Source organism: Domibacillus sp. PGB-M46, assembly GCF_022668875.1.
Taxonomy (GTDB): Bacteria; Bacillota; Bacilli; order Bacillales; family Domibacillaceae; genus Domibacillus.
In genome coordinates this window covers 286,431-401,773 of sequence record NZ_JAKGCR010000001.1, presented here as the reverse complement: position 1 = coordinate 401,773, position 115,343 = coordinate 286,431, and the positions used below count along the sequence as shown (strand labels likewise).

Below are 115,343 nucleotides of genomic sequence, written 5' to 3'. Positions count from 1 at the left end.
ATGTTAATTGAAAATATTTTTCATGCACACAAGGGGCGTTATGGATACCGTCGCATCACACTAGAACTTCGCCGACGTGCCTTTAAAGTCAATCACAAAACCGTTCGCCGGTTGATGAATGAATTGGGGATGAAGAGCTTAGTACGCATGAAGAAATATCGCTCATACAAAGGGAAATTAGGCAAGGTTGCCCCTAACCTTCTCAAGCGTGATTTCCAAGCATCAAGACCCAATCAGAAATGGGTGACGGATGTAACCGAGTTTCATCTCTTCGGAGAGAAGCTTTACCTGTCTCCGGTACTAGATCTCTTCAATGGCGAAGTCCTTGTGTATAATATCGAATCCAAGCCTGTTTATCCACTTGTCGGAAAAATGATCGAACAAGCCGTGACACACTTAAAAGATGGAGACGAAGTCATTCTCCACTCAGATCAAGGATGGCATTATCAAATGAAGCAGTACGACCATGTACTAAAACAACATGGCATACGTCAAAGCATGGCCCGTAAGGGAAATTGTTTAGATAATGCCGTTATGGAAAGCTTCTTTAGGATATTAAAATCGGAACTTCTATATCTACAGAAGTTTAAAAACCTTGCTCATTTCAAAGAGGAACTCGAAGAGTATATCAATTACTATAATCACAAATGAATCAAGACAAAATTAAAGGGCATGAGCCCGGTGGAATACCGAACGCATGCCCTAGAGGCTGCTTAATAAATTATGTGTCTAACTTTTTGGGTTCACTTCATGACGGTGCTTTTTACGATATTACGTCTTTAAACCGTGCATATAAAGAAATTACGTACTTGGCACAGGGGACTATTGCGAACGGGGGTACGAACGGCTATTTTCACCCGGGACAGCCGGTTACGCGTGCTGAAGCGGCAACAATGATTGGCCGGGCGTTAAACCTGGACGGCACCCAAGCAGAAAAGCGCCTTTAAAGACGTGAGTGCCGGCATGTTTGCATCAGGGTATTTTGAATCTGCGGTAGATAAGAAGATTTTGTCGGGCTATAAGGGCGGGACCTTTAAGTCTTATGGAAACATCACACGCGGTGAAATGGCGCTGATGATTAGCCGGGCATTCGGATATGAGTATGGAAATGCTGCCTCCCAAGCGCAGCGGGCACTTATGACAAGAGGCATTGCACAGGGAATGACGGATGGCCAGTTTGGCTCACAGCTTAGCATCATTCGTTCTGACTTTGCGGTCTTTTTAGCGAGGGCACTTGATCCAACATTGCGCATCGGAAGTGAAGCGGCTTCGGTTGAAGAAGAGCGTTTAGAAAAATAATCAAACAAAGGGCTGCCGGGGGTTTCCTCGGCAGTCCTTTAGCCTGCTTCATTATGGTTATGCTGTTTTATAAATGGTAGATATGATTTGATAAAACGTGTAACTATCTGCCCCTTTTCTCTGTAATAATAGTATTTTGTTATAAAAAACCGCCGCTCCATCCGAATGTGAAGGTGACACGGGCTCAATTCTCTGCTTTTCTGGTAAGAGCGTTAAATGATGACTTTAAAGTAGAGTTACCGTCAGTCCCTGTGGGCTATGTAAAGGATAAAAAGTAAAACCTACTATTATGATTCCGATGATATGGACAGCTACTCGTATAAATTCTCAGGCAAAAAATATTTTGAATGGAATCTGTGGAACGTATGAAGGAATGAAAAATACGAGATTACGTCTACGACAAAAAAATTACAACAAAGGCCGGAACATTCCGTAACGTCATCGAAGTAACGTAGATGATGGCGGCGTGGATTACTATGCGTCAAACGTTGGTTTGATTAACACGATTTTTGAAGGCATCACGAAGGTGGAACTCGTTAAAATTCAGTAATCAACAGCTGTGAAAAAGCAGAAGGGCGGTGTTCCTTCTGCTTTTTGTTTTGTTTTATACACAAGTGAACAAAAAGGCAGGTAAAGGGTTTTCCAGGGGCGGGTTTCCTGAAAAATTGCATCCGAATTGTGCTATAATGAAAGGATGGAAGAACAAGCTTTTATATGTAATGAAGCAGGTGAACCAATGATTCAAACAAGCTTGAAAATATACAGGTGTCCATTGACGCTGACGAATAGAGCAAAAGATAAAATGCGGGAGCTCGGGCTGGAGGAGCGCTCGTTTTTTTCGTTGGACGCATCTTTTACCGTTTATATAGAAAAGTATCCGCCGTCTGCGGACCGGCTTCTTTCTGTTGCCCTGTTTTTTGATAACCAGGCAAACAAACGGCTGGCAGCAGCGAGCAACAACGCGGTCATTGTGCTGCACTGCGTGGCGGAAAAAGACCGGTTTATTGCAACAAATGTAACGGCGCGTGCCCCTCATACGCCGGTGCAGACGAACTGGCGCCGCCCGGCTTCCATTGCCTTTCAGGAAACACGGCGGGAAATGCCGCTTGATCTGATTCGTGCCATTCACGGCATGCCGGTCGCAAAGGAAAGCTCGGAGTATGTGAAAAAGCGGATCGCCAGCTGGGAAGGCTATTTGACGATCCAGGAGCGGGATGCCGATATTCCTGACATCACAGCGGGCTACGCAGGAATGACGTTTAACGGCGACTTCAGCCGGGTGACGCTGAACGGCTGCCGGCTCAAGGAAGAGGAATGGAAGCTGCTCAAAGACTTAAGTGTGAAGTTTAGAGGAATGGATCAGGATGCTGGCAAAGTGCTGAGGGCAAACCGCGGCGCCGGGACGGTCGAAATTGAATTGAGCGGCCCGATGGCGGAACGCGCGCGGAAGCAGCAGTTTACTACGGCACAGAAAGAAGTGGTATTCAGCAACTTTGCCACACTGAGCCAGGTGAAGCGGCTGCGGCAGGGATTTAAGCATTTAGAGGACGGGCTTGCGGCCAATCCGGATTTGGAGCGGATTTTATTTGAGAAAAAGCCGCCGCTCAAGCCGCCGAAAAAGCTTGGCAGCCTGCAGTTTCATAACCGGCTGAACGAGTTTCAGCGGCGTGCGGTAACAGGTGCGATGGAGGCGGAAGACCTGTATGTGATTCAGGGACCGCCGGGCACGGGAAAAACAACCGTCATTTCGGAAATCTGCCTGCAAAATGCACGGGCAGGGCTGCGTACATTAGTTGCTTCCCAGTCCAACCTGGCGGTAGACAATGCGTTAGGGCGCCTGTTAGCCAATAAAGACACCCGTATTCTCCGGGTTGGCCGCACCGAAAGCATTGAAGAAGAAGGCAAAAAGTTTATCGAAGAGAACGTTGGCCAGTACTGGAAGGATCATACGCTTCATGAAGTATCCGCCCAATTTGATGCAAGAAAAAAAAGAGAAGCAGAGCTTGAAGCGGAGTGGGCGGAGAATGAACGGGAGCAGGAACAGCTGAAGCCTCTGTTGGCTCAAGCAGAAGCAGCTGTTGCCGAAAAAAAACGAGCAGCGAGCTTATATGAAGAAGGACAGTCCTTTCTCCAAAATGAACAACAGCGGCTTCAGGAAGCAGAAGCCGAAATCCAGACGCTGCAAAAGCGCGAGGAAGAAATCGAACAGGCTCTCCGTATATTAATAACTTCTATTGAAAAGGGTGAAGCCTTTCTGGCAAGTGAGCCAGGGCTTGACGACATCCAGCGGGAATGGGAAGCTCTTCAAAAAGAAATCGAAGCCCTTCATCATGCAGTAGCCTGTGAAGAACTCCAGGAAGAGATCGAGAGAAAAGGACGGGCACTTCAAGAGGCAGCCGCCGAGGAAGAGCAGTATCTTCAAATGCTGCAACAGGCAGAAGCCGTTTATAGAAAAGCATCTGATGTGAAACGAATCGATGCGTTAAAGTGGCTGATGCTGGAACAAAATATAGAACGGTCGCCGCGCATCGTACAGCTGCTGGAAGAACTCGATCACCTTCGCGGAGAAATGAACCAGCTGACGAAGCTGAAGGCATACAATGACCAGTTAAACAGGGCTGTTTCTTATATGGAAGGGCTGCTCGCTAGATATAACATGCCTTTTGGAGAGCTGCAGCAGCGTGCCGGCCAAACGTCTTCTTCCCACTCCGCAGAGGAAATCGACGGGTTTTTAAACCGGTTAAGAGCCGCGTTAAAAAGCGGGACGAATATCGATTCAAGGAGTGGAGCCGCATTTTTAGAAGGGCTGTACGTACGGCGGCATTCAATCTGGCGAAGAGCGAAGCGATTCAAGCCTTTTGAAGAATACAAGCAGCACGCACAGGATGCTTTTCTGTTTTTAAAACGGAATGTGCTCGAGCAGCTGCGCCGAAAGCAGGAGGGGGACAGAGCGGCTTATGAAGCACTGCGACAAACCCTCGACGGGCAGCGGGAAGAGCTTGAAGCACTTGAACAGAAGTACCGGCAGATGGTGTCACTGGGCGAGCCGATTCCAAATGCGAAAGCAGTACTTGGCCAGCAGGAAACAAGAGCGCTTCTTTTAGAAAAGAAAAAGCAGAAACTCGAAGAAACGAAGAAGCGGTTGGAAGAGAACCGGCGTGAACAAGCACAAAAAGCTGCGGAAAGAGATGCAGCAACGGAGAGCCGTGCGCAAGCAGAAGCACAAATAGAAGCACTGCAAAATACGATTCAAGAAAAGAATGAAGAATTGACGCCGCTTCAAGCGATTTTGAATACGAATCCAGAAGCGGAACATGAAGAGCTGCTAAAGCAAATGGCGAGTCTTTCTTTTACGCGGGAATCACTCAAGCAGGAACGGCAGCGCCTGCCGCTTTTCCAGTCCATTCAAGGGGAATGGCTGTCTCTTCTCCAAGAAGCGAGCGATCACGATCTGGATGAAATCCGCAAGCTGTATGTAAAGCATGCGAATGTGATCGGCACCACCTGTGTGGCATCTGCGCGCAAGGATTTTATCGACAGCTATCCGGTTTTTGATGTGGTTATCATTGACGAAGTGTCAAAAGCTACGCCGCCGGAGCTTCTTTTGCCAATGCTGAAAGGAAAGAAAGTTATCCTGGTTGGTGACCACCACCAGCTGCCGCCGCTTTTAGGAAACGACACGCTGGAAGAAACGCTGCAGGAGCTGGCAGAAGAAAAGGAAGAGTTCGCCGGCAAAGCGGAGCTGAAAGGGCTGCTTGAGGAATCACTGTTTGAGCGTTTGTTTAAAAGCGTGCCGGACACGAACAAAACGATGCTCGCCATCCAATACCGCATGCACGAAAACATTATGGAAACCATTACGCCGTTTTATGAAGGTGAAAAGGACCGGCTTCAATGCGGCCTGCCGGACTCGGATGCAGCGCGCGACCATCTCCTGGAATCGCCGCTCATTCGCCGGAACAATCATTTGCTGTGGCTCGATATGCCGAATGAACCGGCATTTTTTGAAGAACGCATGAAAGGCGGCAAAAGCTTGTACAACCCGGCGGAGCTGCGGGAAATCGGTTCTCTGCTGAAAGAACTGGATGAAGCAGCGGCGCAGGCGATAGAAGCCGGCCGAATGAACGCGGAGGAAAAGAAAAGCGTCGGCGTGATCAGCTTTTACGGCGAACAGGTGAAAAAGCTGAACCGTCTTATTGAACAGGAGTTAGGGCTGCAGCACCTGACGATTCGCACAGGAACAGTGGACCGGTTCCAGGGCATGGAAATGGACGTCATTATTTTGAGTATGGTACGCAATCATCAAAACAAGCATGACGATATCGGCTTTGCCCGCGATTACCGCCGTCTGAATGTTGCCCTTTCAAGAGCGAGGGAGCTGCTTGTGTTGGTCGGCAGTACGAAAATGTTTACCGAACGGACGAAGCAGGCTGCGACAAGAAAGATGTACAAGCACGTATTAGAAACAGCCGGGCGGCAAAACGGCGTACGCGTGCTTGAAGAAAGCAGAGGATAAGCAGAATGAAGAAAACAATCGAAAAGCTGCGCGCAAACCTGCTCGAAAACCCGGCAGTGGAAATCAAAGAGTCAGCCGTATGGCAGCTGCCGGTCATCACTTATGCCGTCACGTTTAAACGGGTGAAGCGGCTGAAGATGGATATTTTAATGAAAATGCTGCTGCTCGCGTTTAATCAAACCGATATCCGCCGGGCGGCAAACCTGGCTGAAATGCTGCTCGTCGAAGAGCTGTTTATTGAAGATTTGATTCAAAAAATGCTGCGGAGCGGTTCCATCCGGATGGAACGAGAAGGCTACAAGCTGACCGAACGAGGCCAGGCGCAGCTGGCAGAAGGCATTGTTGAAGAAGAGATGGATGAGGAAGAAACGACTCTTACCTACAGCCCGGTTCACGACGAGTTTTGGCCGGCAGCCGAAGAGCAGGAAGAAGGAGATCCGCTTTACCGCTACCCGGCCGAACGGGAGATGACAGCGGAGCGCTTCTTGCAGGCACTAGCGGAAGAAGATACGGAACGGGCAGACGAAGAATTTCAAACACCAGTATCAGAAGTGACCGATTTTGAAGAACGGTTTACTTCACACGTTTCCTGCCTGGAGTTTCGGCTGTATAATAAGGAGCAGGATATTTTTTACGCACGTGTCTGGAATACGCATCTGGAGCGCTGGGACGAAGCGCTTGAAAAACAAATCGAAGAACAAGAGCGGCTGGAATGGCGCGAAAAGTGGCTTCCGGCTGACGAGTAAAGAGGGTGTCTTTAAGACAGCCCTCTTTTTTATGGCCGGAAACTAGCATGTATGGCCGGAAAAAGCGGATCAGGGCCGGATTATCGTCCGTAATGGCCGGAAAAAAGAAAATCCGCCCATCCCGCAAGCTTTTCCGGCCCAAACAAGGAGGTTTCTATGCCTTACCTTGTAATAAACATTTGAGTATAGTACCGGTTGTAAACGCCAACGCCGATTTCTTTAAAATCCGGATTTAAAATATTGCTTCGGTGCCCGGGACTGTTCATCCAGCCTTCCATCACGGCTGCTGCATCCGCATAACCGGCGGCAATGTTTTCGCCAGCGGTTATATAATGAAGTCCAAAGTCTGTTAACATATCAAACGGGCTGCCATATGTCGGGGAGTTATGGGCAAAATAACCCCGGTCGTGCATATCCTTTGATTTCGTCCGCGCAACAAAGCTGACATCGTTTGCCAGTTTCACAGGGGCTAGGCCGTGTTTTGCCCGCTCCTCGTTTACTAGCTGTCCAATCGCTTTTTCAATGGCATTCGGAACAAAGGAAGGATCAATCGTATCGTTCGGCTTTTCATCTGTTCCTAAGAAGTTATCAATATTTAGCATGAAAATGGCCATCTGCCCGCGCGACACAATGCCGTCCGGGCTGTACTGGTTACTGCCTGTGCCGTTTGTCAGGCCATTGGCTGCAAGCGAATTAATATAGGAAGCGTAAGGATGAGAAGAAGGTACATCGGTAAACGGCACATCAGGGGTTCCGCTTAATCCGAGTGCTCTCACAACGGTGCGGGCCAATTCTGCGCGTGTTACCTTTGCGTCCGGATAAAAACGATTGCCGAGTTCGAATACATTCTGGTAAGCATAGTAGGCGATATACGGAAAAGCGGCCTGGCCCGGGGCAACATCAGAATACGGAAGCCTTGCATTTTGATAGCCGTCAATGCCTTGAACACGCCCTAAAAAAATCGTACTCTGGGCGCGGGTTACCGGGTTGTTCTGGCGGAATGTTCCATCCGGGAAACCGGAAATCAGTCCGCGGGCGGCCATTTCTTCTACCGCTTCATACGCTTTTTCATTTGGATGTACGTCCGGGAAGGCAGTGGCCTGGGCTGAATGGCTCCAAAGAGAGACAGTTACAAAAAAGCTGGTCAACAAAGCAGCGAATTTCTTCATTTTATTCCCTCCATTCTTTTTTAGCCTATTCTATAAAACTATACCTCGTTCCATAAATTTGTAAAACTCATCCAGTTCATAAAGTAGAAGAATTCTATTTATTTTTTTAATCCTTTATTTACTTTTAAAAAAATCCGCCGATAAACCTGGTAGGGTACAGCCGTAGAAATGCGGTGCCACAAAGCTACAGGGGCTAAAGCGATGTGCCAGGCCAGCCAGCTGCCATACCCTAAAGACCGAAGGAGGAACAGGGAATGAAGAAAAAATGGACACCAGCCGTTGCAGCCGTGCTTGCAGCAGGCGTTATGTTTTCGGGAGAGGGAATCACATTTGCGGCTCAGGTGGAAAGCACGCCATACAACGCGCTTGCGAGCAAAAAAGAAAATCAGGGACAAGCGCAGCAGTTTAAATCAATCGATAAGCAGCTTGATAAAATTGAAGAAAAACTGCTTCAATACAAAGAAAAAATGAACAAAATCAAAGAAGAACAAAAGCAAGAAGAAAGCGATGAAACGCCAGCAGAAACTCCGGTAGAAGCACCGTCAGAAGAGGAAGCCCCGGCTGAAGAGGAAACTTCAGCAGAAGCACCATCAGAAGAGGAAGCCCCGGCTGAAGAGGAAACTCCAGCAGAAGCACCGTCAGAAGAGGAAGCTCCGGATACTGAGGAAATCATCACAGCCAGCACCAACTCTGCTGAAGAAACAGAGTTGGCGGGAGAAGAAACTGGAAACAACGACAATTCAATCTCAGAAGAGGATAAAGAGGAAAAAGAAGTAGAAAAAGATTTGGAAGGTCAGTCGGGCTACCGTGGGAAATTCCAGGCACTTGAAAACCGCTTAAATGCTCTTACCAAACAAGTAACGTCTCTTTCATCAAAAGGTGCTGATACAGAAGCCGTTGCTGAACGTCAAGCTCGTATTGCATCCCTAAAGCAGGAGGTTCAAAGTGTACTAGCTTCTATTGGCCAGATTGAAGAAGAGATTCAAGCTGAAATCAAGGCTGATAAAGCAGTAAAGGAAAAAGCGCCGAAAAAGGATATTTCGCTTACAAAAGGCTGGACAATTAAGTTCAGCAAGAGTATTGATGCAAATACACTATCAACGCTTGATATTGTCGTCATGGATGCAGAAGGAAGCCTTGTAGAAACCACATTCACATATTCAGAGGAAACAAAATCGATTACCATTACACCACTTCATCCATACCAAAAAGGTACAGTATACACGCTTTACATTGGAAAGGATATTCAAGGTACAGATGGTGTTCCATTAAAAAATACAGTAAAAATGGATTTCACAACAGAAGCAGATGCAACTGAAGCAGCCAGCGTAAAAGCAGCGGGATTTTCTGATGTACCAGACCGCTACCAGGAGGCTGTGCAGGCAATGGTAGATCAGGGTATTACATCCGGTGTTGGCGCTGGCAAGTTTGGGGTCGATCAGCAGATTAAACGGATTGATGCAGCGGTCATGCTGGCAAAAGCGTTAAAGCTTGAGCTTGACGCGGCACCGGATTCAGGATTTAAAGACGTGCCCAAGCGTGCCCAAAAAGCGGTAAATGCGCTTGTGAAAGCCGGTATTCTTTCTGGCAAAACAGCCACCACGTTTGGCGCAGACCAAACACTCACACGTGGAGAATTAGCGATTATTTTAACACGTGCATTCAAGCTGTCTGGTAATTCAGAGACGCTGACGTTCAAAGACGTACCAGCACGCTATGAAGCATCGGTAAAGGCGATGGTCGCAAACGGTATTACAAAAGGAAAAACAGCTACGGCTTTTGGTACGGCAGATCCCGTTAAGCGCGGAGAGTTTGCGGTACTCTTCCATAACATACAGGCTGCTGAATAAGATATAAAAGCCATTTGAAATTTAGTAAGCATGAAAAAAGGAGCTATCTAATATGAGACAGCTCCTTTTTTGCTTGTTTTTTAACCTTCATCAATTCAGAAATCGTTTTTCCATTGTATGTTTGTTTGATAATTCCTGTATTTGGCGCATAGTAGCTGATAAAGCCTTCGCTTGCTTTAATAGTGACAACGCCGATGCTAGTGATTTTATACGTGATTCCATCATCCCGCGTTTTTCCTGCCTTAATTAGTCTGTGTAGTATTCAGACTCCCGCCAGTCTATCTAAAACCCTTTATTGTTTCCATCAAAAGGTAGGTTGCTGCCGGTAGAGGTTTCCTGCCACTCATCCCAGCCATTGTACTTGCCTACATACGTGCTTTTAAATATCTCACCCTTTGTTTTGTATATTTTGTATAGTTACATCTTCGTTTTATTCATTGAGTAGCTGTACATGCGCAGGCACTTCGATGAAACACAGCTGCATTTTCCTTTAAAGCCCATTTGGCTCCAGCCGATTTTAGACAGTGAATAAAATGACACAGACATATTATTTTTCGGTGAACGAGTAACCTTATAGCCCGTTCCTGGGCCGCTTCGGACATTCAGTACACCGCTATTTATGCTGACGTGGCCGACCTTTGCGTTGGCTGCGGGCCGAATGCAGCGGAAAGATTCAAAATAAGAGCCAAAGCAACACAAACAAGTTTTTTCATCCTTCCTTCTCCTTTATTGAAAATAGGAATATGGTACTGCGTCAAAATCAAAAAGTTCTCAAAAAAAGAGAACAAAACAATGGTGAGGAGTTTTTCCTGTTAAAGGTAACTTAGGAATGTAAAAGACTTTTTAACAATTTGATAAAGGAAAAACAAAACAAGGGTTGTCAGCCAATTTGTTCTAAATAAAGAAAAATCGTAGACGTTTTGTTCTTTATAAGATACTATTAGTTCTGTCATTTTTTTGAAAGAGCAATTTGTTCTTTATACATAATATAACCAGCCAGTAAGTGAAAAGAATTCCATTAAAAAGAAGGCTCTTTTCATACTCAAAAGATAGAAGCTGAGTTGTGGGAAAGGGGTAAAATGATGAAAAAAGTATCACGATGGTCAATAAGTGCCATTTTAGTTGCGTCAGCTGTATCTGGAAATCTGGGAACAACAGCCCAGGCTGACGATACTCATTTGATGAATGATGATTTTGAAGGAGCATCCTGGTCTCTAAACCCGACAGATGCAGCAAGTACCAGCTTAGGCTCCTACAATGTATTAGTAAGCAGCAATAAAGGAGCAGCATGGATCTATAATCCACAAGATAATTATGCACAGATTACAAGCGATCCGCTGCGCGAAGGCAATCGAGCGATCAAGCTGTATGACAATCAGGATGGGGCAGCGGACAAAGGCGGAGCGATCCGCATCTACAACCGCAGCTTTACTCCACAGACAGCAGGGAAAACGGTTATCACGGAGTTTGATTTTATGGCGGAAAAAGTGGGTTCAAGCACCCGGTTCCGCTTAACAAACGCAGGGATCAACACGGCTCTTGCCTCACTTGAATTGGACGGGAAAGGGCTTGTTTATCGAAAAGCAGATGGAACAACCGCTTCTTTGCTGCCATCTATACAGGCCGGCACATGGTATCACGTAAAACTCGAAGTAGATATGACGCGTGAAGTATACAGTGTGTTTGTGAGCGGAGGAGGCACAGCCGAACTGCGCGGCGAGCCATTCAACCAGAAAGTCACGGACTTTGGAAATATTGATATCAATACCGGAAACAGTTCGGTCTCAACACTTTACGTAGACAATATTCAAGTGTACAACCCATCCATTGTGCCAGCGGCGCCGGCAGGGGTAACTGCTGAAGCAGGCAATACGCAGGTGAAGCTTTCCTGGAACCCGGCAAGTAATGCTTCTTCCTATACGGTGAAAAGAAGCACATCGCCAGATGGATCTTATACGACGGTTCAATCGAATATAACCGATCTGGCATTTCGCGACACAGGCTTACAGAACGAAACAACCTATTATTATAAAATCAGCGGCGTGAACTCGGTCGGAGAAGGGACGGGATCGGCTGCGGTCAGCGTAACACCATCTTCTGCTGTTCCATTGCCACAAGCACCGGCAGGCATTTCCGCTTCATCAAGAAATGCATCTATTAACCTGTCATGGGAAGCCGTACAGGGAGCGGATTCTTACACAATCAAGCGCAGTACGTCACCAGACGGGCCCTTTGTGGAAGCTGCTTCAAATGTTACGACCCCCTCTTATTGGGAAAAAGGTCTTAATAACGACACAGCCTACTATTACAAAGTGCAGGCGAATGGCATAGGCGGACAGGGATCAGATTCAGAAACCATCTCTGTTATGCCGGCCACCCCGCAGCCGCACCCGGCAAACGTGACGGCTCAATCCGGAGATCAGCGGGTGGACCTGGCCTGGAGCCCGGCTGACTCGGCTGATGCTTACATCGTAAAAAGAAGCACAACAGACGGCGGACCGTATACAACGCTAGGCAAAACAAGTTCGTTGTCTTATTCGGACACAGAGGTTCAAAATGGCAGCCGCTATTACTACGTTGTAACAGCCGTTCATGGAACAAATGAAAGCATGATTTCAGACCAGGTAAAAGGAAGACCGGAGAAAGAAACAGCCGGAGCGCCAAAAGCGCCAGCCGGTTTCAAAGCGGAAACGGGTGATCAATCTGTCGAATTAACATGGGATAAAAGTGAAGGAGCGTCTTTTTACACGGTGAAAAGAAGCGAAGCGAGCGGTGGGCCGTATACAGCAATAGCCGAAAAGCTGACTTCTCCTTCTTACACAGATCGTGAAGCTGCAGAAGGAAAAACGTATTACTATGTCGTGTCGGCTTCGGATGAAAAAGGGGAAAGCCGCACGACGGATGAGCAGGCAGCAGAAGCCGCTCAGGTGATCCAGGTGGCGAAAGACGGAACAGGAGACTTCGATACAATCCAGGGCGCTGTTGATTCTATTCCAGCCGACAACTCAAAGCGTGTGGTCATCTCCATTAAAGACGGTCTTTATAAGGAAAAAGTAGCTGTTACACAGCCGTACGTAAGCTTTACCGGGGAAAGCCGCACTGGAACAATCATTGAATGGGACGATTATGGCGGCACAAATGGCCAGTCCGGAAATGTTGGCAGCACGTTTAAAAGCCAGACGGTCGGCATAACGGGCGATTATTTTACCGCATCCAGCCTGACGATTTTAAACAGCCGGGCGCCTCGTTCTGAATACGGGACGGCAGTCGCGCTATCGGTGAAAAGTGACCAGGCGGTATTTGAGCAAGTCAATATCCTTGGCCATCAGGATACTTTATATACAGGCAGCGGCAGACAGTACTACCGTGATGCTTATATCGAAGGAGACGTCGACTTTATCTTCGGTGAGGCACCGGCCGTTGTCTTTGACAGAAGTGAAATACGCAGTGTAGGAACGAACGGGTATGTAACGGCAGCCGCCCAGGCAAAAGAAAGTGATCCGGGTCTTGTCTTTTTAAACTCCCGTCTGACAAAAGCGGATTCCGCGACAAAGGTGTACTTAGGACGACCATGGAAAAACTATGCCGACACTACATTTATTAACACATGGATGGATTCTCATATCATGGCGCAGGGCTGGTCAGAATGGTCCGGCAAACTGAACCATGAGCAGGCGAGCTACGCGGAGTATAACAGTACGGGACCAGGCGCTAACGCCAAAAGCCGTGTCGGCTGGTCGAGGCAATTAACCGCCGCCGAAGCGAGCGAATTGACTGTTCCGGGTATTTTTGAAGGCTGGAACCCAGCCCAAAAAACCGTGCCGCATTATATCAGCGAGCAAGCAGAAGTAAAACATGAAGTAAGCTTTTATGCAGACAACGGTTCCGCTGTTCAAACACAAACGGTCCATGATCAGGAAACAGCGGTAAAACCAGCTGATCCAGCAAAAGAAGGCTACACATTCGCCGGCTGGTATACAGATGAACAGGGACAACATGCCTTTGACTTCACACAGCCAGTTACAGAAACCCTTGTTTTGTATGCCCAATGGACAACAGACAGAGAGCCGGTAAAAGTGGAAGTGACAGAGGATATGCTCGATCAAACGGGCAATACAATCGAGCTGGCGGCGCCAAAAGCAACACCAAGAACTAAGTTCATATTTACATCTGCCGCATGGGATATCATTAAAACGGCTGAAAAAGATGTAACGCTGAACATAAACGGGGCTGCTGTCACGATTCCAGTGAAAAGCCTTCTTGCCATCAGCGAGGCTACAAACGATAACACAACCGTCACCGTTACCACGGAAGAAGCGCAAGATGAGAAAACCGATGCCGTATTTACATCAAACATCCTGAGCATCGAGGTTGCAGACAGCCAGACAAATCAAACAGTAACGTCTGTCAGCGAACCGATGCGTATTGCGATAAATATGGGGGGCCATGTGTCCGCTGCTGCGCAGGAAGCCCAGTTTGGTGCATCATATAATGAAGAAACCGATCAATGGCAGTACGCAGGAGGCAAGCTTGAAGACAGCGAATGGGTGATCGAAACAAGAAAGCTGACGTCTTTCGCTGTCCTCCAAAACAGCCGGACATTTGATGATATTCAGTCCCATTGGGCGAAGACACCGATTGAGCAGCTGGCTTCCCGCTTTATCGTCTATGGAACATCGGACACGGCGTTCTCGCCGGATGAATCCGTGACGCGTGCGCAATTTGCGGTATTGCTTGCCCGAATGCTGAATATCCCAACAACCGAATTGACGGGTACATTTAAGGATGTAACCGCAGGCCAGGCATGGTCTGCCGCTTATATTGAAGCCGCAGGGAGAATGGGCATTGTCAGCGGCTTCCCGGACGGCACCTTCCACCCGGGCCAGGTGATCACACGCCAGGAAATGGCCGCTATGATCGTCCGTGCCATGAAAGTAGGAGATCCGGACGTAATTCAAAGCACAGAACCGCCGATTGTCTTTAAAGATGCGAGTGGGATTAGCCCAAGATTCAAAGAAGAAATCCAGATCGCTGCCCGTGCCGGCTTGATCAAAGGCCGCAACAATGGAAACTTTGATCCGCTTGCAAACGCAACCCGGGGAGAAACAAGTGCGATTTTATACCGCATTTTAACAAAGCAATAAGCATGGATTGAATAAACAAAAAGGAGCTGCCCTTGTCGGGACAGCTCCTTTTTGTTTATTTTGTTGTGATCTTTATCAATTCAGAAATGGTTTTTCCATTGTAGGTTTGTTTGATGAATCCAATATTAGGCGCGTAGTAGCTGACAAAGCCTTCGCTTGATTTAACGGTAACAACGCCTCTAAACTTACCGGCTGCCGTCGTCAGAATGCCGCCGGTGCCCGTGATTTTATACGTCACCCCGCTGCCTTCAAGTCCGTCATCCCACGTTTTTCCTACCTTAATTGGATAAGCAATTTCCATATAGTATTCAGATTCCCGCCAGCCAATATAAAGCCCTTTGTTGTTTTCATATAAAAGGTAGGTGCTGCCGGGGAATGTTTCCTGCCACTCGTCCCATCCGTTATACTTGCCTACATACGTGCTTTTAAATGTCTTGCCGTTTGCTTTGTATGTGTAGACTTTTGTTTTGTCCATCAAGTAGCTGTACATACGCAGGTACTTGGATGCCACATAAGCGCGCTTGCCTTTAAAGCCAATTTGGCTCCAGCCTGACTTCGACTGCGAGTAAACAGACACCGACACATTGTTTTTCAGTGTACCGATGATTTTGTAGTTCGTTCCTGGACCGCTCCGGACATTCAGGACGCCGCTGGTAATACTGACATAGCCAACCTTTGCACTCGCGGCCGCTTCAGACTGGGCAGGATGAAATCCAAACAGGGCAGAGACCGCTAAAATGAAAGCAAAAGCGAGACAAACCATTTTTTTTCTGTTCATCCACTGTTCTCCTTTACGGTTGATAGGTACAGTATACGTGAAAACAAACGAAAAGAGATCAAAGAAATAAAAGAAATTCACTCCATTAGAAGCTGGATAAAACGACAAAACATCCAAAAAACGGATCATCAATAAAAACATTCATTCGGGAATGGCATTTACAGCCTTTTTATCTATATATAATAAAAAATGATATGTATACTATTCTTCAAAGTCATCTAGTACTCTCTGAGATAAAGGGAGGAGAAAACTGGATATACAAAGGTAACAAAATGGCGCAGATCCGAGAACGATTCTTAATGAAAGCTGATTTAATAGCAAACATTGAATAAGATAGAAAAGAAGCGGCCTTGGTAAAAGGCCGCTTCTTTTTCTATTCAATTCAGCGAACAATTATTTCTCGTTTTAATCCATACAGCAAAATATCAACAATTTCCTTCGCCAGCTCAGGCGCTGTTTTTTCGCCTGTCCATAGCTTTGTGATTGTCAGTCTTTCAATCATGCCGACCAGCCCGCCGGCAACAATGCTCATATCTACATTCGTGTGAAAATACCCAGCCACGCCCTTTTCTGAAAGGTTGGCTTCAATTTTTGCAGCCATCTGTGTTTTTACCTCCGTTGCAGATATAGATGTGCAAAATCCAATCTGGGCAAGGCTGCGATAATCCACAAAAAATTGAAGTATCTTCGTGAGAGCCTCTTCGATTCGGTCAGGAAGCGCTGAACCATCGACTCCTTCGTCCAGCAGGCTGCCAAGCGTGAGACAGGAGATTTTTGTACGAAACAAGTCTTCCAGCTCCTTGAAAATGGCTTCCTTGCTTTTAAAATATAAGTAAAATGTCGGTTGTGTTACGTTCGCTCTCCGTACGATCGTACTAATTTTTGTTTTATAGTAACCATGTTCTGCAAATTCATCCGCAGCGATTCGCAATAGAAGGGCACGGCTCGCTTCTCCGTCAGAACCTTTTTTTCTTCCTCGTTGCGCCATCTCTTTCTCTCCTTAATTGCTTTCTCTTTTCTCTAGTACATGCACAAATATCATACAATAGAGGATTATTTATTACAAACTGGTATTAAAAGGGTTTAGGAACCGAAAAATGAAAATGATCAATACATAAAACCATCTCTTCCGGATATTAACAGGATAGATATTACCAGTATGGAACAAATGTCTCCATGTAAGATCAGTTTTTATCCTTGTTGATATGGATTGTAGAAAATTACGACAAAAATGAGAATAAGAGTTTTTTAAAAATATTAAGGAATAAAGGGTGTGTAGATATTCTTTAAATAAGCCTTAGCAAGGAACGGCACGGTCGCATTATATTGCTGCGGGCTCTTCTATAAAACGACCCCGTCACAATTTGTCGATAGAAAAAGATGGCTTTTTCTGATTTTTGTAGGATAATAGACTTATATTTTTCTCGGCATCAAACTAATAGATCTAGTATTTCTGCACATATTATGAGAATCCATCAGTAAAGTATTGTATTCATAAAAACCGTTTAAATAATTTAACCTTGTGATTCTTTTCTTAAAAAGTGATTTGTCTTATTTTCTATTTAGTTTGTTCTCTATAAAGAACTATGGTGGTACAATAAAGATACGATACAGAACAAAAAGCGAAAAGGAGATTATACCGACAGTGGAAAGGAAAGAAATCAGGTGTCAGACAGGTATACAGTAGCAAGAAATGTGACTGTACTTGTCAAATTTTAAACACATTTGAAGCGTTTATTCGCTTTTTAAAATTATTTTTTGGGTAAAAAGAATCATAAGCTTGTATATTCTTAAACATGTATAATTAATATATTTTTTATTCAAGAGAAAGGCAGATGCAATGATGAAAGCAGCATTTGGGGAACGAGAAGCAATTCAGAGCCGGCTTCAGCAAATTGACCAGACAGAAAGAGAAATTAAACGGCATTTTGATCAGGAGCGAAAGCAGTTGGAATTCAGACTGGAGATGATTGAGCTGCCAAATGCCAGAAAGAGAGCCGGCAGTATAAAGAAACGGCAGCGGTCAGCATATGTAGGTTATTTGCAAGAACTGATTGTGGCGTATTTAAAACAGGAAAAACGTCCTGTCCGCGGTTTTGCGGTTCAGCAGTTTGTGAAAGACCAGACCGGCCACCATATTGACAATATGAGCGCATTTATGAATGCACTGATGCCAAAACACGAGGAGGTCCGCAAGCTCGGGCGTGGCTTGTATGTGTACGAGGAGAAAGCGCTGCTGCACGTGTAGGGTACAGAAAAGTAATCCTTGTGATGGAGAAAAGTGCACAAAATGAGAGTATATAGTTGCGAAACAACAAAAAGAAATTTATTATTTTTAAGTAGCATAAATAGACCTAAAGTCGCTCATTTATAGTATAATATGGAACAATATGAAAGGTTAATAAATATCATTGGTCATTTCCTAGGAGGGAACGGGATCTATTTTGAGCAGAAGATTTACCGAACAGCAGGCGATTAAAACGAGACTAAACCAAATTGATAAAGCCGAAGCACAGGTGCTAGAAGTATTGCAGGAAGAGCGGGACACGCTTTTAAAAAGGCTGCAAGAGCTGGAAAACAGTGAGGGCAGAGAAAAGGAGCATGCAGTAAGCCGCCGTCCGAGAGAAAATGTGCATGAGCTGCGGGAGATAGCCGTTGCTTATTTAAAAGAACGAAAGGAACCGGTTCGTGCAGTGGAAATTCAGGAGTTTGTCGAACGAGCAACCGGCAAACGGATTTCAAACATAAGCTCCTTTATGAAAGCATTAGAGCCCGAATATGACCGCGTTGTACGGCTGGGCCGCGGCTTATATATTTATGAATATGGAGTAGACTAAGAAAGCCGCCTTTACATGAGGCGGTTTTTTTTCGTGTTGAGGATCGAGTGGAATGGAAACTTTATATAAATAGTGCGGCGTTGTTTTTTATAAGCGGACTGAACCATTCACTTGTAAGGCAAAATAACTGCCAATAAACCCTTCTTTTCCGGAAAAAGAGCTGTTTATTATTTCCTTTTTAGATATAGCTCTTTGCCATTTTCTAGTTTTTCTTTCATCCTGTGAACGGGTTCTGGAAGTCTTTTTTCTGTGAAATCCTGTATTTACTATGTATGCAGCGTATCGTTCCTAGGGTGGCAGAAAACTAAATTATATTAAATAAATATCATTCAAAACATAAGCGTTTTTTAGCAATATAGGTCAAAAGTGTGTTTTTAGAGAGGGCACAAAAAACCTTTTATGACGCGGTTTGTAGGAATTTTTCGAGTGAATATGCCTGTATTTTTAGCGGTTTTTTCTTTATAATAAGGACACTACGAGCATTGTGCGAAAAGGCAAAATCGTTGAAAAGTGATGACGCAAAACTACAGGGGCTAACGGGAATCTATGCCAGCCAGTTGTCGAATACGATCTCGGACACTCGTATAAAGGAAGGCATTTATTATGTCGTTGTACAGTATGAAAGAGATCTGGACGCCGCTTAAATGGGTAGGCATCAAATTCTTTAAAACGCTGGATGAAGGGGGCTGCTATATAAAAGAAAACCGCCCCGGCATGCAGGGCGGTTTTCTTTTTATACTTTAAAGGTACTCGTTAAAGCCTGCAGCTCTTCGGCCATGGAAGCAAGTGATGCAGAAGACGATGAAATTTCCTGCATGGCGGCCATTTGGTCTTCGGTTGAAGAAGAGACCTGCTGGGTACTGGCGGCCGTTTCATGCGAATGAGAGGTGACGAGGCGAATCACTTCTTGAACCTGCTCGGTGCCGGACTGAAGCTGTTTAACAGAGGCGGAGACCGCGTGGATATGATCCGATACTTCCCGGGCAGCTGCGTGAATGCTTTGGAAAGACTCGCCGGAATGATGAACGGATTCTATTCCTGCTGCGACTTCGCTGATCACTCGTTTCATCGATTGAACCGAGCGGGTGATCTCGGATTGGACAGCGGCAACCAGTCCATTGATCCGGGCAGCCGATTCGGATGACTGCTCGGCTAACGTCCGTACTTCTTCAGCGACAACTGCGAAGCCTTTGCCATGCTCGCCGGCCCGGGCTGCTTCAATCGCTGCATTCAGTGCCAGCATGTTCGTCTGGCCGGCAATCGTCGTAATGACTTCTGTGAATGTGCCGATTTCCTGGGAACGCCTGCCGAGCTCTTCGATGACAGAAGCCGTTTCGTGCACGGTTTCCTGGATGGTATGCATCTGGGTCACGGCTGTTTGAATCGCCGTGCTTCCTTCCTGCGACTTGGAAAGGGATTCACCGGCGCTGTGCAGCATTTGCTTGGATCGTTCGGCGATTTGCCCTACGCCGGCTGACATGCCTCCAACCGTCCGCGACATGTTCTCAACGCTTTGCCGCTGTTCATCGGCAGCTGCTGCCACACTGGCTACCGTTGAGGAAATTTGTTCAGATGCGCTGCTCATTTCCTCAGCATTGGCCGTCAGCTCCTCGGAGGAAGCCGCTACTTGCCCGGTATGTGCAGAGATCTGGGTAATCACATGGCGCAGCTGCCCGGTCATTTTGCTGAATGAAGCGGACAGGCGCCCGATTTCATCCTCGCTGTGCAGAACCGTACCTTCTGTCCGCAAGTCTCCTGCGGCGATCCTTTCCGATTGATCCGCTATATCGCGAAGCGGCTTTAACGTCCGTCTCACGATCCAGATAAAAACGGCAGAAAACAGTGAGGCTATGATAATCGTGCTGATGATCGATTGAATAATATTATCTCTCAGTGACTGCTCGACTTCACTGAGTGCTTTTTCGGCAATAGAAGCATTGGCGAAATAAGGAGCTGTATCGATTTGTGCAGACAGCACGTAAGTTGTTTTTTCATTTTTTACCAAAGGATAAAAAATATCCGCCCTTTGCTGGTTTACATGCAGCTGCGGCTTGCCGCTTTTCAGTACGGCTCCAATATTGTCGTTTTGGATGGTGTCTCCCTGTTTCCAAAGCGGTTTTTCACCCTCTGCCGTATTTGCTGTTAAAACAAGGCCGTCCGGACTGAGCAGGTAAATGCCTTTTATCCCATTTCCCTTATGAATATAGGTTTTTAAGGATGCCTCAAAAATATCGGCATTCATGGCGGCCTCGAGTACGCCGCGTCCATCCGCTCTTGGAACAATCATAAACTTAAAGATTTCCATCGTTTCCTGCTTTAAAATAAGCGGCTCTGCAATAACTGGCGTTTTTCCGTCAAGAACCGAGCGGTACGCTTTGTTAAACGAAAATAAATTCAGCCCAAGTGAGGCTTCCTCCGTAGATTGCGTAAACACCCCCTGCCGGTTTGCCAGGTAAAGATCTGTCATGCCGGTTTTTTTGGCGATTGCTTCAAGATCCGCGTTTGTCAGTCCGCGTGCGGTATCTATCTGCTGAAGAGTATAGGCCGCATTTAACATGGTTTTATCCACCTGCTCTTCAAGCGAGAGGAGGTGGTTTGATATATTGGCCGTTAATTCGGTCAGTTCTTCTTCAACACTTTTTTGAGAGTTTTCATTCATGTGTACAGAAGCGGCATCCATTTCTTTTTTCAAGGACTGGGACTCGATCCATTGCAGAAAACTGGAGCACGCGAGAAGTAAAACAATTAGCACAACAAGCAAACTAATAATCTTTCGTTGTATGGACAAGCAGATAACCTTCTTTCTAACAGTGTACATATAGGTAAAATGACCTTTATTTTCTCTTGAAACTGAGACATGCCTTTAAAAGAATAGTTTAATTTTCCTGGTCAAGCAATACTTTCTTTTGATTTTCTCTTTTTTTTGACTTTTTACATTCTCTTCTGGAAGACCGCTATTCTCCCAATCTGCTTATGCTATACTAGTTTCAAAAAGCAGGGAGGTTTTCCATGAAAAAGGTAAGGATAGGGCTGCTCGCACTGATGCTGCTGTTTCCAACGTGGGCACAGGCGGCAGTTACAGATGAATTTGATGTTTCGAATGGGGTAACGTATACCGAAATTGTAGAGGAAGGAACCGTACCCCAGTCGGTCCGCGTAATGGAAATCGATACGACAGACCCGTACACAAAAGTGCAGGCGGGGGTGCCAAATCCGCTCAATAAGCTGGTGCAGACGTCCAAGCAGGCACTTGCGGCAAGCGGGGAAGGGCATGAAGTGATCGGGGCGATTAACGGTTCATTTTTTAACCGGGAGCCGATGCCGCTTTATTTTGTCGCTATCGACAACTACCTGGTGAACGGCGGCATGATTGAAACAAGCAAAAATGAGTTTGTCAGCGAGATGATCGCCTTTGGCATCAACAAAGAAGGAAAAGGACAGATTGACTCTTATTCTACGACTTTTACATACGCACACAATGGAACGACCGGAATGATGGCGGGCCATAACGGGCAGCGCTACCCGAATACGACGATGGTGTATACACCTAATTTTTCATCCGGTGTAACGACGACCAATCCGTACGGCTATGAAGTGATCGTAGCCGGAGCTGGTGATCCGTCGCTTCAGTTTGGCGGCACGTTAACCGGGAAAGTAACGGGCTTTCGTCCATATGGTCAAACGGCAGGGGCGGTGATTCCGAAGAATGGCTTTGTTCTGTCCGCGCATGGAACCGAGACAGAAGCACTCCGCAGCATGAAAATCGGCGATACCGTATCCGTGTCGGTCGATGTGGATGAGAAATGGAAGGGAGCCGATTTTATGATCGGCAGCGGGCCGCTGCTTATCAAAGGCGGGAAAGTGGCGCTGACGATGAACCCAAACAGCCCGAAAGCACGGGAGCGGGCGCCGCGTACGGCTGTGGCGATTGATCAAACGGGCGAAAAAGTAGCGTTTATTACGGTCGATGGACGCCAGCCGGGCTACAGCACCGGTATGAGTTTATCCGAATTTGCCGCCTATATTCAGTCACTCGGTTACGATCGGGCGCTTAATATGGACGGCGGCGGCTCGACCACGATGCTTGCGCGCGAGCCGGGTGATTTTACAGCAACGATTCAAAACAAGCCGTCTGACCCATGGGGCGAGCGGCCGGTATCAACCTTTTTAATGGCCATTACGACTGCGCCAAAGGGTGTGCCGACAACCATCAACGCCAGCCTGTTATCGGATGCGCCGCTTGCCATCGGGGAATCGGTTGATGTGAAGATTGAGTCGATCATCGATGAATACGGCAATCCGGTGAAAGTGGATAATGTGACAATTACATCTGATCTTGGAACGGTATCCGGCACAACCTTTACGGCTGCTCGATCAGGTTCTGGATTTGTTTCGGTTAAAAAAGGAACAGCCGAGGTAAAGCTGCCGATTACCGTTCAAGCGCCGCCGGAAAGCCGGGCGAGTGTGCTTGATTCATTTGAAGGCGCCGGCTGGTCGGTTCCATCTGTCAGTACGTTTTATTACGACGGAAGCCGCTCTCTGAAAGTAGACGGCACGGTTCAGCCGGTCCAACCGATCGCGCTATCTGGCAGTCCGTCATTTGTCAGCCTGCGTGTATACGGACAGACGGACGGGGCGGAAGTGACCGGTACGTTCCTTGATGCAAAGGGAACGGCTCATCAAGCGTCTTTTGGAAAGGTAACATGGAACGGCTGGAAGAATGTACGCGTACCGGTGCAGGCAGGCTGGACGAAGGTGTCCGCTCTTTCCTCCTCGAAGCCGGGCGTTTATGTGGACTCCTTAAAAGTGGTCTACGGCAATTCATATAAAGAAGAGTTATTCCGTGATGTGCCGGCGGGCTTCCGGGCGGAAAGCGATATTGCGTCACTTGTAGACCGGGCCGTGATCAGCGGCTTTCCGAACGGTACGTTTGGACCGCAGGAAACCTTAACGCGCGTGCAGGCGGCGATCATGCTGCAGCGTGCGATGAAGCTGCCGGCGGATGGTGTGAAAGATCCAGGCTTTTCCGATGTGCCAAAGACGTATATATCTTATGGAAGCATTGCCGCTGTCACACAGGCCGGCATTATGTTTGGCCGGACAGACGGCACGTTTGATGCACAGGCAAAGCTGACACGGGCTGAAATGGCTGCCGTTTTAGCACGGGCGCTTAAGCTTCCAGAAGCGAACCGGAATTATTTCCCGGACAATAATGCCGGCACGTTTGCGTACAGCTCCGTGAATGCACTCGCTGCATCGGGTATTACGCAGGGCTTCCCGGATGGCACGTTCCGGCCGGGTGAACCGATCAAGCGTGCTGACTTCAGTATCTTTTTAAACCGGGGACTGGAAAAAACAAATTAACGTTATGTTGGGCCGGAAAATACTTTTTTCGACCCAGACGAAGGAGATTCCGGCTCAACTGTGACAATTCCGGCCCAGGAAGCGGCTTATCATTAAAAAAACGGGCTTATCCAGCTGGATAAGCCCGTTTTTGTTATTCAAACCGAAGCGCGTGGCTCGGTTTCATTCGTGCTGCTTTGAGAGCAGGATAAATGCCGAACAAACCGCCAATCACAACCGTAGAACCGAGAGCCAGCTGGATGGCCCAGAGAGGAAGCGTCAGCGTAAACGCCTCAATGTATTGATTCCATAGTTCAATAAACGCATAGCCGAGCCCAGTGCCGAATAATCCGCCAATCACACAAAGAAGGAGGGTTTCAAAGAAAAACTGGGCCATAATTTCAAAGGTGGTGGCGCCGATCGCTTTGCGGATGCCAATTTCCCGGGTGCGTTCCCTCACAGACATCACCATGACGTTCATAATGCCGGTACCGCTGATAAACAGCGCAACAGCCGTAATACCGAGCAGCATGACTTGTAAAATCACGGTCACGTTATCGATGGCCCCAAGCATTTGATCCTGCTTGACCACACTAAAATCGATTTCTTTATGATTTTGTTTGATCGCGGAGAACACCGCACCATCTACTTCATCAATCACCTCGGTGCTGTTTGCTTCGACGATCATTTTGTTAAGATACTTCATATCCGTGTTGGCCAGCGCCGTTTCAATCGGCATAATGACGTTATTATCAGTGCTCGATCCAAGTGTGGCATTCGGCTTTAGTACACCAATGACGGTGTATTCCTTTTCGCCGATTGTGAGCTTTTGGCCGACCAGCGTCTTTTCTTCGGCAGACACAACGGTACCTGCCATCAACGAATCGAGGGCACGCTGCCACCACGTTTTCTCTTGAGGAGCCGGGATTCCCGTGCTTCCAGACTGGGGTTCGGCTGCTTTTCCGAGCAGTGCATCGTGAATATTGCTGCCAAGGACAATTACATTTTTCTTCGACTGCTGTTCTTCCTCTGTAAAAAAGCGTCCTTCTGCCAGGTCAGCGTGCTGAACACGGCTGTATTGATGAGTGCTGCCGACGAGAACAGCCTGGACGTTTTGCTCTTCATATACTGCTTTCGAAACGGTTTCGAGCTGCGGTATGACAGATTTTACATTCGGCACTGCTTCTACCGCTTTGGCATCTTCATACGTTAACGTGCTGGGCACGCTTGTAATGCCGCTTAAAAAGTCTTTCTGCCCATTCGCGGAATCCAAGACGCGGCCTGGCATCACGAGAATTTGCTCGGCGCCGAGGCTGCCCATCTGTTTCAGCAGCGTATCCTTTACGCCTACGGCAATGGCAATAAGGACAATCACCGCAAAAAGACCAATCACAATGCCCATCATGGCGGACAGGACACGAAATTTATTCGCCCAAAGACCGAAGCAGGCGAGCTTTAATGCATTTCCCAGTCTCATGCGAGTGCACCATCCTTTAAATGAATGACCCGCTGCGCACGGTCTGCCACTTCCTGGTCATGGGTAATGACCACAATTGTCGTGCCCTGCTGATGAACGCGGTCAAACAGCTGCAAAATCGTTTCAGTTGTTGCTTCATCCAGGCTTCCCGTCGGTTCATCCGCCAGCAGAATCGACGGCTCATTCACGAGCGCCCGTGCGATCGCAGCCCGCTGCTTTTCCCCTCCGGACAGCCGGGAAGGCTTTTGCTTTTTTTTATCGGCTAGTCCTACTTCCTCTAGCAGCTGCAGAACCCGCGCTTTTTTTCTTCCCAGTTTTTTTCGTCCGTATGTAAGGGGGAGAAGCACATTTTGATAAACAGATAGATTCGGAATAAGCTGAAACTGCTGAAAAACAAAGCCGATTTCGGTGTTTCGAAGGGCAGTCCGTTTCGACTGCCGCATTTTATGAACAGGCTTGCCGGCTAGTATGTATTCACCTGAATCAGCGGAGTCGAGCGCGCCGAGTATATTCAGCAGTGTGCTTTTTCCAGAGCCGGATTTTCCCATGATGGCGACATACTCTCCTGGATCGATCCGTAAGTCCACACTATGCAAAATGTCTTGCCTGCTGCTGCCGGTTTGAAATGCTTTTTGAACACGGCGAAGCGTAATCATGTCATAACCTCCTATAGATTCTGTCATGCTAGCATGCTAGCATAAGTGTTATAAATTTCCCAGTCCTATCCATCCTAGTTCATAAAATATGGTATAATCGTTTATTGGAGACTATTATACTAGTAACTGGAGGAAGTTGTTTTGAAGAAATATCATGTACTAGCTGCTGTGCTGTTGTTTTTCACACTCGCGGCAGTGTTCAGCAATACAGCCAAAGCAGCCGAGCCAATGCCGGCAAAGGTCATTGCCTCTTCTTTATCGGTACGGGAGAATGCAAGCCCGCGTGCGAAAATCATCGGGTCGCTGGCCAGACATACTGCTTTATCCGTTTACGGGCAGGCGCCTGGCGGATGGTCGGAGATCCTCTTTCAAAACCGCAGGGCATACGTCCCGTCCAGCCAGCTGAAAACGGCAAAATCGACGATCGTGGTTACGTTCGGCGACAGTAATACGCAGGGAACGAACTGGAAGCAGAATCCGTCTTATCCGCAGGCGGCAAAATGGGCTGCAAAGCTCGGGCAGACGTATACCGTTGTGAATTCAGGGATTGGTGGTGACACGTCGGTAATGGGACGTGACCGTTTTCAGCAGGATGTGTTAAACAAGCGTCCGGATGTGGTTACCATTATGTTTGGAACAAATGATGCCGTGATCCGGTCCAACGGGCAGGCACGCGTTTCCAAGGCAAAGTTTGAGCAGAATATCCGCTACTTTACCGATACGCTGAAAGCGAAGAAGATTCGTGTTGTGCTGATGACGACACCGCCTGTTGTTCAAGGAGTGTTTTATAAACGCTATGACGAGAAGCTGTACCAAAAATACAATGGCGCCCGGCAGTGGAATGATTCTTACAATGCTATCATCCGCAAAGTGGCCAAGGAAAAAAAAGTGACGTTGATTGATAACTATCAAAACATGAATCTGGCAGCCGGTGGCGCGACCGATCAGAGGTTGATCCTATCGGGGTTAATCGACTCTTCGGGCACGCATTTAACGCCAAAAGGCGCTGATATGATTTATCAGTCTGTGAATCGGGTGTTAAGCCGTTAAAAAGGGGGTGTCTCTAAGCTAGGAAACTGGCTGATGAGACAGTCCTTCTTTTTATGGCCGGAAAACAGCACGCAACGGCCGGATTTTTATACGGGATGGCCGGAAAAAGTTGATTATGGCCGGATTATGGGCCACTAAGGCCGGAAAAAAGAGAATCCGGCCCGGCTGCAGCACTTTCCGGCCCTGATTCTTATTTTTCGGCCCAAAAAAGAACTAAGCCTTTACTTGTAGTTACATTTTCATGTGAATGCAAAAAAAGATAGAAAACGAGCTTAAGTTCGGTGAAGATTCTCCGATATAAAGATAGGCAGTTTCGACTGCTTTAATTTGAAAAGGCAAATCTGTAGAAATGCAGAGACGCAAAGCTATAGGGGCTAAGCCGTTTGGGTATGCCAGCCAGCTGCCAGGGAGGAAATTCATCATGAAGAAAGCTGCAGCTAGTTTGTTAGCCACTGGTTTGCTTTTTGCTTCTTTTGGTCCAAATGCTGCGTTTGCGGCGCAGGAAGAGGAACAAAATGTCATTGTCATTTTTGATGAAAAAGTAGATAAAAAGGCGATTGCACAGGCGGAAGGGGAAATTGACCAGACGTTTAAGCAGCTGCCGATCGCTTCTGTAACACTTCCAGCAGATGAAGTGAAAGAGCTGAAGCAGGATAAAGATGTGGTTCGTGTAGAAAAAGATATTACGGTTCACGCATCGGCCGACACACTGGATTGGGGTATTGGCGCCACCAATGTACCGGTTTCATGGAATGCAGGCTTTACGGGCAGGGGTGTAAAAATAGCGGTTGTAGATACAGGAGTAGCCGCGCATCCGGATTTGGCAGTTGCTGGCGGTGCGTCTTTTGTTTCTTACACAACGTCCTATCAGGATGATAACGGGCACGGCACGCACGTAGCCGGCATTATCGGGGCAGAAAGTAATGGCTTCGGCACAAAAGGAGTGGCGCCGGATGCAGATGTGTATGCCGTTAAATCATTAGAAAAAAGCGGTTCAGGCAGTTTGTCCAGTATTTTAGCCGGCATTGACTGGGCGATTACAAATAAAATGGATATTATCAATTTAAGTCTTGGCACGCAAACAAATTCGGCCGCTTTCCAGGCACTGGTCGATAAAGCGTACGCGAGCGGCATTTTGGTCGTAGCGGCGGCAGGAAATGACGGATCGGCTTCTGGAACAGATGACACCGTTGATTATCCGGCACGCTATGACTCGGCGATTGCGGTTGGCGCTGTAGATTCTTCTTTGAAACGTACGTCTTTTTCTTCTACAGGAAGCACGGTTGAAATTGCTGCGCCGGGACAAAGCATTGTTTCTACTTATCTGAATAACGGATATGCGCGTATGAGCGGTACATCGATGGCTGCACCGTACGTATCCGGCGAGCTTGCGCTGTTAAAGCAGGCGAATCCGACGGCCGATGCTGTCCGGCTTCGGACGATCTTAAAAGACACAAGCAAGGATTTGGGCACAGCGGGAAGAGATTCTTGGTTTGGCTATGGATTCATGCAGGCACCGGCGAGTGCTGCACCGCAGGCAGCCCAAACGGCTCCAGCTGTGAGCACAGTGGTTTCCAGCCTCACAGCCAGTACAACGTTTATTGCCGGAAAGCCTCAGGATACAAAAGCGGTTCAGTTAACGGCTGTACGTGCAGACGGAAGCAAAGTGGATATTACAGAAGCGGCACAGTGGAAAACAGCTAATAGTAAAGTAGCGACCGTTAACCGTGGAATCATCACAATTCAAAACTATGGCAAAACAACCGTTTCCGGACTATACGGCGGCAAAACGGTAAATATTACGGTAGACGCCAGCGTGCGCAGTTTAAGTGTCAGCACAAAACGTGTAGCCGGAAAACCGGGAACGGTACAAAAAGTAGCCGTTACGGCTCTTCTGTCCAGCGGGCAGCGCGCGGATGTGACGCCGCTTGTTACATGGAAGGTGCTGAATCAAAAAGTTGCAAACGTATCAGGCGGAGTGGTTTCCATTTCGCAGTATGGCAGAACGTATGCCGCTCCTTCTTTTATGGGGAAAACAGTGAATATTTTAATTGAAAGCAAAAAATAAACCATTACCGCTATTGTGATAAAAACAGTGGAAGCCCGGCCGCCAAGTGCCGGGTTTTTTTGAAAGCAAATTTTCTTTTTAGATGAATATGTCAACTGAACGGTCATAAAATCTGACAATATACATTTTTCAGAAAACACTTGTAAAAGGTGTTTCGATTCATTAAGATGAAAGTGTCAAATGAATATACGCGGATGACGGCTGAGGGAGAGTGCATACATGCCGCCGACGGAGCAAGTTTCAAAAGCCTTGAAACGAATCTCTCAGGTACAAGGACCTCAATCGGACGCAACTCTGGAGAGAGCATGGCGCATAGTCATGCCACCAAAGGGGAAAATCCAGCTTGGATTAAGCTCTCAGGTAAACGGACAGAGAAAAGGATCACACCTTTTCTCTGTCTTTTTTTTGGACCAAAATGATCAATGGGGGTGCTTGCAGGATGGAATGGAAGAAAACACCGCTTTTTGCTGAATACAAAAAGTACGGCGCCAAAGTTATTGATTTCGGCGGCTGGGCACTGCCCGTGCAGTTTTCAGGTATATTGGCCGAGCATAAGGCGGTAAGAAGCCATGCCGGGCTGTTCGATGTATCGCACATGGGAGAAGTACTTGTAGAAGGCCGAGGAGCGGAAAAGTATTTAAACCGCCTTCTCACCAATGATGTGACGCTGCTTCAGGCAGGGGGCGCCCAATATACCGCCATGTGCTATGAAGACGGCGGCACAGTCGATGATTTGCTTGTGTATAAGAAGTCAGATGAAGCCTTTATGCTCGTGATAAACGCCGCCAACATCGAGAAAGACATCCAGTGGATGAAGCAGCATCCCGCAGAAGAAGTGACTATGACCAATCTATCAGACGAAACGGCGCTTCTGGCTGTGCAGGGGCCTGCTGCGGCCCAAGTGCTTCAGCCGCTTACGGACACGGATCTTTCCGCTATCCGCCCGTTTCATTTTGTAGATTCCGCTTCTGTAGGCGGTGTGGAAGGCGTGCTTATCTCCCGCACCGGCTATACAGGGGAAGACGGGTTTGAATTGTATGTGCCGGCAGAAGGAGCCGTTTCCCTCTGGCAGCGGCTGGCCGGGGAAGGAGTTCCTTTATGCGGTCTTGGTGCGCGGGATACGCTGCGCTTAGAAGCACGGCTTCCGCTTTATGGCCAGGAGCTGACAAAAGAAATCAGCCCGCTTGAAGCAGGCATCGGCTTTGCTGTTAAAACAGCGAAAGAAGCGGCATTTATCGGACAGGAAGCGTTGAAAAAACAAAAGGAAACGGGACTTTTGCGCAAAACCGTCGGGATCCAAATGATTGACCGGGGCATCCCGAGAACCGGGTATCGCATTTTATCTGAAATGGGCGAGCCGATAGGGGTTGTTACATCCGGCACCCATTCGCCAACGTTTCAAAAGCCGATCGGCCTCGCGCTTGTTCAGTCAGGTTTTTCAGGTCTTGGCACTAAATTTTTCGTAGAGATCCGCGGGAAAAGAGCAGAAGCCTTCGTTGTCCAAACGCCATTTTATAAAAGGGAGAGAAACGCATGACATCCACATTCCGCTACTTGCCTGATACAGACCAGGACCGCAAAGAGATGCTGTCGTTTTTAAACGTTTCATCTATAGACGAACTATTTTCTGATATGCCAGCGTCCATCCGCCTCGACGGGGAGCTTGCCATTCCGGATGCACTGCCGGAGCCGGCTCTATGGAAGAAGATGAAAAACATGGCGAGCAAAAATGTGGAGCTGCCTTTGTTTCTTGGAGCGGGTACCTATGATCATTACATTCCGAGTGTGGTCGGCCATATGATCTCCCGTTCGGAATTTTACACCGCATATACCCCATACCAGCCGGAAATTTCCCAGGGTGAGCTGCAGGCTATTTTTGAATTTCAAACAATGGTATGTGAGCTGACAGGAATGGATGTAGCCAATTCATCGATGTATGACGGCTTTACCGCTCTTGCAGAAGCCGCATCACTCGCAGTGGGGCATACGAAAAGAGGGAAAGTGGTTGTGTCCCGCGCCGTTCATCCGGAATCCCGCGCTATTTTGCAAACGGTGGCAGCCGGTCCGGGCTATGTGGCAGAGGAAGCCGCTCTTTCCAAAGACATAACGGATCTCGACGCGCTGGGCAAACAAGTGGATGGCGACACAGCTGCGGTTATTGTACAATACCCAAACTTTTTCGGATCGATTGAAGATTTACAGGAAGTAAAAAGGATCACAAAAGCGCACGGTGCCCTTCTGATTGTGAGTGCCAACCCGCTGGCGCTCGGCCTGCTCGAGGCACCGGGCCGGCTTGGGGCCGATATTGTTGTCGGCGATATGCAGCCGCTTGGTATTCCGATGGCGTTCGGCGGTCCGCATTGCGGCTACTTTGCCGTTACAAAGCCATTGATGCGCAAAGTACCGGGCCGGATCGTCGGCCAGACAACCGATGAAAATGGAAACCGCGGTTTCGTCCTGACGCTTCAGGCTCGCGAGCAGCATATCCGCCGTGAAAAAGCGATGTCCAACATTTGCTCGAACCAGGCGCTGAACGCGCTGGCCTCGGCTGTTTGTATGGCAGCCCTTGGCAAAACCGGCCTGCGGGAGATGGCTGTCTTAAATCTGGAAAAAGCTGATTATGCCTGTAAGCTGCTGCAGCAAAAAGGCTTTTCCGTCCTTAATCAGTCACCCTTTTTCAATGAATTTGTCGTCAAGCTGCCGAAGCCCGTTGCGGGCGTTCAAGACGCACTGATTGAAGCGGGATTTATCGGCGGCTTTGACTTAGGACTAGACTATGGGGATCCGAACGGGATGCTGGTCGCAGTGACCGAGCAGCGGACAAAGGAAGAGATTGAGGCATTTATTCATGCGCTGGAGGGGATTGTGCAATGACTACCTACACAGATCTTATTTTCGAAATCAGCCGGCCGGGACGCATCGGCTGCAGCCTGCCGGAACGCGATGTAGACGCGGTAAACCTGTCGGAGAAGCTGCCCGCACATCTTATTCGTAGAGAAGCACCGGAACTGCCGGAAGTTTCAGAGCTGCAACTGGTTCGCCATTATACGTCCCTGTCGAATAAGAATCATGGTGTGGACAACGGCTTTTACCCGCTGGGCTCCTGTACGATGAAGTACAATCCGAAAATCAACGAAGATGTAGCAAAGCTTGACGGCTTCGGCCGCATTCATCCATACCAGCCGGAAGCAACCGTGCAGGGAGCGCTTGAGCTTTTGTATGAGCTGCAGGAGGATCTGGCCGTGATCACCGGCATGGATGCTGTCACGCTCCAGCCGTCTGCCGGTGCCCAAGGAGAGTGGGCGGGACTGATGATGGTAAAAGCGTACCATAAGCAAAGGGGAGAAAAGCGGACGAAGGTACTTGTGCCGGATTCTGCTCACGGCACGAACCCGGCCAGTGCAACCGTTGCCGGCTTCCGCACGGTGACCATTCCGTCTAACAAACATGGCCTTGTCGATGTGGAAGAGCTGAAAAAGCATGTGGATGATGACACCGCAGCCCTAATGCTGACGAATCCGAACACACTCGGCCTGTTTGAAAAGGACATTGTCGAAATTGCCCGTGTGATTCACGAAGCGGGCGGCCTGCTTTATTATGACGGAGCCAATGCAAATGCGATTTTAGGCAAGACGACGCCAGGGGAAATGGGGTTCGATATCGTCCATCTAAATCTTCATAAAACCTTTACAACACCGCACGGCGGAGGAGGCCCGGGTGCAGGCCCGGTCGGCGTGAAAGAAAAGCTTATTCCTTTTCTCCCGGTACCGCGTGTGGAGAAAAGAAACGGCCGCTTCCTGTTGAATAGGGAGGAGCCTTTGTCCATTGGGCGGGTGAAAGGCTACTACGGCAACTTCGGTATCCTCGTGCGTGCGTATACGTATATTCGGACGATGGGACCAGACGGGCTGCGCCAGGTATCGGAAAGTGCGGTGCTGCATGCCAACTACTTGCGTAAAAAGCTGGAACCATACTTTATCTCGCCGTACGAGCAGGTCAGCAAGCACGAGTTTGTCTTATCGGGTTCCAAGCAGAAAAAGCTTGGTGTCCGGACACTTGATATAGCGAAACGGCTGCTTGATTTCGGCTATCATCCGCCGACCATTTATTTTCCGCTTAATGTGGAGGAATGTTTGATGATTGAACCAACTGAAACAGAATCAAAGGAAACGCTGGATGCTTTCGCGGACGTGATGATTCGCATTGCACGCGAGGTAGAAGAAGATCCGGAAACGGTGCTGAATGCGCCGCATACAACGGTTATTGGCCGGCTTGATGAAGTGAAAGCAGCACGGAAGCCGGTCGTCCGCTACGAGCGGGAAACGGTTCAGTCATGAACATTGTGCTGACGGATGCCGCCCGCCGGCAGCTGCTCGCCTTCTCGCCAGCTGAAGGACATGTGCCAAGAATTGATGCGGAGATGTCAGGCGGATGCGGCGTCTCCGTCCGCTTTTCTCTTGTCTGGGAGGAACCGCGGCGAGGGGATACGGTTGTCCCGCTTGGCGATGATTTGTTTCTTTATCTGGACCGATTCACAGAAAGATATTTAGAAGAACATACTTTAATAGATTACCGTGAGACGGACGGATTTATTTTTGGAGATAGACTTGATTCAAGCTGTACAACATAAGAGGTGGCATAAGCCATCTCTTCAGGCTGTAGAAAAATTATATAGATGGCCGTTCACATGAATGAAGTGGATCGGCGGCGTCCAGGCAGCTCCGCTTTCCACGGGGCAGGCGCTGGGCCCGGCTTCGCCTGGCGGCTCCACCGGTCTCAGCTGCCCGCTAGTCCCATAGGAGTCTGCGCCGCCCTCCCGCCGCCAAGTGGGTTGCAACGAGATTGTATAGTATAGAGCTGATAAGGTCGTATCTTTCTGTTTAAAAAAGAGAAGTTTCTATTTGGTCCTTGTGTATTGATCTTCAAAACCACTTAGTGAAGCCTGCCGGACGAAGACTCCTGCGGGAAGTACAGTGAGCCGGGAGACCCCGCAGGCGCAGCCGAGGAGGCTCCTGCACTGCCCGCGGAAAGCGCAGTCCGGCAGGATTCACTTATCGGCCCTTTTTTAAAAGCGAAAGACTTTGTCCACACACTAAAGAGATGGCATAGGCCATCTCTTTTTATACTGATTTCAGAATGTCAGGTTGTTAGTCTTGCTACGGTATCTAGTTATTTATAGGTCTATCTTCCTCTTTTTTATTTTTTGAGATTGAAAACGCTTTCCATTGGATATATATATGTAGTTAACATCCTTATGAAAGAAGGTGGCTTTAATGGGGGAAAGAGCATGGCCGTTTCATTCATTTACAAGCGTTATTCAACCGAAGCAAAGTTCAGAAGATATTTACGGAAAAGAATATGTCTATTCGCCGAAACTGTTTTCGCATGATTATGAGCACTTTGGCGGCGATTTGCTTAGTTTAGAAGCGTTAACTGGACGAGAATTGAGCGTGGCTGGAGAAATGCCCGTCATCTGCCATGAAGGTGCTGTAACCCCTGGAGCCGTCCGTCTGCTTGAAAAAGCAGGACTGAGGCTGCCATCCGTTCGTTATACGTATCGCACTGATCAAGAATATGTATCTATTTTAAATAAACTGTCTTTACAAGGAAAAAAAGTTATTTTCCAATATCCACATCCCCCAGAGGACGCCCCTGCTTCTCTTTATTGGGTAGATCCGTCTATTATTGCGTATTTAAGCGATAAACGAAGTATTCCGGCACTCGTACCAGCCGAGCATGTTCCGCCAAGACGGATGGTCAGCCTAGAAGAACTGCTGGAGGATACACCTCCTATGCCATTTGTTTTGAAAACAGGAGATGGACGCCCAACCTCCGGCGGCTGCGGGGTGCTTTTAATTGAAGAAAAGCAGCAGCTTTACGAGATTAGTGAAGACTTTGGGGATTTATCTATGATTATCTTGGAAGAATTCATTGATTATGACCGTAATTTCGGTTTTCATTACGTGGCTGACCAGGACGGGCGCGTGCGTTTTTTAGGAAAATCTGAGCAGGTGGTCAATGAGGATAATTGCTTCCGTGGCAGCTGGGTCAGCACAAACGCCGAACCGTTCGAGCGTGTGGTTGAAGCAGGTCTTCGGGTAATGGAAAACATTGCAGCAACAGGCTACGTCGGAGTTGCCGGCTTTGATGTGCTGATGCGCGGTGATGATTTTTATTTTATTGACTTAAATGTTCGTTTTAACGCTTCCTCGTGCGCCCTTATGCTGCATGAAGAGGTGTTGAATGTATATGGGAAACCGACGATTCGTTTGTCTTCTCTGGAATGGGATGGACCATTTAATGAAGGGCTTGCTGTCGTCGAAAAATACATGGATCTTGAACAATTTGTGCCGCTCAGCCTGCTTGATGCTGCTTATGTAGGAGGAGCTGTCGGATCTTCTAAAGTAATTGGCCTTGTCATGGGCCGTGATGAAAGAGAAGTAGAATCGATTTTAATGCATATGGAAAAGGACCGTTTAACAAGAAGGGAATAAAATAAAAAGCTGCTCCTAGAGGGGCAGCTTTTTAAGTTAAATCATTATCTGCTATATACCTATTTAAAGAAAAAATGGTGTGTTATTTTATATTACTTTTTAATATTATTAAATTCTAGTATATAGTTAAATAGCTGTAATAAAAAAGAACTAACCTCATATACTACTTTATATAATGTAAAGAGGGAAAATATATACTTCCAAGGTCACAGTATGGCAGGAAGGGGGTTAGACAAGTGGAGCGTAAAGCTACTATTATCGCAGTCGGCAAAAGGAGCTGTTTCTATGCAGCAAAAAACAGTAAATAATTTTCAATACTTTTAATCATTTATCCATCCCATTGATAAGGTAGTTTATCAAATTCAATATAAAGAACATGCGGAGAGGAAATAATTGTCCGATATCATTGGTAAAACAATCATTATTTGTAAAATATAAATTCTTTTTCCCATTAACGGACTTCTTTTGTTATGGTACAATCATACATAATTGTTCTTTTTAAAGAACAAAAAGGAGGATGATCCTTTTATATTTTGCCCGCAGCTATTTTAAAGACTACTATTTATAAGGCTACAAACAAAGAATAGTATGATTAGAAAAGAAAAAAGAATGTAACCAGCTTGATAAACACTTCACTTATTGTTTACTAGGCACAGGTATATGAAAAGAATGATGTTCTGCCTAACGCAAGCAGACATCAGCAAAAAATGCAGAAAAACGTGATATAAAAAGGATAGTTTGAGGGTAAAAAGGATTATTCCAAAAAGTATTTTAAAAATTCAGATAAAATGGTACAATCGATGTACGAGAATAATCATAGGAGACAAAGGCAAACTTATCGAGAGGTAAGGACGCAAAGTTACAGATCCTAAAGCAATTGTGCTCGGATGGCTGTGCTGCCGGATGCGGGAGGAGAAGCTTTCATGGAAAGGCTTGATATTCGTACCGACGTTGAGGATGAATGGATTGGTCTAATGTGGGAGGCAAAACAATTAGGCTTATCGATTCAGGAAATTCGTGGATTTCTGCAAGCGGCGCAGCAGCAAGAAACGAAAGAAAGTTAACACATACAATCTGAGACCTGCACATATGATAAAAGCAGCTGCTCTAAAAGAGTCAGCTGCTTTTTTATCGGACAAGCAAGTGTACACTATTTCATTTTCTGCCGTTTTCGAAATGCAAGAAACTCTTTGAACTGCTCCTTGCTGACACCGGATTGCACGGCTTCCCGGGCCAGCGTTCTCCATTCTTCATTTAGTTCTTCTTCAATCGGCAGGCCGTGATGGTTGATTAGCTGGTGAACTGGCACCTCAAGTTCTCTGGCTATTTTTTGCAAAACTCCAATCGACGGGTTTGTTTGGATTCCCCGTTCAACAGATGAAATATAGGATGTTGTGATGCCACAGCGGCTGGCCAATTCAGTTAGGGATAATTCTTTTTTTAAACGAAAAGAACGAATGCTCTCGCCAATCGACATGTGTATCTCCTGCCTTCTTTCATATTTTGAAGCTTGATCCGTACAAAAAATGAATACTGAATCAGTTATCTAATTCATTTTACTATATATGGATTTAATTGTATAATAAGTCGGCTTATAATTAGACATTTCTTTCCTATTCATGTATTCTATTCATTTATCAATGGTTTCCACAGCTGGACATGTTCACAATGAGGTGGTTTAGTGAAAAAAGCAATGCGTATTGCCGTTTTAATTGTGATTGGTGCCGTTATTTTTAACTTCTCGTCCCAAACCTATGAGGAACAGTCCCTCGTGCCGCAGCTTGAACGGCTTCTTCCAGGAGAGCCGTTTGCCGGGATTCTTGCGCCAATCGAAGTATCATACTGGGGAACTCCTATTTCTATTGAAACAAAAGGGTACTATTATTTTCTTGAATTTTTTATTCGGAAATTTGCACACCTTTTCCTGTTTGGGTGCTTAGCCGCAGCGCTGTTTCATGTACTGGCACTGGCCCGTCCAAGACGAATTTGGCCGGTATTCTGCCTGTCTTTTGCTGGAACGGCTTTGTACGCGCTGCTCGATGAGTATCATCAGCTGTTAACAGGTGGACGGACGCCAATGTTAAAAGATGTAGGGCTTGATATGGCCGGCGCGTTCTTTGCGCTTGTTTTGTCAGCACTTCTTTATAAAATTCGAAAACGGAAAGAAAAAAACCGGCTCTCTTAACAGAGCTGATTTCAATGTGTAGATAAAGTCTTTCGCTTTTAAAAAAGAGCCGATAAGTGAAGCCTGCCGGACTTCGCGCATCCTAAGGCAGTGCGGGAGCCTCCTCGGCTGCGCCTGCGGGGTCTCCCGACTCACTGTACTTCCCGCAGGAGTCTTCGTCCGGCAGGCTTCACTAAGTGGTGTTAAAGGCCAATGAGCAGAACTGAATAGACATTTTCTCTTTTTAAACGGAAAAATACAGCCTTATTCGCTTTGTACAATTTTGGCGCCTGCCCCATGGAAAGCGGAGCTGCCTGGACGCCGCCGATCCATCCCATTTATGTGCACGGTCATCCATATCAATTGTCTACAAGCTAAAACCGGCTCCCTTAACGGAGCCGGTTTTTAAAATGCAGTTTTTAAAATGAATTTTTTTCTTCATACTCTGCACGGAGCGTATTGTAAAAGTGAGCATATGTGACGCTCATGTAAGGGGCAATCCACAAAAAGCCGATAAAAAGTGTGACAACTCCGAGCAAAATCCAGCCGATAAAGGAAAGGCCAAGAACCAATGCTTCGGCTTTATGGCCGTCCATCATCTGGCGTGATTTTGTGATCGCCTGAAGAGGAGACAGCTCCGGTTCATCACGCAAAATATAATAGGTCAGCAGGTAAGAAAAGGATTTAATAACGCCAGGCACAATGAATAGAAGAGTCCATAAAAATAAGAACAGGCCTTGAAGAATCGAGACAAGAATGCTTTTGCCAAACATCGTTTTGTATGGTTCAATCAAATGCCCGAAGCCGATTTTTTTGCCGCGTGACAGATCCACCCATGCCCATATCAGGCCAATGGAAACCGGAATCAAAAGAATGGAAAGTAACAGGATCAGCGGATCTTTCCATGTAAACTCATACTCGTCAGGATTTAAGACCAGATCAGGCGCACCGAACAAAAGGGTAGCCACTACAAAAAGGCCTATCGCTATCAGCCAGTTCCCGCGAAGAGAGTCACGTGCTTTTGCCCTTAGTTGACTGTAATACATCGGGATTCCACCTTTCTTCTTTTTTCTACGTATAGCCATGCAAAAAGTTTCATGTTGTTTGAAAAATAAGCCATTTTTTCATCTTGACCCTTGTGAAAATGTGTCGTATGTTGGAAGGCATGAAAGAAAAATCAAAAGGAGAATGTGGATTGGAAAATCGTAATTTAGTGTATCCGAAAGAAACTCTTTACTTTATTATATGCTGCCTGGTGAGTATAGGATTTTATGTGGCATTATTTTTTTCCCTGGTCCTCATCCCGATTGCGGCCGGCTTGTTTTTACTGTCTTTATTTTTTCACGCTGTAATGATCGGTTCTATTCGGGGGAATGGCGTAAAAGTAAGCAAAGAGCAATTTCCCGACGTATACGAGCGAATTGATGCATTGTCGCTTGAGATGCGGGTGCCAAGAACTCCCGATGTGTATATTATCCAGTCGGAAGGAGCGTTAAATGCCTTTGCCACACGCTTTTTCGGCAGGGACGTTGTTGTCCTTTATTCAGAAGTGTTTGAATTGGCCCGCCAGCAGGGAGAAAAAGAGCTGGACTTCATCGTTGCACATGAGCTGGCTCATATTAAACGGCGCCATTTGTGGAAAAGCTGGCTGACACTGCCGGCTGCGTGGGTTCCATTTTTAAGCAATGCCTACTCGCGTGCAGCGGAATATACGTGTGACCGCTATGCTGCCCATTTTATTGAAGATGGTGAAGCTGCCAAGCGCGCCTTAACGATTTTAGGCGTTGGAAAAATATTGTACACTGAAGTCAATGAAGAAGCGTACGTGAAACAAATCAAACAGGAAACAAATCCATTCGTCTGGCTGGCCGAGAAGCTTTCCACGCATCCGGCACTGCCGAAGCGAATCCAGCAGGTCGGCCAGTTTTTGCGCCTGCCGACAGCAACGGATTACCGTACCCCAAAAGGAAAAATTATTGTGGGTGTTGGTGTGCTTACAGCTGCCAGTATTGCTTTAGCGGCTGGAGGAGCGTATGCGGTTGAGAAAATCGATACATCCAGCTGGTTTTCCGATCTGGCAGAAGAAGCCCTTATGGAAGAAGATATAGCAGCAGATGGAGAAGTGACGGGTGAGACGGATGTGATGCTTGCAGCCCTGTCAGGGGATACCTCTTCTCTCGAGCGCCTGATCGACGAAGGGGCAGACATTCATGCATTAAACAGTAACGGTGAAACAGCGCTTCATTATGCGACTGGCAACGGACAGCTTGAGACGGCTGAAATGCTTTTGGAAGCAGGGGCAGACCCGACTACAGAGGATAATGCAGCTTATACACCGCTTTGGAACGCTTATAGTATGGGGGATTCCGACATGGCCCGCCTGCTGATCCGATATGGAGCAGATCCAAACCAGGAAGACATGTATGGAGACACAGTGCGGGAAGTAGCGGAAAGTGATGAAAACGACGTCTTCTTAACAATCTTTGACGAGGAAAAGCCGGATGCCAGCCTTGTTAATTGATGCAGACGGCTGTCCAGTTGTAGACCGGGCCTGCCAGGCTGCAAATGAATATGGCCTGCCGGTTGTGTTGATTTGTGACACTTCTCATGAAATGACCCGGCCTGGCGCAGAAACGATTATCGTTTCAAAGGGAGCGGACGCGGTTGATTTTGTGCTGGTGAACCGGGTTCAAAAAGGAGATGTGGTGGTCACACAGGATTATGGCCTGGCTGCTATGGTGCTGGCCCGCCAAGGATATGCGATTGACCAGAATGGACGTGAATACACGCCGGAGAATATCGATCAGCTTCTGCTCAGCCGCCATACAGCGAAAAAAATCCGCCAGGCGGGCGGGCGGTTAAAAGGTCCTTCGAAAAGACAGGAAAAAGACAATGAACGCTTTTCGAACGGACTAGCTCTTCTTCTCCAGCGTATTATGAGCAAATAAAAAGCAGCGGGTCTCTGAACCGCTGCTTTTATTTATTCATCCGCTTGTTTTTTCCACTTTTGAAATTCTAAGAATTCCCGGAACTGCTCTTTGCTGATGCCCGATTCCATTGCTTCTTTCGCCAGGTGTACCCACTCCGCATCGATCGACACAGAGGACTGGTGCGGCTCAGTAATCAGAGACTCCACTGATACGTCCAGAACTGCCGCAATTTTCGACAAAAATTGGATAGAGGGATTCATCTGCAAGCCCCGCTCTACCGAAGAAAGATATGACTTTGCTACGGCTGCCCGCAAGGCCAGTTCGGTCAGGGAAAGCTTTTTTTCCATGCGTAACTTTCGGATACGTTCTCCAATCGACATCCTATCACCCTTATTCGTGTTTTCCTCTTTATTTTTAAATAGTATCAAAGAATTCGCTTCAATTATACAGATGAACAAAAAAAAGCATAAAATTTAGTTAATGGGAAGGGAGTGCTGCTTATCAGAAGCGGAGAATAGTCACAAAAAGAGCCGCGCCGGTTTAGTTTGCGGCTGCGGCTAGTTTTCGCTTATAGACCATTTTAGACAGGGACACACTCACCTCATACAGCAGGATAAGCGGAATAATAACCAGGACGTCTGATAAAAAGTCAGGCGGTGTAATTAAAATCGAGACGACAATCAGGGCAAAGTACGCAAACTTGCGTGTTTTTTGCAGGTTATATGGATTTAAAATGCCCAGACTTGTTAAAAACATCATAACGACTGGCATTTCAAATAAAACGCCAAATGGCAATGTCATATGAAGCAGAAATTTAAAATATTTTTCAGTTGTAAAAAAAGTGGCAAACAAGTCGCCTGACAGTGACATTAAAAACGACAGGACAATAGGAAACAAAACGAAATAACCGAACGACAGGCCGGCTATAAACAAGAAAAACAGTGCCGGAACATAAGTAACGGTTACTTTTCTCTCGATTGGTGAAAGTGCAGGCCGGACAAACAGCCATGTTTGATGGGCTGCGACCGGTATGGTTGCTGCACCGGCTATAACGGCTGCGATCATCACATACACCATAATGATGTCACTGGGACCGAGCAGCGCAAGCTTAAACGGGAGATCTTTTACAATGTACGCGTAAATGTCCTGAACAAATGTAAAGGATACAATGAAAAAAACGAGAAAGGCGGCAACAGTAATAATAAGCCTTTTGCGCATTTCTTCAAAATGCTCAAGTGCTTTCATATTTTGATTTTCCACGATAGGACCTCCAAAAAAAGCCGCCCCGCAGCAGGCGGGGACAGCCGAAATGGTTAAACCAATGTTTTTTCTTTTTTCTTTTCCGTTTTTTCTTCGTCATCCGAGACAAGTTCACGGGTAGACTTTTTAAATTCTTTCAGCGTCGAGCCGAATGCACGGCCAATTTCCGGGAGCTTAGACGGTCCGAAAATAATTAATGCGATGACAAGGATTAAAATTAATCCGGGTACTCCGATATTTTGCAGCATAAAACATCCTCCTTAATATTTAAATCCAGTAATCGCGACAACAGATGGGCGCGGCTGGTTATCGCCTTTACGGTGTGGCCACATGCTCGTTGGATTGTTGATGTCTTCTGTTTCTTCGCCTGGGTGCTGAACAGCAAGGAACAGCGTTGTTTCATCGTCTGTAAAGCAAGGCCCTGTTAATTCTGCGTCAATTGGCGCGGATGCAAACTGGTAGGCTTCGCCCATTGCTGCCCCGCTTGTTGGAATAACGAAGACGCCGTTATTTTTAAATGTTTCAAAAACACCTTTGTTCATTGAACCTGAAGACATATCTGTTACAGTCCAAAGGTTGCCTTCGCTGTCGAATGTTAAGTTATCTGGCGCGCTGAACCCGCTCTGGCGTCCACCGCAAGCGAAAATTTCAAAGTCGAATGTCAATGAACCAAGATCATCGTTTGTTTCAAGGAAACGGGTAATGTGACCATGAATATTGCCGTGTTTTGCATTGTTTGTGTGTGCAATAAATACAGACTTGTCAAACGGGCTGATTTCCACATCTTCTGGACGGTCTGTAGGTGTTGCTCCCAAAAGGATCGCTGCATCATGAGCATGAACGAGGACGTCAGCCTGCGTCTGGAATTTAGCAAGAATATCTGCATTTCCTTTTGCAGCCGCCCGGACTGCTTCAATGGTTAAAGCAACCCAAGTTCCTTTGCCCAGGTTTGCTGCATACAGTGTACCTTCTTCAAGCAAGTCAGAATTTGCTTGCTTGCGAGATTCAACATATTTGTTTTTACTAATGAATTTGTATACACACGCATCTTGTTTGTCGTCACCCATATAAACGACGATACGTCCGTCATTTGTTAAGCCCATTGCCGCGTTTTCATGGTGGAAACGGCCAAGCGCAGTATGCTTGCGCGGTGCGAAGTTTGGATCAAATGGGTCTACCTCAAGGATCCAGCCGTAATGCGTTTCATTTAAAGAAGCGGCCTCTGACGTGGATTCATAGTTTTCTTCTGCAGACAAAACCGTGTTCCAAAGTGTTTTTCCGCCGGAGCAGTTTGCAAATGTGCCCTGGACAATGTCTACACCGCCAACTGCTTTTGATCCGCGGGCAGGGCCTGTTAAACGGAATGGTGTCAATCCGGAAATCCGGCGGGCATATTTTGATGACGTATCCATTTTCCAGACGCCGTCTTCATCCTGGCGAATTTCAATAATGGAACCGCCTTGGTTATATAAAAGCTTTTGAATTTGGGAAGCAGAATATTTGCCGTTTACCGGAGCACCTGTTACCCACAGATCACTTATGTATTCATGGTTAACCCATAAAAGTCCGTGCTGATTTGAGTTGTTGATTGGGAAAAACACGGTAAAGTCATTGTTGTAGCCGAATGTATCGCCAGATTTATTAATAACGTCTCCGTAAGATGCAATTACATCGTATTTATAGCCGCGTGGCAGAACAAGCTCGTCTTTTCCGGATGCTTCAATTGGTGTGAACTTTACGCCCGACACTTTTTTCTTGCGTCCGAACAAATGAGAAGCTGCTTTTGTCCCTTCTGCCTGTGTTTTCGGCGCGAATGCACCCAATCCGGCAGATGCAACGGTTAAAGCGGTAACCCCTGTACCAACATATGTTAAAAATTTTCGTCTGTTTAAGTCTTGCGACATACCTGAACCCACCTTTATGTATTTTTGTTCCCCAGAGTTATGGTAGTAAAAAAGTATGAAGTGAATGTAGAAAATTTGTGTGAATTATGTAAAAGATTATTAAGTTTGTAAAAAAACTTGAAACCATTTCCTTCTTCGGTTCGTAGAAAGAAACAAAGAGGTGATCGATAAATGAAAGTATTTATTGGATCTATTATTGTGCTTCTTCTGATTGGGGCAGGCATTTGGCTTATGTTATCGCCCATGTTTAACAAAGTCGGGGAAACAGCAGACAAAGTAAAGAACAGGTTAAAGGAGGAAGAACATGGAGAAACTGACACCGAAAAAGAGAAGTAAGGGCCCAAGTAGGAAGGTATTGGGTGGTTCGCTTGTTGCTTTAGCACTTATTCTCGGTTTAGCTCTTTTATCGATGTTTATTGAAAAAATTCCAAATGGCTATGTAGGGGTTGTGTACAGCCCGAACGGCGGTGTGCAGGAGGATACACTAGGGCAGGGATGGCATGTTGTCGGCTTATTCGATAAAGTGACGATTTATCCGGTCCGCATGCAGACTGTGAACTATAAAGATATACAAGTAGCAACATCTGACGGCAAAAGCGTAACCGTTGATTTTGCCTACAACTACAGCATCCAGCCGGATAAAGTAGTAGACGTGTTTAACCAGTTCGGCCCGATTGAAGTAGAGCAGATTGAAGATTCGTATTTGCGTACGCGCTTATGGGATGCAGGCCGAAAAGGCATTGCCAAATACTCGGTTATTGACACATATGGGGAGAAGTCATCGGAAGCGGCGGTAAATGTACAAACGCTGTTTGCGGAAGATATTAAAGATTTAGGATTTGTTGTTGATAATATGACATTAGGTGTACCAAAGCCGGATAAATCCACCCAGGCGGCGATTGACAAACGGGTAGAAGCCGCCCAGGAGCTTGAAAGAAAACAAATCGAGCTGAAAATAGCGGAAGCGGAAGCGCAGAAAAAGAAAATTGAAGCGCAGGGTATTGCCGAGTACAACCAAATTATTAAAGCGTCCATTTCACAGGAAGTCATTCAAAACAAATGGATTGAAAAATGGGACGGTGTGATGCCGAAAGCAACCGGATCAAACCAGTTAATTTCCATCCCGCTGGATGAAGCAGCCTCCAGCCAGCCATAAGCCAAAAGGGTCTTACTGTTTATAGTAAGACCCTTTTTTTGAAAAATCGTTCATGGTTTTTGCTTTCTTTTATGGTAAAATTGTCTAGTGAAAACAAGTGAAGAGAGCTGGAGGACAGAAAAAATGAAAAAATGGTTAATGCTGCTCACGGCGTTGTTTGTAGTCATTGGTATCATGCAGCCTGCTCAGGCCGCGGCAGAAACGGCTTTTTATACAAAATCCGCGGTTGCACACACAGATGGAACCACTACACCGGTTTATGCACTGAATGAGCCGATGACCCTTCAAATTGACTGGGTGTACAGTGGGGAAGAGCCTGCTCTGTACAAAGTGCCGACTCCTTTTTACATTAGTAAGGACGGGGAAGAGCCGCTGAAAACATCGTCTGGAGAAACGGTTGGAACATTGAAGATGAACGCCGCGGACAATACCGCTATCGCTGTGCTGGAGGAAGATGTACAGTCAGGTGCAAAAGGAACCGCTAAAGTTCCAGTTGTATTCAAGGAAGACAAGCTGGCGAAAATAGGCGCCTACGGTGTAGCTTTTCCGACCGGCGAACAGCTTTCCTTTACGATTACGGAGGAAGCAGGAGGAGCCATCAAAATGGTGGCGCTGGATGCCAAGTCAAAAGAAAAGCTGGCTGGTGCTTCGTTCACGATTGTAAACGAGGGAGGAAAAGTAGTTGCTTCACTCAAAACGAATTCAGCGGGGGAAGCATCGGTGCCTAATCTGCCGTTCGGTACATACACGGTCACTCAAACAGCAGCACCCGATGGCTATGCGGTTCCGCTAGAGCCCTGGAAGCTGGATTTGAACACCGTCCTTGTGACAAAAGAAATTATGCATGAAAAGTCTACAGGATTAACGGGAGCTTTAAACATTACAGCTGTTGAGAAAGGAACGGCTGTACCGATTGCCGGAGCTGAATTTGAGCTCAAAACGGAAAATGGCCTTTATTCAAAAAAAGTGGTGACGGATGAGAAAGGAAAAGCTTCGCTAACCGGTCTTTCTTATGGCACTTATAAAATGACCCAAACAAAAACAGACAGTGACTACGTGCTGCCGACGGAGTCCTGGACAGTGACGATCGGCCGTCAGACACCGGTAGAACAAAAAGTGGAAAACAGCCTCGTGAATGCTTATGGCGCCTTAAAGGTTACGCTGACAGATGCTTCATCCGGGGCGGAGCTTAAGGGAGCGGAATTTTCTCTTTATGATGAGGAAAAGGAGCTCGTTTCCAAGGTTGTGACAGATGACAACGGAGTTGCTTCTTTTACAAGTTTAAAAGCGGGAAGCTATAAACTGGAAGAAACGGATGCACCAGATGGTTACACTCGCTCAACGGGCCAAACAGATGTCACGATCAAAAGCGGTGAAACAGTGGATGTAGAAATGGAGAATACAAAAATCGCGAAGGCTTCTTCCACAACAACCTCTGTAAAAACAAAAGCAGCCGGAACCGGAACGCTTCCACAAACCGGAGATGAATCAGATGCTCTGTATCTGTTTGCCGGCGTACTGCTTGCAGCGGGGGCCTGGCTGCTAATGAGAAAAGGAAAACGTGCGTGAAGATAAGACAGGTTATCGGCGTGCTTTGTATTCTGACAGCGATTGTGCTGATCGGGGCTCCTTTTTTAAAGTATGAACTGCTTGAAGCCAAATCGAGCCATGTAACGGCTCAATCACTGACACCGGAAAAAATCGAGCAAAACAACAAGAAGCCTGCAGAGTTCGATATGGAATCCATTGAACCGCCTTCTGTTATGGATACAGTCGTAAAGGAAGCCAAAGCAGACGAGGAATCGGTTGTCGGCCAAATCCGGATTCCTGCAGTAAACATGGATTTGCCCATTTTAAAAGGGACGACGAACGAAAATTTAATGGCCGGCGCCACAACGATGCGGGAAAATCAATGGATGGGCGTTGGCAATTATCCGCTTGCCGGGCATCACATGAATCGGGAAGATCTCCTGTTTAGCCCTGTTTTGAAGGTGAAAAAAGGCGATCTCATTTATGTAACAGATTTAACGTATGAATATACGTACAGCGTCACCAAAATAGAAGTGGTCCATGAAAGCAGGACAGATGTGATAGAGAATACAATTGAACCGAACATCACACTCGTCACTTGCTATAATTCTGACGATCGTACAAAGCGGTTTATCGTAACCGGAGAACTAAAGGAAACCCATGAATATAAAAAATAAAGGCGCCTTTTATAGGTGCCTTTATTTTTTTTGAGCGAAGAGAACAAAATAGTAAATTTTATGATCAAATGTTGCATTTTTCCATAAGTTCTGTATTATTTATGTTAGTACAGTTAATACGGTTTGGGGAAAAAGGAGGACGGCGATGTTTACGATTGACACGAGAAGCCGTGTGCCGATATACGAGCAGCTTACAGAAAAAATAAAAGAATTAATCATTCGCGAGGTCATGAAGGCAGATGAGCAGCTGCCTTCAGTCCGTATGCTGGCGCAGGAATTGACCATCAATCCAAATACAATCCAAAAAGCGTATCGGGAGCTTGAGCGGGAAGGATTTATTTACTCTATTCCGGGCAAAGGAAGCTTCGTATCGCCGGTTAAAAACGAAATCAATAAGGAGCGGGTGGAGATGCTGAAACACGAACTTGAACGGATCGTCGGTGAGATTTTGTACCTCGGCGTGCCGAAGGATGAAGTGATCAAGCTGATTGAAACGATACAGGAGCCGGAAAGGGGAGCAGACAAAAATGATTAAAGCGGATCATCTGTCAAAGCGGTTTGGCCGTTTTGAAGCCGTAAAGGATGTACAGATGCATGTGAAGAAAGGATCGATTTATGGGCTGCTCGGCTCCAATGGTGCGGGAAAAACGACACTGCTCAAAATGCTGTCCGGGATTATGAGAGCCGACCAGGGCAGGGCTGTCATCGAAGAAAAATCGATTTTTGAACAGCCGGAAGTGAAAAAACGGATTTTATTTATCCCGGACCAGCCATACTTTTTTCATCAAACTTCACTGTTTCAAATGGCCCGCTTTTATGCAGCGGTTTATGACCGGTGGAATGAAGAACGGTTTCAACAGCTGTATCATCATTTTAATCTGAACCCAAAAGCAAAGCTTTCACGTATGTCTAAAGGGATGCAGCGCCAGGCCGCTTTTATTTTAACGCTCTCGGCAATGCCGGATGCGCTTATTTTGGACGAGCCTTTTGACGGGCTGGACCCGGTTGTGCGCCAGCAGGTTAAAAATCTCCTTATTCAAGATGTCAGCAGCCGTTCTATGACGGTTCTTGTTTCCTCACACAACCTGCGGGAAATGGAAGACTTTTGTGATGCCGTCGGTGTTATGCATAAAGGAAGCCTTTTGTACGAGCGTGATTTAGAGGAGCTGAAAACCGATGTGAGCAAGCTGCAGGTGGCATTTAAAAAGATGCCGGACGAGTCGTTCATTAAAGGCATGGATGTGATGCATTATGAGAAACGGGGCCGGGTGCTGACCTGTATTATTCGCGGAAATGAGGGGGACATTGACCGGCATGTACGCTCTTATGAACCAGCCATTTACGACGTGCTGCCGTTAACACTTGAAGAAATTTTTACGTACGAAATGGGGAGTGTCGGCTATGAAATCCGGAATCTTATCGTTTAATAAAGGGCTGTTTCTGCAGCATATGCGCTCTGTGTTATGGATCGGCCTGTTTTTTCTTTTGTCACAGGTTGTTCTGCTGCCGCTTGGCATCTTTGTCATTCTTCGGGATGACTGGAGCGTAAAGCCGTTTTTAGAAGCGAACACCGGCAATGTACTGCTTGCGATTTCTTTTTCGGTTCAATATATAACGTATATGGTGTTCCCGGTTTTAGCCGGTATTGTGTTAACGAGCTACATGACCAAAAAAAGCTCATCTGATTTTATGCACAGCCTGCCGTTTAAGCGCGAAACACTGCTGACACACGTATATGCAGCGGGAGCCGCCGCTCTTGGCCTGCCTATTTTAATTAATGCTTTGATCTTGCTGGCGATACGGCCGATGGTGAAGCCGATTCACTATACAGTGGGAAATATTGCGGAATGGGCTGGTGTTTCCCTGTTTGTCGTTTTGTTTATGTTTATTACCACTGTTTTGATTGGCTTGTTTATCGGTCCGGCGATTTTGCAGGGGATCATGGCTTACGGGATCTTTGTATTGCCGGCTGCGCTTGTTTTCATGACGCTGACCAATGCCCGTTATTTTATCAACGGGCTGGCCGTAGATGCTTATGCGTCTAAAATTATGGAGGACGGTATTTTCTTAATTCGGGCCGCGAGCTATGAAACTCGCCCGTTTACCGGCACAGAGTGGGCGGTCTACCTGGTGATTGGGGCGTTCATGATAGCTGTTTCCTATTATGTATATAAAGTGCGGCCTGCCGAAGCGGTAGATGAAACGATCGTATTTCCGTTTTTCAGATGGGCATTTATTTTCGTTTTAACGTTTGCAGCGATGCTGATTGGCGGTATGTATTTTGCGGAGCTTCTTGGTGCTACATCCGGATGGATGATTGCCGGTTATGTGATCGGGGCAGCTGCCGGCTATACACTATTGCAGATGGTTGTGCAAAAGTCGCTGCGGCTTACATGGCCATGGAAGGGATTTGTTTCCTATGCCCTGCTCGTTTTGATTTTGCTGCTGCCGGGAGCGATGTTTGCCCGATCCTACGAAAAAGCAATCCCGAATGTGAATGATATTGAAAAGGTGTATATTGGCGATCAGACAGAGCCTCTTTCAGGCCTGTTTTATGAGGAAGAGCAGAACAAGCTGAAAAAAGCGGACGCTGGCTTTATGGCAGGCAGGGATTCTGTCAAGCAGGTGCGCCAGGTGCATCAGAAGCTGATTGGTATGCGAAGTGACCGAAACGGTTATACCGTCAACATTACGTATAAGATGAAAGACGGTAGCCGGGTGCTGCGTCAGTATTCTGTATCTACAACTGAAGCGGACAAAGCGACAAAGGAACTGCGAAAAAATGTCGAGTTTATTAAAGCATCGGCGCCTATTTTTGCCCTGGCACCAAAAGCGGCGGTCAATTACCTGACGGTTTATAACAATGCTGCCGAATCCCAACTGGCAAACGTCGCGGATAAGAAAGCCGTTGAAGCGATTCGCGCGGCGATTGAAAGAGATGTATTGTCAGGAGAAGCAGATATGTTCAGCGCGAACAGCCATTCAACTGTCGGATCAATCGATTTTTGGGCGGGAAAAAACAATGGCGTCAGCTTATACAGCAACGTTCATTTAGATGATGAGCATACGATTGCGGCCATCCGGAAATATGTTCCAAACGGTGAGGCATTTGCTTCTGCTTCAAGCGTTGACAAGGCATTCATTGTGAACGCAGCAAGCGATGGAGAAAAGGAAAAGCTGAATCAATTTATTTGGAACAATGAAGGCCAGGAGCCGGATTGGAGCAACATGCCGCTAAAGTACAAACAGGTAACAAGCAAGGAAGAAATCCAGCAGCTCATGAACCCGGCCTCCTTAAATAGAAATGGGGACCAGCTGCTTGTGATTAAATGGAAGGGCGGAATTAACCACGCTATTATTTCAGCAGCCGGTTTAAAATAAGAACGATAAAAGCAGCCGCGCGTTATGCGGCTGCTTTCCTTTATTGGTTTAACAAAGTTTTCCAGGATTCAGCGTGATGAACAGCAACCTGGCAGCCGCATTCATTTTCGAGTGTTTCCAGCTCTTTCTCGAAGTAGGCTGCGCTTTTTCCGGAAAACGAAATACCGCCTGCTTCCGGATTTGCAATCGTTTCCACTGCAATCGACACGTTCTTTTCGAGCGAACGGCCAAGCGCACGTTCTTTGGCCGAAACATCCATAATTTTCGCGGCACTGTCGCGGTACGCCATAATCACCGTATAATCCGTATGCTGAATCACAAATTCTGCTAATGTTGCTCCAGTAGAAGCGGACACTTCATCGTACCAAAAAGGAATATCGGCTCCGAATGTCCAGCCGCTGTCTGCTGCCCGCTTGATCAGCCTTTCGTACCGATAAACCGCCTTTTTCTGATCAGTTTTCCATTCACTGGACAAATATGGTTCAATATCAAGGTGAATACCGTCCCAATCCAGCGGACGTATCCGATCCAAAAATGTGTCCAGATCTTTCTCCGTATATTCGGGTGATCCATCGAGCGCGTGAACCCGCATACTCTGCTCGTGCGCTTTCTCAATAAAAGATTGATAGACGGAATCTGAAACAGAAGCGTCAATTTGGACATATACATCTCTTACACTTTGTTTCTCAAAGAAGGACAGCATTTCTGTTGAATCTTTGAGCGTATGGGCATTCCATATCCATGTAGCTCTTTCTTTTTTCGACAATTCGCACCCTCCCCAAAAAAACGGAATGAAGGCCAAAAGTATTCCGCCAAACACAAACATGCGCATGAAAAATCCGCCACCCTATCATGAATGTAGTTACAATGAGTATAACAAACAGGGAACTTCTTTTTCATTTGAAGGAACGATTCATTTTCCGCTGGATTCTCAACGCTTTTCCGATATAATAGAAAAGATGCATTTTCAGGTTTACACAATTCTTTTACTATAAAATATGATAGTATAAAAATCTACGAAATTGGAAGGAAAGAGGACTTTTCAACATGAAGAATGAGAAGACATTTTGGCTGCTGGCCCTGGCTTTTATTATTTGGCAGCCGGTTATTGATGTGCTCACAAGCGCATCGCTGCTGCTGCTTAACATTAGTTTAACTGTCGGTGTAATTGTCCGCGTGCTGTTTATGGCCGCTATCGTATTGATGCTGTTATGGAAAGCGCGGCGAAGCGGGCTGGCAAGGAAGTACATTCTTTATTTACTGGCCGTTGCAGCCGTCATCGCTATTAACATTGTGCTGAATATGAACGTAAAAGATCCTTATTACCTTGGGAGCGAATTAAAGTTTTTCAATAAGATTGTATACTTCCCAATCCTGTTTACGGGCTTTAGCGTTCTGTACCTTTATTTAAAGCGGGAGCAAGTGCCGTTTAAAGAAAAAACCACTTCTTATTTCTTGTACGCCTCGCTGATTATCAGTGCCGTGTTTCTTGTTTCCTTTGCAACAGGAACAAGCCTGTCGAATTACTCCCATACGAAAATCGGCTTTACCGGCTGGTTTTATGCCGGAAATGAAATTGGTGCCATCATGGCGATCATTCTTCCGGTGACGGCCCTTTACGCAATTGAGAAAACGAATCGTGTAAAAGAGTGGCGTTATTGGATTCCGTTTGTGCTGCTGGCTGTTTCGATGCAGTTTCTTGGAACGAAAGTTGGCTATGGCGGTATCGTCGTTGTGCTGCTGGCTGCTTTTTTCTCTATGCTCATTTTGCATTTCACCAAAGAGCGTTCGGGAAAAACGCGTTCCAATATGCTCATTTCGCTTGTGCTCATTGCGGTGCTCGCTGTGACAACGCCAGTTACGCCTGTGTTCCATAACATGTTTGCACACTTAAGTTTATTAAACATTGACTTCAGCAAGGAAAAAGAAAAAGAGGTTGATCCAGATACAGGTGAAGAACTGCCCGATGAAGAGCAGGACGACGAGCCTGAGATTACAAATGAACAAGTGCAAAATCTTGTATTCAGCAGCCGGGAAAAATATTTAGCTGAAATGAAAGACCAGTTTGCTGAAGCACCGGTTTCACAAAAGCTTTTCGGTATGGGATTTGCCGGAAACTATGAAGAACCAGAGCCAGGCAAAACACCGAGAATGATCGAGATGGACTTTTTTGATCTCTTTTTCTCACTTGGCATCGTCGGTTTCCTGACAATGATGTCATTGCCGCTTTACTATGCAATCCGTTTTGTGATTCACTTTGTCCGCAACATTAAACAAACCTTCACGCCGGTTAACACTATGTACGGAGTTGCCTTTATCCTTGGCATCGGGATTAGTGCAACGGCAGGGCATGTGTTAACGGCTCCTGCCGTCTCTATCTATGTAGCAGCCGTTATGGCACTGCTTATGGTGCAGGAAGGCATTATAAAAGAATAAAAGAGCAGGAAAACCGTCCCGGCATCAGCCGGGACGGTTTTTTTGAATTATAAACGTAATGTAACGATTTGTTAAAGTTTTTGTAATATTCTTGTTTTTGGGTTAAAGATCACCTATCCTTTGAATTAAAGGTTTTTATTTTATAAGGGGGCAGGTTCATTGAAAAACAAACATAAGTTTATTGCGGCAGCGTCTGTAGCATCTATTGGTGTATCCGCTGTTTCGGTTTCGGCTGCATCTGTTTTTACAGATGTACCGCCGCATTATGAGGAAGCAGTTCAATTTTTAACAGAAAACGATATTACAGCCGGCTATTCTGCAGGCAAGTTTGGTACATCTATGTCCATTACACGCGTAGATGCAGCCATTCAATTGGCAAAGGCGCTTGGCTTTACAGAAGATGATACATATAAAGACGCAGGATTTACCGATGTACCAGAGCGAGGTCAATGGGCTGTAAATGCGCTGGCCGAAGCCGGGGTTACAGCAGGAAAAGCAAAAGATAAATTCGGTGCGTTTGAACCCATCACACGGGGCGAAGCTTCCTACTGGCTTGCGAATGCGTACGGGCTTGAAGTAGATGAAACGGTAACGGAGACGCCATTTACGGATGTGAACGAACGCTTTGGCCCTTATGTAAACGCCCTTGTTGAATCTGGTCTTTCTCTCGGCAAAACGGATACCACTTTTGGCGCAGCGGACAGGCTGCTCCGGGGTGAATGGGCGTTATTTCTCCACCGCGGATCTCAGCTGCCGGAAGAATTCCTGCTTTCTCTTATCCACACGAACGATACACATGCACATATTGAAAATGTCGCACGCAAAGCAACGGTTGTAGAAGCGCTGCGGGAAGAAAACCCGTCTTCTCTGCTCGTTGATGCCGGCGACGTGTTTTCCGGCACCCTTTATTTCAATCAATTCAAAGGGCAGGCTGATCTTGATTTTATGAATATGCTCGGCTATGATGCCATGACCTTTGGAAACCACGAATTCGATCTTGGCACAGGGCCGCTGGCTGATTTTATCAAAAATGCGAAATTCCCGTTTGTATCGGCGAACGTAAACGCGTCGGCGGATGCGCATCTTTCTTCTTTGATGAACGAAACGGTGACGGATGAACCGATGGACGGACGGGTATACAACGGCATTATTAAAGAAGTAGACGGCGAGAAAGTCGGCATTTTCGGCTTGACGACGGCAGAAACACAAACGATTTCATCTCCTGGCGACGACGTTGTGTTTGAAAACTATATTCAAGAAGCGAAAAAAGCGGTAGCGTCCTTTGAAGCAGCAGGAGTGGACAAAGTTGTAGCCCTGTCCCATATTGGCTTCCGCGATGGCGGCGGTGATAATGATGTTACGCTCGCAAAAGAAGTGGAAGGCATTGATGTGATTGTCGGCGGCCATACGCATGACAAGCTGAGCGAGCCGTATATTGATGAAACAGGAGCAGAGCCGACCGTTATCGTGCAGGCCAATGAGTATAACAAGTTTGTCGGTACACTTGATGTAATCTTTGACGAAGAAGGGGCCATAACGGAGTACGCCGGCGAACTGATTGAAGTCGATCAGAAAAATGAGGATGGCACCTATGTGTTTGAAGAAAATGAAGAAGTGAAAAACCGGCTGGCAGCCGCTTATACACCGGAAATTGAGAAAGTAAAAGCCCAGGTAGTGGGTTCAGCTGCGGCTGCTTTAGATGGCGAGCGGGCGAATGTGCGCACGAAGGAAACTAATCTTGGCAACCTTATTACGGATGCCATGCTTGCAAAAGCCAAGACGATTGATCCAGATACCGTCATTGCACTTCAAAACGGCGGAGGAATCCGTGCATCAATCGATGCTGGAGACATTACAATGGAAGAAGTGCTTACCGTGATGCCGTTTGGCAACGCACTCGCTATCATGGATTTAACAGGAGCAGAAATCAAAGCTGCACTTGAACACAGCGTCAGCCTGGCGCCAGAACAAAACGGCGCGTTCCTGCAGGCGGCCGGCTTGAAGTTTACGTATGACTCCTCCAAAGCGGCAGGGTCCCGTGTAACATCGGTAGAAGTGAATGAAGGCGGCGCGTTTGTTCCGCTGGATGAAGCGAAAACGTATACTGTGGCAACAAACACCTTTACCGCAAAAGGCGGCGATAACTTTTCAATGTTTAAAACAGCGTACGATGAAGGCCGTGTGAGTGAGCCAGGCAACGTCGACTGGGAAACCTTTACCGATTATTTAAAAGCGAATCCTTCGGTTAACACAGCGGTTGAAGGGCGTATTACGGATACAAATACAGCACAATAAGGAAAGAATATGTCCGGGCCGCTTGTGAGCCCGGGCATTTTTCCCGTTTTCACAACGAAATTCTGATTATTTCTTCTTTTTTCGCATGAACGGTGGTATAATTCTTTGGATAAAGCGCATTTTCGTCAAGGAATGCAAACCAGCAAGGAGTGGCAGACATGATCGTATGTAAATTTGGCGGCACATCCGTTGCCAGTGCAGAACAAATTAAAAAAGTAGCATCTATCGTAAAAGATGAACCGAAGCGAAAGGCGGTTGTTGTATCGGCACCCGGTAAACGTTTCAGCGAAGATACGAAAGTAACGGACCTGCTAATTGCGCTTGCGAATGCCTCTTTGCAAAAGCAGGACGCGGAAGCGGAACTTAAAGCCGTTGTTGACCGTTATGCAGACATCGCTCAAGGACTCGGTCTTGATGATACGATTGTTTATATTATTGAAGAAGATTTGCGCGGCCGTTTAACAGAAAACCGCGATAACCCGCCGCTTTTCATGGATCAGCTGAAAGCAAGCGGGGAAGATAATAATGCAAAATTAATTGCTGCGTATTTCACAAGCATCGGATTAGATGCGGAGTATGTAAATCCGAAAGAAGCAGGCTTAATTGTAAGTGATGAGCCGGGCCGCGCACGTGCACTTCCAGAAGCTTATGAAAATCTGGAAAAACTTCGTGAAAACGGAAAGATTGTCGTATTCCCAGGCTTTTTCGGTTATACAAAAGAAGGCGTGATGATGACATTCGCCCGCGGCGGTTCGGATATTACCGGTTCGATTTTAGCCGCTGCCTTAAAGGCAGAGCTGTATGAAAACTTTACAGATGTTGATTCTGTTTTTGCAGCGAACCCGAATGTTGTGGACAATCCGGCTGAAATCAAACGGATGACATACCGTGAAATGCGCGAGTTGTCATATGCCGGCTTCTCTGTTTTCCATGATGAAGCCCTTATGCCTGCATTCCAGCATTCGGTGCCTGTTTGCATTAAAAATACAAACAACCCATCCGCACCAGGTACAATGATTGTAGCAGAGCGTGAATACACGAAAAATCCGGTTATTGGGATTGCAGCAGACACTGGATTTTCTACTTTGTACGTAAGCAAGTATTTGATGAACCGTGAAATCGGATTTGGCCGCCGTCTCCTTCAAATTTTAGAAGAAGAAGGTGTATCATATGAGCATACGCCATCTGGCATTGATGATTTGTCGGTTATTGTAAGAAGCCACCAGCTTACACCAGAAAAAGAAGAGCGCATTTTAGCTCGTTTCCGCAATGAACTGGATGTAGATAAAGCAAATGTGGAGCATGGGTTTGCGATGATTGTGCTTGTCGGAGAAGGTATGCATAATACGCTTGGCCTTTCTGCACGTGCCACATTGGCTATTTCCCGCGTTGGAGCAAACATTGAAATGATCAACCAGGGCTCTTCGGAAGTCAGCCTTGTGTTTGGTATTCAAGAAAAAGATACAAACAATGTATTGCGTGAGCTGTACAAAGAGTTTTTCAGCAAGAGTGCTGTTCTTCAATAAAAGAACATTTCAAACCCCGCCAGCGGCTGGCGGGGTTTTTTAACTTGTCCATACGAAAAAAAGACCCTATGCAGGATCTTTTTTATGACGGATTAAAGTTTATCAAGAATGCTTTTGCCAGACATACGTGTTCTATGGGAATCACTGTATGATTTACGCAAATTGTTTGTTCCTATGCGGTTTTTAACTTTCGGGTAAACGATTGGAGCGATAATAGCACCGTACTTGATCAGCTTTTTCAAATTCATTTCTGTCATCTCCGTTCTCAAATGTTCATTACATTACTATACCCATTTAAAGCATGTTGAAACAACGTTTTCATTATACCACATTTCCTCATTTTTTCTAAGAAGTTCGCACGTATTGCTTCTTCACATGGTAAAATGGATAAAACGAGTACGGGAGGAAAAAAAGTGAAAAAATACATATCAGCCCTTTCAGCCGGCGTATTGGGCATGGGCATTTTTCTTGTGCCGCCAGCAGACGCAGCTGCTTCGAAAATAGACTATGTCGCTTTCGGTGACTCTATTGCGGCCGGCCAGACGCCTTATAAAGTGCCGGTTGGAACGAGCTACACCGATTTAATTGCAGCGGAGCTGAAGGAAGAAGGCGTACTCTCCTCTTTCACGAAAGAATTTGCCGTTTCCGGTGAAACGAGCGCCCAATTTTTAGCGAAGCTGTCCTTAACGGATGTACAGGAAGCGGTTCGGCAGGCAGAACTGATTACGATCTCAACAGGTGCCAATGATCTGCTTCAATTAGCGCTTGCCGGAAATACAGATCCTATTAAGCTGTTAGAAGCAGTCGCACAGGTGAACCGAAATCTCACAGCCGGTATTGGGCAAATTAAAGCATTGAATCCAACGGTCGATGTGTATGTGACAGGCTATTATTTTCCGTTTCCACGTATGGAAGAAGGACAGCAAAAAGATCACTTAAAAGAATTTTTTACACTTTTTAATACGCAATTAAAAACGACCGCTCAAAAACAATCCGCAACGTTTGTTGATGCCTCTGCCCAGTTCGGTGAAGAGTATTTGCCAAACCCGAGCGATATTCACCCGAATACAGCCGGCTATCAGCTGATTGCCAATCAATTTTTCACGGTTTGGAAGGGAGCGGCGAACCCGGATCCGTTTTCTGATATCACCGCTGTCGGCTCCCAAGCACGCCTGGCCATTATGAAACTGGCCGAGAATGATATAATTAAAGGAAATGCGGATGGTACGTTTGCCCCTAAAAGCCAGATTACCAGGGCGGAAGCCGCAATTATTTTAGCGCGTATTCTTGGCAAAACGGAAACAGCGCCGAATCCAGGGTTTTCAGATGTTTCTGCGCACATGAAATCTTATAGCGCGATTGCACAGCTTACTGAAGCGGGCGTTTTTGCGAAAGCGCCAAGATTCAATCCGGATCAGCCGCTTACACGGGCCCAGCTAGCACGTATATTAACAAAAGCATTGAATCTGAAAGCAGGTGCGCCTGCCGCTTTCACAGACGTTCCGGCTTCCCACTGGGCAAAGACTGAAATTGATGCTGTTTACGCAAACGGCCTGATGACCGGCGGTGCCTCTGCTAGATTTCTTCCAGAAGCAGGCATTACCCGTGAACAATTTGCCATGACCATTTTTAATGTGTGGAGCAGCAAGCAGCCATAACAGCCCAAAGAACTGCCAGGCGGCGGCAGTTCTTTTCTTTTGCACGAATAGATTAAGAATACAGAACATTTCGAGCCGTTTTTTTAACTGTACATCTAGGATACAATATGCTAGTATTTACAACGTGAACAAACACAATATATAGTATGCGATGGAAAATGGGTACCAGTAATGGTATAAAGGGAATCCGGTTGGATGCCGGAGCTGTCCCCGCAACTGTAAGTGCAGACGAATGCCGGGCCACTGCGAAAGCGGGAAGGCGGCAGGAGGAGGACGCACGAGCCAGGAAACCTGCCTGTTTTTCTGTAAGCACCACTTTCTTCGGGGGCTGAGAGGTGAAGATGGCGAAACTGTGCCATTTTTCACGTTTACCCACCCAGAGCGCGGACTCAGTCGAAAAAACTTGAGCGATCGCTCTTTTTATTTTGCTCATATTAAAAGGAGGACATACTTCATGACCATAACTACTGCTTCAGGCATTGATCAACTTTTACATACGCTGACAACTGAATTCGGCGAAGAAAAAATCGGACCGCTTCTCCGCGCAAGCGAGCGATGGACGGCAAAGCGCCCGGATGCGGATATGGATGCCTGGTCGAAAGCTATGACGCTTGAAGCGCTCAGCTTTATGGATGAAGAAGAGCCCTATTGGACGTTTGTAGCGGCACGTATTTATTTGCATCAAACATACCGTGCGATTGCAGCAAAAAGAGGCGTAGAAGCCAAGGACGTTTATACGGCTTTTGCTGACTATCTTCACCGCGAAACGGAAAAAGGACTTTATGATAACCGTCTGATCGAAGCTTATACAAAAGAAGAGCTTGAAGAGATCGGCAAGCTTATTCAGCCAGAACGCGACCAGCTGTTTACATACATTGGACTTAAGATGCTGATGGATCGCTATGTGGTTCGTGATTTTGATAAAACACCAGTTGAGCTTCCACAGGAACGCTGGCTGACGATTGCCATGACGCTTATGCAAAACGAAACAGAGAACCGTCTGGCGAAAATTGCCGAATCTTACTGGGCAATGAGCAATTTGTACATGACCGTAGCAACACCAACACTATCAAATGCGGGTAAACCGTACGGCCAGCTTTCAAGCTGCTTTATCGATACCGTGGATGACAGCCTGCAGGGCATTTACGACAGCAACACAGATGTTGCAACGTTATCTAAATACGGCGGCGGCATCGGCGTTTACATGGGTAAAGTACGCAGCCGCGGTTCTTCTATCCGCGGATTCAAAGGCGCATCAAGCGGTGTTCTTCCATGGATTAAGCAGTTGAACAACACAGCGGTCAGCGTTGACCAGCTTGGCCAGCGCCAGGGTGCGATAGCGGTCTACTTAGACGTTTGGCACAAAGACGTTTTTGCTTTCCTTGATTTGAAATTAAACAACGGTGACGAGCGTCTTCGTGCGCATGATATTTTCACAGGCGTATGTCTTCCAGACTTGTTTATGGAAAAAGTAGATGCGCGTGAAGAGTGGCACCTGTTTGATCCGCATGAAGTTCGCACAGTTATGGGCTTCTCGCTTGAAGACTTCTACGATGAGTCGCGCGGCAAAGGCTCATTCCGTGAAAAATATGAGCAGTGCGTACAAAACGAGCAGCTTTCCCGTGAAACGGTACAGGCGATCGACATTATGAAACGCATTATGCGCTCACAGCTTGAAACAGGCGTACCGTTCATGTTCTACCGTGATGAAGTAAACCGCCGCAACCCGAACAAGCATGAAGGTATGGTTTATTCTAGTAACCTGTGTACTGAAATCTTCCAAAATATGAGTGCAACAGAATTCCAATCTATTCAGCTTGAAGACGATGTGATTGTAACGCGCAAAAAGCCGGGTGACTTTGTTGTATGTAATTTGTCTTCTATCAACCTTGGTAAAGCGGTGCCGGCAGATGTATTGGAACGCTTGATTCGCGTACAGGTGCGCATGCTGGATAACGTGATTGATTTAAACATGATTCCAGTACCACAGGCAGAACGGACAAACAGCCGTTACCGCGGCATCGGCCTTGGCACATTCGGCTGGCATCACCTGCTGGCGCTGAAAAACATCCGCTGGGAATCAGATGAAGCTGTTCAGTATGCAGATGAGCTGTACGGAACAATTGCCCGTCTGACGATTCAAGCGTCTATGGAACTGGCAAAAGAAAAAGGGGCTTACCCATTGTTTGAAGGATCCGACTGGCAGACAGGTGCTTATTTTGATGCACGCGGCTATGAAGGAGACGAGTGGGAAGCACTTCGTAAAGAGGTGCGGGAAAACGGTATGCGTAACGGCTATTTAATGGCAGTCGCGCCAAACTCCTCTACATCGATTATTGCCGGAAGCACAGCGAGTATCGATCCGATTTTCCAAAAGAGCTACTCTGAGGAAAAGAAAGATTACAAAATTCCTGTAACCGTACCAGACTTAAACCCGGAAACAACATGGTTCTACAAATCCGCTTACTTTATTGACCAGCACTGGACATTGCGCCAAAACGCTGCGCGCCAGCGCCATATTGACCAGGGTGTTTCGCTGAACCTGTACGTGCAAAACACAATTAAAGCGAAAGAATTGCTTGATCTGCACCTGGCCGGCTGGAAACAAGGATTAAAAACAACATATTATGTTCGTTCCACATCTGTGGAACTACTTGAGTGCGAATCTTGCTCAAGCTAAGGAGAGAACACCATGACACTTATTGAAAAACGAAAATTAATGGATAAAGAAGCACCAAACCGTTCGACGGCCATTGTAAATGGCCGTTCATCCAACGTTTTAAACTGGGATGACGTTAAGTTTGATTGGGCATATCCAAAGTATAAGCGGATGCTTGGGAATTTCTGGACTCCGTTTGAAATTAATATGAGCAATGACGTGAAACAATTTCCGAATCTCGAAGACAGCGAGCGGGAAGCGTTTTTGAAAATTATCGGCCTGCTTGCCCTCTTAGACAGCATCCAAACAGACTATGCAGGGAAAGTAGCTGACTACTTAACGGATTCAAGCTTGCAGGCGCTGATGATTATTTTGGCGCAGCAGGAGGTTATTCATAATCATTCTTACTCTTACGTACTGTCCAGCCTTGTTCAGAAATCAAAGCAGGACGAAGTATTCGATTACTGGCGCAGTGAGCCGGTTCTTGAAAAACGCAATGACTTTATCGTAAAAGGCTATCAGTCCTTTGCGGAAAACCCAACCGTGGAAAATATGCTGGAGTCAATCGTACACGATGTCATTTTGGAAGGCTTGTTTTTCTATTCAGGCTTTGCATTCTTTTATCACCTGGCGCGCCACCAGAAAATGGTCGCTTCAAGTACAATGATTAACTACATCAATCGTGACGAACAGCTTCACGTCGACTTGTTCGTGAAAATCTACCAGGAACTTTTAAACGAATATCCGGAGCTGGATACACCGGACCGCGCAGAAAAAGTACAGGCGATTTTCAAAGAAGCGGCTGAGCTTGAAGTGGAATGGGCACGTGAAGTCATTGGAGATAAAATTGACGGGCTTGATGTAGAAGATGTAGAAGCATATATCTACTTCTACGCCAATGTGCGCTGCGCACAGCTTGGCTATGAAAAGCCGTATCCGGATTACCGCAAAAATCCGCTTAAATGGATTAAAGCATACGAAGATGTGGATTTGGGTAAAACGGATTTCTTTGAACAGCGTTCGCGCCAATACGTAAAAGTAAACGTGCAGGATAACGGGTTCGACGAACTATAATAGATCAAAAAAGCTTCCGCCCGGGAAATCGGGCGGAAGCTTTTTTATTGACTTCTTTACATGATTTTTACATTTTATTTATATCCTCCATATATTCTTTCGCTACACTGACAAGAGATATTTATTTAGAGGAGGATCAGCATTCATGAAAAGAAAGCCTTTTTATTCCCTTGTGCTCGCCAGCAGTTTATCCGTTTCATCTCTTGTGACGCCGCCACTTGCTGCTTATGCAGAAGAAACACCTTCTGCGCAAGCGGTTACTATATCGCCCATCCTCATTACAGAGCTGCTGCCGAACAGTGACAACCTGAACGGATCAGACGCCTATGAATTTATTGAGCTGTATAATAACAGTACCCAGCCGTTTAGTTTAAAAAATTATAAACTGGTGTACGGCTATCCAGACGGAACAGCAGCCGATTGGGTATTTAAGGAAGATAAAGAGATTGCACCCGGCGAAACGATGGTCGTTTGGGTAAAGCTTGAAAACAAAGCAAACGAATCTCTTACATTAGCGGACTTTAATGCTGAATTCGGCACATCTTTAACAGACGCCCAGTTTACATACATAGAATCTGCCGGAATGGCAAATGGCTCCGAGCGAAGTCTGTCAGTTGCAGACACGGCCGGCAACTTATTAACAACTGCTGCTTATACACCAAATGAAGTAGAATTAAACAAAGGAATTCAATTGAAGCCAAACGCGGACGGGAGGACAGCGGACGTTCTTACTTCTTCAGAACCCGCAACACCCGGCACACTGATAGAAGGGCAAAGGCCGGAAGCCCCAACCGAAGTAGATACGATAAAGCCGGTTATTACCCATACGCCGGTGGAATTGGTTGAAGCCGGTCAAGATATCGTAATCCGCGCTTCCGTCACAGATGAAACAAAGCTGGACAGTGTGAAAGTAGTGTATCAGCCGTTAGCAGGCGGTGACTGGCTTGAAGCGGATATGACAGCGGGAGAAGACGGATCGTATGAAGCCGTTATTAAAGCGTCTCAGCTTTTATCAGACCACTTCATATACCGGATTGAAGCGTTTGACGGCCAAAACAGGGCACAGACAGAAGACATTGCCATTCAAGCGGCGGAACCGGATTACGATCCGCAGGCTGTCCCGGATCTGCTTGTAACCGAGATTGTACCGGATTCAGCGAACATAGCCGGCCTTGATGGCTATGAATTTATTGAAGTATATAACAATACGGATAAACCTATTAATTTAAAAGACTATACCATCCGCTACCGGTATCCGGCTGACGGACCGGAAGGAGACTTGATCTGGAGGGCAGACAAAGAAGACCTGGTGCTGCCGTCCGGGGAAACGATGACGTACTGGATTAAAAACAGTACAAATCAATCCAAAACCGTTGCCGACTTTAATGCTCATTATGGAACAAACCTGGAAGAAAACAAAGACATTGTCCAAGTTCAAGCAGACGGCATGGCAAACGGAAGCGCCCGGGTCATCTCCATCGCGACAAACACAGGGTTCGACATTTCAACAGCGGCTTATTTGGATCAGCCTAATGTGGATGACACGGTGGCAGACAGGGGTATTTTGTACTCTTTTCCGCGTGAAGCGGGAAGCAGGGAAATGTATAAATACAGTGCGGGAAAAGAAGCAGCTGCACCTGGAACTGTCGAAGCGGCCCAGGTTCCTGCTGTAAAAAAGAAAACGGCATTGGACGAAACGGAACCTGTCGTAACAGATTTAACAGAAACAGCACCGATTTCAGCCCGGCAAAATATAACGCTGTCATTTGATGCTGCAGACGATCAATCCGTTAAGACCATGCGCTTGTTTTACAAAACAAGCGAAACGGATGAATATAAGTCGGTCGATTTAACCGAGAACTTTGATACCGGCTTGTTTTCCCAAACCGTGTATTCACCTGATCTGCTCGGCAAAGAAAGCCTGCAGTACTATGTAAAAGCATCTGATGGAGCGAACGAAATCGAAACAGATGTGAAAACGATCCAAATTGAAAATGATATAAGCGCAGAAACAGGGTTGAATGTAGAGGATGGTTCTCTGCTCAGCAAAACGGCTATGCTTAAATCCTTTGGCAAGGAGTCCGCGCTGTCTGTTGACGGACGGGATGTGACAGGTGAAACAGAACCTTCCCTGCCGGCACACGCTTACTTTGCGTTTGATGCTAAAAAAGTGAATTTGTATTTTAAGAACGGTGTAACGATCGGCGACGAAACACTGCATATTTTTGATGATACGATCAATGCATATGAAACGATTACCGTGCCGGTTGACCCTTCCCGGTTCAAGCAGGGAGAAGGAACGACGATGTCTATCCGTGCGGGCACAAAGGTATCGCCATTTGATACGAATTCCGAAGAAAACCGGGATGATTTTTACGTGAAAAATGTGCGTCTTGTGCTTGAAGACGGTACGACACTGTATGATCCGGCTTACAGCGACGCAGCTAAAGAAATTTCAGTCGGTGACGGAGCAAGTGCCAAGCCGGTTGTGGATTTTACCTTTGATGTGCCGGATGAAGCATTTACCGCGAAAGCTTACCGATGGGATACAACGGCAGTGGAAGACGGCCCTCATCTGATCGAATCTTCTTCGGCTCGTGCAGAAGTTCAAGTAGATAACAGCGCTCCTGTTATTATTCCTTCAGTTGAAGAAAACCGGGAATATAAAGGAGAATTTACGATTAATGCAGAAGCAGAGGATGCTTCCGATGTGGAAACATTAACAGCCCATCTGGATGGCGAAGAAATTTCTCTTCCGCTTGACACGTCATCAGCGAAGCTGCCTCCGGGAGCGCATACTGTTCAATTTAAAGCAGTGGACCGGGCCGGCAACGAAGCCGAAAAATCGGTTGCTTTTACGGTAGTGGAAGAGCAGCCATATGCGCCGGAAGCGGTGGCACCTGCAGATGGACAGACGAATGTAAACGCGAATAATGCGGGCCTGGAGGTAAAAGTCACCGATCCGACGAAGGATACACTCGACGTGGAATTTTACCGCGGTTATGAGTATGCGGCAAATGATGCCGGCGTGCGTGTATTCCAAAACAATGCGGATCAGGAGCCGCCGAAAGAACTGGCGCCAGCGGGTGAATCGGCTGTTTCGGATAGGGATAAATTGGCGAAGGCGGACGGCCAGTATGTAGAAACAAAGTCTGTTGAGAAATTTCCGTACCACCGCTTTGAAGTCGCCGTGGATGAAGATGTAGATGAAACTGATGAGATGGCGCTTCATTGGGAAGGGAAATCGTTAATTGGCCGGAAAGTGTCCATGTATGTATGGAACTATACTGCTTCCAAATGGGAGCTTGAAGAATGGAAAGTAGCAGAAGATGACCAAAACTTCACCCTGACCGGACAAGTAAAAGGGCTTGATTACGTAAAGGACGGCAAGGTGCAGGTAATGGTGCAGGATGAGATCGCTTCTACGCCGGAATTTGATTATTCATTTGTTTGGATGTCAGACACCCAGTATTATTCGGAAAGCTATCCGCATATTTTTGACCGCATGACCAAGTGGGTTGCAGAACAAAAAGAAGCGCTGAACTTAAAGTATGTGTTCCATACAGGTGATCTTGTCGATGAAGCGGATCAGCCGTATCAATGGGAGCATGCGGATACGTATATGAAAACACTTGATAACGCTAAAGTTCCATATGGCGTTCTCGCCGGCAATCACGATGTCGGCCATAAAACAGGCGATTACAACGAGTACAGCAAGTATTTCGGGGAAGCAAGGTTTGCCGGGAAGGATTATTACGGTGAGTCCTATAAAGACAATCGGGGCCATTATGACTTAATCAGCTCGAACGGCAATGATTTTATTATGCTTTATATGGGCTGGGGTGTGGACGAGGAAGATATTGCCTGGATGAATAAAGTGCTGGCCGAGTATCCGGATCGAAAAGCGATTTTAAGCTTCCATGAGTATTTGCTTGTGTCAGGCAACCGCAGCCCGATTGGCGACAAAGTGTTTGAGGAAGTGGTAAAGCCGAATAAAAATGTCGCAGCAGTTCTATCCGGCCATTATCACGACAGTGAGACACTTGTAGATCAAATTGATGATAACGGCGATGGCACACCGGACAGAAGTGTCTACCAAATGCTGGCCGACTATCAGGGCGGGCCGGAAGGCGGACAAGGCTTTCTCCGTTTAATGAAAGTAAATCCGATCCAAAATAAAATCTATTTACAAACGTATTCGCCTTACCTCGATCAGTACAATTATTACAGTCCGGTCGACTATCCGGGCAAGGACGAATTTGCGATTGACGTAGATTTAACACCAAAGGAAAAAGTGGTCGCAACAGATTTCTTTAAAGCGGAAGTGTATACAGACCAAAAAATCGGCTCGCAATCCGGCATAAAAGATGGTGAAACAGCAAAAATCTCCTGGAAAGACCTCCAGCGTTCGACCGAGCATGGCTGGTATGTGAAAGTAAAAGATTCATTTGGCGGAGAAGCCCAGTCGGATATTTGGTCGTTTGCAACCGGCTCACAAGGCAGCGGAAACGAAGAAGGTGACACGCCAGCGCCGCCGGCATCAGATCTGCCGATTATAGAGGTGACTGATTCGATGATCGAAAAAGGACAGCAGCACTGGACGTTAACTGCAGGTGAAGAAAGTGTTGAATGGAGAATGCCGTTGTCCATTATCGATTCCGCTGTTCAATCAGCGAAGCCGATTTTTATGCAGACAGCTGAAGGCAACGGTGTGCTTATTCCGGAGAAAGTTCTTCTTCAACTGCAGGCAGCTGGCCAGGAAGCGGTCTCTGTTTCATTAAATACACTTCAGGCAAAAGATGTTTCACTCCCGCCTGGGCAGGTACACAGCAGTGTGCTCGATGTAGCGGTCAAAGCAGGGGAGCATGCATTTGTAACACTGGAGGCTCCAGTCGAAATCAAATTGAAACTAAAAAAAGCTGCCAAAGAGGGCAAAACAAACGGTGCTTTTTACAATGAATCCGCGAAACAATGGGAGAATGCCGGCGGGTATGAGGAAAATGGATATTGGATTTTGCCATCTTCCGAGCTCTCCACTTTTACCGTTTTGTCTGACAATGCGATGAAAGCCAAAAAAGGAAAATAAACAAAACGCCGGAGCAAATGCTCCGGCGTTTTGTTCAGCGTGGACGGTATACTTTTGCGGCCCTGCGCTTGTCCAAATATTTTTTTATAATCGGATAAATGATCGGGCCGTATTTCATGCCCATTTTAATTAAGTTTGTCATACTTCGTGATGAACGAGCCATAATATTTTTCACCTTCCCGTTTCGATTTAGTACTACAAGTGTACCCGAACCCTGGATTATTAAACATTCAAGCGGGAAAGCTGATATAATGAGAAGCAATGAGAATTTTGGAAAGGACGTGCGTGAATGGCTCTAGAAGCTGGAACGATCGTAACACTGCGTGTAAAAAATAAACAAGAATATGGCTGGTTTCTTGAAAATGAAGAGGAAGAAGCCGTACTCCTTCATAATAGTGAAATAAGAGACGGTTTTGATCCGAACGAACCGATTGAGGTGTTCCTTTATCAGGACCACAGCGGCCGGCTTGCATCTACGATGGACCGTCCGCTTATTACGCTTGGCGAATATGGCTGGGTGGAAGTTGTTGGAGAAGAAATAAAGCATGGCGTGTTTGTGAATATCGGTATTTCAAAAGATGCACTCGTGTCAGAAGATGACCTGCCGTATAAATTTGAGGTGCGGCCGATTGCAGGCGACAAGCTGTACTGCACACTTAAGCTTGATAAAAACGGCCGGATGTTTGCAAAGCCGGCAACAGAGGAAAAAATTTGGGACATTGCCAAGCGGGCCAATAAAACCGACTTAAACAAGGACTTTACGGGCAGAGTCTACCGGACAGGGAAAGCCGGTACGTGGATTATTACCGATGACTTGCACCGGGCATTCCTGCATCCGACTGAGCGTGAGGATGAACCGCGTGTCGGGCAGGAGGTTACAGGGCGCATTATTGCAGTGCACGACGACGGCTCGGTGAATGTTTCCCTTTTAGGGCGGCGTGTGGAACGGCAAAAAGATGATGCAGAAAATGTCTATGACTACTTAATGAGCCGCGGCGGCCAAATGCCATATTGGGATAAAAGCCTGCCGGAAGAAATCGAAAAACGGTTCGGCATCAGCAAAGGAGCGTTTAAACGGGCGCTCGGCAAGCTGATGAAAGAAGGAAGAGCCTATCAGGAAAGCGGCTGGACCTACGCCGGCACAAAACAAAAAAGCGAATAAAAAAGACGCTGCCTCACTTGGCAGCGTCTTTCTCATTAATCATGGTCGTTTGATAAATTCAATTTTTTAATCAAGGCAAAGAACAAGCTTAAAATAATCGCGACGACCGTTGCCAGTGCCATTCCTTTTAATTGCAGGTAGCCCCATGTGAACGTAGCGCCTGATAAACCAATCACAAGTACGATCGTTGTTAAGATCATGTTTGTTGTTTTAGAATAATCCACCCGTGAATCTACAAGCATGCGCAGGCCGCTCGCTGCAATAATACCGAATAGAAGCAGGGAGATGCCGCCCATAACCGGACCCGGAATCGTTGAAATAAGCGCAGCAAGCTTGCCGAAAAACGATAGCAGGATTGCCATAACCGCTGCACCGCCGATGACCCAGACAGAATACACCTTTGACAGAGCCAAGACACCGATATTTTCACCATATGTGGTGTTTGGCGTTGAGCCGGCAAAACCAGAAATGACCGTTGAAATCCCGTTTCCGAATAAAGAAACACCGAGACCTGGTTTTTTCATTAAATCACGGTCTACGATATTTTGTGTAACCACAAGGTGCCCGATGTGCTCCGCAATGACGACAAGCGCGGCAGGAGCAATAATGGCAATGCTCGACCAATGAAACTCCGGCGAATAAAATTGCGGGAGAGCGAACATTTTAGCTTCACGAACCGGTGTGAAATCCACCATTCCAAACATCGCCGCAATGATATAACCGGCAACAATCCCAACCAGAATCGGAATAATTTTTAGGAAGCCGCGGAACATGACGTTGCCAATAACTGTGATAAGAAGCGTCAGCATGGAAACGATAATTGTATTGCGGTCTGGTGACCAATCCGCTGAACCGTCCGAGATAATGCCCGCCATCTGTGCAGCTGTCGGCACAAGCTCAAGCCCGATTACGGCTACAATGGCGCCCATCGCTGCCGGCGGAAAGACCACGTCGATCCAGCCGGTGCCGGCCAATTTAATAATTCCTGAAATGAGAATGAAAATAAGGCCGACGACAATAAAACCGCCTAATGCCTGCTCGTAACTGCCGCCTTCAAGTACTAAAAAGACAGGCGATAAAAAAGCAAAGCTGGATCCGAGGTAAGCCGGAATCTGGCCTTTACAAAGAAAAATGTACAATAATGTACCGATACCATTCATTAATAAAATCGTCGCTGGGTTTACACCGAACAAAACCGGAACAAGGACCGTTGACCCAAACATGGCGAATAAATGCTGCAAGCTAAGCGGAATCAGAGCCGGAATTGGCGGCCGCTCGTCAACTTGGTAAGTACGCAAATGATCTTCCTCCTAAATACACAAATTGTAGTCATTATACTTCAAAAATCGTCATCTGACTACAAAAAAAGAACCTGAATATCAGGTTCTTTCAGACTGCAGACAAATGATATGGATGACCGTGCACATAAATGAAGTGAATCAATCGGCGGCGTCCAGGCAGCTTCGCTTTCCATATATACCGGTTTTACCAGGGTGAAAAAGAGCTTTTGACGATAAATGCTGTAAGGGGCTGTTTAATGAAAAAATGTTTCATTTTATGACAAGTATTTCGTTTTTTGGCGACTCTGCTCTCCTGTTATCCATTCGCGGTTTCAACCACCGGCGGGATCCTCTCTGGTGCTGGCTGTCAATAAGCAGGACAGCTTGTCTTTAAAAGCGAATGAATGTAAGAAAATTTAACAAAACGTTCGGAAATGAAAAGTGTGTACATACGTAGGGTTGTAAGCGGTAACAATCTAATATTTCCTTGAAAATGAAAGGAAGGAGCCCTTGATAAGTACAGGATGTTATTTTATAATTCGGGTATTGATAAAGTAGTAAATTTTCAGATTATCGAAAATAACACGAATGAAGGAGTAGTATGATGACACGAGTTTATAATTTCTCAGCAGGTCCTTCCATGTTGCCTCTTGAGGTACTCCAAAAAGCACAAGCCGAACTGACAAATTACGCAGGTTCCGGCATGGCGGTGATGGAGCTGAGCCATCGCTCGAAATGGTTTACAGAAATCATTGAAACAGCGGAATCCGTTCTTCGCAAGTTGATGAATATTCCGGACAACTACAAAGTGTTATTCCTTCAAGGGGGCGCTTCCCAGCAGTTCGCCATGGTGCCGATGAACTTGTTTTCCGGCAGCAAAAAAGCGGATTTTGTGAATACAGGCTCCTGGTCGAAAAAAGCAATTAAAGAAGCAAAAAAATACGGGGAAGTACGTGTTATTGCATCTTCTGAAGATAAAAACTTCAGCTACATCCCAACCGTAACAGCGGATATGATCGATCCAGAAGCGGATTTCGTTCATATCACAACAAACAATACAATAGAAGGAACAGTTTTCGAACAGATTCCGGATACAGGCAATGTGCCGCTTGTGGCAGATATGTCTTCCAATATCTTATCAACGGAAATTGATGTGTCAAAGTTTGGCGTTATTTACGCAGGGGCGCAGAAAAATGTCGGCCCGGCCGGCTTGACGCTTGTGATTATCCGTGAAGATTTAATTGGAAAAGCGGATGATTCTGTTCCAACCATGCTGGATTACAAAACGCACGCAGACAGCGAGTCGCTTTATAACACACCGCCAACGTTTGCGATTTACATGGCGAAGCTTGTATTTGAATGGTTAGAAAGCTTAGGCGGTATCAAAGCAATGGAAAGCATCAATCGGGAAAAAGCGGCTATTTTGTATGACTATCTTGATCAATCGGCTATGTTCAGTTCACCGATTGCCAAGGAAGCTCGTTCTCTGATGAACATTCCATTCGTATCAACAAGTGAAGAACTAGACGCACTGTTTGTGAAAGAAGCAAAAGCAAAAGGCCTTGAAACATTAAAAGGACACCGTTCAGTTGGCGGCATGCGTGCAAGTATTTATAACGCTATGCCGGTTGAAGGCGTCAAAGCACTTGTCGCTTTTATGCAAGAATTCGAACAGACTCATTCAGCGGAAGGGAAGTAACGAGACGTGTATACTATTAAATCCATGAACAATATTGCCGATATCGGCATGAACGTATTCCACAATGCAGATAATTTTCAAGTAAACGACGATACAAACACACCAGACGGCATTATTTTGCGCAGTGCCAACCTGCATGATACAGAGTTCAGCGGCAGTCTTAAAGCGATTGCCCGCGCTGGTGCCGGTGTAAACAATATTCCTGTACAGGAATGCACAGAGCGCGGCATTGTTGTTTTCAACACGCCGGGTGCCAATGCCAATGCCGTAAAAGAATTGATCCTGACAACCATTATGGCTGTTTCCCGCAACTTGTTTGACGGCGTCAGCTGGACAAAAGAGCTACAGGGCCAGGGAGAAGCGATTCCAAAGCTTGTTGAAGCAGGTAAAAAACAATTTGTCGGCCGTGAAGTAAAAGGCAAAACGCTTGGCGTTATCGGTCTTGGCCATATTGGGGCCTTGGTTGCGAACAATGCGCTTGATCTTGATATGGATGTAATCGGCTTTGACCCGTTTATTTCGGTTGACACTGCCTGGAACCTTTCTCGTAACGTACAGCGCGCTTTGACAATTGAACAATTGTTTGCGGCGAGCGACTACATTACAGTGCACGTGCCATTAACGGATAACACACGCGGCATGTTCAACAAAGAAGCATTTTCTATTATGAAAAATGGTGCTACTATTTTGAACTTCTCACGCGGCGAGCTTGTGAACGAAGAAGATATGCGGGCAGCACTTGAAAGCGGCAAAGTCGGCAAATACGTAACAGACTTCCCGAACGAAAACGTTATTGGCATGAAAAATGTTGTTCCGATTCCTCACCTTGGCGCCTCTACAACAGAATCAGAAGAAAACTGTGCCGTTATGGCAGCACGCCAAATGAAAGAGTACTTGGAAACAGGAAATATTAAAAACTCCGTGAATTTCGGCAACGTAGAAATTCCGTTTACCGGCAAACGCCGTGTGACTGTAGCACATAAAAACGTGCCAAACATGGTCGGCCAGATCACAGGTGCTCTTTCTGACTATGACTTGAATATTGCGGACATGGTAAACCGCAGTAAAGGTGACTACGCGTACACATTGATTGATATTGACAATCAAGTAAACGGGGATGTGATTCCTGGTTTAACAGAAAAGCTGCTTGGCATTTCTGGCGTGATCACAGCGCGTATTATTTAAAATGAGAAAAAGAGATTCCGGGTTTTTACCCGGAATCTCTTTTTGTGTTGGAAAAAAATAAATTTCAAAACTTGAAAAAATTTGAAACTAATTGGCACTTTTTCCTGTATGATGAAGAGAAGGAAAATGTAAATGGGGGATCTATTTTGAAAAAATGGCAACAAATGATCGCTGCAGCTGTGAGCGCTTCACTTCTGATGCCGGGAGCCGCTTTGGCAGAGGTGCCGCCAGCTGACAAAGAAGCACAGTATAAAGCAGCTCAATCGGACAAGCAGGTAACAGATTCGCAGACACTGGTCATCAAATATTCAAAAGCGCTGCCGCAAAGTGTACATAAAAAAGCAGGTGTGTCTCTTGTAAAACGTCTGTCCGGCTTGAAATATGACGTGGTGCGGGTGCCGGCGTCCAAAAAGCTGAGTGACGTGATCAGTGTTTATAAAAATCGTTCAGAAGTAACAGCGATTACACCTAGCATTCAATACAAAGCATTTGCCGCTAAACCGGATCCAAAAGCGGCGAATATGGATCACCTAGCCATGCTGAATATAGGAAAAGCTCTTTCGTATGCAGGGAAAAACAAAGTCACTATCGCGGTAGTGGACGGCGGGGTGGACTATAAACATCCTGAATTAAAAGCAAATTTATTAAAGCCGTTCAATGCGGCTAATCCGGCGCGAAATCCGGTTCGTGACCTGCATGGAACACATGTAGCAGGCATTATCGCTTCTGCGAAGGATAACGGTCTTGGCGGATATGGCGTGTTTCCGAATGCAAACATTTTGCCGGTTGATGTATTTAACGGTTCTATGGGAGCCAATGACTTTACGATTGCAGAAGGCATTACCTACTCTGTCGACCAGGGAGCAGATGTAATCAACCTGAGCCTTGGCGGCTTTATGCCTTCTCCTGTTGTAGAAGAAGCGATTCAATATGCCATTGATTCCGGGGTTGTGGTCGTTGCAGCGGCAGGCAATGAAGCAACGGATCAATATTCTTATCCGGCTGCTTATCCGGGGGTTATCAGTGTGGGGAATGTCAATGGAGCCAAAACGTTATCTGACAGCTCTAACTACGGTTCCTCTGTTGATGTGGTAGCACCGGGTGAAAACATTTACAGCACCTCCTACAATGCAGAGGCAGGATCTAAATTTGAACGGCTGACTGGTACTTCAATGGCATCGCCGATGGTCGCAGCTGCAGCGGGACTCTTAAAGTCTAAGTATCCAAATTTAACAGCTTTCGACATTGAATATATTTTGGAGCAGACGGCTGCAGATCTTGGTGAAAAAGGCTACGATTTAACGTATGGAAACGGATTGATTAATCCGCTCAATGCGCTGAAATTTGATACGAAAAAGCTTCCGGAGCGCCCGGATGTATCCGGTGAAACGATCTTGAAAACAGCTAGAGAAATTAAGTCAGGAAAGCAGTCTTTTACCGGCGCTTTCAAATCACCAGAGACGATTCACTGGTTTAAAGCAAACGTGACAGAAGGCCAGCACGTACAGACAGTGCTGAACGCAAGCAAGGGATACGATTATGCAATGGAGCTCTATTTTGTATTGGAGGATGGAGATCCCCAGTATCTTCGTGATGTGGACCAAACAACAGCAAGCGGGCAGGAAGGTTATTTATACACGGCCAGCGAAGCGGGCACACTGGTCATTGGCGTAAAGGACACAAACGGCAATTACAGTGCAGCCGGCAAATCTGCTTTTACGCTTCAAGCTGAAAAGCGAGGTCCGATTGAACCGGATCAGGCAACATATGAAAATCCAATTGCGATTACATCTCTTCCATATACAAAAAATAATTTTACACTTTATAGCGGTGAAGAAGGCGTGCCGGATTCAGACTTCTTTACTTTTTCAGTAGAAGAAGAAAAGTTAATTTCGCTTTCCGTCTCCGCTCTTCCCGGGGTAAATTCAGCTATCAATGTTTATGTTGCGGAAGAAGGAGAAGAATACAGCATTGCAGACGGAAACAGCCAGCCGGCCAATAAAGGCGAAACCGTTTCGTTTCAGGCTGTTCCAGGAATGAACTACCGGATTGAAGTGACAAATGGCGCATTTAGCGAAGATATTTTCCTGGATTCCCTTTTAGACCTTTTATCTTTGGATATGTCCATGCTTGAAGAACAAACAGCCGGTGAATCTGCTCAGCCTTACACGTTTAAAGTAGAAGAACGAACTATTCCGGCAGATGAAGACGGACTCCCGGAAGAAAGCACGCTCGAAGATGATTTAATGGATGGAAGTGTCACGCCGGCTGAATACGGCGAAATGAAAGAAGATGAGCTGATTGACGGCGGCGAGGGAGGCATGGAAAGCAGGGGAATTCTCGAAAAAGCCATTCCGTACACGCTCGGCAGCAGCAGGAAAGGATTCTTCCAGTCGGGATATGACGAAGACTATTACCGCTTTACACCAACGGCAGACGGCATTTACTCATTTAGTGCCAGCCAGGAAAACGAACGAAATGCTTCCGCGACGCTGTTAGAAGCAGATTCTGAGACGGGTGAGCTGATCCCTGTTTCAGGCAGCGGCGGTGAAACGGATTTGATTGCGGCCCTTCTCGGCGGCTCGATGGGATCAGGAAATATCAATGTCGCCCTTACGAAAAGCAAAACGTACGTTATGATGGTTTCGAGCAATGCGGAAAACGCATCCGCCGATCCGTATACACTCACATCAAAGCGGATTGCAGATGTACCGCCAGAAAAAGATGCCGATTATAACCTTCCTGAAGAAGGGCAGAACTTAAAAGCCGGCAAAGCGGTTCAAAACTACTTTGTTCAATCGGGAGATGTTGATTACTATTATTTTATGAATGAAGGAAAACCGCGTGTTTATACGCTTGATATTACAGCGAGCGCTCTGACTGCTGCACAAAAAGCAAGCATTCCACTTCAGTTGCGCCCCGGACATATTTTTAGCGGTGCGGTGTATGAAGATGTAAATGGAGATAAAGTGCTTGATGAAGACGAATTGAGCCGGGTTACACCGTTTGGCCCGGAGCTATTTTCGATGATGATTACCGAAACGGACGTACACACATCCTTTGCAGCAAAGGAAGATACCGGCTACTTTATTGAAGCAGCTCCGTTTCTATCAGCTGGCCCGAACCTTCAGCCGTATGCAGTAAAGGTAGGAGCAACGTACAATGAATTTGCGGACGGCGACGCGAAAGTGGTCAATCATGTTCCAACCAAGCCGCTGCCGCTTAAAACGACAGGCGGGAAATACGGAGCACGCGGCTACTTTAATAGCGGTGTATCGTTTGGAGATGTAGATCACTTCGTTTTAAATCTGACGAAGCAGGGCACGGTTTCCCTTGCGTTCTCAGCCGGTCAAAACCTGGATGGCGTGATGGCCGTATATAATGCCAAAGGAGCGCTTGTTGCGTCCTTTGACCAGTACGGTAAAAATGATGAAGAACTGGCATCACTGAATTTGCCAAAAGGAAAATATTATATTGAACTGAGTGAAGCGAGCGGCACTGCCTCAACGGCACCGTACCAATTAATTGTAAAAAAATAAAAAGCAGAGGGCTCAGCCCTCTGCTTTTTTATGAATCTGAATTCGTTTTATGTCACTGGATCGTTTCATTTGCCAGCATCAGGCCAACCGAGTTGTTTTGCTGCCAGATGCTTGAGAAATAAACAATCGGAACAGGGCGGCTGCCAACGTATGGCGACACTTCAATTGTCAAACCCGGCTTTTGCTCGTTTTGAATAAACCAGTCCGTGTAGCCGCCGCCGCTTGGGTTAGACTGTGGGGCGACTAAGCTGTAGCCCGTTTTTTGGCTTACCCGCTTTGCTACAGCCAGGTCACGTGATTTACGGGCACCTGACTGGTAATAATGCCAGTAAATAATTTGGCCGGAGCTGTGATAAGCTGCGCTCGCTTTAAAAGAATGCTTGAGCGTGAAGTCATACATCGCTTTTGATTCGGGTTCACTGAGCGGGCTTGGACCTTTATAGTTTTGGGAAGAAGGCTTGCCAGGGTTACAGCAGATGTTACGCCAGTCTGCCGGGTATTGACGGTTCAAATCAACACCGCGTATATTCGCTTTCCAGGCAGAAAAATTCGTACTGCCGCCGTTTAACTTCAAAATGGCGTCTTTGTTTTTCGCACTGCCCGCTCCGAGCTGTACGAGAGAAACGCCGTCCGGGTTCACCATCGGCACCATATAAATAGAAGTTTTCTTTAAAATGGACCGGGCTGGATAGCCATTCATAGAGCCATTCGTTTGAAACAGATGAGCGTATTGATCGGCCATTTCCATTACTACGTTTGTTGTAATATGCTCACGCGCATGATGCGAGCCGTTAAGGAGCACTTCTTCTTTGCCAGTGCCCAGCCGGAGAGCATATAAACTACGGCCGTCCACCGATTTGCCGATCACCTCTAAGGAAGCGATGTCCGAATGCCAAAGCGCAAGCTCTTTTAAGTCCTGCACCATTTGCTCATACGTCATCGTTTTAAACGGGTTTACATAGTTGCCGGTATACAAGGTCATATCTGTTTTAAGAATATAAGCTGTCCGGCCGCCAATGTCGACAATGTAATAATCACGGTAAGCGGCGCGTGTTTGAAGCAGGGTGCCTGCCTGCAGGCGGCCAAGTGATGTTAACCGGCCGTTTTTCGAATAAAGCAGGTCGACTGTTTTCCGGGTAATCGCCCGGTTTTGAAATACATAACCGGGCTGTACGCCGCCAGCGAGAGATGCTTCCGGCAAGTATGTAACAGCTGTTTCGGAAACATAAGCGGTTGTATTACCCAATACGAATGAAACGTACCCATTTTCCGTGCCCGTTTTTTTAAATATTTCTCCTGTTAAAAGGCGCCCCGTTTTCACGTAAGCTCCATTTTTCTTTTGAAATAATTCTGCATCGTGTTCGAGTCGAATGTAAGAGCCGGATGCCTCTGCTTGTCCATTCTCTTCTATTATTAAATCTTCTTTTGCAATAAAGCCATTGATCCCCTGCCAGGAAACACGGATTCTCGTTTCCTGCTCCTCTATTACTTTTACATTTGTGCGGGCGGGAATCGGTGTAAGCACAGCCTGCTGTTCAGCAGAGGAAGGCGGGGTGTAAATGGTTGTATCCACTTTTGTCAGTAAATATGAAGCAGCCTGTGCAGCAGTGGATGGCAACAGGGCGCTCAGGAGAAGAACGATGAGAGAAAAAGACAGCCATTTTTTCATTATAACCTCCAATTTATATAATATTTACCTCTATTTTAACAGGTTTGGAGAATGAAAGAATGCTGATTTGCAAATAAAAAAGACGCTTTTAAAAGCGTCTTTTTTAAGATAAAAAGCCCATAAGCGCGTATTTTATTTTTTCGGTACGAGACAGCTCGTTCCACGGTTTCTTTTTTATATGGTCGGTGTCAATCGGCGTAATAAAAGGGCCGTGTTTCATCACGAGGCGGTACGGATCAATCACGATCGCTTCACCATCTTCTACGCCTTTGGTGACTTGATACACACCATCCACGTGAAGGCCGGTTTCAATACGCCGGCGTTCAAGAAGACCTTCTTGATTCAGAACAATGGCATATGATTTTTGATTTTTTCTTAAAATAGCCGTGTTTGGAATCGTAACCACATCCGGCTGTTCATCCGTTATGACTTTCACACTCGCTTTTAAACCGGGATACAAATCACTTGATGCAGCGCCGCTCAGCTGAGCAGAGTATGGATATAAGCTTGCTCGTTTTACAGACGGCTCTTCTTCGGGATACGTGCTGACAGAGCTAAGCGATCCACTGAACTGCTCGAGAGTCGTATCTACAGTGACTTCAACCCGCTGATCTGGCGCGGACTTTGCCATCTGTTTTTCGTCAAACACGCCTTTTACAGCCGGTACCGATGAATTAATGATCATCACCGGGTTGTTTAAGCTTGTATCAATTTTTTTCACATAGCCTTCGTTCGTGCTTTTTACAGTTAAATTATCTTTTTTCGCTTCCTGAGCGGCAATAAGCGTATCGTATTTTTTTACTTCTTCCTGCAGCTTCTGCTTTTCGGTTTCCTGCTGCAGGATGCTTTCTTCTACTCCCGTGCTCGCATCACCGCTTTGAACGATCGTCGTGTCGCCGTCACTGTCACTATCCGAAGAATCGTCCGTATTGGCCGTTTCATTTTCCTCGTTCTCCGCTTCGGACAGGAGCAGGCGCAGCTGGCTTAGTTGATTGTCAATCAACGAGATTTGCTGCTGAGTCTGATCTTTTTCGGCTGTTAAGCGGGCGATTTCATCCTCTATAACGTCCGGTGAATATTGAAATAATGGAGTGCCGGGCTGAATGGCTTCGCCTTCTTTAACAAAAACCTCTTCAAGCGACCCTTTGCTTTCATCAAAATAAATCGGGTACTCGTCAGAAGGAACGACAACGCCTTCTGCAGAAAACGACTCCACCACATCTCCCGTCTCAGATCGGTCCCAGTCGGTCAGCCATTCGCTTCGGACGGCTCTGCTGTCTTCCTTGAAAATTAAATATAAGTTACCGGCAATCACAACCGCGCTGGCTGCAAGCCATACTTGCTTTTTTATTTTTTTCACTGTCTTCACCTCTTTTCATTAAAACAAGTTTTCCACTTGGATCGATGTAAACAATGTCGCTAAAATCCAAAATGCCAGGCCTGTCAGAAAAACCATCAAGAAAACGAAAAGAGGTTTTCTAGCTTCTGACGCCCGCAGAAAACGGTATTGAATAGATAAAATCCAAACTTGAAAAATCGTAATAAAGCTGAAAAAGCGAATGGCCATTGCATTGTCTGTGGCATATTGTGCGACAACCCCCAGTGAGAAAGGCGACGAGTCACGCGGAATAGAGAAAAACACATTCCAGACCATAAGCAGGGCAAACTCAATTAAATAGATTGAGAAAGTAATACACTGCAAGGCGACAAGCTTTTTAAACTCTAATTCTAAGAATGTCCAAAAAAGAAGAGCCGGAACAAAGATATAGAAAAGAGGAAGCAGCAGTCCGGCAAGGCCAGCGCCTCCGGTAAATAGCAGTTTCAGCCATTCATATGTATACATATCGGATTCGGCCATATAAGCAGATATGCCTTCGCTTTGTATGCCTAATGCGCCGGCAAGCAAAGACAGAAGCACACTGATCAGTAGTAGTAGTGAAAACTTTGTCCATAAACCGCGAGTTTTTTCGGCCTGTGACAGCTGCGCGAGTTCATGGGAAGTGCGAAACAGCCCTTTTAAAAGCTGAAGCCGATAAGCCATTTTCAAATCTCCCATCAATTAGAATAAATAAAGTCAATTCTCATTATATACAACTATTGATATATGAACCAATAATATTCTAACATTATTGGTCTATTTTCAATTTGTCAGAATTATTAAACGATTGAAATGTGAATGTAATATAACGAACATCCTAGTGTAATAGTGTTGAAACAGAACCGTGTTACAATCAATCTCGTGTTACAAAACTAGGGGGTAATGATACGTGAAAAAAATGGCCATGTCTTTTCTTGCTGCAATGATGATTTTCTCAGCTTCTGCGGCACAAGCAGCCGCGGCAACTCACACAGTTCAAAAAGGGGACACGCTTTACGGTATTTCAAAACGTTACAGTACGTCAGTGGATCAAGTGAAGAAGTGGAACAACCTTTCCTCTAATACCATTAAAGTGGGACAAAAGCTTTCAATCGGCAGCACGGCAGCCGCAAGTTCTTCATCGGCACCGGCGCCAGCATCAAAAACAAGCAATGTTAAAAAAGAAATTACCGTTAAATCAACTGCTTATACAGCTTCTTGCAGTGGGTGCTCCGGCATCACCGCAACAGGCATTAACTTAAAGAAAAATCCAAACGCAAAAGTAATCGCTGTGGATCCGAAGGTGATTCCACTTGGCACAAAAGTATATGTTGAAGGATATGGAGAAGCTGTTGCCGGCGATACAGGCGGCGCGATTAAAGGGAATAAAATTGATGTTCATGTGGCTACAAACCAGAAAGCAAAAAACTGGGGTGTACGTACAGTAAAAGTTAAGATTTTAAAATAATCCAAAAGGAAGCTGGTGGAAATCAGCTTCCTTTTTTGTTTTTTTATGGAGTCTTTATGTCAGGGTTATTACGAATTCAAGATAATGGTCTCCTTGTAACATTCGCGTCACATTTGTACATCGAAGCGTAACGTCCTTTTAAAAACATTACATGGTTTGGCGTGTTACAATGAATCTCGTTAGGCCGGAGAGAGCCGGCTGGTCAAGAGGAACCGAATCCTCAATCGAGCGTTTATCGCGCTTTTATATAAATTAGCCGCTGTCCCTACAGTCACGGAGAAATACAGCTTTAAAAACTCTTGCGTACGTGTGCTTCGTCACACCGGCAGGAACATTCCAGGAGGTTTTTTTATTATGAAAAAGCACATCATGGCACTAGCAGCAACAACAGTAATCGGCGGAGGCGCATTCGGCACCGCAGCATCAGCTAGCTCATATACAGTACAACAAGGCGATACACTATGGAGCATTTCTCAAAAAACAGGTACAACTGTTGAACAATTAAAAGCAGCAAATGGCCTTTCTTCTAATATGATTTACGCTGGATCGACTATTCAAACATCTGGTTCAGCAGCTGGAACAGCTCAAGCTTCTTCAAACGGTACATACACTGTTAAAGCAGGCGACACACTATTTAAAATTGCTACAGCACACGGTATTTCAGTAAGCTCGTTAAAAGCTATTAACGGTCTTTCATCAGATATGATCTACCCGGGTGAGCAGTTGTCAACAAACGGTTCTTCCGCACCTGCTCAAGCAGCACCTGTACAGCAGGCTTCAACACAAGCAGCTGCTGAGCCGGCCCAAGCATCAGCACCACAAGGCAAAACAATCACTGTAACGGCAACAGCATACACAGCACAATGTGCAGGATGCTCTGGTGTAACGGCAACAGGTATTGACCTTAACAGCAATCCAAACAAAAAAGTCATCGCTGTTGATCCGAACGTGATTCCGCTTGGTTCACGCGTATACGTTGAAGGCTACGGTGAAGCCGTTGCCGGTGATACTGGCGGCGCAATTAAAGGAAACAAAATCGATCTTCACGTGCCAAACAACGATGCAGCATACAGCTGGGGCGTACGTACAGTTAACGTAACGATTCTTGATTAATCATTATATACCCCGTTTTTTTAAAACCGGCCGCAATATAGGCCGGTTTTTTCATTCGTTCGATTTGAAGCATGGCGGCAGGATTAGCTTTTGATCAATGAATGTGTATCATGTCTAGCTCCAGTCGGCCAGCCCCTCGGCTATAAGCCATCCCGTCTTTGTGGCAAAAAGCGCCACTAAGCCGGTTTGTCTTATGTCTGCCGGGCCTGAACGGCCGACTTTCGCTTTTCTTTTATGCAAATGAATCGTTTTTGGGGGTCTGCCCGTATATAATAGAAGAAAGAAGAAATGAGGAGTGAGCATGAAACGGTATAAGCATTTGGCAGAAAGTGTCCGGTTTAATCGGCATGGCGGTCACTGGCGTCCGGTCATCACCAGTCACGGAGAATTAACGTTTGCAGGAGAAGGCAGAAGTGCGGTCGTGTTTCGCATTGAAGGAACGGATCGGGCACTTAAAGTGTTTTATCCAGATAAAGTGCATATTGCAAAAGAAGAAGCGGATATTTACCGTCTTCTTTCAGGTGTTCCCCATTTCCCTCATTTGCATGAAGCCGGCGGCACCTATATTGTGATCGACTGGGTAGAGGGCAAAACCTTTTTTCAGTGCCTCGAAGAAGGGGTGGAAATTTCTGCCCGCCACATCCGTGAAGCGGACCAGGCGCTTCAAACTGCACGAAAGCGCGGATTAAATCCGTCAGATGTTCATTTAAGAAATATTATGATTACAGCAGAAGGCAGCACGATGATTATTGACGTAGCCCGTTTCCGCCAGACGAAGGATTGTATGAACTGGGAAGATATTAAAACGGCTCATTCCGCTTTTTATATGAAGCCCTTTTTTCCAAAGCGGTGGCCGAAACCGCTGCTTAATATGATTGGTATTTTGTATAAAAAACGATTGCTGCCGGTTTCCCGGACTGCCCACGCAAAAAATCCGCAGTGACTTCGGTCTACTGCGGATTTTGCTTATGATTCGCCCTTTAATGCATGTCTGACGCTTGCAGCCAGCGCTTCAGCGCCGATTTTGATAATACGCCTGTCAAATGTCATATGCGGATGGTGAAGACCGGGTGTAAGTCCTGCACCAAGTCCCATCATACACGCTTTTATATGGGGGCGTTTAATGGTATAAAAGTGAAAGTCATCGCTGCCGGATGTGATGAGTGGGTCGGCCAGTGCTTGTTCACCGCACACTTCAATGATTCCTTTCCGTAAAAACGCTTCTGCTTCTTCAGAGACTTCAGCGGCCGGGGTAAAATCCATCCATTCATAGTCAATCTGCACTTCATACAGCATACTGATTTGTTCAATTTTATGCTCGACGGCTTTTTGAAGATCGAGCAGCACTTTATTACGCTGTGCACGGACATCGAGTCCGAACTTCCCCGAACCGGGAATGATATTTAAGCTTTGTCCGCCGGCTTCAATGTGCGTCATCTTAGCAGAATACGGCTCAAAAGGCGAGAAATTGATGGTGTTAAGCTGACGGCTCAAAGAAGACATCACCTCAATGGCATTCACTCCCTGGTGCGGCCGTGCGCCGTGTGCGTCATCACCAATCACTTTTCCGTGTAAAAAAGCAACAGCCCCGTGGTGAACAGACGGTGTAATTTTTCCGAAAGGCACCTCTTCAATAGGGCGGAGGTGAATACCGAACAAGTAATCAACATCATCAACCACGCCTTTTTTAACCATTTTCAGTGCCCCTGTGCCCGTTTCTTCTGCGGGCTGAAAAATAAATCGAACGGTGCCGCCGCCTTCTGTTACCTGATCCTTTAATGTTAAAATCGTGCCAATCACGATCGACATATGGGCATCATGCCCGCATGAATGATTAGCGCGAAACTCTCCGTCTACCTGCTGCCACAGAGCATCAATATCGGCGCGAACCGCCACAACCGGCGAACCGCTGCCAATTTCCGCAATTAATCCCGTACAATCGTCAAATGTATAAGAACGAACGCCTTCTTTTGTTAGAAGCTGTGAGATATATGCGGTTGTTTCTGTTTCTTTCCAGCTGATTTCTGGATGCGCATGCAAATGTTCGAAAATCTCAAGAAGTCTATTTTCAAATGTTAATTCCGTTTGAGCCATCGCAAGCCCTCCCCCAGTCATTCTTTCTATTAGTATAAGCGAAAATAAACCTTTTGGCTTGGCAAATAACTGAAAATTCTTATCTTTTTCCTTTTCTCATCAAAAAGCTGATAAAAACAGCAGGAAGTGCCACGGCTGCCATGCTTAAAAAAGCAAGTCGGGGTTCTATATCGTATAAGAAGCCTGCTCCAAATGTTAAAACAGCCGTACTCAGCCCCATTCCAAGTGAAGAATAAACGCCCTGGGCGGCTGGAATTTCCGAAGAGTCGAATTCTTCATTCAGCAGCCGGATAAACGCATAATGTGCCAGCCCGAATGTAAAAGCGTGAAAGACTTGGGCAAAAATATAAACAGGGACCGAAGGGAAGATAAACATGAGAGCCCATCGCAAAACCGCTGCCAGTGCTGCCCACATAAACATGGAACGGACAGAGACGCGGCCAAGGAACCGGTCGGCTGCCATGAAAAAAAGAATTTCGGCTGCAACTGCAATGTTTAAAATAACCCCTGTCCAAATATTGTTTACCCCAAGATATTCTAAATACAGCACCCCATAATTATAATAAGCGGCATGAGCGCCTTGAATGAGTACGCAGATGAGGAGCGCGGTCATAAAACGGCGTGATCGAAACAGCTGGCGAAGCGGCACATGCCGCAGGTCTCCGCTTTGCTGGAGAACAGATGGTGTGCGGAAAGAAGCCACAGCCGCTGTGAAAATAAGACTTCCGATTAACATATACAAAATCGCTGTATTGGTAAACATAGCAGTAGCGATGCCGATTAAAAAAACAGATACGGTGTAGCCGATTGAACCCCAGGAACGGCTTTTTCCATAATGAATGTGTTCTGTTTTCATTAACAGGGCACCCGCACTGTCGGCCATTGGCATAATAATCGGGTAAATCAAGCTGAATACAATCATCACCATCAGCAGCGTCATGTAGCTGGAAGCCGGGATAAAAAGAATGGAAAGAAGGGCTGCAAGTATAGAAAACCATTTGAGAAGCGTGCCGGCTGGAAACTTGGCGCTCAACGCCGGATAAAGAAAAAAGGTAGAAGCTGCACGGATAAACAATCCAATCGCAATAAGCGTAGAGGCGGTTTCAACAGGCAGCTGCTTTTCCGAAACAAGCCACGCGTTCCAATAGGGCATAAAGATCCCCCATGAAAAGTAAAAAGCAAAAAACATTAAAGACAGCCAAAACTGTGAAGTAAAAATCATCGAATCTTCCTTTATTTTGTCAGTATTTATCCATTATAGCGAAAATATGATTTTTTTTGCACGAAAAGAAAAGAATCTTTCTTATGTCCTGTTTCTTTTTAACAATTGGCTTTTTCTGAGGTTTTTTGAAGGATATTGAAAAGTGGTGTCGAAATAGGAAAAAGGGACGACTAAGACGAGAAAAAGGAGAATCGGATGGAGAAACCAAATGAAGCAGTGGAAAGCTCGCTTATTTTTGTCAATGGACGGAAAGACGACTGCATGATTCGCTTTATGACGGTTTATCAGGAAGGACTCATACTCGATGCCGAATTTACCCCGTTCGCCCAGCCGGCTGAAAAAGAGTGGCATCTTGGCGAAAAAGGGGCCATTAAAATGATTGTGGCCCACAAGGGAGTGTGGCAGGAGGTCATCATTGATTATAACCTGTCAGAAGGCTATTTATATATTACAGCTGTGACAGCATCCTTTTTATCAAAATCGGTGATGATGTCAATTGCCAGGCGTTTTTATATTCGCCGGGGGGAAGCTGTTCAATTCTTATCAGCCCGTGCCCTCCTCCATCATACAGAGGCACAGCCTGAACGCTGTCTCCTGATTGATATTCCGATTCTTTAAAAAACGGCTCTTTTACGGCTCTTTTCAAAAGAGCCGTTTTTTTCTGCTATACTAGTAGAAAAACAGGGGGGAGCGGAATAATGAAGCGTTTTGCAATGTTTTTGGCAGCGGGTTCAGCTGCGCTCATCAGCGGCTGCGGCGGACCGGAAGCACCGGAAAGTGAGCTGGAAGCGTATGTGAGTGAATGGCAGGACAACGATTATGGCGGGATGTATGAACACTTTACGCAGGAAACTAAATCGTCTATGACGAAAAAAGAGTTTACGGAACGATATAAAAATATTATGTCAGATATTGAAATGGACAAGCTTCAAGTAGAGCTGCCAACAGAAGAAGACGTGAAGATGGACAATGATCAGACGGCACGGCTGCCGCTTCAAATCCAAATGGAGACCATCGCCGGACCGGTCTCATTTAAAAAAGAAGCGGTAATGAAGCTGGAAGAAACAGATGAGGGTGAGGAATGGCTGATTGACTGGGATCCTTCTTTTTTGCTACCTGATTATGATGAGGGGGACAAAGTACGCATTCAAACGCTTGAAGCCCAGCGGGGGCGTATCTTTGACCGGAACGGCAGCTCGCTTGCCGTCAACGGAACAGCGGTTTCGATTGGTGTAAACGCCGGCGCCATTGATGAAGCAGGGAAAGCGCAGCTGGCTAAACTGCTTGGCTTAGCAACAGAAGATATAAACAAGCAGCTCGGCCAAAGCTGGGTGCAGGACGGGTACTTTGTTCCGCTTCAAACCGTCGCTTCATCCAACAAGGAATTGATCAAAAAAGTGTCAGCTGTGAAAGGAGCGGCCACAGCTTCCAAAGCAGTCCGTGTTTATCCATACGGTGCAGCTGCCGGGCATTTAACCGGTTATACAGGTGAGATCAGCGCAGAAGAGCTGAAAGAAAACAAAGGGTACACACAAGGTGATCAAATTGGGAAACGCGGTCTGGAGCAGCTGTTTGAAGAGCAGTTGAAAGAAACGGACGGCGTGCAGATTTTTATCGAAAAAGAGAAAGAAGAGCCGGTGGTTATCGCGAAGAAGGAGCCGAAAAACGGCCAGGATGTAAAGGTAACCATCAACGCAGAAATGCAAAAAACACTGTTTGAACAAATGGAAGGAACAGCCGGAACCGCTTCGGCTCTAGAACCGGCTTCAGGAGATGTGCTGGCGCTTGTTTCCTCTCCTTCTTTTGATCCAAATGAATTTGCCCGGGGCATACCCGCAAACCGGTATACCGAGCTTCAAGATGATCCAAAGCAGCCGCTCTTGAATCGCTTTGCCGCGGCTTACTCACCGGGTTCCACCATGAAGCCGATTACAGCGTCCGTTGCGATGAAAGCGGGCAAGCTGGATCCGGCGGCCGGTAAAACGATTGAAGGGCTTCAATGGCAAAAGGATGCATCGTGGGGCAATTACCGGGTAACCCGTGTCAGTGAGTCGGCGGGTCCTGTAAATTTGGAATCCGCTATCGTGGCATCTGATAATATTTATTTTGCGATGGCGGCACTTGATACGGGAGCAGATGGAATGAGAGCGGGGCTCCAATCATTTGGATTTGGCGTGGAGTATCCGTTTGCTTATCCGGTGCGTGAGTCGCAGATCTCAAATTCCGGTACGTTTGATTCAGACATTTTACTGGCTGATACCGGCTACGGCCAGGGAGAAGTACTGACATCAATGACGCATCTGGCCAATGCCTATGGAGCTTTTTTAAATAAAGGGACGATGATGAAGCCGCTCCTGCTTCTTGATGATGAGCCGTCTGTCTGGCAGAAAGAACTTGTGACAGAAGAACAAGCATCCATCATTCGAAAAGGACTGCGCGGCGTAGTAGAGCGTGGAACCGCCCGTGCTGTGAATATTGAAGGCATGGCCATCTCCGGCAAAACCGGCACAGCTGAAATCAAAGAGAAACAAGGAACGACTGGAAAAGAAAACGGCTTATTTGTTTCCTATGATGCAAACAACCCGTCTTTTGTCCTTGCGCTGCTTGTGGAAGACGCGGCGGAAGCGGGTGGAAGCAAAGAAGCGGTCGACAAAGCCCGTGCTTTTTATGTAAAATGGAAGACGTATCGTAAATAAGAAAATATAGGTTTTTCTCTAGATCATTAGACTGAAAGAATAAAAGCTTACCAGAAGCGATAAAAAGTTAAGAAAACTAGACGATAGAACTAGAGAGTAGATACGGAGAGTAGAGGAGCGGTCCAATGAATAAAACGGTTATTTCTTTAACAGCTGCAGCATTTATCGCAACCGGTGCCGCGTCGGCTGCGCACGCTTCAGAACTGTACACAGTGAAAAAGGGTGACACGCTGTTCAGCATCGCCAGCCAGTACAAACTATCAGTCGTTCAGTTAATGGAACTAAACAATCTTACGTCAGATGCGTTGTCCATTAATGACCAGCTTATCGTTTCCCATACGGAAGAAAACGTTCAGGTAGAGTCGAATGAGGTCAAAGCAGAAATGGCGGAGCCGGCAGCAGCTGTGTATACAGCTGCCGCTTCATCCTACACCGTTCAAAGTGGGGATTCTCTTGGTCTGATTGCTTCCCGCTATAAAACAAGCGTTTCGGCTATAAAACAATTAAACGGTCTTTCAAGCGATGTGATTTATGCAGGGCAGAAGCTGAAGGTGAGCGGAAGTGCTTCTTCAACGCCGGCCAGCACGTCCAAGCCGTCGACTTCAACTTCAACGAGTACATATACTGTACAGAGCGGGGATTCTCTTGGTCTAATTGCTTCCCGCTATAAAACAAGCGTTTCAGCTCTGAAGCAATTAAATGCTCTTTCAACGGATGTGATTTACGCAGGTCAGAAGCTGAAGGTGAGTGGAAGTGCCTTTTCTTCAACGCCGGCCGCTAATACGGGCACGTCGAAGCCATCAACTTCAACCAGCACATATACCGTACAAAGCGGAGATTCTCTCGGACTCATTGCTTCCCGCTTCAAAACAACGGTCTCATCACTAAAGCAATTAAATCGTTTAACAACCGATGTGATTTACGTTGGACAAAAACTGAAAGTAAGCGGCAGTGCCACTGTTACTCAAAGTCCGTCTTCACCTAATCAACCATCGTCTCCCGTGTCTAATGGTTTATATGTTGTGCAAAGCGGAGATTCATTAGGCGCGATTGCTTCAAGGTATGGAATGACTGTGGCGGCACTGAAACAAATGAACGGCTTGAAATCGGACGTTATTTTCGTTGGACAGAAATTAAAGATAGCCGGCAGCGCGGGTATTGGCAAGACGCCGACACAGGTAAGCAATCCCGCTTCTTCCGGCGGCTACAGCGTCAACACGCTGATCAGTACAGCAAAGTCCTTGATGGGCATTCCTTACGTATGGGGCGGTGCATCCACTTCTGGCTTTGATTGCAGCGGTTTTATTTATTATGTGTACAAAGCAGCAGGCAAAAGTATTGCCCGGACGAATACAGAGGGCTATTACAGCCGGTCCTACGAAGTTTCCAGTCCAGCTGTAGGGGATCTTGTGTTTTTCAGCAATACGTATAAAAAAGGCATTTCCCATATGGGGATTTATATTGGCGGAGGGCAGTTTATCCACGCGAGCTCTTCGTCCGGCATTACCATTTCAAGTTTAAGCAATTCTTACTTTCAACCAAGATTCACTGCTTTTAAACGATTCTACTAAAAAAGCGGTCCCATATAGGGACCGTTTTATTTTCGTTTTGAAAGAGCGTTTCGCACATCCTGCAGATGCTGGTCGATATTTTCTTTTGTTACATAAACACCAAATGAGCTTTCAGCATCGGGACCCGCATCGATCCGTTTGGCGATTTTTGTGCCGGTTTCCGGATAGAAGTGGTGGCCATCAAAATAGTTGTTTAAATCGTTGGTCACTTCATTCGGATACATAAAGTTATAAACACCACCGTACACATCTACCAGGTCACGCAGCCATTGTTCATAGTCTTTAAGATGGCCCGTTTCAACAAGTGCATCAAACAGCTCCATTGAAATCGGCGTCGTATAAATGATTTTTTCTACATTCGGGTGGCGTTTGTTGAATATCGTTAAATATTCCTTGTATCTCGGGTTATACACATAGTGGCTTCCATAGAATTCTTGTTTAAAGCGATTGATTTTTTGTGCTGTTTGTTCTTCACGCTCTTTTTGGGAAATTTCTTTGGCGTCCGCTACATTTTCCCGATTATATACACGTTCAAGCGATACCTCATTTGTGATAGACATACGGGCGTCTTTCAGTGAATACTTCAGCGTATCAAGCGACAGTAAATTTTTAAACCGGTACAGCGGATCTTCAAACTGTTTTTCATAGTTGGTCAGTGAATAGGGCTGGCTGCTTTCCTGCACAGACGATTTAAAGAAATCGAGTCCTAAAATTACGCGCTGGATCGGCTGTTCACTATGTTTTTCCGCGAAAGCCAGGAAAGTGTCGTACTCGCGAATCGACATATTACTGACGGAATAATTGTATACCTTCATGCTTTTAAACTCGTGCTGATCGATGTAAGTAGACCGGCTGGAACCGAGCAGGATCGTATCATAGGAAAAGGGCTGAAAGTAAATCCGATTTGTTTTTTGCTGCCGTTCATTAATCACATCCTGGCGGTCATTCCAGGCATGCTTCGGGCTGAATGTCCAAAGAGGGTCAATCAGATAGTTCAGGGCAGCAAGCGGCACAATCGCCAAAAAGAAAAGAGAAAAAAAGATTGCCAGAAATCGTCTGGACTGCTTCACGTATATCACACCTTAACGTTAAAATAAAAACTTGCATACTACTTCCTTGCAGGCAGAGTCTAAGGAAAGAAAATTTCTGTTTATCTATTAAAATGGATGATTGCGTTAACATAACGGTTAACGACAGCCTTAATCATACTACAGCTCTCATTTTTCGACAATAAGCCGTGAGGCCGCTTCAATTATGAAAATAACAGTTGTAAGTGCAAAAAGATATGATAGAATGGACTTATAGTTTCCGTTTTGTATGTAAATAACTCGTTTTGCTAGAACGTGGTTGGTACAAGCTGTGAGCATCTGTCCGGTATGGCAGGTGCTTATTTTATTGCACCTCACTAAAAAAGTGCGCTTATCATCAGTCCAGCTGACGATAAGCGCACTTTTTTTATTTGCTTACCCGAACACTCCATTTGGAGAAATCGGCATTTTCTTTTTGGACAAGTGAGGCCGGAAAAACAAATGACCACGGCTTTGTTGTATTCGCTTTTACTTCAAAATCACCGACGTTGAATTGGCCATGGGCAACAAGGTCGCCGGCTGCATCAAAAAGCTGCAGCGGCAGTTTTTCGATATTTACATTGCGTTCATACCCATTTCGGATCAGCAGAGAAATCGTTAAATCTCCATTATCGAGTGTAGCGGCGCTTAATCCCGTAAAATTAAGTTCATTTTTAGCGGGATTTCCGAGCTTCTCCACAATACGCTTCAGATTTTCTTTTTGCTCTTCGGGCAGGGTCTTGTCCCATTTTTCATCAAGATCAAGCTTATGCTTGCGCGATGTTAAATCAAACGCAACCGACCAGTTTTCCTTGCCCAGCTCAACCCGTGGGTCAAGAGACGCAGCAGGAAAAAGAAACGTCCACGGACGGCTTGAGTCAGCCGGCAGTGAGCCGAGATCTTTTAAATTAAACGTATCCCGCGCTTTGAGTTCATTTTTTTCATTCAGCAAAAGAAGAGGGACCTCGCCGAGTGTAATCTCCCGCTCAACGGTATTGCGGACAAAAGCGGAAACCGCAATGCCATTCGGCTGTTCGCTCCACTCAATGCCGGAAAGAGACAGCTGGTTTCGTTTAAGCGGCGGCAGTTCGTTATTTAAAAAACGCAGTACATACATTTGCTCTTGAGTAACCGTCTGGGACGGATGAAGCGACAAGTCTGTTGTTACTTCCTCAGTGCCGGCTTCTGTTTCTCCGCCAGTGACATCGGCGGCAGAAACAGAAGCTTCACGTCCATCATTTTTTAGTGTATCGTCATTTTTCCCTTTTCGTTTAAAGAAAGAAAACATCGGTTAATTCTCCTTTTTCGTTAATTCCGTCATTAAAGCGGCCGTTTTGGCAGAAATAGAACGAAGCAGGTCGCGGTAAGACGTTTGGAAAAGCTGTAGTCCTTCACGTGCATAAATGCGCATCGGATCTTCCTGCTGGTAATGGCGCAGGCCAATGCCTTCTTTTAAGCGGGTCATTTGTTCCAGGTGGTGAACCCAAGCGGCATCCAGATCGGCTGTCATGATCCGTTTAATGCCTTCATCCCAGGAAGGATCATATTCACTGTTTACCCAGGCGAGATAGCCAGATAAAACAGGTTCAACTGTACGCTCCACTTCTTTTTTGCTAGAGACTTCTTCCGGAAGGGGAATCTCGCGTCCGCCAAACATCGCTTGAAGATGACCGGAAAGAATGTCGAGCGCCCATTCTTCGGGTTCTGCTTCCTCGTGGCAATAGTGGTCGATTTCTTCCTGGACCGAACGCTTAATCATATCTGCAAGACGATCCTTTTGAGACTCGTCATCAATAATGGCGTTGCGCAGTCCGAAAATAACACCGCGCTGCTCATTAATAACATCATCGAGTTTTAAGTTATACTCGCGAATCGAATAATTAGAGCCTTCGACAATCCGCTGAACGCGGTCCACAAATTCGTGTATTTTTTTATTTGTAACAAGACCCTCGCCGTTTGTCTGTATCTTTTTCTCAAGCTTTGCTAAATCATCCTTTGCAAAACGGCGGAACATCGCGTCTTCCAGTGAAATGATAAATTCACTTGACCCAGGGTCACCCTGGCGCCCGGCCCGGCCTTTGAGCTGGTTGTCGATGCGGCGGCTTTCATGTCGCTCAGTGCCGATCACGTGAAGACCGCCGAGTTCCGGTACGCCTTCCCCAAGCAGAATATCGGTGCCGCGTCCGGCCATGTTTGTCGCAATGGTAATGTGGCCGCGCTGGCCGGAACGGGAAATAAGCTCCACTTCCTGCTCTACACTTTTTGCGTTTAACAGCTCAAAAGACAAGCCGGCATCTTCAAAGTGCCGGGCGATTTTTTCGGACTGCAAAATAGAAGTGGTTCCGACTAATACAGGCTGTCCGCTTGCATGTCGCTCAGCCGTTTCTGCTGTGACAGCGGCGTATTTTTCCTCTATTGTCCGGTAAATGCGGTCAGGCATGTCCACACGCTGCACCGGCCGGTTGGTTGGAACCGGGATGACCTGCATGTTATAAACATCGAGCAGTTCTTTTTCTTCTGTTTTTGCCGTACCGGTCATGCCCGATAAGAATGGATACATACGGAAGTAGTTTTGAATTGTAATGGAAGCCTGTGTTTTGTTTTCATCCGTTATTTCCAGGCCTTCTTTTGCTTCAATCGCCTGGTGAAGGCCGTCTGACAGCGTTCTGCCTTCCATCGTCCGGCCGGTAAACATATCGACGAGGAGAATTTTTCCATCTTTTACGATATAGTCCACGTCTTTTTCAAACATCACGTGCGCCCGGACCGCCTGAATCATATAGTGATAAAGTGTTTGGTGTTCCAGTTCGTATAAATTATTAATGCCAAACGCTTTTTCGACTTTTTCAATCCCGCCGTCAGTTAAGCTGACCGCTTTTGTTTCATCATCTAAATGATAGTCCTCATCCCGGACAAAACGCTTGGCTACACGTGAACCGATGTAATGAAGGTCAGCGGCAGGCGGCATTTTGCCGGCAATAATAAGCGGTGTTTTGGCTTCGTCGATTAAAACGCTGTCCACTTCGTCAATAATAGCGAAATGGTACGGACGCTGAACACGCTGAGAAGGGTGCCAGACCATGTTGTCACGCAGGTAATCAAATCCAAATTCTGTTCCGACTCCGTATGTAATGTCCGCATTGTAAGCTTCCTGCTTTTCTTTAGGGTCCATAAGGGGCACATTTAAGCCAACGCTCAGGCCGAGAAATTCATGAAGCGGTCCGATTTTGTCACGGTCGCGTTTCGCCAAATATTCATTTACGGTAATCACGTGAACGCCCTTGCTCTCAAGGGCGCGCAGGTAGCTTGGCAGGGAAGCGACGAGCGTTTTTCCTTCGCCGGTTGCCATTTCCGCAATGTTGGCATCGGATAAAATCAGGCCGCCAATGAGCTGAACATCGTAATGGCGCATGCCAAGAACACGTTTGGCCGCTTCGCGTACAACGGCAAACGCCTCTGTTTTAATGTCTTCAATGGAAGCACCGCCGGCAAGACGCTCTTTAAATTCTGCTGTTTTGCCGCGCAGCTCTTCGTCTGTTAAGCCCTCAACGGCTGCTTCCTGCGCATTGATAGCTGTTACAAGTTTTCGGTATGTTTTTAACTGCCGATCGGCAGCATCTTTTTTTCGAAACAATGAAACCAATTTATTTCACTCCCCAGAATACGTCCATGGGCCCGTCTCATGCGGTTTACAAAGGCATGATAGCTGGATGCCGTGCATGCAGCTGCCCATCCTTATCTTAACAGAAGACAGCATGAAAGAAAATATCAGGTCTTTTTCATGTTTATGGTGGATATAATGATGGTTTGGGCTTATAATGTTGAAATTGAGGGCAAATAAAAATAATGACGTTCATCATATACACTATGCTTCTGGCCAACAGAGGGAGGATCTTATGGTTGTTGCTTTTATTATCTGTGTACTGGCTTCTCTAGCCATTACACCATTTGTGAAAAAATTCGCTATCGCCATTGGAGCTGTTGACAAACCAAACTACCGGAAAGTGCATCAGCGTATTATGCCGCGTATGGGCGGGCTGGCCATCTTTATCAGCTTCTTGATTGGCATGCTTGTTTTGCGTCCGGACGCACCGTACGATCTGCCGCTGATGAACCCCGCTATTATCATTGGAAGTTTTATTATCATCCTGACGGGCGTGTTTGATGACCGCTTTGAGCTTTCCGCAAAAGTGAAGCTTGCCGGACAAATTGCAGCTGCTCTTGTGGTCGTTGTCTATGGAGATGTCCGCCTTGATTTCTTTAACCTGCCGTTTGGCGGGACCATTGAATTCAACAGTTTTTTAAGTATTCCATTGACGATTATCTGGATTGTGGCGATTACAAATGCCATTAATTTAATTGATGGTCTGGACGGACTGGCAGCCGGTGTTTCAACGATTGCTTTGTTTACCATCAGTTTTATGGCCTTTTTAAAAGGCGATGTGTACGTTATGAGCATCGCGCTTATTGTGGCGGCCAGCACAATCGGCTTTTTAAAGTATAATTTCCATCCTGCAAAAATCTTTATGGGAGATACGGGCGCGCTGTTTCTCGGCTTTATTATTTCCGTCGTATCCCTGCTTGGCTTTAAAAATATCACCGTTGTTTCCTTGATTATTCCGATTATCATTCTGGGTGTGCCGATTTCGGATACGATTTTTGCGATTATCCGCCGGAAGCTGAACAAGCAGCCTATTTCTGCACCAGATAAATCGCATCTTCATCACTGCCTGCTTCGGACAGGCTATACACATAAACAAACCGTTTTGATCATTTATATGATCGCGATGATGTTCGGCCTTGCAGCGATTATTTTCTCAATGGCCACGCTATGGGGTGCCATTATTATGATGGCTGTGATTACCATTGCCATTGAAATTTTCGTTGAAAGCATCGGGCTTATCGGCAACGACTATAAGCCGCTTTTGAACTTTGTCAGAGGCGGAACAAAAAAGAATATGTAATCAGTAAAAACCGCTGTCTATAAAGACAGCGGTTTTTACGTGAACAAAGCAAAACAACAGAGAGCTGTCGCAGTTCAAAAAATCCGCTGTCTTAGGATAGCGGGTTTCAGACTGTAGATAAATGATATGAATGACTGTGCACATGAATGGGATGGACCAGCGGCGTCCAGGCAGCTCCGCTTTCCATGGGGCAGGCGCTGAGCCCGACTTCGCCCGGCGGCTCCACCGGTCTGAGCTGCCCGTTTGTCCTATAGGAGTCTGTGCTGCCCTCCCGCCGCCAAGTGGCTTGCGACAAGATGGTATAAAGCGAATAAGGTCGTAACTTTCTGTTGAAAAAGAGAAAATGTCTATTCATTCCTTGCTTATGGATCTTTAACACCACTTATCGGCTCTTTTTTAAAAGCGAAAGACTTTGTCTATACAATGAAAACCCGCTATCAATTAGGATAGCGGGTTTTCTTTTATTCTGTGCTGTATGATTCCTCTTCGGATTCGCTGTCTTCATCTGAATCATCGGATGGCTCGATATCAAGATGGCGCTGTAATTTGCCTTTGACCACTTCAAGTTCTGTTTCATCCGCCCGGTAAATATAAGCACCTGAAGGCAGGAAGTCGTCTGCTCCTTTAAGCGCAAGGGACTCATAATTTAAGCCTTGGTCAGTTTCTGCGTACGTAATGAGCGATTTCATTTCACTGAACGTCAGGTTTGTCCGCATGTTGGAACCAACTGCTTCTAGTAATTCATCATATTTCGTAATGGAGTTAAAGGAAGTCGCTTTTTTCGCAATGGCCTGAAGGATCTGCTGCTGGCGTTTGCCGCGCTCAATATCGCTGTCGGCATGACGTGTCCGGGCCACCGCTAATGCTTCTTCTCCGTTTAATGTTTGAAGTCCTTCTTTAACGTACGTATAGTGGACGTCGCTTGAATCTTTTTCTCTAATGTCGTACGGTACATTAAATTTAATGCCGTCTAATGCGTTGACGACGTCAACGAAAGCGTAGAAGTTTAAGCGCACGTAGTAGTCGACTGGTACATCAAGCAGTTCCTCAACCGCTTCGATCGTAGCCGTCGGGCCGCCGACAACGTGTGCATGGTTAATTTTATTGTAATCATCTTCTTCGGGGATGTATGCATACGTGTCACGTGGAATACTAAGCATTTTAATCGTTTTGTCTTTTACATTTAACGTAGCCAAGACAAGTGCATCTGTCCGGGTATTGTCCCCATATTTCCGTTTGTTATTGTCATCAATTCCCATAAACAAAATTGAAATATTATCCTCAAGCGGATGAACGTCCGCATCACGCAGGGCCGATTTTTCGCGTCCGTCCGTCATATAAGAATCTGATACAATCGTTTCGGCTTTCTTATAAAGAAAAGCGCCGTAGCCTGCACCAGTAAAAACAACGAGCAGCACCGGAAGAAAAAGCGTAAAAAATAAAATACGGCGTTTTTGCGTTTTCTTTCGGCGCCGACCCATGCGTTGATTGGGTGAACTCATGTATTTATCTCCTTTTAGATGTAATATCAAATTTTAAACCATCTACTATTTTACTATGAAAGGATAAGTTCATTCAAATTTTTTTAAAATTCGACTTCTTTTTCCATGTATAAAACGTCGCCTTCTTTGAAAACAGCCTGCCCGTTTGTCAGTTCCGTTATCCATCCGCAAAAAGCGCCGGCTTGCCCTTCTTCCACAAACACGTCCACCTCTACGCCTTCCGCATAACGGATTTCTTTTAATTCATAACTGGAGGCACGCAGTTCGTTTTCAATTTTGCCAAGCCATGTATAATCAATCGAGGCTGTCATAACCTTCATAAGACGGCGTTCGACAATGCCGGCTGCATTCAAGCCTTCAGATGCGGCTTTGCCGTATGCGCGGATCAGGCCTCCCGCTCCGAGTTTAATGCCGCCAAAGTAGCGTGTCACTACGATCGCTGTATCTTTCAGTTCTCTTTTTTTTATGACTTCCAAAATAGGCAGGCCGGCAGTGCCGGACGGTTCGCCATCATCGTTTGCTTTTTGAATGTGGTCGTGCTCGCCAATCATATAAGCAGAGCAGTTATGCGTTGCATTCCAGTGCTGTTTTTTAATTTGGTCAATAAACGCGATCGCTTCCTCAGCAGATTCTACTCTCGCGGTATGTGCGATAAAACGCGATTTTTGAATGACAATTTCATGAGTGCCGGCTGTTTTCACCGTTTTGTAGTAAGATAACAAAAAAATTCCTCCTTATTAGGTTTAAAAATGAGAAATAAGGGTATTCGGTATTGATAGTTTATCGTAAAGGAAAAAAGTCCGGATGAAAAGAGACATGCTTCGAAATACTTTTAAACGAATCGTAAATAAACTTTAATGTTCGTTTCCTCCTGTAATGATATAATGAGAATGTCCTTTCCGTGTGAGATTTTCACCGGGTCTTTTTTGAGTGATTTAAGGTAAACTATGCATTATTTCCACCATCAAAAGATATAGCTGTGTGAAATAGGTGCTGTATCTTTTGGACAGGTCCCATTCATTTCATTTGGAAGGAAACCGCTTATGTTAATGCGAAACTCGGATACCAAACTTCTTGATACAATTTTGGATAAAATGGTGGAAACCGTTGATCAAAGCAAAGGCCAAATTTTTTCAATTGCTGAACAAAGCAGGGTTGATTATGAAGCCCTATTGAAAGAGCTCCAGCAGATCAAAAGCCAAATTCATTCCTCCATTGTAGAACAGGAAGCACTGGAACGAAAAGTGAAAATGGCACGAAAGCGGCTTTCAGAAGTAAGCCGCGACTTTTCTGTACATTCAGAGGAAGTTGTGCGCAAGGCCTATGAACAGGCTCATGATTTACAAGTGAAGCTGCTCGTTTTGCGGCAAAACGAAAAGCAGCTCATAGACCGCCGCAATGAACTGGACCGCCGGCTTTTATCCGTACATACAACGATCGAGCGGGCGGAACAGCTTATTTCACAAACCGCTGTTGTCCTGAACTATTTAACCCAGGATATGAAGGCGTTCGGCCGGGCGCTTGAAGATGCCCAGTCCAAGCAGGCTTTTGGCCTGCAGGTGATGGAAGCACAGGAAGAAGAACGAAAGCGTTTATCCCGCGAGATTCATGACGGGCCGGCTCAGATGATGGCGAACGTATTAATGCGTTCCGATTTAATCGAGAAGCTGTACCGCGAACGGGGCGTGGAAGCGGCCTTCAAGGAAATTCGCGATCTGAAAAAAATGGTCCGCTCCGCGCTGTATGAAGTGCGCCGGATTATTTACGATCTGCGTCCGATGGCGCTCGATGACCTTGGCTTGATTCCAACGCTTAAAAAGTATTTAGCTACTGTCAGCGAATACATCCGTTCTCAAAACGCTGCGCCGGACATCACGTTTTCCAACATCGGTCTTGAAAAACGGCTTCCGTCCAATATGGAAGTAGCGCTGTTCCGGCTGATTCAGGAGTCTGTCCAAAATGCATTAAAACATGCAAATGCAACTGAGATTCAAGTAAAACTGGAAATAAAAAAAGAGCAAGTATTAGCTGTTGTGAAAGACAACGGCAAAGGGTTTGACGTGAACAAGAAAAAATCAGGCTCTTTTGGCATAATGGGAATGAAGGAGCGAATTGACCTGCTGGATGGAGACATTACGATTCGGTCGAAACCAGCTGAAGGAACAGTCGTTTTAATCAGCGTTCCAATCATTGAGCAGCCATTGACTTAGAGGAGGAAAGACGATGACAACGAAAATTGTTATTATTGACGACCATCAATTATTCCGTGAAGGGGTAAAACGTATTCTTGATTTTGAAGAGTCGTTTGAAGTGCTTGCAGAGGGAGATGACGGAACGGAAGCACTTTCGCTCGTTGAAGAGTACAACCCGGATGTTGTCATCATGGATATTAACATGCCGGAAGTGAATGGAGTGGAAGCAACACGCAAGCTCGTAGATAAACACCCGGACACAAAAGTCATTATTTTGTCGATTCACGATGATGAAAACTATGTAACCCATGCCCTTCAGTCCGGCGCACTCGGTTACCTGCTGAAGGAAATGGATGCAGAAGAGCTCGTAGAAGCAGTTAAAGTGGTGGCAGATGGCGGATCATATCTTCACCCGCGTGTGACGCACAACCTGATTGCGGATTACCGCCGTCTTTCAACAGATGACGGAAAAGGAAAAGGGTTCCAACAAACAGAGGTTGTCCGTCCGCTTCACCTGCTGACACGCCGCGAGTGCGAAGTACTTCAGCTGCTGGCTGACGGAAAAAGCAACCGTGGTATCGGGGAAGCTCTATATATCAGCGAGAAAACAGTTAAAAACCATGTGAGCAACATCTTGCAAAAAATGAATGTAAATGACCGCACACAAGCGGTTGTAACAGCCATCAAAAAAGGCTGGGTGGAAGTTCGCTAAAAAACTAAAAAAGTCCCTTGATGGGGCTTTTTTTTTAGAAGAACGGCGGATAAACGAGAGGCGGCACCTATTCACCACGATAACCGGGCACTCACCACCCTTTCTTTTGCTGCATACACTACAAGCGAAAGGAGCGATGAAGATGAGTCCGTTCAATGTACGCCCGCCTTATTATTATCCGTATCCGCCATACCCGCCGTATTATCAGCCTCCTTATTACTATGGCGGCTACCAGAATCCATTTTTAGGTGGATTTTTCGGCGGCTTAACAGGAAGCTTATTGACGCCGATTTTCTACGGCCGTCCGCCCTTCAGACGTTATTATTGAAAAAACGGCCTGCGCTGGTTGAGCGCGGCCCTTTTTTCTTTTACAATAAAAAAGAAATAAGGATCAAAGGCGGGAGGTGCGATGCCGCATTTCTTTTGGACAGGCCTTGGAAGGATGTGCACGGACGGTGAACCATAAATGGACAGCTGCTCTTTTTTTAACCGGTGTACTGCTCACAGGATGCGGAGAGAAAAACGACCGGGCCGCTTACTCAGCAGAGGACGGTGAATCAAGCCGCACCGGGCAGGAAACACACGGAACAGCCGAAACAAAAGAAAGTGACACAGTGCGGGCGCCTATTGAAGAAGCAAGTAATATTCCCCCCGAGGAAAGGGCGGCTATTCTGGCTGCGCTGAACCAGCAAATCCAGTCATTCAATAACAAAGATCTTGATGGCTATATGGCGGCTATTTCCAAAAATCCGAAGTCATTTGACTATGATGAAGAAAAAGCGTATGTACAAAAAGTATTTCAAACATTTGATGCTGTGATGGAGCCGGCAAATATAACGATTATCCAGTACGATCAAACGGCTCAAACCGCCAACGTTTTCATGAATATGAAATCGACGTCGAAGGATATCAAAACAGGCAAAGAAGTCAGCCAGACCACCCGGCAGATGATGGTATTTCAAAAAGAAGAGGGAAGCTGGAAGCAAGTTTCCCTTTTTGCGATGGAATGATATAGTAAAAAGAAAAGAGGTTTTTAAACATGACAAAAGAAATGAACGTAGAAAGCTTTAATTTAGACCATACAAAAGTAAAAGCGCCTTATGTCCGCCTTGCCGGCGTAAAAGAAGGCCAAAACGGGGACAAAATTTTAAAATACGATATTCGTTTCTGCCAGCCGAACAAGGAGCATATGGAAATGCCAGCTCTTCATTCATTGGAGCACATGATGGCGGAATTCAGCCGTAACCATTCGGATAAAATTGTTGACATCAGCCCAATGGGATGCCAGACAGGCTACTACATCGCTGTGATCAATCACGAAGATTACGATGACATTTTAAACATCCTTGAAAAAACATTACAAGACGTGCTGGAAGCGACAGAGGTGCCTGCCTGCAACGAAGTGCAGTGCGGCTGGGCAGCAAGCCACAGCCTGGAAGGTGCAAAAGAAGTCGCGCGCAATATGCTTGCTAAACGTCAAGAATGGACAGAAGTATTTGCCGGGTAAGCCGTGGGCTGACAAGCGGATAAAAGGAATCGCCTTTTATCCGCTTTTTTTGTTTTGCAATGAGTGAGCGTACGAAAAATCGGAAGGAAAGGCTTTTAGGCGGAGGGCAGGCATGTTTCATTTTCAAAACGGGGAGGTTTTTCAATGACCAATGAAACGGTGAATCGGAATGTATGGCAGCGCTTCGTGAGAGAAGGAGTGCTCGATACGGCACGTCTGCAAAAACGGATCGAAGAGTCCTGGTATTTATGCCAGAGGAGCGGGGTCAATCCATACGACGGCAAAGGAAGCGACATTTTAACACCGGATCAGCTTCGCACGCGGCTGGAGAAAAATGACCGGCTTGCTTCGATTGCAGCTCCCATTATGGATAAAATGATCACTTCAATCCGCCAGGCAAACACGATCATCCTGCTTATTGATAAGGACGGCTACATTTTAGCAGCGCGCGGTCCGGACCCGGCTTTAAAGCAGGCCTCTAAAATCAATTTTATTGAAGGCTCCAGATGGACAGAAGACGTCGTTGGCACGAATGCAGTTGGAACCGCTCTCAGAACAGGAGAAGCCATTACAGTGGTCGGCACAGAGCATTACTCGGTCGCCTCCCAGCACTTTTCCTGCTCAGCGGCTCCCATCCACACGCCGGACGGTACGCTTTTAGGTGTATTGGACATCACAAGCCCTGTGGAGGATTCCCGTCATGAACATATGCTGGCGGCTGTATGTGCCGCTTCTTTTGCGGTCGAGCAGCAGTGGGCAGCGATGGAGAAAATGGACGAACAGTCGCTTATTATGACGGCCTCTTTTTATCGCCAGCACCCCGCTCCGATTGCGGCGGTTTCTGCATCCGGTTTGGTTATATGGATGAACGACACGATGAAAGAGAAGTGTCAAATGACCTTGCCGTTTCCGCTTGAGGATCTGCCGGACAGGGCCTGGGTACAGGATGTTATGCGGGATGTATTCGATGAACCGCGCTCCTACCAAATTGGCCGCCTCGTTCAGTTTTCAGCTGCAAAAAAAGCACCGGCTGCGCCCGGCTGGATCAATACCTTTCATTACAGTGGGGTCATTGGTACAGCAGAACCATTCCAGCATGTGCTTTGGCAGGCAGAACGCGTTGCTAAAACAGACGCAGCCGTGCACATTCACGGTGAAACCGGCACAGGAAAAGAAATTTTGGCGCGGGCTATTCACGAAAACAGCAGCCGCCAAAATGGTCCGTTTATTGCCGTAAACTGCGGTGCCATCCCGCCTTCGTTGATGGAAAGCGAGTTATTCGGCTATGAAGGAGGCTCTTTTACAGGCGCAAGCAGAAGCGGCCGCCGGGGGAAAATCCGCGATGCGGACGGAGGCACGCTGTTTCTAGATGAGATTGGTGATATTTCAGAGCAAATGCAGATTTCATTGCTGCGTGTTTTGCAGGAGCAGGAGGTGATGCCGGTTGGTGCCTCCAAGCCCGTCCCCGTTAATATTCGGATTATTACTGCTACCCACCGGAACTTAATTGACCTTGTAAAGAAAGGACAGCTGCGAGAGGATCTTTTTTACCGGATTTATGTGTTTCCATTGAGTCTGCCGCCGCTTCGCCACCGGCTTTGCGATCTTGAACGTTTTATCCAGGACTACCAGAAACGGACACATTGGAAAGGAATGGTTCCGGCATCTCTCCTGCATGTTCTGAAGCAGCACTCATTCCCGGGAAACTTCCGCGAGCTGTTTAATATTTTGGATCGTATTCGTATTTTGTATGGCGATGATGTGCCAGCGGATTTATCGCCGGCGGACTGCATGATCTCATTTGAGACAGAGGATGAGAAACAATGGACAAGCCGCCAGGAAATCGAACGGGAAGAATTTATGCGGGTATTGAAAGAAGCAAAAGGCCATGCTCCTACTGCAGCAAAACAGCTTGGAATGCCCCGCAGCACTTTTTACCGGAAGCTGAAACAATATGAGATGAATTGAGACATGGTGGGACAGCGGCGGGAAAAATGATGTTTTGGGTTGGGATATTCCTTTATTCGGGTGCCCTTTCGAATTGGCACGATGTTTGCATTAAAGATATAGAAAGCGTTTTCTATTTCATTTATCAATGAAAGGGAGAGGGTACCAGTGTCACAAACGCAAACAAACCAGCCGACTATTTCGAAAGAAGAAGCCACATGGATGTTCGAAAAAATGCTTGAAATACGCCACTTTGAAGACCGGGTTCACGATATTTTCGGAACGGGGATTCTGCCTGGCTTTGTTCATTTGTATGCAGGGGAAGAAGCGATTGCAGTCGGCCTTTGCTCTCATCTCGACGATAAGGATTACATTACAAGCACCCATCGCGGCCACGGCCACTGTATTGCCAAAGGCTGTGATTTAGAGGGCATGATGGCAGAGATTTACGGAAGAGCGACCGGGCTCTGCAAAGGCAAAGGCGGCTCGATGCATATTGCTGACGTGGAAAAAGGAATGCTCGGGGCGAATGGAATTGTGGGCGGGGGATTTCCGCTGGCTGTCGGGGCCGGCTTGACGCATAAATTGAAAAAAACAGGCGGCGTGGCGGTTTGCTTTTTCGGGGATGGCGCCAATAACCACGGAACGTTCCATGAAGGCATTAACATGGCAGCGATCTGGAACTTACCGGTTATTTTTGTCGCGGAAAACAATGGATTTGCGGAAGCGACGCCTTTCCACTACGCTTCCAGCTGTAAGTCGATTGCTGACCGGGCCATCGGCTATGGCATTCCAGGCGAAACGGTAGACGGAAAAGATGTGATGGCGGTGCGGGAAGCTGCGCAGCGGGCAGTAGAGCGGGCCCGGAATGGCGAAGGACCGACATTAATCGAATGTATCACATATCGGAACTACGGCCATTTTGAAGGGGATGCCCAGACATATAAAGGCGAAGAGAAAGTCAAGCATCTGGATGACCTCGATGCCATTAAAAAGTTTTACACATACTTAACTGAGCAGGGGATTATGACTGAAGCGGAGCTTGACCAAATGGATGACGATGTGCGGAGAGCCGTGGATCGTGCCGTCGAGTTTGCGGAAAGGAGCCCATATCCGCTTCCAGAGCAGCTGATGGAAGATGTGTATGTATCGTATAAAACAGATGGGGGTGCTGCACGATGACGCGTCAAATCACTTTTTCACAGGCCGTAAACGAAGCAATGGCTCTTTCGATGAGAGAAGATCAAGATGTGATTCTGCTCGGTGAAGATGTAGCGGGCGGAGCAGCGGTAGACCACCTGCAGGATGAAGAAGCCTGGGGCGGCGTAATGGGGGTTACAAAAGGGCTTGTACAGGAATTTGGCCGGGAGCGGGTTATTGATACACCGATAGCGGAAGCGGGCTACATCGGTGCAGCGGTGACCGCAGCTGCTACCGGAATGCGCCCGATCGCCGAGCTGATGTTTAATGACTTTATCGGTAGCTGTCTGGATGAAGTGATGAACCAGGGGGCTAAGCTGCGCTACATGTTTGGCGGAAAAGCGAAAGTGCCGCTCACCATTCGGACGATGCATGGTGCAGGCTTCCGTGCCGCAGCCCAGCATTCTCAAAGCTTGTATTCTTTTTTTACGCATATTCCGGGCCTTAAAGTCGTCATTCCATCCACTCCGTATGATGCGAAAGGGCTTCTTCTCGAATCTATTTTTGATGATGATTTGGTCGTCTTTTTTGAAGACAAAACGCTGTACACGATGAAAGGGGAAGTGCCGGAAGGGTCATACCGCATTCCCTTTGGAAAAGCCGATATTAAGCGAAAAGGGGAAGACGTGACCATTGTAGCGATCGGCAAAATGGTGCACACCGCCATCAAAGCAGCGGCGGAGCTGTCTAAGAATGGAGTAGAAGCCGAAATTATCGACCCGCGCACTCTGTCACCGCTTGATGAGGATACGATTTTATCGTCGGTTGAAAAAACAGGGCGGCTTATTGTCGTCGATGAAGCCAATCCGCGCTGCAGTGCGGCAACCGACATCGCTGCTCTTGTGGCTGACAAAGGATTTGACTATCTGGATGCGCCGATCAAAATGGTCACTGCGCCGCATACACCGGTTCCATTCGCTCCATCTTTGGAAGACATTTATTTGCCAACACCAGATAAAATCATCAAAGCCGTTCAGGAAATGACCGGCAGCGAATTGGTGATATAAAGGGGGATTAGCGATGGCTGTAAAGTTGATTATGCCGAAGCTCGGTATGGGGATGGAAGAAGGAACGATCGTTGAATGGCTGAAGCAGGAGGGTGATGAAGTAAAAAAAGGGGATTCAGTCGCCGTGATCAGCTCAGATAAAATTGAGAAAGATATAGAAGCGCCGGCAGACGGGGTTTTGCTGAAAATCGAGGCGTCTCCGGATGAAGTGGTAAAAGTCGGCGAAGCGATCGGGTTTGTCGGTGCAGCAGGAGAAGAAACGAAAGCGGTAAACGCATCTCAAGCCGAGCTTCATCAGGAAGCGCCGGATATGCCGGAAGAAATACCGGCTTCGATTGAACAGACACCTGAGCCGGCCGCCGCAAAAGTGCAAAGAAATGGCGGCAGAACCCGTATTTCACCGGCTGCCCGCAAGCTTGCCAGGGAACATGATCTGGATGTAACCGGCATTCCGGGAACGGGGCCGAATGGGCGGATTACCCGGTCTGATGTGGAACGCCACTTAAACCACAATACACAGCCGGCCGCCGCAACCGTTCAGCCGGCGCCGGAAGCAGACGTAGAGCCGATGTCTTCCCGCTCTTCTGCATCAGGCAAACCGCTTGCCGGTATGCGCAAGGTGATCGCGGAGCGCATGTTTGACAGCCTGCAGACAACCGCGCAGCTGACCATTACGATGAGGGCAGATGTAACGGATTTAATGACGATTCGCCAGCAGATGAATGAGTCGCTGGCAGAAAGCGGCGTGAAGCTTACGCTGACTGACTTTGTTGCGAAAGCGGTTATCGCTTCGCTGAAAAAGCATCCGGAAATGAACGCGACCCTTGAGAATGGCCAGCTTGCCCTGCACGACCGCGTCCATCTCGGAATCGCAGTAGCACTGGATGGCGGCTTGATGGTGCCGGTAATCAATGACGCGTGCCGCCTGTCGCTGAGAGACTTATCCAGCCGGATCCGCTCCAACGCGGACGACGTTAGAGGCGGCCGTATCCAGGCGGAAACGTTAAAAGGCTCAACGTTTACAATTACCAATCTTGGAAACTACGAGGTGGAGTTTTTTACACCTGTTTTGAACCCGCCAGAGATCGGTATTCTAGGCCTCGGCCGAGCGATGCCGGAAGCAGTATTTATGGGAGATGAACTGCAAAAGCGGCACATTCAGCCGCTCAGCCTGACATTCGACCACCGTGCGATTGACGGCTCCCCGGCAGCCGCTTTCCTGCAGACGCTAAAAGGAATGCTCGAACAGCCGTATCGCATGCTGGCGGAATAATCCGAAGCGGGATACATCAATCGAATCAAACAATCCCATCGATACTTTCCAGCAAGAAGCCTGGTGAATGGATAAGTTAGAATGCAGAAAGGGTGTCTCTAAGACGAAAAATCGGCTTATGAGACACCCTTTTTGTGCAGTTAGACTTTCAGGATGAACAGCTCGAAAAAAGAGAATTACAGTGTTTTTCGGTCCTTATTCCGATTTTCTGGGTTGAAAAACAGACGTTGGGACTTTGCTTTTCCTGCCGGGCGCCGCTCAATCGTGAACAGGACAGCTGCTAAAATACAAAGAATGCCGCCAGCCTGCCATATCGTCAGCTTGTCTCCAAAAAGAAGAATGCCGATCCAAATGGCTACCACGGGTTCGGCCACTGCTAAAATAGCTGCACGGCCGGATTCCATTTGAGAAAGACCCGCGGTGTAGAAGCTGTAAGCAAAAACCGTTGATAACACGGCCAGGCCAAACGTATTCCAAAGAACCGCCGGCTCCAGCAATTGCGCTTGATTTGCCGCAAGCCCCGACATCGGTACGACGCAGAGGGAGGCCGTCAGCATCGCGTAAGCCGTGATGGTAACAGAATGATAGCGATGGGCGACAAATTTGCCGAAAATCGAATACAAAGCATAAAAAAAGCCGGATAAAAGCCCAATGAAGATGGTGCCGGGAGACATGCCCGCGTCGCCGGACGGCACAAGCCCTACCGCAAGCATACAGCCGAGCACGGTTAACAAAAGCGCAACCGCTTTGCCGCCCGTCATCGGCTCTTTGAAAAAAAGGCGCGACAGCAGCACAACAAAAACCGGCCCGGTATACAAAAGCACAACAGCCAGGGAGTTGGAGGATCGTTCCATTACAGTAAAAAAGCATAAATTAAAAAAGACAATGCTGACAATGCCGCAGCCCGCGAAAAAAAATAAATCGCGCAGCTGAATATGAAGCAGGTTACGCTTAAAAAGGAGCAGAAAAAGAAAGAGTACCAAAGCGGAACCGAGTACACGCAGCGCCACCACATCGATAGGCGAGAAACCGTATGTATAAAGTCCTTGCACAAACAAACCAATCGTGCCCCATAGTGTGGCACCCGTCAAAACAAGCCATGCAGATTTCATGATCATCCCTCCTCCTCTTTATCTTACCGGAAAAGGGGTGCAAAACAACCTCTATTGGGCTAAAATGTAAGGGATATGAAAAAATGAAAAAGGCAGGTATAAGCAGATGAAGACGGCCATTTTGACCGACAGCACCGCTTATCTTCCAAAAGCGCTGCGCGAGGAGCTTAATATTTTTATGATTCCGCTCAGCGTTATTTTTGGTGAGGATGTATATCGTGAAGAGCTCGATATCACAATGGAAGAGTTTTACGGAAAAGTGAATGAAGGAGGCAGGCTGCCCACCACCTCTCAGCCGGTCATCGGCCACTTTGTTGAGCTGTATGAACAAATTGCCAAGGAGTACGATGCAGTTATTGGCATTTACTTATCAAGTGAACTGAGCGGCACCTATCAGTCATCCATTACCGCCGCAGACATGGTAGAGGAGTTAGATGTGTATTCATTTGATTCGGAAATCAGCTGTGCACCACAGGCTTTTTACGTGCTGCGGGCGGCAGAATTGGTCAAAGAAGGAAAAGCGCCGGATGCCATTTTGGCTGAGCTGGCCGAAATGAAAAAATGGACGAAAGCGTACTTTATGGTAGATGATTTAAACCATTTAAAGCGGGGAGGACGTTTAAGCGGGGCACAGGCGCTGATTGGCGGCCTGCTTCAAGTAAAACCGATTCTCCATGTGGAAGACAAGCGGCTCGCGCCATTTGAAAAAATTCGAACAAGCAAAAAAGCGCTCAAACGCATTGGTGATTTGTTCGGAGAAGATTATGGGGGCGGAGACACGCTGCAGGCATCTGTCATTCATGCGAACCGGGAGGAAGAGGCCCGGAAATGGACAGCGGAATTAAAGCAGCAGTTTCCGAAAGCCGAAATCAGCATTTCAAGCTTCGGCCCGGTCATTGCCACACACTTAGGAGAAGGCGCCTTGGCGCTCGGCTGGACGAAAAAAAGAACGTCCGAGTGATAAGTGGTCATCAACTAAAAAGAAAAAGCGCTCCAGCTCGAAGCTGGAACGCTTTTTTTATTTTGGAACGGAATTCAGCACATCTGTGATCATTTGCATTTCTTCTCTGTCGATCCGTTCTGTGCTTGCCGCCCGTGTACCGCTGATCAAGTCGCCGAAGCCCTGTTCATTCAGCTTCTTCACCACTTCATCGATAAATGGACGGTTGTTTTCGACAAGATACGTTGTTTTTGACCGTATCATTTGATCAAACACAGCGCTGCGCGGCATATCGATTCGCTCCAACGCTTCCTGGTTTAACAAAAGATCCAAAAGCGTTAAAAGCTCGTAGTCATTGCCGGCAAAGGTTAAATCAGGATTGACCTGATACCAGAAGTCGCCTTTTCGGGTGCTGTCGGTACGAATCCATTTTGGATATAAATTCTCAATACCGGCTTTGAATTCGCGCATCGGCCTCAAATACTTTTCATCACCGGTCTGCTCATAAGCGACGATCAAGAAACGCATGCCGCCTAGTGCGTGGTTCAGTGATGAATGTGTCTGCTTGGAACCAGGTTTATAGTAATCTGAAATCATATAGCTTGATGCGGTTACCGGAATGATATTGCCGAGTGATTTTTGGTTTACAAGGAAGTTCGCATACGTTAAGTTGTCATCTTTTAACGCTTCAATGCCAAGTGCTTCGCCTGTGTTTTTCAAAAACATTGCGGCATTTTCATTTAAACGCGTATCCACATATGGTGCTGTCGTGCCATATGATTTTTTCAGCCACGTGCTTGTATATTCTGTGTAGAAAAGCGGCTGGGTTCCTTTCGTTACTTCACCACCGGAGAATACATCCAGATCCGCGACTCCATTCAACACAAGGTCATATAAATAACGGTCGTTATGTTCCTGGTAAGCCGTCAAATAAATTCCAGCCTGCATCCGGTTGATGCTGCGTCCGTAGCCCATTTGATAGCCCGGTTCGATCGACCAAGGCAGCTTTGTATAGGCACCGTCTGCTGTGAGCCAGTTATTGATCGAGATATACTCGGCAATTGTGCGTTTAAACCATTCATCGCGTGTAGATGAGCTCTGGAACAAGGACTTGTCCGACACAAGCGCCCATGAATCTGAAATGGCGTTGCCTTTTACCGTTATGTTCATATTTGCCGTAACGGTATTGCCGGCCTGCTGAACGTCATAACCTGAATACTCTTGATCAAGCACACGAATGCGGGAAACGGCGCCGTCTGTATATTTCTGTTCTTTCGGAACAGCTACATAGTTTTTGCCCATCATGACTTCGCCTGTGACCGCCGACCCTTTTTTAGCAGAAAGCACGCCGATTGGGTGGCTCGTTTCATCAATGCCAAATACGTCATGGTGTTCACGAACAACGGTACCCTGATCGCTGTATTTAGCAAGTGAATAGTTATCAGACTGTGAAAACGGCAGGGAAACAGTAGCGGAATATGTATTGTCCGCATTGTGAGTAAATTTCGTGAAGACGAATGTATCGCCGTTTGTCAGCTTGCGAAGGGTTACACGAAGAGATCCGAGTGGTTTAGAAGCATAACCCATATGGTAGTAATAATGATAGTCTGTTGATTCAATATGCTTGTCCGTTTCCTGGCGGTCATATGAAAGCGGCACGCCGCGTGAATTCATACGAACCTTTACATATTGATAATCGCTGATCGGAACGATTACTTCCTGATTATCAGCCGGTTTTGGCACTTCAATCGGCTCTTTAACGGTGCCAAGAAGTCCAAGCTTTGTCATCATCCGGTGAATAAATACAGCTGATTCGCCGCGTGTTGCTATTTTCTTTGGCAGGAATGTATTATCTGCCGTTCCATAAATCAGTCCGTAATGCGTCATTCGCTCAACCGATGCATACGCATAAGCGCCAATTTCTTTCGCATCTGTGAAGGTTAACGGTGTACGCTCCATGTAATCGCCTTTATACTGCATGGCACGATCCAGCATAACCGCTACATCAGAGCGGGTAATGGCCTCGTTCGGGAGCGCTTTTCCTTCGGTTGTCCCCTGGATGATACCGGCTTTTTTCGCGGCGGCAATTTCAGGGTAAAGAGTGCTGCCAGGACCCACATCCACAAAAGCAGAATCGCCGGCAGGCAAATCAAGCGCCCGGGCAAGATACGCCAAAAACTGGCCTCTTGTTACACTTGCATAAGGACGAAAGGTTCCATCCTCATAACCCGCAATGACACCATCTGCCACAAGATCCTCGATCTCTTTTTTTGCCCAGTGGCTTGAAATATCGCTGAAGCTCTGTGCTGACACGTTAACCGCGAATAGGATCACGAGTAAAAGTGCTGTCAGGCTTCCTCCAATTTTTCGCATAAAATCCCCTTTCTTTTTTGTTTCAATGTTACAAAGAAAAGTATAACATACCGGAAAAATGACCCAATGTTAAATTATCATGACATTCTGATAACGGTTGTAATATTTATCCAGATAAAGTATACTGGGGCTGAAAGGATGTGACTTATGAAACATGCTCACTTTTTTTCAGGCCGTGAATTGACAGATGAAGAAATTCCCATTCTCTCCGATGTTCATTCTCTCGCTGTCCGCCCCGGCTTGTCCCGCCCGCTTCTTTGCCACCGCTGCGGAAATACCTCGAACTTCTCATCCCATCCATGTGCCCGGTGCGGCACCAACTGCGCGTACTGCCGAAACTGCATTCAAATGGGCAAAATCTCATCCTGTACAACTCTTTACCGCTGGATTGGCCCGAGCCGGCGCATCCGAAGCGAGCCGGAGAGATGCACTGGTCCGGCACACTGTCAGCCGGCCAAAAGAAAGCTTCCCGGCATGTTCGGCATGCAGTAGAAAATGATCTTGAACACACGGTCTGGGCCGTTGCCGGTGCCGGGAAAACAGAAGTGTTATTTGAAGGTATCGCCCAAGCCCTTCAAAATGGAAAACGTGTCTGCATGGCGGCACCAAGAGCCGATGTTGTCCGGGAACTGGCTCCGCGCCTTCAAAACGTGTTTCCCGATACGCCGCCTGCCGTACTGTATGGAGGCAGTCCAGACCGCCATACGTATAGTCCGCTTGTGATCTCTACGACCCACCAGCTGCTCCGCTTTTTTGAAGCGTTTGACGTCATGATCCTTGATGAAGTCGATGCTTTTCCGTACACGTTTGATGCTTCGCTTCAATTCGCCGTTCAAAAAGCACGCAAACAGAAATCCTCTCTTATTTATTTAACAGCTACACCCGAACCATCCTGGCAGGAAGACATCGACTCCGGCAGGCGGGAAGCGACCGTGATTCCGGCCCGTTACCACCGCCATCCGCTGCCTGTACCGGAGATGAAGTGGTGTGGAAACTGGAAAAAGTCGATTGTTCCTGCATCTGTTTTGGATTGGCTGAAAGAAAAGGAAAAAGCACTTCTTTTTTATCCTCATATTGAAACGATGGACAAAGCCCTTTTGACATTAAAAGAAGTAGATGCACGTATCCAAAGTGTGCATGCCGAGGATCCGCTCCGCAAAGAAAAAGTCGAAGCGATGCGCAGAGGGGAAATACCGGTTTTGCTTACCACAACGATTTTGGAGCGGGGTGTGACATTCCCTGGTGTAGATGTAGCAGTAGTCGGTGCAGAAGACCGGATTTTTACGGAAAGCGCCCTTGTACAAATAGCCGGGCGTGCCGGACGAAGCGCCGACTGCCCAACCGGCATTGTGACCTTTTTTCATTATGGAAAAACAAACGCCATGGTGCGGGCCATCAGCCAGATTAACAGGATGAACAAGCTTGGAGAGGAAAGGGGGCTGCTGGATGTATGAGCCGGTGCCTGCTTTGTGAAAGTGAAACAGCGATTCAGTCATGGGCTGCTTTTTTCGGTGCAAAGGCTCCGCTGCTGTGCGAAAATTGTTCCGCGCCACTCAAAAAATTAACAGGGCCTTTTTGTAAAATCTGCTGCCGGGAAATGAAAGAAGCTGGGGTCTGTCCGGACTGTGCTGTATGGGAGGAGGGCATCTTTCATTCTAACCATTCTTTCTATCAGTACAATGATGCCATGAAGGAGCTGATCGCCCGCTTTAAATACCGGGGAGATTATGCACTGGCGGACCTTTTTGCACAAGATATCAAGAGGATGGCCAGTCGATTGGAGTATGACATCATCTGTCCGGTCCCGCTGTCTCTTTCGCGTCTTGCAGAGCGGCGCTTTAACCAGTCAGCGGCGCTTATTGAGCAGGCAGGGCTGCCGCAAACCGCGCTTCTTGGGCGGCGTGAATCCGACAAGCAGTCTAAAAAAACACGTGCCGAGCGGATAAACGCTGAGCAGACGTTTTATCCAATTGGAGATGCAGCAGGGAAAACCATTCTTATCATTGACGATATTTACACGACCGGCGCAACCATGCGCCTTGTGTCCGATGCACTACAAAAGGCGGGCGCCGTATCGGTAAAAAGTATCGCGATTGCCCGCAGCGGCTCTTGACAATTTGGGATCCCGCGCCGAAAATAAAGCAAACGAATGACAACATGAGGTGAATGGGATGAACGAAATCGTTGACTGCCCGCGCTGCGGTGCATTATATGCTAAAAATGCCTTTCGTGATGTATGTCCAGCATGTTCCCGATCAGAAGAAGAGCTTTATCAAGCTGTTTATGCATTTTTAAGAAAAAGAGAAAACCGTGCCGCGACGATAGAGCGCGTTATCGAAGTGACCGGTGCAACACAGGAAATGATTTATAAATGGCTAAAGAAGGGGCGCCTTCATGCAGCGCAGTTTCCGAACCTCGGCTACCCGTGTGACCGCTGCGGCGCGATTATTCAGCGCGGCAAGCTGTGCAATAAATGTATAGAGGAAATTGAATCTGACCTAAAGCAGCATGACCGCGAGCAGCAGTTTGCGAGTGAGCGCCAGGAGGACCACCAGAAAACCTATTTGGGCAGACGAAATCATTAAACCCGTCTTTTGGCGGGTTTTTTTGATTCGAAAATTACACCAAATTCCTCACTAAACATTTCCGCCATTTTGACGATATAATAAGCACAAGAACAAAAAGAAAGCGAGGATACGGAGATGAAAATTAACCATACACCTGGAGTAAATGGAATCAATCCGTATCAGAAGCAGCTAAAAAAAGTAGATGCGGCAAAAGCAGCCAGCCCGGCAGCCGGCGATAAACTTGAAATTTCAAGCGCCGCCAAAGAGATGCAAGATTCATCCAGAATATTAGCTGAACGCCGCGAAAAAATCGCGCTTCTGAAGGAAAAGATCGCGGATGGCACATACAAGCCGGATGCAGATGCAACCGCCAAAGCCATGCTCGACTTTTACGGAAAGCTGTAACTGTCACCGGATCGCCCACAAACTATTGTTGGGCGGTCTTTCTTTATGTATAGACCAAGGAAAGGAGACCGACTGATGAAGATTCAGCCACAACTGGCACCCTCACCAAGTCAAACAGCGCCCGCAGCCGTTCAAGGGGAAACGAAAGCTGCGCCAGCGTCAAACACAGCCCCCGCCGCATCCGCGCCGAGTACGGACAAGCAGCCTGCGGAGGAACTTGCGGTATTTACCCAAAAAGGAGTTACCCTTACAAAAGAAGCCGCACAGGCTGTTCAAACATTTATGGAAACAGCACCGGGAACGGAAGCGGACAAGCTTGCGACAGTCAAGGCTCTAGCGGACAAGGGTATCGTGCCGTCTGAGTCATCGCTCAAAGCGGTTCATGCTGCACTGACGGGTACACCGTTTGGCAGACAGGCAGCCGAGTGGCTGGCGCAGTCGGGCATCGAATTTCCGGAAAACATCCGCGCGGCAATCGATAAAGCACTGCAGCTTGGACGGACGCAAGAAGCCATTACTGCCATAAAATCTTCGCCGCTTCCCGAGCAGGTTGTGAAGCAAATTGAAGTATTAATGAAGCAGACAAGCTCGCCTGCCCAATTGGTACAGGCATTAAAAAACCTGGCGGCAGGGCAGAATCTCCCGGCCGCCCAGCTGATCGAGCGGGCAGGCGCTATTCAGGCAGAAACGATTCAAAACACGGCTAAGCAAAAGCTTGGAGAAGCACTAAACGCACTGTTAAAGCAGCAGCCTGCCGATACCCTCCTTCAAGCGCTCGCCCAAAAGCTCGACCAAAATGGTTCCCTGGAGGAAATTGTCCAGGCACTGCGCACCTCTTTTACTGGAAACCGTACCGCTGTTTTGAAACCCGTCGCACAAGCCCTGCAGATGGCTGACCTGGCAAAGGAGCGAGTAGCGGGAACCTTGCAGCCGTCAGGCATTGTCTTGCCACAAACAGATAAAACGGAGCCGTCTCTGCCGCAAAGAGTAGCCGCTATGATCCAAAAAGAACCATCTTTTGAGCGGGTCGCTGCCTTTGTAAGAGATACCCTGCCGGAGTTGGGGGACACCGTCGAGCGGGCAGAGACACTGGCTGCATCAGGAAAAGAGCTCGCCGCACGCGGTGAATTAATGAAAGCCGTTGAACCGCTCATCCCGCCTTCTGTTGCAAGTGAGAGGGCCAGCCTGCCGGATGATTTATTTGCTCACGTGCCTCCCGCTTCCAAAACCGTTGTGATGACGACGATTACCGAAAAAATGTCCCAGTCGGCGATTGATTTTAAACAATTCAAGCGGGATATTGTGCGCAATCTGCAAACCGCCGAGCTGCTCGTTAAAACACCGCAGCAGGCGAAGC

Annotated in this window: 90 protein-coding genes, 1 pseudogene and 7 riboswitches (2 of these 98 cut by a window edge); of the genes and pseudogenes, 63 read left to right on the top strand and 28 right to left on the bottom strand. The window is 46.7% G+C overall.

The genetic code is table 11. From position 1 onward, the window contains the following. The 5 genes and pseudogenes from L2D08_RS01830 to L2D08_RS01810 form a co-directional block, all read left to right on the top strand. Positions 1 to 717 (top strand): annotated as a pseudogene (locus L2D08_RS01830) (IS3 family transposase) (it extends 641 nt beyond the left edge of the window). Positions 718 to 737: 20 nt separating this feature from the next. After that, the gene (locus tag L2D08_RS01825) at positions 738 to 947 is read left to right on the top strand and encodes an S-layer homology domain-containing protein (RefSeq protein WP_242232003.1); all 210 of its coding nucleotides are present in this window, start codon (positions 738 to 740) and stop codon (positions 945 to 947) included. 16 nt (positions 948 to 963) lie between these two features. Continuing rightward, a complete protein-coding gene (locus L2D08_RS01820) occupies positions 964 to 1,299 on the top strand; it encodes an S-layer homology domain-containing protein (RefSeq protein ID WP_242232002.1) in 336 nt (111 codons plus the stop codon). A gap of 736 nt (positions 1,300 to 2,035) precedes the next feature. Further along, positions 2,036 to 5,815 carry a DEAD/DEAH box helicase gene (locus tag L2D08_RS01815; RefSeq protein WP_242232001.1) on the top strand — a complete coding sequence of 1,260 codons (3,780 nt, stop codon included), beginning with the start codon at positions 2,036 to 2,038 and terminating at the stop codon, positions 5,813 to 5,815. Positions 5,816 to 5,820: 5 nt separating this feature from the next. Then, a complete protein-coding gene (locus L2D08_RS01810) occupies positions 5,821 to 6,561 on the top strand; it encodes a hypothetical protein (protein WP_242232000.1) in 741 nt (246 codons plus the stop codon). A 161-nt stretch (positions 6,562 to 6,722) separates the two neighbouring features. On the opposite strand, the gene L2D08_RS01805 is transcribed toward L2D08_RS01810, so the two are convergent. Then, positions 6,723 to 7,730, bottom strand: a complete 1,008-nt coding sequence (locus tag L2D08_RS01805; protein WP_242231999.1) for an S-layer homology domain-containing protein — start codon at positions 7,728 to 7,730, stop codon at positions 6,723 to 6,725. A gap of 143 nt (positions 7,731 to 7,873) precedes the next feature. Further along, positions 7,874 to 7,957: riboswitch (cyclic di-GMP riboswitch) on the top strand. Between the two features lie 27 nt (positions 7,958 to 7,984). Between L2D08_RS01805 and L2D08_RS01800 the strand changes: the two genes are divergently transcribed. Both L2D08_RS01800 and L2D08_RS01795 read left to right on the top strand, forming a co-directional pair. Further along, positions 7,985 to 9,580: an S-layer homology domain-containing protein gene (locus L2D08_RS01800; RefSeq protein ID WP_242231998.1), complete on the top strand. Its 1,596-nt coding sequence runs from the start codon at positions 7,985 to 7,987 to the stop codon at positions 9,578 to 9,580. Between the two features lie 1,082 nt (positions 9,581 to 10,662). Continuing rightward, positions 10,663 to 14,724, top strand: a complete 4,062-nt coding sequence (locus L2D08_RS01795) for a pectinesterase family protein (RefSeq protein ID WP_242231997.1) — start codon at positions 10,663 to 10,665, stop codon at positions 14,722 to 14,724. 55 nt (positions 14,725 to 14,779) lie between these two features. Here L2D08_RS01795 and L2D08_RS01790 read toward each other — a convergent pair whose 3' ends face one another. Further along, on the bottom strand, positions 14,780 to 15,502 hold the full coding sequence (locus L2D08_RS01790; protein ID WP_242231996.1) for an SH3 domain-containing protein: 723 nt from the start codon (positions 15,500 to 15,502) through the stop codon (positions 14,780 to 14,782). Positions 15,503 to 15,884: 382 nt separating this feature from the next. Next, positions 15,885 to 16,490, bottom strand: a complete 606-nt coding sequence (locus L2D08_RS01785) for a TetR/AcrR family transcriptional regulator (RefSeq protein WP_242231995.1) — start codon at positions 16,488 to 16,490, stop codon at positions 15,885 to 15,887. Positions 16,491 to 17,345: 855 nt separating this feature from the next. Between L2D08_RS01785 and L2D08_RS01780 the strand changes: the two genes are divergently transcribed. The 3 genes from L2D08_RS01780 to L2D08_RS01770 all read left to right on the top strand — a co-directional run bounded on the left by L2D08_RS01780 (position 17,346) and on the right by L2D08_RS01770 (position 19,083). Continuing rightward, complete coding sequence (locus L2D08_RS01780; protein WP_242231994.1) at positions 17,346 to 17,750, top strand: Rok-like winged helix domain-containing protein; 405 nt, start codon at positions 17,346 to 17,348, stop codon at positions 17,748 to 17,750. A gap of 196 nt (positions 17,751 to 17,946) precedes the next feature. After that, positions 17,947 to 18,339, top strand: a complete 393-nt coding sequence (locus L2D08_RS01775) for a Rok-like winged helix domain-containing protein (protein WP_242231993.1) — start codon at positions 17,947 to 17,949, stop codon at positions 18,337 to 18,339. A gap of 483 nt (positions 18,340 to 18,822) precedes the next feature. Beyond that, positions 18,823 to 18,904: riboswitch (cyclic di-GMP riboswitch) on the top strand. Between the two features lie 38 nt (positions 18,905 to 18,942). Next, positions 18,943 to 19,083 carry a hypothetical protein gene (locus L2D08_RS01770; RefSeq protein ID WP_242231992.1) on the top strand — a complete coding sequence of 47 codons (141 nt, stop codon included), beginning with the start codon at positions 18,943 to 18,945 and terminating at the stop codon, positions 19,081 to 19,083. Here the strand turns inward: L2D08_RS01770 and L2D08_RS01765 are convergent. Next, on the bottom strand, positions 19,073 to 21,127 hold the full coding sequence (locus L2D08_RS01765; protein ID WP_242231991.1) for a methyl-accepting chemotaxis protein: 2,055 nt from the start codon (positions 21,125 to 21,127) through the stop codon (positions 19,073 to 19,075). The genes L2D08_RS01770 and L2D08_RS01765 overlap by 11 nt on opposite strands. 221 nt (positions 21,128 to 21,348) lie before the next feature. Between L2D08_RS01765 and L2D08_RS01760 the strand changes: the two genes are divergently transcribed. Then, complete coding sequence (locus L2D08_RS01760; RefSeq protein WP_242231990.1) at positions 21,349 to 23,703, top strand: phosphodiester glycosidase family protein; 2,355 nt, start codon at positions 21,349 to 21,351, stop codon at positions 23,701 to 23,703. 133 nt (positions 23,704 to 23,836) lie between these two features. On the opposite strand, the gene L2D08_RS01755 is transcribed toward L2D08_RS01760, so the two are convergent. Both L2D08_RS01755 and L2D08_RS01750 read right to left on the bottom strand, forming a co-directional pair. Beyond that, on the bottom strand, positions 23,837 to 25,159 hold the full coding sequence (locus L2D08_RS01755; protein WP_242231989.1) for an ABC transporter permease: 1,323 nt from the start codon (positions 25,157 to 25,159) through the stop codon (positions 23,837 to 23,839). After that, entirely contained in the window at positions 25,156 to 25,815 is a 660-nt protein-coding gene (locus tag L2D08_RS01750) for an ABC transporter ATP-binding protein (protein WP_242231988.1), read from the bottom strand. Before L2D08_RS01750 ends, L2D08_RS01755 begins: the two co-directional genes overlap by 4 nt. A 141-nt stretch (positions 25,816 to 25,956) precedes the next feature. On the opposite strand from L2D08_RS01750, the gene L2D08_RS01745 reads away from it, so the two are divergent. The 8 genes from L2D08_RS01745 (at position 25,957) to sinI (ending at position 36,491) form a co-directional block, all read left to right on the top strand. Continuing rightward, complete coding sequence (locus L2D08_RS01745) at positions 25,957 to 26,865, top strand: SGNH/GDSL hydrolase family protein (RefSeq protein WP_242231987.1); 909 nt, start codon at positions 25,957 to 25,959, stop codon at positions 26,863 to 26,865. 324 nt (positions 26,866 to 27,189) lie between these two features. Further along, positions 27,190 to 27,273, top strand: a riboswitch (cyclic di-GMP riboswitch). Between the two features lie 13 nt (positions 27,274 to 27,286). Further along, on the top strand, positions 27,287 to 28,933 hold the full coding sequence (locus L2D08_RS01740; RefSeq protein ID WP_242231986.1) for a S8 family peptidase: 1,647 nt from the start codon (positions 27,287 to 27,289) through the stop codon (positions 28,931 to 28,933). A 194-nt stretch (positions 28,934 to 29,127) separates the two neighbouring features. After that, positions 29,128 to 29,222: riboswitch (glycine riboswitch) on the top strand. Between the two features lie 3 nt (positions 29,223 to 29,225). After that, a riboswitch (glycine riboswitch) is annotated at positions 29,226 to 29,307 on the top strand. A 65-nt stretch (positions 29,308 to 29,372) separates the two neighbouring features. Further along, a complete protein-coding gene (gene gcvT, locus L2D08_RS01735) occupies positions 29,373 to 30,470 on the top strand; it encodes a glycine cleavage system aminomethyltransferase GcvT (RefSeq protein ID WP_242231985.1) in 1,098 nt (365 codons plus the stop codon). Next, positions 30,467 to 31,807, top strand: a complete 1,341-nt coding sequence (gcvPA, locus tag L2D08_RS01730) for an aminomethyl-transferring glycine dehydrogenase subunit GcvPA (RefSeq protein WP_242231984.1) — start codon at positions 30,467 to 30,469, stop codon at positions 31,805 to 31,807. The genes gcvT and gcvPA overlap by 4 nt, the downstream gene beginning before the upstream one ends. Further along, a complete protein-coding gene (gene gcvPB / locus L2D08_RS01725) occupies positions 31,804 to 33,270 on the top strand; it encodes an aminomethyl-transferring glycine dehydrogenase subunit GcvPB (RefSeq protein WP_242231983.1) in 1,467 nt (488 codons plus the stop codon). Before gcvPA ends, gcvPB begins: the two co-directional genes overlap by 4 nt. Beyond that, a complete protein-coding gene (locus tag L2D08_RS01720; protein ID WP_242231982.1) occupies positions 33,267 to 33,563 on the top strand; it encodes an iron-sulfur cluster biosynthesis family protein in 297 nt (98 codons plus the stop codon). The genes gcvPB and L2D08_RS01720 overlap by 4 nt, the downstream gene beginning before the upstream one ends. 643 nt (positions 33,564 to 34,206) lie before the next feature. Then, a complete protein-coding gene (locus tag L2D08_RS01715) occupies positions 34,207 to 35,427 on the top strand; it encodes an ATP-grasp domain-containing protein (protein ID WP_242231981.1) in 1,221 nt (406 codons plus the stop codon). An 818-nt stretch (positions 35,428 to 36,245) separates the two neighbouring features. Continuing rightward, a riboswitch (cyclic di-GMP riboswitch) is annotated at positions 36,246 to 36,331 on the top strand. A gap of 19 nt (positions 36,332 to 36,350) precedes the next feature. Continuing rightward, positions 36,351 to 36,491 carry a DNA-binding anti-repressor SinI gene (gene sinI / locus L2D08_RS01710; protein WP_242231979.1) on the top strand — a complete coding sequence of 47 codons (141 nt, stop codon included), beginning with the start codon at positions 36,351 to 36,353 and terminating at the stop codon, positions 36,489 to 36,491. 86 nt (positions 36,492 to 36,577) lie between these two features. Here sinI and L2D08_RS01705 read toward each other — a convergent pair whose 3' ends face one another. Beyond that, entirely contained in the window at positions 36,578 to 36,904 is a 327-nt protein-coding gene (locus L2D08_RS01705; RefSeq protein WP_242231978.1) for a helix-turn-helix domain-containing protein, read from the bottom strand. Between the two features lie 204 nt (positions 36,905 to 37,108). Between L2D08_RS01705 and L2D08_RS01700 the strand changes: the two genes are divergently transcribed. Next, complete coding sequence (locus L2D08_RS01700; protein WP_242231977.1) at positions 37,109 to 37,612, top strand: VanZ family protein; 504 nt, start codon at positions 37,109 to 37,111, stop codon at positions 37,610 to 37,612. A 182-nt stretch (positions 37,613 to 37,794) separates the two neighbouring features. Here the strand turns inward: L2D08_RS01700 and L2D08_RS23960 are convergent, their stop codons facing one another. Both L2D08_RS23960 and L2D08_RS01695 read right to left on the bottom strand, forming a co-directional pair. Then, a complete protein-coding gene (locus L2D08_RS23960; protein WP_255821770.1) occupies positions 37,795 to 37,929 on the bottom strand; it encodes a hypothetical protein in 135 nt (44 codons plus the stop codon). Positions 37,930 to 38,010: 81 nt separating this feature from the next. Further along, positions 38,011 to 38,637: a DUF975 family protein gene (locus L2D08_RS01695; RefSeq protein WP_242231976.1), complete on the bottom strand. Its 627-nt coding sequence runs from the start codon at positions 38,635 to 38,637 to the stop codon at positions 38,011 to 38,013. 149 nt (positions 38,638 to 38,786) lie between these two features. Between L2D08_RS01695 and L2D08_RS01690 the strand changes: the two genes are divergently transcribed. Further along, complete coding sequence (locus L2D08_RS01690) at positions 38,787 to 40,112, top strand: M48 family metallopeptidase (RefSeq protein WP_242231975.1); 1,326 nt, start codon at positions 38,787 to 38,789, stop codon at positions 40,110 to 40,112. Further along, entirely contained in the window at positions 40,093 to 40,539 is a 447-nt protein-coding gene (locus tag L2D08_RS01685; protein ID WP_242231974.1) for a YaiI/YqxD family protein, read from the top strand. The genes L2D08_RS01690 and L2D08_RS01685 overlap by 20 nt, the downstream gene beginning before the upstream one ends. A 32-nt stretch (positions 40,540 to 40,571) precedes the next feature. On the opposite strand, the gene L2D08_RS01680 is transcribed toward L2D08_RS01685, so the two are convergent. The 4 genes from L2D08_RS01680 to L2D08_RS01665 form a co-directional block, all read right to left on the bottom strand. After that, positions 40,572 to 40,901 (bottom strand): helix-turn-helix domain-containing protein, encoded by a 330-nt coding sequence (locus L2D08_RS01680; protein ID WP_242231973.1) that lies wholly within the window; start codon positions 40,899 to 40,901, stop codon positions 40,572 to 40,574. Between the two features lie 160 nt (positions 40,902 to 41,061). Next, entirely contained in the window at positions 41,062 to 41,766 is a 705-nt protein-coding gene (gene tatC / locus L2D08_RS01675; protein WP_255821789.1) for a twin-arginine translocase subunit TatC, read from the bottom strand. A 68-nt stretch (positions 41,767 to 41,834) separates the two neighbouring features. Beyond that, positions 41,835 to 42,029 (bottom strand): twin-arginine translocase TatA/TatE family subunit, encoded by a 195-nt coding sequence (locus L2D08_RS01670; protein ID WP_050179753.1) that lies wholly within the window; start codon positions 42,027 to 42,029, stop codon positions 41,835 to 41,837. A 12-nt stretch (positions 42,030 to 42,041) separates the two neighbouring features. Further along, positions 42,042 to 43,685, bottom strand: a complete 1,644-nt coding sequence (locus L2D08_RS01665; protein ID WP_242231971.1) for a PhoX family protein — start codon at positions 43,683 to 43,685, stop codon at positions 42,042 to 42,044. A 171-nt stretch (positions 43,686 to 43,856) separates the two neighbouring features. Here L2D08_RS01665 and L2D08_RS01660 point away from each other — a divergent pair, with 171 nt between their 5' ends. The 7 genes from L2D08_RS01660 (at position 43,857) to L2D08_RS01630 (ending at position 50,429) form a co-directional block, all read left to right on the top strand. Next, complete coding sequence (locus tag L2D08_RS01660; protein ID WP_242231970.1) at positions 43,857 to 44,021, top strand: hypothetical protein; 165 nt, start codon at positions 43,857 to 43,859, stop codon at positions 44,019 to 44,021. Beyond that, on the top strand, positions 43,990 to 44,841 hold the full coding sequence (locus L2D08_RS01655) for a prohibitin family protein (RefSeq protein ID WP_242231969.1): 852 nt from the start codon (positions 43,990 to 43,992) through the stop codon (positions 44,839 to 44,841). The genes L2D08_RS01660 and L2D08_RS01655 overlap by 32 nt, the downstream gene beginning before the upstream one ends. 123 nt (positions 44,842 to 44,964) lie before the next feature. Beyond that, entirely contained in the window at positions 44,965 to 46,410 is a 1,446-nt protein-coding gene (locus L2D08_RS01650) for a SpaA isopeptide-forming pilin-related protein (protein WP_242231968.1), read from the top strand. Next, on the top strand, positions 46,407 to 47,048 hold the full coding sequence (locus L2D08_RS01645) for a class A sortase (protein WP_242231967.1): 642 nt from the start codon (positions 46,407 to 46,409) through the stop codon (positions 47,046 to 47,048). Before L2D08_RS01650 ends, L2D08_RS01645 begins: the two co-directional genes overlap by 4 nt. 145 nt (positions 47,049 to 47,193) lie before the next feature. After that, positions 47,194 to 47,583 (top strand): GntR family transcriptional regulator, encoded by a 390-nt coding sequence (locus L2D08_RS01640; protein ID WP_242231966.1) that lies wholly within the window; start codon positions 47,194 to 47,196, stop codon positions 47,581 to 47,583. Beyond that, the gene (locus tag L2D08_RS01635) at positions 47,576 to 48,475 is read left to right on the top strand and encodes an ABC transporter ATP-binding protein (RefSeq protein WP_242231965.1); all 900 of its coding nucleotides are present in this window, start codon (positions 47,576 to 47,578) and stop codon (positions 48,473 to 48,475) included. The genes L2D08_RS01640 and L2D08_RS01635 overlap by 8 nt, the downstream gene beginning before the upstream one ends. Beyond that, a complete protein-coding gene (locus L2D08_RS01630) occupies positions 48,450 to 50,429 on the top strand; it encodes an ABC transporter permease (protein ID WP_242231964.1) in 1,980 nt (659 codons plus the stop codon). The genes L2D08_RS01635 and L2D08_RS01630 overlap by 26 nt, the downstream gene beginning before the upstream one ends. A 40-nt stretch (positions 50,430 to 50,469) precedes the next feature. Here L2D08_RS01630 and L2D08_RS01625 read toward each other — a convergent pair whose 3' ends face one another. After that, positions 50,470 to 51,195 (bottom strand): hypothetical protein, encoded by a 726-nt coding sequence (locus L2D08_RS01625; protein ID WP_242231963.1) that lies wholly within the window; start codon positions 51,193 to 51,195, stop codon positions 50,470 to 50,472. A gap of 281 nt (positions 51,196 to 51,476) precedes the next feature. On the opposite strand from L2D08_RS01625, the gene L2D08_RS01620 reads away from it, so the two are divergent. The 7 genes from L2D08_RS01620 (at position 51,477) to L2D08_RS01590 (ending at position 67,163) form a co-directional block, all read left to right on the top strand. Further along, positions 51,477 to 52,865 (top strand): O-antigen ligase family protein, encoded by a 1,389-nt coding sequence (locus L2D08_RS01620; protein WP_242231962.1) that lies wholly within the window; start codon positions 51,477 to 51,479, stop codon positions 52,863 to 52,865. 159 nt (positions 52,866 to 53,024) lie between these two features. Then, entirely contained in the window at positions 53,025 to 55,160 is a 2,136-nt protein-coding gene (locus L2D08_RS01615) for a 5'-nucleotidase C-terminal domain-containing protein (RefSeq protein ID WP_242231961.1), read from the top strand. A 158-nt stretch (positions 55,161 to 55,318) separates the two neighbouring features. Next, positions 55,319 to 56,686, top strand: a complete 1,368-nt coding sequence (locus L2D08_RS01610) for an aspartate kinase (RefSeq protein ID WP_242231960.1) — start codon at positions 55,319 to 55,321, stop codon at positions 56,684 to 56,686. 413 nt (positions 56,687 to 57,099) lie between these two features. Further along, positions 57,100 to 58,344 (top strand): S-layer homology domain-containing protein, encoded by a 1,245-nt coding sequence (locus L2D08_RS01605; RefSeq protein WP_242231959.1) that lies wholly within the window; start codon positions 57,100 to 57,102, stop codon positions 58,342 to 58,344. A gap of 143 nt (positions 58,345 to 58,487) precedes the next feature. Beyond that, a riboswitch (cobalamin riboswitch) is annotated at positions 58,488 to 58,657 on the top strand. A gap of 141 nt (positions 58,658 to 58,798) precedes the next feature. Next, positions 58,799 to 61,024 (top strand): ribonucleoside-diphosphate reductase subunit alpha, encoded by a 2,226-nt coding sequence (locus tag L2D08_RS01600; RefSeq protein ID WP_242231958.1) that lies wholly within the window; start codon positions 58,799 to 58,801, stop codon positions 61,022 to 61,024. A 12-nt stretch (positions 61,025 to 61,036) separates the two neighbouring features. Next, entirely contained in the window at positions 61,037 to 62,077 is a 1,041-nt protein-coding gene (locus L2D08_RS01595) for a ribonucleotide-diphosphate reductase subunit beta (RefSeq protein ID WP_242231957.1), read from the top strand. 145 nt (positions 62,078 to 62,222) lie between these two features. Next, entirely contained in the window at positions 62,223 to 67,163 is a 4,941-nt protein-coding gene (locus L2D08_RS01590; protein WP_242231956.1) for a lamin tail domain-containing protein, read from the top strand. A gap of 34 nt (positions 67,164 to 67,197) precedes the next feature. On the opposite strand, the gene L2D08_RS23955 is transcribed toward L2D08_RS01590, so the two are convergent. Continuing rightward, positions 67,198 to 67,326, bottom strand: coding sequence for a hypothetical protein (locus L2D08_RS23955; RefSeq protein WP_255821769.1), 129 nt, complete (start codon positions 67,324 to 67,326; stop codon positions 67,198 to 67,200). Between the two features lie 126 nt (positions 67,327 to 67,452). On the opposite strand from L2D08_RS23955, the gene L2D08_RS01585 reads away from it, so the two are divergent. Further along, positions 67,453 to 68,325: a CvfB family protein gene (locus L2D08_RS01585; protein ID WP_242231955.1), complete on the top strand. Its 873-nt coding sequence runs from the start codon at positions 67,453 to 67,455 to the stop codon at positions 68,323 to 68,325. A gap of 35 nt (positions 68,326 to 68,360) precedes the next feature. Here L2D08_RS01585 and uraA read toward each other — a convergent pair whose 3' ends face one another. Beyond that, positions 68,361 to 69,623, bottom strand: coding sequence for a uracil permease (gene uraA / locus L2D08_RS01580; protein WP_242231954.1), 1,263 nt, complete (start codon positions 69,621 to 69,623; stop codon positions 68,361 to 68,363). Between the two features lie 586 nt (positions 69,624 to 70,209). Here uraA and serC point away from each other — a divergent pair. From serC to L2D08_RS01565, 3 genes are all read left to right on the top strand, one after another. Then, on the top strand, positions 70,210 to 71,304 hold the full coding sequence (serC, locus tag L2D08_RS01575; protein ID WP_242231953.1) for a 3-phosphoserine/phosphohydroxythreonine transaminase: 1,095 nt from the start codon (positions 70,210 to 70,212) through the stop codon (positions 71,302 to 71,304). 24 nt (positions 71,305 to 71,328) lie between these two features. Next, positions 71,329 to 72,489 (top strand): phosphoglycerate dehydrogenase, encoded by a 1,161-nt coding sequence (locus L2D08_RS01570; RefSeq protein WP_242232048.1) that lies wholly within the window; start codon positions 71,329 to 71,331, stop codon positions 72,487 to 72,489. Positions 72,490 to 72,635: 146 nt separating this feature from the next. Continuing rightward, positions 72,636 to 76,028: a S8 family peptidase gene (locus L2D08_RS01565; RefSeq protein ID WP_242231952.1), complete on the top strand. Its 3,393-nt coding sequence runs from the start codon at positions 72,636 to 72,638 to the stop codon at positions 76,026 to 76,028. Between the two features lie 52 nt (positions 76,029 to 76,080). Here L2D08_RS01565 and L2D08_RS01560 read toward each other — a convergent pair whose 3' ends face one another. The 3 genes from L2D08_RS01560 to L2D08_RS01550 form a co-directional block, all read right to left on the bottom strand. Then, on the bottom strand, positions 76,081 to 77,697 hold the full coding sequence (locus tag L2D08_RS01560; protein WP_242231951.1) for a M14 family metallopeptidase: 1,617 nt from the start codon (positions 77,695 to 77,697) through the stop codon (positions 76,081 to 76,083). A 103-nt stretch (positions 77,698 to 77,800) separates the two neighbouring features. Continuing rightward, positions 77,801 to 79,057 (bottom strand): efflux RND transporter periplasmic adaptor subunit, encoded by a 1,257-nt coding sequence (locus L2D08_RS01555; protein ID WP_242231950.1) that lies wholly within the window; start codon positions 79,055 to 79,057, stop codon positions 77,801 to 77,803. Between the two features lie 18 nt (positions 79,058 to 79,075). After that, on the bottom strand, positions 79,076 to 79,738 hold the full coding sequence (locus L2D08_RS01550) for a hypothetical protein (RefSeq protein ID WP_242231949.1): 663 nt from the start codon (positions 79,736 to 79,738) through the stop codon (positions 79,076 to 79,078). Between the two features lie 226 nt (positions 79,739 to 79,964). Between L2D08_RS01550 and L2D08_RS01545 the strand changes: the two genes are divergently transcribed. The 3 genes from L2D08_RS01545 to L2D08_RS01535 all read left to right on the top strand — a co-directional run bounded on the left by L2D08_RS01545 (position 79,965) and on the right by L2D08_RS01535 (position 82,578). Then, entirely contained in the window at positions 79,965 to 80,522 is a 558-nt protein-coding gene (locus tag L2D08_RS01545) for a 3D domain-containing protein (RefSeq protein WP_242231948.1), read from the top strand. A gap of 354 nt (positions 80,523 to 80,876) precedes the next feature. Then, positions 80,877 to 81,635 carry a 3D domain-containing protein gene (locus L2D08_RS01540; protein ID WP_242231947.1) on the top strand — a complete coding sequence of 253 codons (759 nt, stop codon included), beginning with the start codon at positions 80,877 to 80,879 and terminating at the stop codon, positions 81,633 to 81,635. A gap of 301 nt (positions 81,636 to 81,936) precedes the next feature. Next, complete coding sequence (locus L2D08_RS01535; protein WP_242231946.1) at positions 81,937 to 82,578, top strand: protein kinase family protein; 642 nt, start codon at positions 81,937 to 81,939, stop codon at positions 82,576 to 82,578. Between the two features lie 23 nt (positions 82,579 to 82,601). Here the strand turns inward: L2D08_RS01535 and L2D08_RS01530 are convergent, their stop codons facing one another. After that, positions 82,602 to 83,729 carry an amidohydrolase gene (locus L2D08_RS01530; RefSeq protein WP_242231945.1) on the bottom strand — a complete coding sequence of 376 codons (1,128 nt, stop codon included), beginning with the start codon at positions 83,727 to 83,729 and terminating at the stop codon, positions 82,602 to 82,604. A 79-nt stretch (positions 83,730 to 83,808) separates the two neighbouring features. Next, a complete protein-coding gene (locus L2D08_RS01525; protein WP_255821768.1) occupies positions 83,809 to 84,951 on the bottom strand; it encodes an MFS transporter in 1,143 nt (380 codons plus the stop codon). Between the two features lie 195 nt (positions 84,952 to 85,146). On the opposite strand from L2D08_RS01525, the gene L2D08_RS01520 reads away from it, so the two are divergent. The 3 genes from L2D08_RS01520 (at position 85,147) to L2D08_RS01510 (ending at position 89,218) form a co-directional block, all read left to right on the top strand. Continuing rightward, positions 85,147 to 85,569, top strand: a complete 423-nt coding sequence (locus L2D08_RS01520; protein ID WP_242231943.1) for a hypothetical protein — start codon at positions 85,147 to 85,149, stop codon at positions 85,567 to 85,569. Positions 85,570 to 85,649: 80 nt separating this feature from the next. Beyond that, on the top strand, positions 85,650 to 87,647 hold the full coding sequence (locus L2D08_RS01515; RefSeq protein WP_242231942.1) for a penicillin-binding transpeptidase domain-containing protein: 1,998 nt from the start codon (positions 85,650 to 85,652) through the stop codon (positions 87,645 to 87,647). A 125-nt stretch (positions 87,648 to 87,772) separates the two neighbouring features. Then, positions 87,773 to 89,218, top strand: a complete 1,446-nt coding sequence (locus L2D08_RS01510) for a peptidoglycan endopeptidase (RefSeq protein ID WP_242231941.1) — start codon at positions 87,773 to 87,775, stop codon at positions 89,216 to 89,218. A 26-nt stretch (positions 89,219 to 89,244) separates the two neighbouring features. Here the strand turns inward: L2D08_RS01510 and L2D08_RS01505 are convergent, their stop codons facing one another. The 3 genes from L2D08_RS01505 to secA2 all read right to left on the bottom strand — a co-directional run bounded on the left by L2D08_RS01505 (position 89,245) and on the right by secA2 (position 93,928). Next, positions 89,245 to 90,288 (bottom strand): hypothetical protein, encoded by a 1,044-nt coding sequence (locus L2D08_RS01505; RefSeq protein ID WP_242231940.1) that lies wholly within the window; start codon positions 90,286 to 90,288, stop codon positions 89,245 to 89,247. A 385-nt stretch (positions 90,289 to 90,673) separates the two neighbouring features. Then, a complete protein-coding gene (locus L2D08_RS01500) occupies positions 90,674 to 91,573 on the bottom strand; it encodes an accessory Sec system S-layer assembly protein (protein ID WP_242231939.1) in 900 nt (299 codons plus the stop codon). A 3-nt stretch (positions 91,574 to 91,576) separates the two neighbouring features. Continuing rightward, positions 91,577 to 93,928 carry an accessory Sec system translocase SecA2 gene (gene secA2 / locus L2D08_RS01495; protein WP_242231938.1) on the bottom strand — a complete coding sequence of 784 codons (2,352 nt, stop codon included), beginning with the start codon at positions 93,926 to 93,928 and terminating at the stop codon, positions 91,577 to 91,579. Between the two features lie 253 nt (positions 93,929 to 94,181). Between secA2 and L2D08_RS01490 the strand changes: the two genes are divergently transcribed. Then, on the top strand, positions 94,182 to 95,249 hold the full coding sequence (locus L2D08_RS01490) for a glycosyltransferase family 4 protein (protein ID WP_242231937.1): 1,068 nt from the start codon (positions 94,182 to 94,184) through the stop codon (positions 95,247 to 95,249). A gap of 461 nt (positions 95,250 to 95,710) precedes the next feature. On the opposite strand, the gene L2D08_RS01485 is transcribed toward L2D08_RS01490, so the two are convergent. Both L2D08_RS01485 and L2D08_RS01480 read right to left on the bottom strand, forming a co-directional pair. Next, positions 95,711 to 96,751 carry an LCP family protein gene (locus L2D08_RS01485; RefSeq protein WP_242231936.1) on the bottom strand — a complete coding sequence of 347 codons (1,041 nt, stop codon included), beginning with the start codon at positions 96,749 to 96,751 and terminating at the stop codon, positions 95,711 to 95,713. 83 nt (positions 96,752 to 96,834) lie between these two features. Further along, positions 96,835 to 97,473: a YigZ family protein gene (locus L2D08_RS01480; RefSeq protein WP_242231935.1), complete on the bottom strand. Its 639-nt coding sequence runs from the start codon at positions 97,471 to 97,473 to the stop codon at positions 96,835 to 96,837. Positions 97,474 to 97,794: 321 nt separating this feature from the next. Between L2D08_RS01480 and L2D08_RS01475 the strand changes: the two genes are divergently transcribed. The 9 genes from L2D08_RS01475 (at position 97,795) to L2D08_RS01435 (ending at position 106,589) form a co-directional block, all read left to right on the top strand. Beyond that, positions 97,795 to 98,961, top strand: coding sequence for a sensor histidine kinase (locus L2D08_RS01475; RefSeq protein WP_242231934.1), 1,167 nt, complete (start codon positions 97,795 to 97,797; stop codon positions 98,959 to 98,961). A gap of 13 nt (positions 98,962 to 98,974) precedes the next feature. Continuing rightward, positions 98,975 to 99,655 (top strand): response regulator, encoded by a 681-nt coding sequence (locus L2D08_RS01470; protein WP_242231933.1) that lies wholly within the window; start codon positions 98,975 to 98,977, stop codon positions 99,653 to 99,655. 142 nt (positions 99,656 to 99,797) lie between these two features. Beyond that, entirely contained in the window at positions 99,798 to 99,983 is a 186-nt protein-coding gene (locus tag L2D08_RS01465; protein ID WP_242231932.1) for a hypothetical protein, read from the top strand. Between the two features lie 127 nt (positions 99,984 to 100,110). Further along, positions 100,111 to 100,665, top strand: a complete 555-nt coding sequence (locus tag L2D08_RS01460; RefSeq protein WP_242231931.1) for a YybH family protein — start codon at positions 100,111 to 100,113, stop codon at positions 100,663 to 100,665. Between the two features lie 29 nt (positions 100,666 to 100,694). After that, positions 100,695 to 101,162 carry an S-ribosylhomocysteine lyase gene (locus L2D08_RS01455; RefSeq protein ID WP_242231930.1) on the top strand — a complete coding sequence of 156 codons (468 nt, stop codon included), beginning with the start codon at positions 100,695 to 100,697 and terminating at the stop codon, positions 101,160 to 101,162. A 144-nt stretch (positions 101,163 to 101,306) separates the two neighbouring features. After that, positions 101,307 to 103,130, top strand: coding sequence for a sigma-54-dependent Fis family transcriptional regulator (locus tag L2D08_RS01450; RefSeq protein ID WP_242231929.1), 1,824 nt, complete (start codon positions 101,307 to 101,309; stop codon positions 103,128 to 103,130). Between the two features lie 201 nt (positions 103,131 to 103,331). Beyond that, positions 103,332 to 104,291: a thiamine pyrophosphate-dependent dehydrogenase E1 component subunit alpha gene (locus L2D08_RS01445; RefSeq protein WP_242232046.1), complete on the top strand. Its 960-nt coding sequence runs from the start codon at positions 103,332 to 103,334 to the stop codon at positions 104,289 to 104,291. After that, complete coding sequence (locus L2D08_RS01440; RefSeq protein WP_242231928.1) at positions 104,288 to 105,316, top strand: alpha-ketoacid dehydrogenase subunit beta; 1,029 nt, start codon at positions 104,288 to 104,290, stop codon at positions 105,314 to 105,316. Before L2D08_RS01445 ends, L2D08_RS01440 begins: the two co-directional genes overlap by 4 nt. Before the next feature lie 13 nt (positions 105,317 to 105,329). After that, positions 105,330 to 106,589 (top strand): dihydrolipoamide acetyltransferase family protein, encoded by a 1,260-nt coding sequence (locus tag L2D08_RS01435; protein ID WP_242231927.1) that lies wholly within the window; start codon positions 105,330 to 105,332, stop codon positions 106,587 to 106,589. Positions 106,590 to 106,765: 176 nt separating this feature from the next. On the opposite strand, the gene L2D08_RS01430 is transcribed toward L2D08_RS01435, so the two are convergent. Further along, entirely contained in the window at positions 106,766 to 107,701 is a 936-nt protein-coding gene (locus L2D08_RS01430) for a DMT family transporter (protein ID WP_242231926.1), read from the bottom strand. Positions 107,702 to 107,807: 106 nt separating this feature from the next. On the opposite strand from L2D08_RS01430, the gene L2D08_RS01425 reads away from it, so the two are divergent. Next, complete coding sequence (locus L2D08_RS01425) at positions 107,808 to 108,662, top strand: DegV family protein (protein WP_242231925.1); 855 nt, start codon at positions 107,808 to 107,810, stop codon at positions 108,660 to 108,662. Positions 108,663 to 108,719: 57 nt separating this feature from the next. Here L2D08_RS01425 and L2D08_RS01420 read toward each other — a convergent pair whose 3' ends face one another. Continuing rightward, positions 108,720 to 111,014 (bottom strand): S-layer homology domain-containing protein, encoded by a 2,295-nt coding sequence (locus L2D08_RS01420; protein WP_242231924.1) that lies wholly within the window; start codon positions 111,012 to 111,014, stop codon positions 108,720 to 108,722. A gap of 147 nt (positions 111,015 to 111,161) precedes the next feature. On the opposite strand from L2D08_RS01420, the gene L2D08_RS01415 reads away from it, so the two are divergent. The 6 genes from L2D08_RS01415 to L2D08_RS01390 all read left to right on the top strand — a co-directional run. Beyond that, the gene (locus tag L2D08_RS01415; protein ID WP_242231923.1) at positions 111,162 to 111,506 is read left to right on the top strand and encodes a hypothetical protein; all 345 of its coding nucleotides are present in this window, start codon (positions 111,162 to 111,164) and stop codon (positions 111,504 to 111,506) included. Then, on the top strand, positions 111,440 to 112,468 hold the full coding sequence (locus tag L2D08_RS01410; protein WP_242231922.1) for an ATP-dependent helicase ComFA: 1,029 nt from the start codon (positions 111,440 to 111,442) through the stop codon (positions 112,466 to 112,468). The genes L2D08_RS01415 and L2D08_RS01410 overlap by 67 nt, the downstream gene beginning before the upstream one ends. Beyond that, the gene (locus tag L2D08_RS01405; protein WP_242231921.1) at positions 112,465 to 113,127 is read left to right on the top strand and encodes a ComFC family protein; all 663 of its coding nucleotides are present in this window, start codon (positions 112,465 to 112,467) and stop codon (positions 113,125 to 113,127) included. The genes L2D08_RS01410 and L2D08_RS01405 overlap by 4 nt, the downstream gene beginning before the upstream one ends. A 58-nt stretch (positions 113,128 to 113,185) precedes the next feature. After that, positions 113,186 to 113,599 (top strand): TIGR03826 family flagellar region protein, encoded by a 414-nt coding sequence (locus L2D08_RS01400; RefSeq protein ID WP_242231920.1) that lies wholly within the window; start codon positions 113,186 to 113,188, stop codon positions 113,597 to 113,599. A gap of 117 nt (positions 113,600 to 113,716) precedes the next feature. Beyond that, complete coding sequence (gene flgM / locus L2D08_RS01395) at positions 113,717 to 113,986, top strand: flagellar biosynthesis anti-sigma factor FlgM (protein ID WP_242231919.1); 270 nt, start codon at positions 113,717 to 113,719, stop codon at positions 113,984 to 113,986. Positions 113,987 to 114,061: 75 nt separating this feature from the next. Further along, on the top strand, positions 114,062 to 115,343 hold the 5' portion of the coding sequence (locus L2D08_RS01390; RefSeq protein WP_242231918.1) for an RAD23 family protein. Its footprint extends 899 nt past the window's final position; only the first 1,282 of its 2,181 coding nucleotides appear in the window; its start codon is at positions 114,062 to 114,064; its stop codon lies off the right edge, out of view.

Coding starts and splice junctions, on each gene's coding strand:
- L2D08_RS01440 (WP_242231928.1), top strand. CDS start 104,288: ATGACGCGTCAAATCACTTTTTCACAGGCCGTAAACGAAGCAATGGCT.
- L2D08_RS01595 (WP_242231957.1), top strand. CDS start 61,037: ATGACACTTATTGAAAAACGAAAATTAATGGATAAAGAAGCACCAAAC.
- L2D08_RS01620 (WP_242231962.1), top strand. CDS start 51,477: ATGAAGAATGAGAAGACATTTTGGCTGCTGGCCCTGGCTTTTATTATT.
- L2D08_RS01805 (WP_242231999.1), bottom strand. CDS start 7,730: ATGAAGAAATTCGCTGCTTTGTTGACCAGCTTTTTTGTAACTGTCTCT.
- L2D08_RS01410 (WP_242231922.1), top strand. CDS start 111,440: ATGCACTGGTCCGGCACACTGTCAGCCGGCCAAAAGAAAGCTTCCCGG.
- L2D08_RS01670 (WP_050179753.1), bottom strand. CDS start 42,029: ATGCTGCAAAATATCGGAGTACCCGGATTAATTTTAATCCTTGTCATC.
- L2D08_RS01405 (WP_242231921.1), top strand. CDS start 112,465: ATGAGCCGGTGCCTGCTTTGTGAAAGTGAAACAGCGATTCAGTCATGG.
- L2D08_RS01450 (WP_242231929.1), top strand. CDS start 101,307: ATGACCAATGAAACGGTGAATCGGAATGTATGGCAGCGCTTCGTGAGA.
- L2D08_RS01800 (WP_242231998.1), top strand. CDS start 7,985: ATGAAGAAAAAATGGACACCAGCCGTTGCAGCCGTGCTTGCAGCAGGC.
- L2D08_RS01560 (WP_242231951.1), bottom strand. CDS start 77,697: ATGAAAAAATGGCTGTCTTTTTCTCTCATCGTTCTTCTCCTGAGCGCC.
- L2D08_RS01420 (WP_242231924.1), bottom strand. CDS start 111,014: ATGCGAAAAATTGGAGGAAGCCTGACAGCACTTTTACTCGTGATCCTA.
- L2D08_RS23960 (WP_255821770.1), bottom strand. CDS start 37,929: ATGGGATGGATCGGCGGCGTCCAGGCAGCTCCGCTTTCCATGGGGCAG.
- gcvPB (WP_242231983.1), top strand. CDS start 31,804: ATGACTACCTACACAGATCTTATTTTCGAAATCAGCCGGCCGGGACGC.
- L2D08_RS01400 (WP_242231920.1), top strand. CDS start 113,186: ATGAACGAAATCGTTGACTGCCCGCGCTGCGGTGCATTATATGCTAAA.
- L2D08_RS01515 (WP_242231942.1), top strand. CDS start 85,650: ATGAAGCGTTTTGCAATGTTTTTGGCAGCGGGTTCAGCTGCGCTCATC.
- L2D08_RS01790 (WP_242231996.1), bottom strand. CDS start 15,502: ATGAACAGAAAAAAAATGGTTTGTCTCGCTTTTGCTTTCATTTTAGCG.
- L2D08_RS01655 (WP_242231969.1), top strand. CDS start 43,990: ATGGAGAAACTGACACCGAAAAAGAGAAGTAAGGGCCCAAGTAGGAAG.
- L2D08_RS01485 (WP_242231936.1), bottom strand. CDS start 96,751: ATGAGTTCACCCAATCAACGCATGGGTCGGCGCCGAAAGAAAACGCAA.
- L2D08_RS01705 (WP_242231978.1), bottom strand. CDS start 36,904: ATGTCGATTGGCGAGAGCATTCGTTCTTTTCGTTTAAAAAAAGAATTA.
- serC (WP_242231953.1), top strand. CDS start 70,210: ATGACACGAGTTTATAATTTCTCAGCAGGTCCTTCCATGTTGCCTCTT.
- L2D08_RS01750 (WP_242231988.1), bottom strand. CDS start 25,815: ATGATTACGCTTCGCCGTGTTCAAAAAGCATTTCAAACCGGCAGCAGC.
- L2D08_RS01500 (WP_242231939.1), bottom strand. CDS start 91,573: ATGTTTTCTTTCTTTAAACGAAAAGGGAAAAATGACGATACACTAAAA.
- L2D08_RS01535 (WP_242231946.1), top strand. CDS start 81,937: ATGAAACGGTATAAGCATTTGGCAGAAAGTGTCCGGTTTAATCGGCAT.
- L2D08_RS01435 (WP_242231927.1), top strand. CDS start 105,330: ATGGCTGTAAAGTTGATTATGCCGAAGCTCGGTATGGGGATGGAAGAA.
- L2D08_RS01455 (WP_242231930.1), top strand. CDS start 100,695: ATGACAAAAGAAATGAACGTAGAAAGCTTTAATTTAGACCATACAAAA.
- L2D08_RS01470 (WP_242231933.1), top strand. CDS start 98,975: ATGACAACGAAAATTGTTATTATTGACGACCATCAATTATTCCGTGAA.
- L2D08_RS01755 (WP_242231989.1), bottom strand. CDS start 25,159: ATGAGACTGGGAAATGCATTAAAGCTCGCCTGCTTCGGTCTTTGGGCG.
- L2D08_RS01445 (WP_242232046.1), top strand. CDS start 103,332: ATGTTCGAAAAAATGCTTGAAATACGCCACTTTGAAGACCGGGTTCAC.
- L2D08_RS01715 (WP_242231981.1), top strand. CDS start 34,207: ATGGGGGAAAGAGCATGGCCGTTTCATTCATTTACAAGCGTTATTCAA.
- L2D08_RS01770 (WP_242231992.1), top strand. CDS start 18,943: ATGTCGTTGTACAGTATGAAAGAGATCTGGACGCCGCTTAAATGGGTA.
- L2D08_RS01815 (WP_242232001.1), top strand. CDS start 2,036: ATGATTCAAACAAGCTTGAAAATATACAGGTGTCCATTGACGCTGACG.
- L2D08_RS01585 (WP_242231955.1), top strand. CDS start 67,453: ATGGCTCTAGAAGCTGGAACGATCGTAACACTGCGTGTAAAAAATAAA.
- L2D08_RS01820 (WP_242232002.1), top strand. CDS start 964: ATGTTTGCATCAGGGTATTTTGAATCTGCGGTAGATAAGAAGATTTTG.
- L2D08_RS01520 (WP_242231943.1), top strand. CDS start 85,147: ATGGAGAAACCAAATGAAGCAGTGGAAAGCTCGCTTATTTTTGTCAAT.
- L2D08_RS01680 (WP_242231973.1), bottom strand. CDS start 40,901: ATGTCGATTGGAGAACGTATCCGAAAGTTACGCATGGAAAAAAAGCTT.
- L2D08_RS01540 (WP_242231947.1), top strand. CDS start 80,877: ATGAAAAAGCACATCATGGCACTAGCAGCAACAACAGTAATCGGCGGA.
- L2D08_RS01430 (WP_242231926.1), bottom strand. CDS start 107,701: ATGAAATCTGCATGGCTTGTTTTGACGGGTGCCACACTATGGGGCACG.
- L2D08_RS01630 (WP_242231964.1), top strand. CDS start 48,450: ATGAAATCCGGAATCTTATCGTTTAATAAAGGGCTGTTTCTGCAGCAT.
- L2D08_RS01795 (WP_242231997.1), top strand. CDS start 10,663: ATGAAAAAAGTATCACGATGGTCAATAAGTGCCATTTTAGTTGCGTCA.
- L2D08_RS01530 (WP_242231945.1), bottom strand. CDS start 83,729: ATGGCTCAAACGGAATTAACATTTGAAAATAGACTTCTTGAGATTTTC.
- L2D08_RS01510 (WP_242231941.1), top strand. CDS start 87,773: ATGAATAAAACGGTTATTTCTTTAACAGCTGCAGCATTTATCGCAACC.
- L2D08_RS01720 (WP_242231982.1), top strand. CDS start 33,267: ATGAACATTGTGCTGACGGATGCCGCCCGCCGGCAGCTGCTCGCCTTC.
- gcvT (WP_242231985.1), top strand. CDS start 29,373: ATGGAATGGAAGAAAACACCGCTTTTTGCTGAATACAAAAAGTACGGC.
- L2D08_RS01650 (WP_242231968.1), top strand. CDS start 44,965: ATGAAAAAATGGTTAATGCTGCTCACGGCGTTGTTTGTAGTCATTGGT.
- L2D08_RS01760 (WP_242231990.1), top strand. CDS start 21,349: ATGAAAAAGGTAAGGATAGGGCTGCTCGCACTGATGCTGCTGTTTCCA.
- L2D08_RS01600 (WP_242231958.1), top strand. CDS start 58,799: ATGACCATAACTACTGCTTCAGGCATTGATCAACTTTTACATACGCTG.
- L2D08_RS01640 (WP_242231966.1), top strand. CDS start 47,194: ATGTTTACGATTGACACGAGAAGCCGTGTGCCGATATACGAGCAGCTT.
- L2D08_RS01685 (WP_242231974.1), top strand. CDS start 40,093: ATGCCAGCCTTGTTAATTGATGCAGACGGCTGTCCAGTTGTAGACCGG.
- flgM (WP_242231919.1), top strand. CDS start 113,717: ATGAAAATTAACCATACACCTGGAGTAAATGGAATCAATCCGTATCAG.
- L2D08_RS01425 (WP_242231925.1), top strand. CDS start 107,808: ATGAAGACGGCCATTTTGACCGACAGCACCGCTTATCTTCCAAAAGCG.
- L2D08_RS01570 (WP_242232048.1), top strand. CDS start 71,329: ATGAACAATATTGCCGATATCGGCATGAACGTATTCCACAATGCAGAT.
- L2D08_RS01740 (WP_242231986.1), top strand. CDS start 27,287: ATGAAGAAAGCTGCAGCTAGTTTGTTAGCCACTGGTTTGCTTTTTGCT.
- tatC (WP_255821789.1), bottom strand. CDS start 41,766: ATGAAAGCACTTGAGCATTTTGAAGAAATGCGCAAAAGGCTTATTATT.
- L2D08_RS01695 (WP_242231976.1), bottom strand. CDS start 38,637: ATGTATTACAGTCAACTAAGGGCAAAAGCACGTGACTCTCTTCGCGGG.
- gcvPA (WP_242231984.1), top strand. CDS start 30,467: ATGACATCCACATTCCGCTACTTGCCTGATACAGACCAGGACCGCAAA.
- L2D08_RS01635 (WP_242231965.1), top strand. CDS start 47,576: ATGATTAAAGCGGATCATCTGTCAAAGCGGTTTGGCCGTTTTGAAGCC.
- L2D08_RS01590 (WP_242231956.1), top strand. CDS start 62,223: ATGAAAAGAAAGCCTTTTTATTCCCTTGTGCTCGCCAGCAGTTTATCC.
- sinI (WP_242231979.1), top strand. CDS start 36,351: ATGGAAAGGCTTGATATTCGTACCGACGTTGAGGATGAATGGATTGGT.
- L2D08_RS01785 (WP_242231995.1), bottom strand. CDS start 16,490: ATGGCGCAACGAGGAAGAAAAAAAGGTTCTGACGGAGAAGCGAGCCGT.
- L2D08_RS01780 (WP_242231994.1), top strand. CDS start 17,346: ATGAAAGCAGCATTTGGGGAACGAGAAGCAATTCAGAGCCGGCTTCAG.
- L2D08_RS01475 (WP_242231934.1), top strand. CDS start 97,795: ATGTTAATGCGAAACTCGGATACCAAACTTCTTGATACAATTTTGGAT.
- L2D08_RS01610 (WP_242231960.1), top strand. CDS start 55,319: ATGATCGTATGTAAATTTGGCGGCACATCCGTTGCCAGTGCAGAACAA.
- L2D08_RS01465 (WP_242231932.1), top strand. CDS start 99,798: ATGAGTCCGTTCAATGTACGCCCGCCTTATTATTATCCGTATCCGCCA.
- L2D08_RS01660 (WP_242231970.1), top strand. CDS start 43,857: ATGAAAGTATTTATTGGATCTATTATTGTGCTTCTTCTGATTGGGGCA.
- L2D08_RS23955 (WP_255821769.1), bottom strand. CDS start 67,326: ATGGCTCGTTCATCACGAAGTATGACAAACTTAATTAAAATGGGCATG.
- L2D08_RS01525 (WP_255821768.1), bottom strand. CDS start 84,951: ATGATTTTTACTTCACAGTTTTGGCTGTCTTTAATGTTTTTTGCTTTT.
- L2D08_RS01810 (WP_242232000.1), top strand. CDS start 5,821: ATGAAGAAAACAATCGAAAAGCTGCGCGCAAACCTGCTCGAAAACCCG.
- L2D08_RS01415 (WP_242231923.1), top strand. CDS start 111,162: ATGAAACATGCTCACTTTTTTTCAGGCCGTGAATTGACAGATGAAGAA.
- L2D08_RS01550 (WP_242231949.1), bottom strand. CDS start 79,738: ATGGCTTATCGGCTTCAGCTTTTAAAAGGGCTGTTTCGCACTTCCCAT.
- L2D08_RS01490 (WP_242231937.1), top strand. CDS start 94,182: ATGGTTGTTGCTTTTATTATCTGTGTACTGGCTTCTCTAGCCATTACA.
- L2D08_RS01665 (WP_242231971.1), bottom strand. CDS start 43,685: ATGTCGCAAGACTTAAACAGACGAAAATTTTTAACATATGTTGGTACA.